Here is a 110,462-nt window from a genome sequence, read left to right on the forward strand (position 1 = left end):
CGGCGGCGGGGCGGGCCTGAGTCGCCCGATCCGCGCCCCCAGGCCGGCGCAGGCGGCGCGCCCGCGCGCCGAACGCGGCGGGCCGGACTTGCGCCTCACGGCTGGCAGTCTAGGTTCGCCGCATCACGACCGTCGGAGACGCCGCATGAACCCTCCCGCCATCGCCGCTTTCTACAGCGGCCTGAACGCCTTGATCCTGCTCTGGCTCACGGTCGAAGTGGTGCTGCGTCGGCGTTCCGGGCGGATCAGCCTTGGCGACGGCGGCGACGAAGTGATGAACCGACTGATTCGCGGTCACGCCAATGCAACCGAGACGATGCCGATCGCCCTGATCCTGCTGATTCTCGCCGAACTGCTCGGCGCGCCCGGTCTCGCTCTGCATGGTCTCGGCGTTCTGCTGACGGTCGGACGGCTTCTCCACGGCCTGCGGTTCACCGGACGCGGCCCGATGGCGTTTCGCCTTTACGGAATGGCGGCCACGCTGATCGCAACGGTCCTGCTTGCGCTCTGCGTAATCGGCCTCGCCGCCGGGCGGCTCTTCTGATGGGGCCGCGCGAACTCGCGGCCGCGCTCGTCGAAGCAGCGCGGCGAGCAGGCGCGACGAGCGCCGACGCGCTCGCCGTCGAGAGCCGGGACGTCAGTGTCTCGGTCCGGGGCGGCGCGCTGGAGGAGGCGGAAAGCGCGGAGGCGTCGGATTACGGGCTGCGCGTCCTGATCGGACGCCGGCAGGCCTCCGTTTCCGCCTCCGACCCCGCCCCGTCGGTCATCGCGGAGCTTGCCGCGCGCGCGGTCGCAATGGCCCGCGTCGCGCCCGAGGATGAATGGTGCGGTTTGCCGGATGAGTCCGGACTCGCGGACCCCTCGCGCCTGCCTGATCTCGATCTTGACGATCCGGCGCCAGCGCCAGCCCCGAGCGCCCTGCGCGAACTGGCGGAACGCGCGGAGGCGGCGGCGCTCGGCGAAAAGGGCGTGACGCAGGTCGAGAGCGCCGGCGCCGGGTGGCGGCGCGCCATCGTCGCTTACGCCGCCTCGAACGGCTTCGCCGGCTCCTATGCTCGCACCGGCGCCTCGCTCTCGGTCTCAGCCGTCGCTGGCGCCGGGCTCAAGATGGAGACGGATTACGACTTCGCCGCCCGAACCCACGCCGCCGACCTGCCGGCGCCGGAGGAGATCGGCGTGCGAGCCGGGCGGCGCGCGGCGGAGCGGCTGAACCCGCGCCGCGCGAAGACCGGCGCCTGGCCGGTGCTTTTCGACCGGCGCGTCGCGGGATCTCTGGTCGGACATCTCCTCGGCGCGATCAACGGCGCCGCGGTGGCGCGCGGGGCGAGCTGGCTCAAGGACCGGATGGACGAACCGGTGCTGGCGCCGGGGTTCGATCTGGTCGATGACCCGCACCGGCGTCGCGGCGCCGGCTCGCGCCCGTTCGACGGCGAAGGGATGGCGCTTTCGCCACGCGGGCTGATCGAGAACGGGGTGCTGAAGGGCTGGACGCTGGACAGCGCGACGGCGCGGCGGCTCGGCCTGCCGGCGCCCGGCGGCGCCCGGCGCGGGGTGGGCGGGGCGCCGCAACCCGGGACCTCGAACCTCACGCTGAGCGAGGGCGCGCGAAGCCCGGAGGAGTTGATCGGCGAAATGGGCGAAGGGTTGATCGTGACCTCGCTCATCGGTTCGTCGATTTCCGCCACCACCGGCGCCTACAGCCGCGGCGCCTCCGGCTTCTGGGTCGAGGACGGCGAGATCGCCTTTCCGGTGAACGAGTTGACCATCGCCGGCGCGCTCCCCGAATTCCTGCGCCGGATGACGCCAGCGAACGACTCGGACCGCACGAAAGCGTTGATCACGCCGAGCCTGCTGGTCGAGGGGCTGACCGTTGCCTCCGGCTGAGATCGCGCCCGCATCCGACCGGGCCGCCGATCTCGCGCTTCTGATCGACCAGGCGCGCGAGGCGGGCGAGATCGCGCGCCTTCACCATCGCACCGATGTCGCGACATGGGAAAAGCCGGAGGGGGCCGGGCCGGTGACGGCCGCCGACATCGCCATCGACCGCATGCTGAAACGCACGCTCCTCGCCGCACGGCCCGATCATGGCTGGCTTTCCGAGGAGATCGAGGACGATCCCGCCCGGCTTGACCATGACCGGGTGTTCATCGTCGATCCGATCGACGGCACCCGCGCCTTCATGCGCGGCGACGACAGTTTCTGTCACGCGCTGGCGATCGCCGAAGCCGGCGAGGTCACCGTCGCCGTCGCCTATTTCCCGATCCGTGACCAGATGTACTGGGCCGTGAAGGGCGGCGGCGCGTTCCTTGATGGAACGCCCCTGCACGTCTCGGCGCGCGCCGAGATCGACGGCGCGGTGGCGCTTTCGGGGCAAAAGCAGATGCACCCGTCAAGCTGGCCGGGGGGGCCGCCGCCGGTCAGCCGGGAGTTCCGCAATTCACTGGTCTATCGCCATTGCCTCGTCGCGTCCGGCCGGTTCGACCTCGCCTTCACACTGCGGGCGGCGTGGGAATGGGACGTTGCGGCCGGGGCGCTGATCGCAGGCGAAGCGGGGGCGGTGGTGACGACCGCTACCGGCGCCGACTGGCGCTACAACGCCGCGCATCCGCGGATGCCGGGAGTGGTGATCGGGCCTGCGCCGCTTCACGCCGACATCATGACGCGGCTTCGCCCCGTCGCTTGAGCGGAAGCGGCCCCGCGCGATAGACTGCCGCGCTGAATGAACGGAGGACGCCCATGACGGTCAGACTTCACCTCGTCTTCGGGGGCGAGCTAAAGGACGCGAGCCGCACCGAGTTCGTCGACCCCGACAATCTCGACGTGATCGGAGTCTTTCCGAATTACGCCAAGGCCTATGACGCCTGGAAGAGCGCCTCGCAACGCAGTGTCGACAGCGCGACGACCCGCTATTTCATCGCCCATCTTCACCGGTTGCGGGACGAGGAGCGCCGGGATTCCAAGACCGAAGAGATCGGCTGAAACGAAAACGGCCCCGCCGCGGCGAGGCCGTCCGAAAGGCGCGTTCGCCCGGTTGTCAGGCGGCGTTGCGACGCCGGCGCGAAGCGAAGGACAGTCCCGCGAGCGCGGTGAGGAAGAGCGGCAGCGCCGCCGGAACCGGCACGACCGTGGTCGGGCCGCCGAACGCGATATCGCTGGTCACGCCGTTGTCATCGAGTTGCTGGAACCGGACCGCGAACGGGAACGCGTTGTTTCCGCCCGTGGAGTTCAGGCTGAGAAAACTGTCCGCGGTCAAGCCGGCGAGAAACGTGGCGTCGCCGGTGAGCGTAAACGTGAACGAGCCCGTGTCATTGGCGGCGATGCCAAAGTTCGTTGAGCCGCCATTGATGCCCGAGTTGAAGTTGTTTGGGGCGTTGTTGGCGGTCGTCGCGCCGATGTCGAACTGCCCGTTATTGCCGGGCGTGTTGATATCGTCAGGCTCCAAGAATTCGAACCAGTTGGCGTTCCCTTGCGTTCCGGTCGCCGTGAAGCCGGAGATCCCCGCCACGTCGGTCGGCGCGTTGAAAGCGAAGCCGGTTACTATCGGATCGGGTGAAACCGAGGCCGTATTCATGATGTCGATCGTTAGCGTATCGATCCCATCATAGCTGAAGTCCACGGTGGCGGTTGTGTTCGACGAACTGACGCCGACGACACCGAACGAAACGGCGTGAGCCGCGCCCGCCGCCGAGAGCGTCATTATTGAAGCCGCCAGAGCTCCACGGAAGAAAATTCTCATGCCTGACCCCATTCTAACAACCCGGTGGGTTTCATCCACAATCGGTAGCGCTTCACTGAACATGCGCAGCCGCATACATACATAGAATCCATGGATAATTCCATATAATTGCGCGACTTCGGAAACGAATAAAGTCAGTCCCGCCATGATTGAATCGGGCGCACGATTATGCGGAGGATTTCCGTCCTGGCCCAGTCAGCCTCCGACGGGCATGCGCGCTATGGTTGAGGATTCGACGGGGTTTTAGGCCGCCCGGATCACGTTCTCGTCAGTAACGGGAGGGAGGGCGTCTCAGACCCAGTAACCGAGTCGCGGACATCGCCATATTATCGCCTTGATTTCGCCAAGCAATGGTCCGGAACCGATCTGAAGGTTCTCGCTTACTGTCCCTCGTGACCGACGACTGGCGCGCCCTCTCCGGGGCGCGCCTTTTTCGTCAGACCAAAACAGCGCGGGGAGTCTGCGCGCCGATCTCGAACGCTCGTCTGTAGCGTTCGATCTCATCCGGCGGCCCCATCGCCTTCAGCGGATTGTCCGAGATCTTCACCGTCGGCTGACCATCCGCGCTGACCGCCTTGCAGACCAGCGAAAAGGGCGCGAGCCGTTCATCCGCCGCGAGACCGCGAAAATCGTTGGTCAGGTTTGTGCCCCAGCCAAAACCGAGCAGCACCCGGTCGGCGTAAGCTGCGTGCAGTTGCTCGATCAGGTCAACATCCAGACCGTCCGAGAAGATGATTCGCTTCTCCTTCGGGTCCAGGCCATGCCCGCGCCACCAGGCGATCACCGCTTCCGCTTGCTCGAACGGATCGCCGCTGTCGATCCTGACGCCGGTCCAGTCCGTCAACCAGGGCGGGGCGCGATCGAAGAACGTCGTGGAGGAAAACGTGTCCGGCAGGACGATCAGAAGGTTGCCGTCATAATCCCTGCTCCAGTCCTCCAGCACCTGATAGGGCGCGGCCTGAAGCGCGCGGTCGTCGCCGTCGCGCCCGGCCAGCGCCGCGTAGACCATCGGCAACTCGTGCGCGTTGGTGCCGATCGCCTCCACCTCGCGGCGCAACGCGATCAGGCAGTTCGAGGTGCCGGTGAACCGCTCGCCCAGCCCTTCCATCATGGCCTGAACGCACCAGTCCTGCCAGAGATAGGAATGCCGGCGGCGGGTGCCGAAATCGGCGATCGAAAGCCCATCAAGCCGGCGCAGACGCTCGATCTTCTCCCAGACCTTGGCCATGGCGCGGGCGTAGAGCACCTGAAGTTCGAACTTCCCCATGCCGCGCAGGACAGCGCGCCCCCGCAGCTCCATCAGCACCGCAAGAGCCGGAACTTCCCACATCATCACCTCGGGCCAGGCCCCCTCGAAGGTCAGCTCGTACTGATCCCCTCTGCGCTCCAGATGATAGGGCGGCAGGCGCAGGTTCTCGAACCAGCCCATGAAGTCAGGGCTGAACATCCAGCGTTTGCCGTAGAACGTGTTGCCGCGGAGCCATGTGCTCTCGCCGCGCGAAAGCGAGAGCGAACGGATATGGTCGAGCTGTTCGCGCAACTCTCCCTCGTCGATCAGCTTCGCCAGCGGCACCTCGGCGGAGCGGTTGATCAGGCTGAATTCGACCCGCACGTCGCGATGCCGGCGGAACACGGTCTGCGCCATCAGGATCTTGTAGAAATCAGTGTCGAGCAGCGAGCGGACAATCGGGTCGATTTTCCAGTTATGGTCATGGACCCTGGTGGCGATATCGACCATCAGAGAAGCTCCGCGACCGTGGCGCGCCGCACCCCGGCCTCACGCATCTCTTCCCATGCTGCGGCGAGCGAGCCGTCGAGGTCGATCCCTCGGCAAGCGTCCTCGACAACCGTCGCCTCGAAGCCGAGTTTCGCCGCATCGACGGCGGAGAATCGGACGCAGAAATCCGTGGCGAGGCCGCAGAGGACCAGCGCCCCGACGCCGCGCTCGCGCAGATAACCGGCGAGCCCGGTCGGGGTTTCGTGGTCGTTCTCGAAGAAAGCGGAGTAACTGTCGATCGCCGCCCGAAAACCCTTGCGGATGATCAGGTCCGCATCGGTTCGAAGGCTCTCGTGAAAAGCCGCGCCCGGCGTTCCCTGCACGCAATGCGCCGGCCAGAGCACCTGCGGCCCGTAATCCGCCTCGATCGTCGAGAACGGCGCTGCGCCCGCATGATTGTCGGCGAACGAGCTGTGATCCGCCGGATGCCAATCCTGCGTGAGCACGCGAAGCGGATATTGCGCCGAGAGCGCGTTGATCGGCGAAACCACGGCGTCGCCGTCGCGCACCGCCAGCGCGCCGCCGGGGCAGAAATCGTTCTGGACGTCAATGACGATCAGCGCTGTCCCAGTCATCCGCGCCTCCTTCTTTCCCTCGTTCAAAGCCATGCGATGCTTTGGTGGCGATGGCAAGTCATGGGCGCGCGCCGCGGCAGGAAAGGAAAAACCCTCTCCGGCGAGGGGGATGGGCCGAAGAGGGTCAGAGAGCGAAGCGCGTGTGGGGCATACGCGCTGCTTTTCATGTTACGGACGATAACGCCGCCCGCCTGTGGGTCCGGCCGATACGCTTGGCCGGTTTTGGGTGGCGGCGCGTTGAGTGTGGATACGCCGCACAACCCAAGATAGCATCTCGCGCAGTAGAGTCATGCCAAGAATTGTTTCGCTTCTGCATCATTTCGGCCGTCGCCGTAATTTCGCCTCTTTTATGTATTGATTCGTTAGAATTTTTGACGATCAGAACGAGAAATGGCGTTCACATTAAATTATTTGACTCACTTTGGTCGCAAACAACTTCACCGCCGCGCTGAACCGCCGGACGCGGATATCTACAGAGACGGCCTTGACGAGGCGGGGCGTCTCGCGCCCCATCGAATCCGGAGGAGCGGCATGAGTGATGAATTCGACTATCTGATCGTCGGCGCCGGAACGGCGGGCTGCGTTCTCGCCAACCGGCTGTCGGCTGCGCCTTCCACGCGCGTCGCGCTGCTCGAAGCGGGCGGAACTGACAACTACCACTGGATCCACATTCCGGTAGGCTACCTCTATTGCATCGGCAATCCGCGCACCGATTGGGGCTTCAAGACAGCGCCGGAGCCGGGGCTGAACGGGCGCGCGCTGCTCTATCCGCGCGGCAAAGTGCTCGGCGGGTGCTCCTCGATCAACGGAATGCTCTATCTACGCGGACAAGCGGCGGACTACGACGGCTGGCGGCAGATGGGCTGCGCCGGCTGGGGATGGGACGATGTCTTGCCGCTTTTCCGGGCGAGCGAGGATTACTACGCCGGGGCCTCGGACATGCACGGCGCGGGCGGCGAGTGGCGGGTGGAGGAGCAGCGCCTGCGCTGGGACGTGCTCGAGGAGATCAAGGCGGCCTTCATCGCGACCGGCGTTCCCGAGTGCGATGATTTCAACACCGGCGACAATTTCGGCGTCGGCTACTTCAAGGTGAACCAGAAATCCGGCTGGCGCTGGAGCGCGGCGCGCGGCTTTCTCAACCCGGTGAAGGCGCGCAAGAACCTGGCCGTCCGCACTGGCGCGCAGATCGCGCGGCTGCTGTTCGAAGGGCGGCGGGCGACCGGCGTCAAGCTGGTCGACGGGACCGAACTGAAGGCGCGGCGAGAGGTCATCCTCTGCGCGGGCGCGATCGGCACGCCACAGATCCTCCAGCTTTCGGGCGTCGGGCCGGGCGCGCTGCTGCAGAAGCACGAAATCGGGATCGTGCATGAGGCGCCGGAGCTCGGCGCAAACCTGCAGGACCACCTTCAACTCCGATGCGCCTTTCGGGTGAGCGGGACGAAAACGCTGAACACCATGGCTAACTCGCTCTGGGGCAAGGCGAAGATCGGGCTCGAATACGCGCTGAAGCGCACCGGCCCGATGTCGATGGCGCCGAGCCAGCTCTGCGCCTTCACCTGTTCCTCCGAGCGCGTGGCGACGCCCGATCTCGAATACCATGTCCAGCCGCTTTCGCTGGAAGCCTTCGGGCAACCGCTTCACGATTTCGACGCGGTGACGATCAGCGTCAGCAATCTCAGACCTGAAAGCCGCGGCCGGGTGGAGATCGCCCGCCCCGATCCGCTATCGCAGCCGATCATCGCCCCGAACTACCTTTCGACGCCGGGCGACCGGCGCATCGCCGCGGCCGCCATCCGACAGGCGCGTGAAGTCATGGCGGCCCCACCGCTCGCTCGCCGCCTGCCGGAGGAATTCATGCCGGGACCGGAGGCAGTGAGCGACAAGGAACTGGAGCGTGCGGCGGGCGATATCGGCTCCACGATTTTCCACCCGGTCGGCACCGCGCGTATGGGGTCGGACCAGGGCGCGGTCGTCGACCCTGAATTGCGGGTGCGCGGGATCGAGCGGCTTCGCGTGGTCGACGCCTCGGTGATGCCGCGGATCACGTCCGGCAACACCAACTCGCCCGTAGTGATGATCGCGGAGAAAGCCGCGCGGATGATCCTCGCCCGCTGAGGCCACCGCGCGTCGCGCCGCCGAAGCGGTGAATGAAGCTTCGGGTATCGTCCGTGATATTGGGACCGCCCGAGGGGCGACGGGTGCGGCCACAAGACGCCGACGGCCGCATAAGAGGAGAAAAGACCATGACAAGACATGACCCCATCGACGGCCCGCCCGATGCGCTGGCGGAGTTGAAGGCCAATGTCTCGGTTCCCTTCAATCGCGCACGCGCGATGCCGCGTTCAGTCTATACCTCCGAAGCTTTCTTGAAGCGGGAGATGGAGGACATCTTCGCGAAGGAATGGTTCTGCGCCGGTCGCTCGGACCAGTTTGCGAAGCCGGGCGACTACATCACGCTCGAATTGGTGGGAACGCCGATCATGGTGCTGCGAGACCGTGAGGGGATACTGCGCGCGCAGTCCAACACCTGCAGGCACCGGATGTCGACGCTGCTGGAAGGTTCGGGAAACACGTCCACCATCGTCTGCCCCTATCACGCCTGGACCTACGGGCTCGACGGGCGGCTGCGCGGCGCGCCGGGGATGAATCTGAACGAGTCCTTCGAGCGCGACGAGATACGCCTGCCGCAGATCCGGTGCGTCGAATGGCTCGGCTGGGTGCTGGTGTCGCTGAACGCCGACGCCGCAGACCCGGCCGAACAGCTCTCCGACGTCGAGGCGCTGATCGGCGATTTCCACATGGAGGATTACCGCCAGACCTTCCAGGAGACGCATCGCTGGAACACCAACTGGAAGGTGCTGGCCGAGAATTTCATGGAGAGCTATCACCTTCCCGTCTGTCACGGTGGAACCATCGGCGGCTTCGTGAAGCTGGAGGAGATGGAATGCCCGCCCGGCCTTCCCGCCTTCAACTATCACTGGATTCTGAAAGACCCGGATTTCTTTCTCTCTGTCGCGCACCCGACCAACACGCGGCTGGTGGGTGAGCGGCGGCGGACGACCTATCTGCTGGCGATCTATCCCAGCCTGATGATCACCCTCACGCCCGGCTATTTCTGGTATCTGAGTCTTCACCCGGACGGAGTCGATGGCGTCCGCATCCTCTATGGCGGCGGGCTGTCGCCCGATTTCGCCGCGGACCCGAAGGCGGAGGCGCATTTCGACGCCGTCAAGAAACTGCTCGACGAAGTGAACGAGGAGGACAAGGGCTGCACCGAAAATGTCTATCGCGGGCTCTGCTCCGCCCTCGCGGAGCCCGGCCCGCTGTCGCATCTCGAGCGGCCGAACTACGATTTCGCGACCTGGATCGCGGACAAGCTGGGTTAGGCGGCGCGGGGCGCTGCTTTCACCATCGCCGCGCTTGAACGAGAATGCCTTCGATCGTCTCCTCGCCCAGCGCTTTCGCCGCCTCCAGCCGGTGCAGCCCCTCGACGAGGACATATCCCTCGCCATCGGCGCGAACGAGGATCGGGGTGGTCAGGCCGTTTTCGAGGATGTCTTCGGCAAGCGCGGCGACTTTCGCCGCCTCCAGCGTTCGCGCGCGTTTCGCCGGAACACGGATCGCTTTCAGCGGGAGGGTTTGCTGCTTCATCGCCGCGCCCTCAAGTCCCCACCGCCATCCCGTCCGCCGCCGGGTCGGCCCCGCCGTCCAGCACGCCATCCACAAGGCGGATCGTGTGGACGAGCGGCAACATGTGGCTGAACGGGTGGCGTTTGGTCGGGTAGCCGCGCGCTTGCAGCTCGCGCTCGGTGGAGCGGAGGATGCGGTTCGTCAGCTCGATGACTTCGGAGGTCGCCGTGAAGCGCGGGGCGCTCACCGCCTCCTGCGCCGTCATGCCGAAATCGACGACGTTCAGGATCGCCTGAAGATTGCCCATCGTGATCGTGGTGCCGCCAGGCGCGCCGACCAGAAGAAAGGGTTCCTCCCCCTTGAAGACGATGGTGGGTGAGAGCGCCGTGAACCGGGCCTTGCCAGGGGCGAGCGAGCCGGGGCGGCCGGGGCGCGGATCGAATACCATCATGCAGTTATTGTACATGAACCCCAGCCCCTCGGTCACGACGCCCGATGACGAGCCGAGCGAATGGGTCATCGTCACGCAGTTTCCCGCGGCGTCCGCGACATTGATATGGGTGGTCTCGCGGCTCTCGTATCCGCCGCCGAGGCGCGGCACGGCGGCCTTCTCGCCGCGCCGAATGCGCGCCGCCGCAGCATCGGCGTAGGCGTCGGAGAGCATCTCGTCCTGCGGAATGTCGACGAAGCGCGGATCGCCCATGCGGGCGTCCTTCTCGGCGGTGGCGATCTTCATCGCCTCAGCCACGACGGCGATGTAATCGGCCGAATTGTGGCCCATCGCCGCAAGGTCGAAACGCTCGAGTATGCGGAGCATCAGCGCGATCACCAGCCCGCCGCCCGGCGGCTGGTTGGTCGCGACGCGATGACCGCGATAGCTGATCCAGAGCGGCGCGGTCTCCTCGGTCGCGCAAGCGGCGAGGTCGTCCATGCTCAAAAGCCCGCCATTCGCAGCCATGTCTGCGGCGATCTCGCGGGCGATGGCGCCGGAATAGAAATCTTCGGCGCCGTTCTCGGCGATGCGGCGAAGCGTGCGCGCCATGTCAGGGTTCTTCAACACCTCGCCAACGCCAAGCGGGGTTCCGTCCGTCTTGCAGTAGATCTTTCGCGTGGCGGGATCGTCGGTGAGACCATGGATGCGGGCGATGCGGCCTTTGTCTTCGCCGCGCATCCAGAAGGAATGGACGGCGGGGCGGATGGCGAAACCGTCCTCGGCCAGAGCGATCGCGGGCTCCAGCGCCTTGGCGAGCGGGATCGTGCCGAAGCGCGTGAGCGCCTCGTCGAAGGCGCGGAGAGTCATCGGCGTGGTCGCGGACTGGCGGCCGATCTCGTTCACGCGGCCATCGAGGACGAAACCGAACCCATCATCGCATTCGCGGATGATGCGCTTCTCCCACATGTCGGGCGTCACCGCCGCCGGTGCGCGGCCGTGAAAATCGATCAGCAGGTGCGGCCCGCCCGCGAGGTGCAGATGCAGGGAGCCGAAACCGGCGATGCCGCACATCTGCGGGTCGACCACCGTCTGCACGAACGCGGCGGCGATGGCTGCGTCGACCACGTTGCCGCCAGCCGCGAGAACATCAAGCCCGGCCTCCGCCGCCTCAGGTTGCGGGGCGGAAACCATGAATTTGCGCATCTCTCTGAGCTCTCCGCTGAAGTTGACCGGAGGACGATAGACCGGGGCTCGCGCAGGGCGCAACTTGCCTGGCGCGCGGCCACCATCGCAAGACGAACTGCGATTCAGGCCAACCCGAATCCGGGCTAGGGGCGAATCGGCCCCATCGCCTCCTCGACTCGCCGGCTCAGCTCATCGACATCGGTGAGTATGAGGCCGCCGCGGCTCCGCTCCATCACGCCATCCTTGGTCAGTGCGGACAACTCGCGGCTGACGACCTCGCGGCGCGAGGAGATGAGATTGGCGAGATCCTCCTGAATCGGCGGCGGAGAAACGATACGCTGGCCGGGATGGCCGGAACGCGGGCGGGACTGGCGCAACAGCTCCGCGCAGAGCCGCTGTCGGGCGGTGAGGAACGCTTGTTCCGCGAGGCGCTCGTTGATCGTGCGCACCCTCTCGGTCAGCTTCTCCAGCGTCCGCCGCGCGATGAGGGGGACGGAAGTCGCAATCTCCATGAACACCTCACCAGGCATCACGCAGATCTCGGAATTATAGAGCGCGATGACCGAGGCGGAGCGGCTCCGCCCGTCGATCGCAGACATCTCGCCAAAGAAATCGCCCTTGTCGAGATGATTGAGAATCACATGCCGCCCGTAGGCGGAGGACATCAGGACCCGCACCTGGCCGGAGATGATGAAAAGGACATCGTTCGATTCGTCACCATAGTCGACGATCAGTTCATGCGCCTCGAAGGTTTTCCAGCGACAGCGCGGCGCCGCCTGCGCGGCCGCGTCTTCCGGCAACCCTTCGAGAAGCGGAATACCCGCAAAATCCGCCATCACCAAATTCCCCGCCGCAACCCGAAACGATCTTGTTGAAAGAGATAGCACAGGCTGAGGGCGATGGTCCAACCCGATGATTCTCGGCGCGATTCCCGAATCAGGCCGCCGCCCCGCCAACGGTCAGCCCGTTGATCAGCAGGGTTGGCTGACCGACCCCGACCGGCACACCTTGACCGTTCTTGCCGCAGGTGCCGATTCCGGGGTCGAGCGCCATGTCGTTTCCGATCATCAGGACCTTGCCGAGCGCGGTCGGTCCGTCCCCGATCAGCGTCGCGCCCTTCACTGGATGCAGCACCTTGCCGTTCCTGACCCGATAAGCCTCGGTGCAGGAAAAGACGAACTTCCCGTTAACGATATCGACCTGCCCGCCACCGAAACCGACGGCGTAGATTCCGTCCTTCACCGCCGCCACCACGTCGCCGGGATCGGCCTCGCCGCCGAGCATCACCGTGTTGGTCATCCGCGGCATCGGGATATGCGCGAAACTCTGGCGCCGGCCGTTGCCCGTCGGCGCCATGCCCATCAGCCGGGCGTTCTGACGGTCCTGCATGTAACCGGTGAGGATGCCGTCCTCGATCAGCACGGTGCGGCCGGTTGGCGTGCCCTCGTCGTCGAAGGAGAGCGAGCCGCGCCGCCCGGGAATCGTTCCGTCGTCGACGACAGTTACTCCGGGCGCGGCGACGCGCTGGCCCATCAGGCCGGAGAAGGCCGAGGTATTTTTTCGGTTGAAGTCGCCCTCCAGGCCGTGGCCGATCGCCTCATGGAGCAGGATCCCAGGCCAGCCGGCGCCGAGCGCGACCTCCATCACCCCCGCCGGCGCGTCCTCCGCTTCAAGATTGACCAACGCGATGCGAAGCGCCTCCTCCGCCGTCGCCTTCCATGCCTCGGGGGCGATCAGCGCGTCATAGCCCATGCGCCCGCCGCCTCCGGCATTGCCGCTTTCGCGCCGCCCATCCTTCTCGACGATGACCGAAATCGACAGCCGCGCCAGCGGGCGCGCCTCGGCCAGAGAGCCGCCTTCGGGGCGGAGAATCTCGACCTCCTGCAATTCGCCCGCAAGGGAGGCGGAGACCTGCACGACGCGCGGATCGCGCGTCCGGAGATAATCATCGATCTCGCGGAGCAGCTCCACCTTGGCGGCGAAACTCATCCCGGCGAGCGGGCTCTCCTGCGGATAGAGCCGTTGGTTGGCGACGGGGGGCGGCGGGGCGGGGCGGGACTCTCCCTCCGCCGCGGCAAGGCGCGCGGTCTCCGCAGCGCGGCGAAGCGCGGCCGCCGTCAGTTCGGTCGAATGAGCGTAGCCGGCGACCGGTCCGGCGACGGCGCGCAGGCCGAAGCCCTTCGCGCTGTCATAGCTCGCGCCGCGCAACCGGCCGTCATCGAAGTGCAGGGATTCGGAGCGGCGCCGCTCCAGAAACAACTCGCCGTCATCGGCGCCGGCGACCGCGCCGCGCAGGGTCGCCAGCGTTTCCTCGCGATCGAGATCGGTCTCGAACGGGCTGAACGGCGTCTCGTCATTGGTCGTATCGCGGGTCAATTGCGTTCTCCGGCGTCGGGGTTCGCGGAGGTTTAGCGGCTGAATGACGCAATCGTCCAGCTTGCCCTTCGGCGGGGGCTGTGGAATGAGACTGCAAAGAAAGTTGGATAGTCGGGGAAAGCGACGCCGTCGTCACGCCGATCACACGTCGGGAGCGCCGAATGATGTTCACACCGAGCAAGATCCTTTACGGTCTGGCCGCCTCAGCGACGGCAGTATTCGCCGCGCCAGCGATGGCGGAGAGCATTGGCAAGCCGCATAGCGGCGGTATCGGCTTTCAGCCGGGCGTGACCGAACTGGCGCACGACCTCCACTGGTTCGACGCCATTCTGCACTGGGTCAGCGCGGGGATCGTGCTGCTGGTGGTCGTGCTTCTCGCCATCGTCATTCTGCGCTTCAACGCGAAGAAGAATCCGACGCCGGCGCGCTTCACCCATCATGCGCTTCTGGAAGTCGCCTGGACCGCCGCTCCCATCGTGGTCCTGATCGTGCTCGGCGCGATCTCGCTGCCGATCCTCTACAAGCAGCTGACCATTCCGGACGCGGACCTGACGATCAAGGCGACCGGCAATCAATGGTACTGGTCCTATGATTACCCTGACGAGGAGATCAGCTTCGACGCGCTCCTGCTGCCAAGGGAGGACCTGGAGCCGAATGGTTATCAGGCTGACGAGTATCTGCTCGCCGCCGACGCCGCGGTCGTCGTCCCGGTGAACGCCACGGTTCATGTGCTGGTGACGGGTTCCGACGTGATCCACGCCTGGACCGTGCCGGCGTTCGGCGTGAAGGTCGATGCGGTGCCCGGCCGTCTTAACGAACTCTGGTTCGCCGCCGACACGATCGGCACCTATTTCGGCCAGTGCTCGGAACTCTGCGGCAAGGATCATTCCTTCATGCCGATCGTCGTCAAGGTCGTCAGCCAGGAGGACTACGACGCCTGGCTGGAGACGACGAGGACGGCGCAAGGCCTGCCAGCGAAGACCGCCATAGAGGTCGCCTCGGCGGCCGAATGACCGCGGCCCGCCCACAGGAAAGATGACGCAAGCTCATGGCCAGCGCGCTTGAAATCGATGGAGGGGCAGGACCACGCGACGCCGGGTTCGGAGATTATTTCGAGCTTCTGAAGCCGCGCGTGATGTCGCTCGTGGTATTCACGGCGTTGGTCGGCCTAGTCGTTGCGCCGATCGGCGTGCATCCGATGATCGCATTCGCGTCGATCCTTTGCGTCGCGGTGGGGGCCGGCGCCTCGGGCGCGCTCAACATGTGGTGGGACGCCGATATCGACGTGAAGATGGCGCGGACCCGGAACCGGCCCGTGCCTTCAGGCCGGGTCGAGGCGGGCGAAGCGCTGGCTGTCGGACTCGGGCTCGCGCTTTTCTCGGTGCCGATGCTCGGGCTTTTCGCGAACTGGCTGGCGGCGGCGATCCTCGCCTTCACGATCTTTTTCTACGCGGTCATCTATTCGATGTGGCTCAAGCGCTCGACGCCGCAGAACATCGTCATCGGCGGCGCCGCCGGCGCGTTTCCACCTATGATCGGCTGGGCGATCGCGACCGGGGGGATCTCGATCGAACCCGTGCTGATGTTCGCCATCATCTTCCTCTGGACGCCACCGCATTTCTGGGCGCTCGCCCTCTATCGGAACAGCGATTACGAGCGCGCGGCGGTGCCGATGATGACCGTGGTCGCCGGTCCGCACGCCACCCGCCGGCAGATCTTCTGGTACGGGCTAACCGCCGCCGCCGCCGCCGTAGCGCCGGCGTTCACCGCCATCGGCGGCCTACTCTATCTCGTTGTCGCCGGCGCGCTCTCGCTGGAGTTCGTGCGTCTCACAACCATTGTCGGTCTGCGCTCGGAAGCGGTGGCCGCGGGCGACGGGCACCGGATGGAGAAGCGTCTCTTTCATTTTTCGATCCTCTGGCTCTTTCTGATCTTCAGCACGCTGGCGCTTGAGGCGGGGCTGCGGGCGGCCGGGCTTTCACTGCCGGTCGAGGTTCTCTGGTCATGATCGGGCGCGAGGATCACGAGCTCCATCAGCGCCGGCGCGGACGCAACCTCGCGCTTGGCGCAGTGCTTATCGCCTTCGCCGCGATCATATTCGGCGTCACCATCGCCAAGCTCGGCGCGAATGTGATCAAGCCCGAGATGAGCTGGAGCGAAACGGAATGAGCGGCCGCGCCGATAACCGCAAGACGTTGATCGGCCTCGCCGCGCTCGGCGTGGTGATGCTGGGGATGAGCTTCGCCGCGGTGCCGCTCTACAACCTCTTCTGCCGCGTTACAGGCTACGCCGGGACCACCGCGACGGCCGAGGCCGGCTCGGACGTGATTCTCGACCGCGAGATCCTTGTGCGCTTCGACGGCTCGCTCGACCGCGACATGCCCTGGCGCTTCAAGCCGGAAAAGACGACGATGAAGATCAGGATCGGGGAAACCGGCCTTGCGTTTTATGAGGCGACCAACCCCACCGACCGCGTGGTCGCCGGCGCCGCCAGCTACAATGTCGCGCCGTATTCGGCCGGCGGCTACTTCACCAAGATCGACTGTTTCTGCTTTACCGAACAGGTCCTGCAACCGCATCAGACGGTGCGGATGCCGGTCACCTTCTACGTAGATCCAGAGATCACCGAGGATGAAGAGGCGAAGCTGGTCACCACGATCACGCTTTCCTATACGTTCCACGAGATCGAGCCGCCGGCAGAATCTGCCGCGCTGGACCGAGTTGACGAGGCCGGCCCGGCCGGGTGATTTAAGACGCGTTCCGCCAAGGGGGATAAGATGGCCCACGAGAAGAACCACGACTACCACATCCTCGCGCCCAGCATCTGGCCGTTCACGGGCGCGGTCAGCGCCTTCGTCATGCTGTTCGGCGCGGTGCTGTGGTTCCATGACATCACGCCCTATATCTGCCTTATCGGCTTTCTCGGCGTTCTCTACACAATGTACGGCTGGTGGTCGGAAGTCGTCGCCGAAAGCCAGGCCGGAGACCATACGCCGGTGGTCCAGATCGGCATCCGCTATGGCGTGATCATGTTCATCACCTCTGAGGTGATGTTCTTCGCGGCGTGGTTCTGGTCCTTCTTCAAGCACGCGATCTATCCGATGGGCGAGATTAGCGGCGTGACGGTTGGACAGGCGGTCTGGCCGCCGGTGGGAATTGAGACGTTCGACCCCTGGCATCTGCCGCTCATCAACACACTGATCCTGCTGACCTCCGGCTGCGCCGCGACCTGGGCGCACCACGCCGTGCAGGAGAACGATCGCGAAGGACTGAAATGGGGTCTGCTGATCGCCGGCCTTCTCGGCATCCTCTTCACGATCACGCAAGCCTACGAGTACAGCCACGCCGCGTTCGGCTTCTCCGGCAATATCTATGGCGCGAATTTCTACATGGCGACCGGGTTCCACGGCTTCCATGTCATCATCGGCACGATCTTCCTTTTCGTCTGCTACTTCCGGGCGCTGAAGGGCCATTTCACACCGGAGAAGCACATCGGTTTCGAAGCCGCCGTTTGGTACTGGCACTTCGTCGATGTCGTCTGGCTCTTCCTGTTCTTCTGCATCTACGTATGGGGCAGTTGACGGCTCATGTCCCATGGTTCGGAAAAGGGCGGCTCAGGCCGCCCTTCTCTTTTCAGGAAGCGCGGACTGGTGCTGACCGGCGCGCTTGGCGCCGCTGTTCTGGTCAGCCTTTGCATCTGGCAGATCCAGCGCCTGGAATGGAAAGAAGGCGTGATCACCACTTTGGAGACGCGCCTCTCCGGCGCGCCGACGGCGCTGCCGGAGGCGTTTGACCCCGCAACCCAGGAATTCACCCGCGTCGTCATCAAGGGTCGCTTTGACGGCGCGCCGGGCGCGCACGGCTTCGACGATGCGCCGCTGCTGACGTCGCTGCCCCCTTACGGCCCTGGCTACCGGGTGATCCAGCCATTCGTGCTGGACGATGGGCGGCGGGTGCTCGTCGATCGCGGCTATCTCCCGGTCACGGAGAAGAACGTCGCCGGCGCCGCGTCGCGTCCGACCCCGGCGCCGGACGGGGTGATTGAGATCACCGGCGCGCTCCGCTGGCCAGACGAAGGCCGCGAAGGCCCGGATTTCGGCGCAGTGGACAATGTCTGGGTCAATCGTGATCTCGACGAGATGGCGGCGCTCTTCGGGACCGAACCGGTGCTCATCGTCGCCGAGACCTCCACCGCGGTGGGCGACTGGCCCATCCCGCGACCAATCGAGGCGATCAACGTGCCGAACAACCACCTGAATTACGCGATAACATGGGGAGCGCTGGCGTTGATCTGGGCGGGAATGACGGCCTGGCTGGTGGTGCGCCCTCAGAAATCCAGCTCATAGCGTTGTTCGACCACATGGACGCCCCAGTTGTCGCCCTCCGCCTCCGCGACGAGCCTGAAACCAGCGTCGAGATAGACGGCGCGCGCGGCGTCGAGCCCTTTGCAGGTGTCGAGCCAGGCGCCAGTCGAGCCGGAGACGGAGAGAGACTCCAGCCCCATCGCCATGAGCCGCTTGCCCAATCCCCGTCCTTTCGCCCGCTCCTCAGCGATCACGATGCGAATATGGCCACGCCCGGCGGCGTCGGGGTCGTCAGCATCGGCGGTCAGCGTGGCGAGCGGCCCTTGCGGGTCCCGCGCCACCAGCATGGTCACGCGCGGCGGGGCGAGCCGCGCCGCCACATCCGCGACGATGGTGGCGATGCGGCGCTCGAAATCGACGCCGAATCCCATTCTCTCGGCGTACCAGCGGCCGTGGAGACCGATCAGCCAGCCGAAGTCGCCCGGTCTCGGTCCACCGATCTCAACCGTCCCCGTCATGTGGCGTAGTCTGGCTCGGTCTTGTCGAGGATCAGCTTGATCTCCGCGAGATGCCGCGCGGCCTGGCCGGGATAGCTCTCCACTTCGGCGGCTGTCTTGGCGGCGATCTCGTCGGAAAGCACCCGAAGCGGGCGCTGCGTCATGTAGGCGGTGATCAGATTCTCCGCCGCTCGTTCAAAGAAATAGGTGCGGTTCAGCGCGTCGGCGACGGTGTCTCCGATCACCATGACGCCGTGATTGCCCATCACCATCACCTTCTTCTTCGGATCGGTGAAGAGCGCGGCGCAACGTTCGCCCTCCTCGTCGAGCGCGAGGCCGCCATAATGTTCGTCGATGATCACGCGATCATGGAACATCGCCGCGTTCTGATCGATCGCCGGCATCCGGCTGTCCTGGAGGCAGGCGAGGACGGTGGCGTATTTCGAATGCAGATGGATCGCGACGCGCGCGTGCGGAACGCGGCGGTGAATCGAGCCGTGCAGCGCCCAGGCCGTCGGATCGGGCGCGTCGGGGCCATCCATCACATCCGGGTCATCCGCGTCCAGAAGCAGGAGATTGGACGCCGAGACGCGGGAGAAATGGATCTGGTCGCGGTTCATCAGGAACCGCTTGCCGCCGTCATCGTCGACAACGGCGGAGAAATGGTTCGAGACCCCTTCATGCCAGTTCATCCGCACCGCCCAGCGGAACGCGGCGGCGAGATCCGCGCGAAGCTTCCAATGCGGGTCGTTATGAGTCGAAGGGTGGCGGGCGATCGACGAGGACATTGGCCTTCTCCATTTGTTCGGGCCTGCATCAGGCCGGGTCACGGACAGTCTCCCGCCCGCCATGCCATGCGGCAAGCGATATTCCGGGCCGCGGGAGCGCGGGCGCGACAATTCCGATATCCGTGCTAGACTCATCCGCGATGAAAACCAAATCACTGAGCGTATTCCCGGCCTGTGCGCTTGCGTTCGCGGCCGGGCTCTGGAGCGCGCCGGCCGCGAGCGCAAGCACCGTGCTGACCTCGATCTCTCCGCAGACACTGGAGGCTCTGCTGGAGGCGGAGGGCGCGATGCTGACGCAGGTGACGACCGGCGGCGATACGACCCTGCGATCGGAGCCGCTGCAAATCGGCCCGTCAGACGTCAAACCGATCGCGTTCGAAGTCTTCTTTTACGAATGCGACGGCGGCGATTTCATCGATCCGGCAGGGCCCGGCAGCGCCTGCCTCAGTTTCGAATATCGCGCGCTGGCGCCCAGCCTGGTCCCCGGCGAGGATGCGGAAATCGCGAATCGCTGGAACGAAATCTATCATTTCGGCAAGGCGTGGCGGGACGAATTGGGCGAGGTCGCGCTTCAGATGAGCGTGGTGGTTGATGGCGGCGTGACCGAGGAAAACATTCGCGCGACCTATCGGCGCTGGCGCATCACCCTGGCGGCGTTCGCTGAATATCTCGATATGGAGTGAAGATAACGATGAACTGGCTGATCGACGGGCGCCGCGGTGTTCTCCGGCTTTCAGGGCCGGATACGGTTGCATTCATGCAAGACTTGGTAACCTGCGATCTATCCCGAATCGAATCGGATCGGCTGGCCTATGGCGCGCTCTTGACGCCGCAAGGCAAATTCCTCTTCGATTTCTTCATCTGGGCCGATGGCGACGACCTGCTGATCGACGTCGCCGCCGACCGCGCGCCGGCGCTGGCGCAGCGTCTGACCCTCTATCGCCTGCGCCGGAAGGTCGATCTCGCGCAGACCGAACTGAAATGCGCGCTCGGCTGGGGCGGCGATGCGCCCAAGGGCGCGCGGCCCGATCCGCGCCACGAAGCGCTCGGCTGGCGGCTGATCGACGCGGACCCGCAACCTCCCGAAGGCGCGCGCCCTGCCACATTCGCCGATTATGACGCGCTTCGTGTCGCACATTGCGTGCCGGAGAGCGGGGTCGAGCTGATCCCCGATGAGACCTACATACTGGAGGCTGGGTTCGAGCGCCTCCACGGCGTCGATTTCCGCAAGGGCTGCTATGTCGGTCAGGAGGTCACCGCGCGAATGAAGCACAAGACCGAACTGAAAAAGGGTCTCGTACGCGTCCGGGTCGACGGCGAGGCCGCGCCCGGAACGCCGGTAGAGGCGGACGGCAAACCGGCGGGAACGCTTTTCACCGTAGCCGACGGAGAAGGGCTCGCCCATCTCCGCTTCAACCGGGCGACGGGCGAGATGACCGCCGGCGCCGCCCGTCTTCACCTGCTCGACCCGGTGACGAGCGAAGCGGCCCGGTGACGCCTGCGCGCCAGCCTAATTCACCGCTTCGAGCTTATCCTGCGTTCGCGTCGCGAAGTCCGAGGCGTCGTGGCGTTCGTGAAGCTGGGTTTCCGGCTCGCCGAAAGCGCGGTTGACCATGCGCCCACGTCTGACCGCCGGGCGCGCGTCGATCGCCTTCGCCCATTTCTGGACGTTGCCGTAGGTTTCAACGTCAAGAAATTCGCCGGCGTCATAAAGCCTGCCGAGGGCGAGCTGGCCATACCAGGGCCAGATCGCCATGTCGGCGATGCTGTAGTCTTCGCCGGCGACATGGGCGCTCTCGCCGAGACGGCGCTCCAGCACATCCAACTGGCGCTTCGTCTCCATCGCGAAACGATCGATCGGATACTGCCACTTTTCCGGCGCATAGGCGTAGAAATGTCCGAAGCCGCCGCCGAGATAGGGGGCGGAACCCATCTGCCAGAACAGCCAGTTGAGCGTTTCCGTCCGGGCCGGACCGGATTCAGGAAGAAATTCGCCAAATTTTTCGGCGAGATGGACGAGGATCGAGCCCGACTCGAAGACCCGCACCGGCTCCGGCCCGCTTCGGTCCACCAACGCCGGAATCTTCGAATTCGGGTTGGCCGCGACAAAGCCGGAGCTGAACTGGTCGCCATCGCTGATCCTGATCAGCCAGGCGTCGTACTCGGCGCCCTCGTGGCCACGCGCGAGCAGTTCCTCAAGCATGACCGTCACCTTCACGCCGTTCGGCGTCGCCAGCGAGTAGAGCTGGAGCGGATGCTCGCCCACCGGCAGGTCCTTTTCATGGGTCGGGCCGGCGATTGGTCGGTTGATGCTGGCGAACTTACCGCCGCTTTCAGCCTCCCACTTCCAGACCCTGGGCGGCTCATAGGTGGATTGTTCGGTCATGCGACGATCTCCTTTGTTATGATTTGCCGGCGGCGATCCGCGCCTCGACGTCAACTTATGCCCCGCTCGGGCCTATGCAATGGCGCCGCGGCGCCCTCTTCCGCCAGATCGGCGATCAGCCCTTCCCGATAGGTCGGATAGGCGAGCGTGACGCCCAGTTCGTCACGCAGCAGGCGGTTCGAGACGCGCTTCGATTCGGCGTAAAAGCTGCGCGCCATGGGCGAAATCTCGGCTTCCTCGATAGGGATCGCGGGGGGCGGCGTCACGCCGAGCAGCCGCGCGGCGTACTCGATCACATCTTCCGGAGGAGCCGGAAGATCATCGCAGAGATTGTAGATCGCGCCGGGATGCGGACGCTCGACCGACGCGAGAAGCGCGGCCGCGAGGTCGTCGCGGTGAATACGGCCGAAGACCTGCCCCGGTTTGACGATGCGCCACGCCGCGCCGTCCCGGAGCTTGGCGAAGGGGCTGCGGCCTGGCCCGTAGATGCCGGCGAGACGGAAGATATGAAGCGGGAGACCCGCCGCGCGCCACTCCGCCTCCGCCCTCACCCGGCGGACGCCGCGGACGGTCGTGGGGGCGAGCGGGCTCTTCTCATCGACCCAGTCGCCGCCGCGGTCGCCATAAACACCCGTCGTCGAAAGATAGCCGACCCATTCGAGCCGCGGCGCCAATTTCAACGCGGCGCCAAGGGCGCGCAGCACCGGGTCGCCAGCCTCATCCGGCGCCGCGGAGACCAGAAGGTGCGTCGCCTCCGCCACGATTTCGGGCGCCGGCGGCCAGAGCGCCGGCCGCACGCCGAGGGCGGCGATCGCAGCGCCGTCCGCAACATTGCGATGCGTTCCGATCACTCGCCAGCCGCGTGCGATCAGAGTTGGCGCCAGAGCGCGCGCTGCGTAGCCGAGGCCGGCTGCGAGCATGAGTGGTCGATCTCCCATTGGGTCTCGCTTCACGGGTCGATATGGTGCGGCATTCATAGCTGACGGAGTCGCCATGACGCGAGCCCTTGCGCCCCTCATCACGCCCCTGCTCCTGATCGCGCTCGCGCCAGGCGTGGCGGGGGCGGTCAGTTCCTATAGCAAGTGCGCGGCGCTGGTTGAAAAGGACGCGGAGCGCGCGCGAAACGCGGCTGTGGACTGGTATGAGGCCACCGGCGCACTTGGCGCGTTGCACTGCGAGGCGATGGCGCTCTCGGCTCAGGGCGCGAACCGGACGGCGGCGGAGAAACTGGAGGCGCTGGCCGGCGCGCCCGAGCTGGCGCCGGAGGAGGCGGCGGCGGTCCGCGTACAGGCTGCGCGACTTTATCGCGCCGAAGGCGACGATGCGGGCGCGACGGCCGCGCTGGCGCCGGCGCTGGCGCCCGCCCTCGGCGCAGCGGCGGCGCCGGCCTATGTCGAACGCGCGACGATTCGCGGCGGCGCCGGGGATTGGACGGGGGCGCGCGCAGATCTCGACACGGCGCTGCGCCTTCGCCCTGGCGATGCGGAAGCGCTGGCCCTCAGGGCGGCGGCGCGGCGGCTCAGCGGCGACACCGCCGGCGGGCGGGCGGACGCCGAAGCGGCGGTGGCCGCCGACGCCGTCCATGCGCCGGGCTGGTTCGAACTGGGCATGGCCGCGCGCGCCCGCGGCGACGAGACGGAGGCCCGCCGCGCCTGGCTCGCCGCCATCGAAGCCCAACCGGATACGCAGGCGGCGCAGATGGCGCGCGCCGCGCTCCAGGAGATGGATGCGCCGTCGAGCACAGCCGCGCCGGCGCCCTCCGCGCGGGTTACGGCGCCGGAACCCGTGGCCGAACCACGCTCCGAGGTCCGCGCCGAACCTGACCCCGAACCAAAGCCAGAGCCGGCGCGGACGCCCAAACCTCAGCGAATTGACCGATGAACAGCCGCGAAAGCACAACCTGAGATGCGATTCCTGTCCGACCGGGACAGGCCGGTTCACCTCGGCCCGTTTCCACTCGAGACTCTGAAGCGCGCGGACGCCATCGACCTGTCGGCGGCGCCGCCATTCCACCCGCTCGCCATGAAACGGGAGGCGGAGGCGACCTCGCTCGTCAATGCGATGACCGATTATCAGGCGGTGCTCGACGCGATCCGCGACGGCCTCGTGAAAGCTGAGCGCGGCCGCTTGCCGACCGACCCGGTAGAGCGCGCCAATCATCTGAAGTCATTCGCCTATTTCTGCGATGCGGCGCAGGCGGGGACCTGCGTCCTGACGCCGAAGATGTTCCTGGACGAGCCGGTCGCCAACGCGGATGTCGCGCGGCTGGCCGAGGATCTTGCGACGCGACAAACGACGACGCTGGCCTCCGGCATCGACGTCATCATGGCGGATCTGCGCGATTCCATGCGGCGGCCGCCGACCTCCGCCGCGCATCACACCCACGCGCTGGTGTTCCTTCACGAGTTTCCGCGCGAACCCGAAACGGACGAGCCTGGCGCGGAATGGATCAGAGGCTGTCAGGCGGAGCGCGCCTGTCTTCGCGGGGCCGAACTTGGCGCGATCATCGCCAATTATCTGCGCCTCCTCGGCTTCGAGGCGCGCGCACACAACGCCACGGCGACGGATGTCGATCTGAACCGGCTCTGCCTCGCGGCCGGACTCGGCGAGGTGGAGGGGGGTGCGCTCTCGAACCCCTATCTCGGCCAGCGTTTCGGAATCGCGGCGGTGACGACGACGTTCGGGATCGCGGCCGATCGGCCGCTCGCGCCGCGCGCGCCGGCGGATCGCTGGCGAAGCCACGGCCCCGGCTGGCGCGGCCTGGGTCGGCATCAGCGCCATGCCGGCGATGAAACGCCGTTCGCGAAGCGCCGCTTCGTCGACGGCGCACATCCCTTCGAGACGCTGAAGCGCGTCGAAACGCCAACAACCTATATCGACGAAGCACATGTCGCCCGCGTGCCAAAACGCGCCGACATGTTCGCGCGCGCGCAGTTCGGCGATATGGGGAAGACGGTGCAGGATGGCGCGCGAATGGGGAACTATGTGAGGAAATCCGCGCTTTCCTACGCCTTTCGCCAGGCGCTCGGCGCGTTCACGCTGATGCAGGACGGGCCGGCGCAGGACGGAGCGCGACCGAAGGACGCCGACCGGAACGCAGAGAACGTGAAAGCCGCGCTCTATTTCCTCGGCGCGGACGCGGTCGGGATCAGCCGCTGCCCGGACTGGGCCTATTACAGCCATGACGCGGCGGGCGCGCCCCTCGACGCCTATCACCCGAATGCGATCTCCGTAATCATCGATCAGGGGCGCGAGACGATGGAGGGCGCTTCCGGCGACGATTGGGTCGCTGCGGCGCAATCCATGCGCGCCTATCTGCGGTTCTCTCTCCTCGGCGGGATCGTCGCCGAACAGATCCGCCGGCTCGGCTGGTCCGCCCGCACACACACGGTGATGGATGGCGAGGTGCTGCAGCCGCCGCTTCTGCTTCTCTCCGGTCTCGGCGAGGTCAGCCGGATCGGCGAGGTGATCCTGAACCCGTTCCTCGGGCCGCGGCTCAAATCAGGCGCGATCACCACCGACATGCCGCTGGCTCACGACAAACCGATTGATTTCGGGCTGCAGAGGTTTTGCGAGTCCTGCAACAAATGCGCCCGCGAGTGCCCGTCGGGCGCCATCACCGCCGGACCGAAGCTGATGTTCAACGGCTATGAGATCTGGAAATCGGACAGCCAGCGCTGCACACAATACCGCATCACGCAGCAGAACGGCGCGATGTGTGGGCGCTGCATGAAAACCTGCCCCTGGAACCTTGAGGGCCTCTTCGCCGAGAAGCCGTTCCGCTGGGCGGCGATGAATCTGCCTGGCGCCGCCAAAGGACTCGCCGCGCTCGACGACAGGCTCGGGAACGGCCGGCTCAACAAGGTCAAGAAATGGTGGTGGGATCTGGAGATGGAGGGCGACGGCCCCTACCAGCTGACCGAAACGGAGGTGAACGCGCGCGATCTGCAACCGGACCTGAACCTTCGCTACGAAGATCAGGTTCTCGCCGTCTATCCCGCGCCGCTGGCGCCGCCGCCCTTTCCATTTCCCTTCCCGATGGATCGTGAAGCGGGGATCGAGGCCTATCAGGCCATGGTCGGGGCGAAGGAGCATCGCGAGCGGGTCGCGAAGGGCGACCTGCGCGTCGTCCACGAGTTCAGGATACCCGAAGGCCCGCCGCCGGTGATCCGCGCGGAAGTGGAGCTGGCCGAACGGATGACGCCGGATATCACGAAATATCGGCTCCGCGCCGCCGATGGCGCGGAATTGCCCGCAGTCGAGGCCGGCGCGCATATCGACATCGTCGTCGCGCCGGAGTTCTTCAGGCAATATTCGCTGTCTGGCGATCCAGCCGACCGCTCGGCCTACGAGATCGGCGTCCTGCGGGAGGATTCGGGGCGCGGCGGGTCGAAGCTGATGCACCGGATCTTTACGCCCGGCCGCAAGGTCTGGATCGGCAGGCCGCTCAATCATTTCCCGCTGGAAGAAAGTGCGACCAGGACGCTGCTGATGGGCGGCGGCATCGGCGTCACCCCGATGATCGCGATGGCGCATCGCCTCCACGCCATCGGGGCGGATTTTGCGCTGCATTATTCCGCCGCCACGCGCGCCGCCGCCGGCTATCTGAAAGATATCGCCGCGGCGCCGTGGGCGGAGCGGGCGCATCTCCATTTCTCCGACGAGGGGACGCGCATCGATCTCAACGCGGTGATCGGCAAATGGACCGAAGGTGCGGTTCTCTACACATGCGGACCAGATCGCTACATGAACGCCGTTCTCGCGGCGGGCATGGCGCACGGATGGCCGGAGGAAGCGTTGCGGCGCGAATATTTCTCGGTTCCCGAACAGCCGGAGTGGGAGGATCACCCGTTCACGCTCCGGCTCACCGACGGGCGAGAGGTCGAGGTGGCGGCGGATGAACGCCCGACCGCCGCGCTCGCCCGGATAGGGGTGAGCGTGCCGATGAAATGCGAGGACGGGATCTGCGGCGTCTGCAAATGCGGCGTGCTCTCGGGAGAAGTCGAACACCGTGATTTCGTCCTCGGCCCGAAGCAGCGGGAAACGCAGATGATGCTCTGCTCATCGCGGGCGAAGGCGCCGGGCGGCGTCATCTCCATCGACCTTTGAGCCGTTTGGCGCGACGCTGGCGTCCGCGTGTCTCCTGCGATGCGACAGGAGCCCTGACCGTATCCGATATCGGGAAAAACAGGGCGAATGGATCGCCGCCGTGCGCATGGCGAGGCTGACGCCGTCACCCGCGATCCGCCGAGGGGCTAAGACCATACACCGCGCGATAGGCGGTCGAGAGGTGCGAAGGGCTGGAGAACCCGCTCGCATAGGCGATTTCGGTCAGCGGCAGACTGGTCTGGCGCATCAGGTCGCGCGCCCGCGCCAGCCGCAGGTCGCGGTAGGCGGCGGCGAAACCGCGTCCGACCCGCTCGCTGAAGAGACGGCCGAGCCGGCGCTCGGAAACACCTAGCCGGGCCGCGACCTCGGCGCGCGAGAGCGGCGTCGCCGCATTCGTCTCCATCAGCGCGAAAGCGGCCGCGAGCAGGGGATGGCGCTCACCCATGCGCGCGCGCTGACGGCCGGCTTCGGGGCGTATCTCCGTGTGATGGAACCAATCGGACACCTTCGCTGCGAGTTCGGCCCCATGATGATCCGCGATCAGCGCGTGCATCATGTCAAGCGGCGCCGCCCCACCGGCGGAGGTCACCCGGTCGCGGTCGATCACATAGAGCGCGCGGGTCAGCGCAAGGTCCGGCTCCGCCTCGGCCAACGCCTCGGCATGTTCCCAGTGGACGGTCATCCGACGGCCCGCCATCACCCCGGCGGCGGCGAGAATGACCGGCCCGCCGGAGACGCCGCCGATTCGCACGCCGGCCCGCGCGGCGCGGCGGATGAAGGCCATGGCGCCGGCATGACGAAACCGCTCCGGTCGCCCGCCGGCGACGGCGATGAGAAGATCGGGATTCGTGGCGGCGGCGGCTTCCTCCTCGCACGGGATCTCGGCCCCCGAGGACGCCGCGACACGGGCGCCTTCGGGCGCGATATGGCGCCAGTCATATAGCCGGCGCCCGGAAAGGAGATTCGCCGCGCGCAAGGGCTCCACAGCGCTCGCGTAGGACATCAGCGCGAAACCGGGAACAAGAAGAAACGCGACGCGGTAGGCCATGCTGAAATCTATAAGAAATCGGTCGAAAAATGAAAGCCCGCGCCGCACAGCGCAGTCACTCTCGCTTGAGGAGCACGCCATGACCTATTCCGTATTCTCGATCATCCGCGAGGGGCTGACCGGCAACCGGGGCTGGAAACCCGTCTGGCGGGAGCCGGAACCGAAGGCGGAATACGACGTCGTCATAATCGGCGGGGGCGGTCACGGCTTGGCGACGGCTTGGTATCTGGCCCGCAATCACGGGATCACCAATGTCGCCGTAGTCGAGAAGGGCTATCTCGGCTCCGGCAATATCGGTCGAAATACGACAATCATCCGCTCGAACTATCTGCTGCCCGGAAACGAACCCTTTTATGAGCATTCGCTGAAGCTCTGGGAGGGGCTGGAGCAGGACATCAACTATAACGCCATGGTTTCGCAGCGCGGGGTGCTGAACCTCTGCCATTCCGACGCGCAGCGCGACGCCTTCGCGCGGCGCGGCAACGCCATGCTGATGGCCGGCGCGGACGCGGAGTTGCTGGATCGGGACGGGGTGCGCAAGCTCTGCCCGTTCCTGAACTTCGACGACGAACGCTTTCCGATCACCGGCGGGCTCCTGCAGCGTCGTGGCGGCACCGTGCGCCACGACGCCGTGGCCTGGGGATATGCGCGGGCGGCGGATGGACACGGCGTCGATCTGATCCAGAACTGCGAGGTCACGGGCATCCGCCGCGAAGGCGGCCGCGTCGTCGGCGTCGAGACGACGCGCGGTTATATCGGCGCGAAAAAAGTCGCGATGGCCGCCGCCGGGCGCGCCGGGCAGGTTGCGGCCATGGCAGGGCTTCGCCTCCCGATCGAGAGCCATGTCTTGCAGGCCTTCGTCTCGGAAGGTCTGAAGCCGGTTGTGCCGGGCGTCGTCACTTTCGGGGCCGGGCATTTCTATGTCAGCCAGTCCGACAAGGGCGGGCTGGTCTTCGGCGGCGATATCGACGGCTATAATTCCTACGCCCAACGCGGCGCCCTGCCCGTCGTCCAGGATGTTTGCGAGGGCGCGATGGCGATCATGCCGATGCTCGGGCGGGCGAAGCTGCTGCGCTCCTGGGGCGGGATCATGGACATGTCGATGGACGGCACGCCGATCATCGACAAGACGCCGGTGGACGGGCTCTACCTGAATTGCGGCTGGTGCTATGGCGGCTTCAAGGCGACGCCGGCCTCGGGCTGGTGCTACGCGCATCTAATCGCGACCGGCGAGCCGCACGAATATGCACGCGAAATGCGGCTCGACCGGTTCGAACGCGGTTACGCGATCGACGAAAAGGGAGTCGGCGCCCAGCCGAACCTGCATTGACGACCATGCGCCCCCTCCAGTCAGGCCTTCCGGCGGCCCAAGAAACCGAACAGCCCAACGGCCCCCAGCAGGAACGTCGCCGACGTCGGAAGCGGCACGACCGTCGTCGGCGCGGCGAGGCCGGTGATCGTGGTCGACAGGGTCAACCCGTCCTCGATGCGGCGGCCGTAGATCGTCATCGTTCCGCTCAGGTCAAACGCCATGGCGTTGGTGACAAGAGACGGAAACAGGGAATCCACATGCGGATCCTGATCCAATTGTCCGTTTCGAAGCGGCGATTCGAAAATGAAGGAAAGCAGATCGCCGTCGCCGGAGCGGGAAATGGACGAGAAACCCGTGTCGCCCAGCCCGTCCGTGCGGAAATCGGCGTCGAGGTCGAAGCCGCCGAACCCGGTCAGGTCGAAGCCGATAACCTGGAAATTATCGGAGAAGCCATTGTTGAGCAGGGCGGTGATGCGGGGGCCAAATATCAGCGCGCCGGTGTTGCCGGAACGCGTCACCCGGTTCTGAACGTCATAGCCGGCGACGAAGATACCATTCTGGAAAAGCGCAGTGATCAGATTGTCGTTCTCCACGGTTCCAACAAGGTCCGGGTCGGCCGCGACGGATGTTCCGCCAGGAAACACCAACCCGCCCGGGGTCAGCGGCAGGGCGGCGGCGGGAAGCGAAAGCGTGGCGAGGGCGACTGCAGCGAAGGCGGCGGCTTTCAAGAAATGCATTGGCCCAGTTCCTTTCAGGTGCATCCCGCAAGTTGCAAACGCCGCCAGACCTATCGCCTTCACCGCGATTACGCCGTGACTTATCGCGCATCCTTCGTGACGGCAGGCGCAATTCGATACGAGACGGGGGACCGGCCATGAGGATCGACTGCCCTTTTTGCGGCCCGAGGATGGGGGAGGAGTTCGTCTATCTCGGCGACGCCGCGATGCTGGAGCGCCCGGAGGATGGCGCGACGGTGGATTACGTGTTCCTTCGGGACAACCCGACTGGCCGGCATCGCGAGCTCTGGCGCCACGAGGGCGGCTGCGGGTCATGGCTGGTGGTCGAGCGGAACGTGTCCACACACGAGATTTACTCGGTGCGGCTGGTCGATGAGGCGCGCCATGCAGGTTGATCGCCTTTCCGCCGGCGGCTTGATCGACCGGACAAAACCGGTTCGCTTCCGCTTTGATGGCGCGACATATGAAGGGTTCGAGGGCGACACGCTCGCTTCGGCGCTCCTGGCGAACGGCGTAAGGCTAATGGGGCGATCGTTCAAATATCACCGGCCGCGCGGGCCACTGACCGCCGGATCCGAAGAGCCGAACGCGCTGGTGACGATCGGCGCCGGCGCATGGACCGACCCGAATGTGCGCGCGACGGTGCAGGAGGTTTTCGAGGGCCTCGAGGCGCGGAGCCAGAACCGGCTCGGCTCGCTGAAGTTCGATCTGATGGCGGTGAACGATCTCTTCCATCGCTTCTTCGGCGCGGGTTTCTACTACAAGACCTTCATGTGGCCGGCGGCGTTCTGGGAGCGGCTTTACGAGCCGTTGATCCGGCGCGCGGCCGGGCTCGGCGCGCTCTCCGGCGCGCCGGACCCGGATTGCTATGAGCACGCCGCGACACATTGCGATCTTCTGGTGATCGGGACGGGTCCGGCCGGACTTATGGCGGCTTTGACCGCTTCACGCGCCGGCGCGCGGGTCGTCGTCGCCGATGAGGATTTCCGTATGGGCGGGCGTCTCAACGCCGAAAGCGGCGAGATCGGAGGCGGGTCGGGCGCGAGCTGGGCGGAGAGCGCCATCGCCGAACTGGCCGATGCGCCCAATGTCACGCTGATGCGGCGGACAACGGTTTTCGGCGTCTATGACGGCGGCGTCTATGGCGCGCTGGAGCGGGTGGGCGAACATCTCTCCCGGCCGCATGAGAACCTGCCGCGCCAGTGCTTCTGGAAAATCGTGGCGAAACGTTCGGTGCTGGCTGCGGGTGCGATCGAACGCCCGATCGCCTTCGACAACAACGACCGGCCCGGCGTGATGCTCTCCGGCGCGGCGCGGACCTGGATCAACCGCTACGCGGTGCTGCCGGGCCGGCGCGCCGTCGTCTTCACCTGCAACGACGACGGCTGGCGCACGGCGCGAGATCTGCGCGCGGCGGGGGCCGAGGTGACTGTGGTCGACAGCCGCCCCGGCGCGCATCGCGACGAAGGGTTCCGGGTCATCCGCGGCGGCGCGGTCACGGACGCGCGCGGGCGGCTTCGCGTCGATCATGTCTCGGTCCGGCACGCCGGCGGCGCGGTGGACAGCCTGAGCGCCGACCTCGTCGCGGTGTCAGGCGGCTGGTCGCCGAGTGTGCATCTGACATGCCATCTGGGCGCGAGACCGGTCTGGAACGAAGAGATCGCCGGCTTTGTTCCGGGACCGAACACGCCGCCGGGCATGATCGTCGCCGGGGCCGCGAAGGGGACATTCTCCACCAGCGCCTGTTTTCGCGAGGGGGCCGAGGCGGCGGCGGCGGCGCTCGAAGAGATCGGGATAGCGGCGCGCGCCATCGAGTCGCCCGAGGTCGAGGACGACGCAACCGCGATAACGCCATTCTGGATGGTCGAAGGCGCCAGTCGCGCATGGCTCGACCCGCAAAACGACGTGACGGTGAAGGACCTGAAGCTTTCATATCTCGACGGGTTCCGCTCGGTCGAACACATGAAGCGCTACACCACGCTCGGCATGGCGACAGATCAGGGCAAGACCGCGAACGCCCCGGCCATCGCCGTCATGGCCGAACTGACCGGGAAAAGCATCGTTGAGACCGGAACCACGGTTTTCCGGCCGCCTTATACCCCGGTGCCGATCGCTGCTTTCGCCGGACGCCATCGCGGCGCGCATTTCCACCCCACCCGCCTGACGCCAAGTCATGACTGGGCGAAGGCGCACGGCGCCGATTTCGTCGAGACCGGGCTCTGGCTCCGCGCGCAATGGTTCCGGCGCGGCGCCGAGAAGGGCTGGCGCGACAGCGTCGACCGCGAAGTCGATACGACGCGGCGCGCGGTCGGGATCTGCGACGTCACCACGCTCGGCAAGATCGACGTGAAGGGGCCGGACGCTGGGGCGTTTCTCGACCGACTCTATCAGAACGCGTTCTCCACGCTCAAGGTCGGGCGCTGCCGCTACGGGCTAATGCTACGCGAGGACGGGATCGTCTTCGACGACGGCACGGCGGCGCGGCTGGCGGAGGATCATTACCTCGTCACCACCACCACCGCGAAAGCGGTGCAGGTAATGCGGCATATGGAGTTCTGCCGGCAATGCCTCTGGCCGGAGCTAGACGTCTCGATGATCTCGGTCACCGAACAATGGGCGCAATACGCCGTCGCCGGGCCGCGCGCCCGCGATCTGATCGGGAAACTGGTGGACGAAGGCGTCGATATCTCGAACGAGGCGATGCCCTACATGGGCTGCGCGCCGGTCTCGATCTGCGGCGGGGTGAAGGCGCGGCTTTTCCGGCTCTCCTTCTCGGGCGAGTTGGCTTACGAGATCGCGGTTCCGGCGCGCTATGGCCACGATCTGATGGAAGCGCTGGTCGCCGCCGGCGCCGAATGGGGCGGCGCGGCCTACGGCACGGAGGCGCTGGGCGTGATGCGAATCGAAAAGGGCCACGCCGCCGGGAACGAGCTGGACGGGCGAACCACGGCCGGGGATCTCGGCATGGCCCGGCTCGGCGCGAAGAAGCAGACCGGCTTCATCGGGCGCGAGATGGCGCGGCGCGAGGGACTGCAGGCCGTGGACCGACCGGCGATGATGGGGTTCCGCCCACTCGACCCCAGTGAGAAGCTGTCCTCCGGCGCGCATTTCCTTGACCCCGGCGCAGAGCCGTTGACGCAGAACAGCCTCGGCTGGATGACCTCGGTCGCCTGGTCGACGGAATTGCAGAGCTATGTCGGTATCGGTTTCATCCGCAACGGCGCGGTCAGAAAGGGCGAACGGGTCAGGGCCTGGGACGGGCTGCGCAAGACCGATATCGAGGTCGAAATCGTGAGCCCGCATTTCGTCGATCCGGAAGGGGAGCGGCTCCGTGGCTGAATTCACTCTGAAAGCACGCTCGATTTTCGAAGCTGTGGGCGGCGCGCACGCGGAAGCGCAGGGCGTCGTCTTCGACGAAGCGCCGAAGCGCGCGTTGGTCTCTCTCGCGGCCCGGCGCGGCGCGGCCAAGGCGCTGACGGCGGCGCTGGACGCCGCCGAGAGCCTCACACTGCCCGGTCAAGGACAGAGCGCAGAGGCGTCGGGACTCGTCGCTCTCGCCCTCGCGCCGGGACAATGGTTCATCGCCTGCGCGGACGCCGAATCTGATCTCGAGGCGCGCATCAGGGCGGCGGCGGGCGATCGCGGCGACGTAACCGACATCTCCGACGGGTTCGTCGCGCTGACGCTCTCCGGGCGGCGGGCCCGCGACGTTCTGGCGCGGCTCTCGACGCTCGACTACGCAGATGCGAATTTCCCGGAAGGTGCCGTCGCGCGCACGATAATGGCGCAGATCGGCGTCGTCATTCGCAGATTGCCGGACGTGGACGAGCCGACCTACGCGCTGGAGACCGCGCGCTCCTCCGCCCGCAGTTTCGCGCATGACGTCGCGACGGCGATCAGCGCGGTCGCAGCGCGCGGCTGATCGCCCGGCAAGGCTGGAAATCCGTCACTCACCGCATCAGTGTTCGCACGAGCAAGCGGAGGAGTCGCGCAGTGCGTTCGGCCTATGACGTAATCATTATCGGCGGCGGCATGATCGGCTCGGCCTGCGCCTGGTTTCTCGCCTCCTGCGCCGGGTTCGACGGTTCGGTATTGGTCGTTGAGCGCGATCCCAGCCTTGAAACCGCTTCGACGACTCGCTCGGGCAGTTCGATCCGCCAGCAATACACGACCGGGATCAACATCCGCATCTCTCAATTCGCCGCCGAGCATATCCATAATTTCCGCGACCAGACCGGTGGCGACGCGGACGCGCCGGAGATCGCGATCCGGAGCTTCGGCTATCTCTTCCTCGCAACCGAAGCCGGCGCGCCGACGCTGCGCGAAGCGGCCGCGCTGCAACGAAGCCTTGGCGTGCCGACCCGGCTGCTTGACCCGGCGGCTCTCGGGGCCGCGTTTCCTGCGATCAATACGGATGGCGTCGCGCTTGCTTCGCATAACGCCCGCGACGAGGGGTATTTCGACGGTGACGGGATGCACCCCTGGTGGCGGAAACAGGCGAAGAAACGCGGCGTTGAATTCGCCACCGACGAAGTCATCGCCATCGACCGGGACGGTGACCGGGTCGTGGCGGTGAGGCTCAGATCTGGCGACCGCATCGCGACCGGCGCGGTCGTTAACGCCGCCGGGCCGCGCGCATCGGGCGTCGCGGCTATGGCGGGTCTTTCGATTCCGGTCGAGCCAAGGAAGCGCTTCTGCTGGATCTTCGACGCGGCGACGCCGCCCGAGGGGCCGTTTCCGCTGCTGATCGACCCGAGCGGCGTTTATGTCTATCCGCGCGGCGGCGCTTATCACACCGGATGCGCGCCGGAAGACGACCGCGCGGTGGCGCCGGACGATCTGGCGATGGACCCGGAGATCTTTATGGAGAAGGTCTGGCCCACGCTCGCCGCCCGCGTGCCGGCTTTCGAGGCGCTGAAGGTGAGGGCGGAATGGGCCGGTCACTACGCCTATAACACGCTCGACCAGAACGCCGTGATCGGCCCACACCCGGAACTACGGAATTTCCTGCTCGTGAACGGATTCTCCGGACATGGGCTGCAACAGGCGCCGGCGATGGGGCGCGGCATTTCCGAACTGATCGCCTATGGCGAGTATCGGACGCTCGACATGAGCGTCCTTGGATGTCAGCGCATCCTCTCCGGCCAGCCCTTTCTCGAAAAGGCCGTGATCTGATTGGGGCTTCCGGCTTGCGCTACGGCGTCATATCACGCTTACATGGTTACCGAACGAAACCGGAAGGGATGGCAAGTGAGCGCAGGGCCCACGCTCTTAGCAGAAGATATTCATAAGAGCTTCGGTGACCTGGAAGTTCTGAAAGGCGTCTCCGTCGCCGCGCGGAAGGGCGACGTGATCTCGATCCTCGGTTCTTCGGGTTCAGGCAAATCGACTCTCCTGCGCTGCATCAACTTTCTGGAAACGCCGGATCGCGGACGCATCGTGCTGGAGGGCGAAGAGGTGCGGGTGCGCTCGGATGCGCGCGGCCGCCCGCTCGGGGCGGATGCGAGACAGATCGCGCGACTGCGCTCGCAACTCGGCATGGTCTTTCAACAGTTCAACCTCTGGGCGCACATGACGGTGCTCCAGAACGTGATGGAAGGCCCGGTTCAGGTGCAGCGTCGCCCCGAAGCCGAGGCGCGCGAGGACGCCATGGCGGTGCTCGAGAAGGTCGGCATCGCCGCCAAGGCGGACGCTTATCCGGCGCAACTCTCCGGCGGCCAGCAGCAGCGCGTCGCCATCGCTCGGGCGCTGGCGATGCGACCGAAGGCGCTGCTTTTCGACGAGCCGACCTCATCGCTCGACCCGGAACTGGTTGGCGAGGTGCTGCGGGTGATGCGCGGGCTGGCCGACGAGGGGCGCACGATGCTTGTCGTCACGCACGAGATGGGCTTCGCGCGCGAGGTGTCCAGCAACGTCGTATTTCTGCACAAGGGCGTGGTCGAGGAGGAAGGAACCCCGACCGAAGTTTTCACCAGACCGAAATCTGAGCGGTGCCGGGCGTTTCTCGCCAGCGCGCTTTGATCCGGACCAACGAAGGAGATCACCTGATGGGCAAACTGCTGGATATCGCCGGCCTGGCCGCGCTGGGCGCGCTCATGGCGGGCGGCGCGATGGCCGAGACCGTGCGTCTCGGCACCGAGGGCGCCTACCCGCCCTATAATTTCATCAACGACGCGGGCGAGGTGGACGGCTTCGAACGCCAGGTCGGGGATGAGATCTGCAAGCGCGCGAAGCTCGACTGCACCTGGGTCACGAACGATTGGGACAGCATCATCCCGAACCTCGTCTCCGGCAATTACGACGCGATCATCGCCGGCATGTCGATCACACCCGAACGCGACGAGGTGATCGACTTCACGCAGGACTATTTCCCACCCGATCCATCCGCCTACGTGGCGCAACCGGGAGCTGGCGCGGACGTCGTCAAGGGTGTCGTGGCGGCGCAGGTCTCGACAATCCAGGCCGCGCATGTCGCCGCCTCCGGCGCGACGCTGATGGAGTTCGCGACGCCTGACGACACGATCGCCGCGGTAAAGAACGGCGAGGCGGACGCGGTGCTGGCCGACAAGGGCTTTCTGGAGGACATCGTCAATGAAAGTGGGGGCGCGCTGGCGTTCGTCGGCCCGGATGTCGAGCTTGGCGGCGGCATCGGCGTCGGCGTCCGGGAAAGCGATAGCGAGTTGAAGGACAAGCTCGACGCCGCGATCGCCTCGATGAAGGAGGACGGCGTGCTGAACGAGATGATATCGAAATGGTTCGATGGGCGCGACGACGCCTATTGAAGCGCGTGCGCGGCCCTTTCGTGGGTCGCGCCTTTCGATATGCAACCGCACGTGGTAGACGCGATGGTCAACTGAGGCTGGTTCAGGGACCATGAATACGATGACTTTCCGGACGATATCGAGACTTCATTCCACCGTCATGACCGCCGCAATCGCATTCACCGCCGGTGGTGCGGCGGCGGAGACGCTGCGCATGGGCGTCGAGGCCGCGTATCCACCGTTCAGCTATATCAACGACCAGAACGAGGTCGATGGATTTGAGCGTGAGTTCGGCGATGAAATCTGCCGCCGGGCTGGGTTCGACTGCGTCTGGGTCACGAACGATTGGGAAACGATCATCCCGAATCTTGTGTCCGGAAATTACGACACCATTCTCGCCGCCATGACGATCACGCCGGAGCGGGACAAGGTGATCGATTTCTCCGAGGAATATTACCCGCCCGACCCGTCCGCCTATATCGCCCTCGCCGGCGCGGGCGAAGAGGTGCGGGGCGGCGTCGTCGCCGCCGCGGCCACTTCGGTCCAAGCCCACTATATCGTCGAATCCGGCGCGACACTTGTCGAGTTCCCGAGTTGGGACGACACCATCGCCGCGGTGAAGAACGGTGAGGTTGACGCTGTGCTCGCTGACAGGGGCTTCCTAGAGGACATCGTGAACGAGAGTGACGATTTCGTCTTCGTCGGCGAGAATCTGACGATCGGCGGCGGTATGGGCATCGGCGTGCGCGAGAGCGATACCGAGCTGAAAGCCAAGCTCAACACGGCCATAGAGTCGATGAAGGCTGACGGCGCGCTGAACGCGATGATCGCGAAATGGTTCGATGGGCGTGACCATGTATATTAGCATCGACAAGGTTGCGGCCACGGGCTGATCGCGGTTTCGCTGCAACCTGACGACGCCGGAGAAACCGGCGCGAGGGGGAGAGATGGAGTTCTGCGCCGACCCGTCTGTCCTCGGCGACGTCGAATGGTGGCTCTGCTATCTGACCACGCCGAAACAGATCAGTTTCTACGAGTCCTTCGGAACCGTACTGCTTCTGCTCGTCCTGGCGGCGCCACTGATCCTGCTCCTCGGGATCGCCGGCGCCCTCGCCCGGAGTTCGCGAGCGGCGCCGCTCCGTTGGATCGGCAATATCTACACCTCGATGGTGAGAGGGGTGCCGGATATCGTGTTCTTTCTCTTCGTTCCGATCGCGCTGGACCAGACGTTCGAATATATCCGGCACCGGGCCCTCTGCCCGGACGTGACCGCCCCGGTGCGGCAGGGGGCGGACTTCGTGGTCTGCGCGGCGGCGAAGCTGCCGCTCTCGACCGCGCCGCAATCGGTCCATGACATCTACGGTTTCTTACTGGCGCTGGTCGCCTTCACCATCGTCTTCGGCGCTTTCGCGGCGAACATCATCCATGGCGGGCTCGCCGCCGTTCCGCGCGGCCAACTGGAGGCGGGCGAAGCGATCGGGATGAGCCGCAGCCAGGTGTTCCGGCGCATTCACTTGCCGCAGATGTGGCGGTTCGCGCTGCCGGGGCTTTCCAATCTCTGGATGATCCTGATCAAGGCGACGCCGCTGCTCTTTCTCCTCGGCGTCGAGGACGTCGTATACTGGGCGAAGGAGCTGGGCGGCGCCAAGACCTCGCGCTACGCGTTTCCGCATGGCGACTGGCGGCTCGGCTATTTCATCGCGCTCCTGATCTTCTATCTCCTCCTCACCTGGCTCAGCGAGCGCGGCTTTCGCCGGCTCAATCGCCGTTACGCCGCCGGGTTCTCGACATGAACTGTCTCGACGCGCTCTCCGCCTACGGGCTGCGTTCGCTCGGGATCGGCGAGCGGCTCTTGCCGCGCGGCGATATCGGGATCTGCGAACAGCTCGTGCTGATCGGCTCCGGCATGGTCTGGAACATCTATTTCACCGCCGTCGCCATGGCGTTCGGCTTTGGGCTTGCGACGCTGGTCGCACTCGGCAAAGCGAGCCGGAACCCCCTCGTCTCCGGACCCTCGAAGGCCTTCATTTTCATCTTTCGCGGCTCACCCCTCTTCATCCAGTTCTTCCTTTTTTATGAAGCGTTCGTCCTGATTCCCAAGTTCGCAGGCGAGATCGATCTCGGCTTCGTCGTGATCGGCATCGACACCGCCTGGTTCACTCGCGCCTGGCTCGGCGCGCTGATTGTCCTCATCCTGAACACCTCGGCCTATACGGCGGAGATATTTCACGGCGCGCTTGTGAATGTGCCGAAGGGTGAAATCGAAGCGGCCGACGCTATCGGCATGACCGGCGGGCAGAAGTTCCGCCGGATCGTCTGGCCAACCATGCTGCGCATCGCCTGGCCGGCGTATACGAACGAGGCGATCTTTATGGGCCATGCGACCGCCCTGGTGTTCTTTTCCAGTTTTCCCGCCTGGCGGCAGGAGGGCGACGCGCTCTACTACGCCAGCTATTTCGCCGAACGGACATTCAATCCTTTCGTCGCCTACCCGATCGTCGCCGGTTATTTCGTGCTGTTCACGCTTTTCATCATCACGGTTTTCGGCGCCGCGAACCGCCGGCTGAATCGCCATCTTGCGCCCGGATCGGTGAAGCGAGTGAAGTTCCGACCGCAATTCATTCGGTAGAACGTTTCACGTTCGGACGGAAATGGAGGATCGGTTACGCCTTCGCCCGTGAATCGGGAGAGCCGGCGAAAACCGATTCAATCCGACCCTGAAACGCTTCAGCCGCTCAGTTCCTCTCGTCCGATCCCATCCGGCGCTCCAGCCACCTGACGGCGGCGGAAATGACGAGCACCAGGACGAGATATTCGAGAATCAGGAACGTGTAGAGCTCAAGCGGCCGGTATTCCGTCACCGCCAGTTCGTTCGCGCGGCGCGTCAGCTCCTGCACCCCGATGACCGAGGCGAACGCGCTCATCTTCACGATATAGATGAACTGGTTGGCGAGCGGCGGCAGGATTCGCCGGATCGCCTGCGGCAGGATCACGTAGACCATGCTCTGCATCGGGGTGAGCCCGATGGAGCGCGCCGCCTCTGTCTGACCGCGCCCGATCGACTGAATGCCGGCGCGGTAGATCTCGGCGGTGAAGGCGCTGTCGGAAATCGCGAGCGTAATGACCGCGCCCCAGAACGGGTCGACCGGCAACGTGATCCCCATCGCCTTCAAGAGCAGCGGCATTCCGTAGAAGACCCAGAACAGCATCGGCAGAAGCGGTATCGAGCGGATGAACTCGACATAGACTCGGTTCACGATGCGAAGCCAGCGACGCGCCGAGAACGCCGGTAGCGCGACGAGAAGACCGGCCATGGCCGAAAGCCCGGCGGCGATCAGCGAGATCGAGATCGTCGTCCAGAAACCGGAGACGAGAAACTGGATATTGGTCTGGCCCTGCGCTGTCGACGGGTCGATCACATACCAGCCCCAGGAGACGCCGGAGGCGCAGCCCGCCAGCGTGAAGGCGAGAAAAAGAGGCGCGAGAACCCGCATTCCGCTCAATGCGCGAGAATGCGGTCGAGGAAATCGCGGCAGCGCGCCGATTTCGGCGCGGCGAAGAACGCCGCCGGCGGCCCGGTCTCGACGATTTCACCCGCGTCCATGAACACCATGCGATCGGCGACCCGGCGCGCGAAGCCCATCTCATGCGTCACCACGATCATCGTCATGCCCTCTTCGGCGAGGCCCGTCATCACCTCCAGCACCTCGGCGATCATTTCCGGGTCAAGCGCCGAGGTCGGCTCGTCGAAAAGCATGATCTTCGGCTCCATGCAGAGCGAGCGGGCGATGGCGACTCGCTGCTGCTGGCCGCCGGAGAGCTGGCCAGGCCGCTTATGCGCCTGCTCGGGGATGCGCACCCGCTCCAGATACCGCATCGCCCGTTCGGTCGCCGCTGCGCGCGACAGCCCGCGCGCCTTGACCGGGCCGAGGGTCAGGTTCTCCAGCACTGTCAAATGCGGGAAGAGATTGAACTGCTGGAACACCATCCCGACCTCGGCGCGGATCGCCTCTACGCTGACGTTGTCATCGGTCAGTTCAATCCCGTCGACTGCGATCCGCCCGGACTGGTGCGCTTCCAGCCGGTTGATGCAGCGCACAACTGTCGATTTGCCGGAACCGGACGGCCCGCAGATCACCACCCGCTCGCCGGTCCGCACCTCGAGATCGATATCCTTCAGAACGTGGAAATCGCCGAACCACTTGTTGACGCCCGCCATCTCGATCACCGGCATCGTTTCTTTCTCGGTCATGAACATGGTCCGATCCCCGACGCGCCATTCTGCGCCGCGTGGCCAAGCTAGGACTCAAATTAGCTGTGGAACAGCCCGGGAGGAGAAGTTTTAATCGCTCTTGCGATTCCGCGCTCGAGCCTGAACCCGCCAAACCGGCGCATCTTCGCCCAGAAGGAGTCTTCACATGAAATTTATCCTTTCGGCCGCCATCGCGGCCACTCTCAGCTTTATCTTCGCACCCCCGACTTTCGCGCAATCGGCGCTCAACGACATCCTGACGAACGGCGTGCTGAAAGTCGGCACCACCGGCGACTGGAACCCCATGAGCGTACGCGACCCAGCGACGAACAGCTACAAGGGCTTCGACGTCGATGTGATGGAGGCGCTGGCCGCCGATCTCGGCGTCACGCTTGAATTCGTGCCGACCGACTGGAAGACGCTGGTGAACGGCGTGACCGCCGGCGCCTATCACCTGACCGGCTCCGCCTCGATCAGTCCGGGCCGGATGAAAGTCGCGGGGTTCTCCGAGAGCTATGTTCTGGTAGAGATCTACCCCTTCACCACCGAAGACAAGGCCGCGAAGTTCGACGGCTGGGAATCGATCAATCAGCCCGGCGTGAAAGTGGCGACCGAACTGGGAACCACATTCGAGAAACAGGCGAAGAAGTGGTTCCCCAACGCCGAGATCACCGTGGTCGAGGCGCCGGCCCGCGGCTATCAGGAGGTGATCGCCGGACGCGCGGATGTGTTCGTCACTTCGAATATCGAAGGCGCGACGCTTAGCCAGAAATTTCCCGTCATCCGCGTTCCCGGCGCAGAGGCGCGCGACCCGGCCCCAATCGCGATGATCCTGCCGCAGGACGATCAGGTCTGGATCAACTATGTGAACAACTGGGTGAAGCTGAAGAAGCTGAGCGGTTTCTTCGATGCGACCTCGGCGAAATGGGGGCTCTCGGAATAGCCTGCGGTTTCGCGCGGGTGAGCCGCCGATGACGCCGCCGCGGATCGACAACCGCCGCGCGCGGCGACTCTTCATGCGCCGACATGCGCTGGCCGAGCCGCCGACCGGGCGGTTGACCGGCGACGGGCTGCTGGCGCTGATCGAACGGCTCGGCTTCGTGCAGGTCGACAGCATCCGCACGGTCGAGCGGGCGCATCACATGATCCTGTTCGCGCGCAACCAGACCTACCGGCCGAAGGCTCTGAAACGGCTGATCGAGCGCGATCGGGCGCTGTTCGAGAACTGGACGCATGACGCCTCGATCATCCCGACGCGGTTCTTCCCCTATTGGCGGACGGCGATGGCGGAGAAGGCGCCGCGGATCGCCGCGCGGTGGGAAAGCTACGGGCGCGTGGGATTTCGGGAGCAGGCGGAGGAGGTGATGGCCGAAATCGCCCGGCGCGGCCCCTGCCTTTCGCGCGAGATGGGCGCGGAGGAGACGCGCTCGAACGGCGGTTGGTGGGAGTGGAACCCGTCAAAGACCGCGCTTGAATATCTCTGGCGCTCCGGCCGTCTCTGCGTCGCGCGGCGCGAGGGATTTCAGAAAGTCTATGATCTGACCGAGAATGTGATCCCCGAAGCGCATCACGCAGCGGAGCCCCCCGATCGCGCGGCGCTGATCGACTGGTCCTGCGGCGCGGCGCTCGACCGGCTCGGCTTCGCGACGACCGGCGAGCTCGCCGCGTTCTGGGCCCTGATTTCCCCAGGGGAAGCGAAGACCTGGGCGGCTGGCCGGAGCAACCTGATCGAGATCGAGGTGGAGGGCGCCGACGGGACCAGCCGCCGGCATCTGGCGCGGCCGGAACTTCTTGCGGAGGAAACGCCCGAACCCCCCGCCCGAATGCGCGTCCTCTCGCCGTTCGATCCGATGATCCGCGACCGTAAACGCGCGCGGCGGCTTTTCGGTTTCGACTACACGATCGAGGTCTTCGTGCCGGCTGAAAAGCGGAAATACGGCTACTATGTCTTTCCACTGCTGGAGGGCGACCGTCTGATCGGGCGGATCGACATGAAGGCGGATCGGGTGCTGGACGCACTCGTCGTCACCGGCCTCTGGCTGGAGCCGGGGGTTCGCCGCGCCGCCGGGCGCCTGAGACGACTCGAATCGGAGCTGGAGCGCCAGCGTCGCCTCGCCGGCGTCGGCGCGGTCCGCTTCGATAACGGGTGGATCAGAGACTGACGCGTCTAGCCGCCGGGACCGGGTTTTCGCGGCGCATGAGGTGGCGGGGTTCGACGGCGGCGGCTATGTTTACCGAGACGCGCGCGGGGAACCTTCCCGGGCGGCTGCATATTCTTCGGCCGCAGTGCGGGCCGGACGGCGAGAGGATGGAAAATGGCGATCAAAGCGGCGTTTGAAATGGTGAAAGAGGCGACGGCGGAGATCGAGACGATCTCACCCGCCGAGGCGATCAGGCGTAAGGATGACGAGGATTTCCTGCTCGTCGATATTCGCGATCCGCGCGAACTGGAGCGTGAGGGGAGGATTCCCGGCGCCTATCACGCGCCGCGCGGCATGCTGGAGTTCTGGATTGACCCGGCCAGCCCCTATTACAAGCCGATCTTCGGCGAGAAGAAGAAGTTCGTCTTTTTCTGCGCCGCCGCCGGTCGCTCGGCGATTTCGGTCAAGACGCTTCAGGATATGGGGATGGAGAACATCGCTCAGCTCGGCGAGGGCTTTTCCGGGTGGCGCAAGGCGGGCGGACCGGTCGAGGGCGGCCGGAACGGCTGAACCTCAACGCCCGGCGTTCGTGACGCAGTTCTGGTAGCTTTCTTTACCGGATTCCATTTCGTCGACCAGCCGGCGCAGCTCGGAAGCGGGTTGGCCTGCGGACAGGTCCAACCCGCGATGAATCGGCGCGGCGGGATCGGCGAGCGCGTTCAGCAAAGCGTCCACCCGCGCGGCGTCGCGCGGCGGCATCCGCTGAGGCCGGCTCGTATCGACGCGTGTCAGATCCGGCCGGAGTTCGGGCGCGCGCCGCGCTTCGGGGCTGATCACTGGCGAGAGAGAATTGGAACCGGCGCCGAGAAGCACGAGATTGATCCGCCGAAAGGCTTCCTCCACCGCCGCCGGGACGGCGCCACCGAGGCAGGCCACCCGCGCGTCGGCGAGCGCGCCAAGGGTTACGCCGGGCGTCTGCGACGATTCTGCGGCAAGCGACGAGAAAGCCGCCGTCACCCCTTCAGGGGTCTCCGGCGGCGCGTAGGTCAGGTGGCCGACGAGATACATGAACAAGCCGTTGCGCAGAATGAACAGCGCTGCGCCACCCGCCAGAACAAACAGTGAGCCGGTCGCGATCAACAATCGCATCGTCATGACCTCCAAACAAATTTCGTTCTGTAAGCTCGTTCTCCAAATACGTACGGGTCGCCGTCTCCGTTTTTCATATCATACGCGCGGTGACGATATGCTCCACATCCGAAACCCGGGCGGCGAAGCCATCCGCTTCCTGTCTCTTCATCGCCGCATAGACGCGGGCGAATTCCGGGCCGAGCGCCGCGCTGATGAACTCCGAACTCTCGAACGCCCGGATCGCCTCGCCCCAATCGCCGGGAAGAACGCCGGCGCCCTCCGGGGGCGTCGCGCCGGCGGCTGGCGGGCCGGGCGCGATGTCGGTATCGATCCCCTCCAGCATCGCGGCGAGGATCAGCGCCAACGCAATATAGGGATTGGCGTCGGAGCCCGCGACCCGATGCTCCAGCCGAGCCCCGCCGCCGGCGGCGGTCGGCACACGCACCGCCACGTTGCGATTGTCCACCCCCCATGCGGCGGAGGAAGGCGCGAAAGCTCCGGGCCGCAATCGTCGGTATGAATTGAAATGCGGGGCGAAGCCGAGAGTCGATTCCGGCATCCGCGCCAACACCCCGCCGATCGCGCCGGATAGCGCCCGATTCGGCGTCTCGTCGTCGTCGCCCGAAAAGATGTTGGCGCCCGCCGCGTCCAGCACCGAGACGTGAAAATGCTGCCCCGAGCCAACTTCCTCGCCATAGGGCTTGGCCATGAAACAGGCGTCCATACCGTGCTTGCGGGCGACGCCGCGCACCGCGCGACGCAGCGCGACCGCGCGGTCCGCCGCGATCAGCGCGTCATCGACATGGTTTAGATTCGCCTCGAATTGTCCCGGACCGAATTCCGCCAGAAACCCGGTCGTCGTTGCACCCAGCATCTCGGCCGCCGCCTCGATCTCCGAAAGCAGCGGCTCGAAATGGCGCTGCACGTCGAGAAGATAAGCCTGCCCGGATTCGAGTCGCAACCCACCTGCGCCAAGAGGCGGCTGGACATGGCCGCCGGGCGCGGCCTCTCCGTCCACGAGATAGAATTCAAGCTCGGGCGCGACCACCGGGCGAAGACCGGCGGCCGCGAAGCGCTGAGTGACGCGGGCGAGAGCGGCGCGCGGGTCGTAAGGGCTTGGTCCCTCCCAATTCGCGTCGGTGAGAGTCATCAGGCATTGCGCGGCCGGCCGATGCGACCAGAGCATCGGACGGAGCGTGTGCAGGAGCGGCGAGGCCAAGCCGTCGGGGTCGCCGACTTTCTGCGCCACCCCCGCCACATCGGTGTCCTGGCTGAAGATATCCAGCGCATAGGTCGAATGCGGCAGCCGCTGACCGCCCGGCGCCAGCTTGTCGATTTCCGCCACCGGCAACCATTTGCCGCGGATCACGCCGTTCATGTCCGGCCAGACCATCTCGATGAATTCAGTGTCAGCATGTTCGATGAGAAATGCCCTGACCGCGTCCCGAACATCGGCTTTCATCGCGCGCCCGCGTAAAGACATATGAGCTCCAGCGCGATGGTGGCGGCCGCGAGCGCTGTGATTTCGGCGTGGTCATAGGCGGGCGCGACTTCGACCACATCCATGCCCACAAGATCGATCCCCTTCAGCGCGCGGATGATCGTCAACGCCTGCCAGGTGAAAAGCCCGCCGACAACCGGCGTGCCGGTGCCCGGCGCGCAGGATGGATCGAGCCCGTCGATATCGAAGCTGAGATAGGCGGGCCGGTCGCCGACCACGCGGCGTATCTCGGCGGCGATGTCCGCCGGCAGCCGCTCATGACACCAGGTCGCGTCAAGCACGGTCATGCCGAGCGTGTCGTCATTCGTGGTGCGGATGCCGACCTGCACGGAATGCGCGGGGTCGATCAGCCTCTCGCGCGCGGCTCGCCAGAACATTGTGCCATGGTCGATCCGACCATGAGCGTCGGGGCCGTCGACTGGCTCATCGTCCGGCCATGTGTCGGTATGCGCGTCGAACTGGATCAGCGCCAGCGGCGCGCCGTGCTTCGATGCATGCGCCTTGAGGCTGGGATAGGTCGTGAAATGGTCCCCGCCAAGCAGTAGCGCGCCGCCCGCCTCCGCGATCACGGCCCCGATGGCGGCTTCTATCGCGGCCGGAACCCTTTCCGGGCGCCCCGGGTCAAAGGCTATATCGCCCCAGTCGACGACGCTGAGCCGCTCGAAAGGATCGAAGGGAGAGGGCCAAGCCCGTGACCAGGCCAGATTGCTCGAAGCGGCGCGCACCGCGCGTGGGCCAAATCGCGCGCCCGGGCGGTTGGTCACCGACGTGTCGAACGGAACGCCCATCACCGCCAGATCGACGCCGGCGAGGTCGCGCGCGTAAGCCCGGCGACAAAACGACAGCGCACCGGAATACATCGCTTCGTCATGTGTGCGCTGCTTCGGCGACCCGGCGGTGAAGGCGTAATCTTTGCGATGCGCTGTCATGCGCCGACGATACGCCCGATCAGCGCTCACCCCAATAGGTTCGCGTATCCTTGATCAGACCCGATTGATCGGAATGCGCAGGATGTCAGCGAACGCCCGCGCGTCGGTCGTCCGCGTCCCATCGGACAAGGGCTCATCAAGACGAGAAGTGGTCGGTCGGACAATCCGTGATTGCGTCTCACCGTTCCTCAATCATCACTTCGCGCTTGCCGACATGGTTGGCGGCGCTGACGACGCCCTCGTCCTCCATCTGCTCGACCAGCCGCGCCGCCTTGTTGTAGCCGATGGCGAGCTTTCGCTGGATATAACTGGTGGAGCATTTGCGGTCGCGCGCCACGATCATCACCGCCTGATCGTAGAGCGCGTCGTCGGAGCCGTCGCCGCCAAGGCCGAGGATCTCGTCAATCGCCGCAGATTCCTCGTCATCGTCGCCGCCCTCGGTGACGGCGGAGACATATTCAGGCTGGCCCTGCGTCTTCAGATGACGCACCACCTCCTCCACCTCTTCATCCGAGACGAAAGGTCCATGAACGCGGGTGACGCGGCCGCCGCCAGCCATGTAGAGCATGTCGCCCATGCCAAGAAGCTGCTCCGCCCCCTGTTCGCCAAGAATGGTGCGGCTGTCGATCTTCGATGTGACCTGGAACGAAATCCGGGTCGGAAAATTCGCCTTGATCGTGCCGGTGATGACATCCACCGAGGGCCGCTGCGTCGCCATGATGAGATGGATGCCGGAGGCCCGCGCCATCTGCGCGAGGCGCTGGATGCAGGCCTCGATCTCCTTGCCCGCGACCATCATCAGATCGGCCATCTCGTCGACGATGACGACGATAAAGGGCATCTCCTCCGGAGCGAACTCCTCCGTCTCCATCACCGGCTGGCCGGTCTCCTCGTCGAAACCGGTCTGCACGGTGCGGCTGAACGCCTCGCCTTTAGCGAGCGCGTCGCGAACGCGGGCATTGTAGCCGTCGATGTTGCGCACGCCCATCTTCGACATCTTCTTGTAGCGGCTCTCCATCTCCGCCACCGCCCATTTCAGCGCAACGACCGCTTTTTTCGGATCGGTAACGACAGGCGAGAGAAGATGCGGAATGCCGTCATAGACGGAGAGCTCCAGCATCTTCGGGTCGATCATAATCAGGCGGCATTCCTTCGGGCTGAGCCGATAGAGAAGCGAAAGGATCATCGTGTTGATCGCGACGGACTTGCCCGAACCGGTGGTGCCGGCGACCAGGAGATGCGGCATCTTCGCGAGATTGGCGATCACCGGCTCGCCGCCGATATCCTTGCCGAGCGCAAGCGCGAGCCGATAGCTCGAATCGCCGTAAATCCCGGAAGAGAGCATCTCGCGCAGCAGCACCATCTCGCGGTTGTTGTTCGGCAGTTCGATGCCGATCACGTTCCGGCCCGGAATGGTCGAGACGCGGGCGGCGAGCGCCGACATCGAGCGGGCGATGTCGTCGGAAAGCCCGATCACCCGGCTCGCCTTCAGCCCCGGCGCCGGCTCCAGCTCGTACATCGTGACGACCGGGCCGGGGCGGATGGCGCCGATCTCTCCCCTGACGCCGTAGTCGTCGAGCACGCTTTCCAGCATCCGCGCATTTTGATCCAGCGCGGCGTCGCTTTCGCGGTGACGGACGATCTTCGCCGGATTCTGCAGCAGCGAGAGCGCCGGAGGAATAAACGCGTCGCCCTCCGCCGTTTCGTCGAGCGCGAGTCGGGGCTGTTCCTCCGCGACGGCGGTGCGGGATTTCTTCAGGGGCTTCGGCGTCGGCCGCTCCACAGGCGCCGTCGCGCGACGGAGAATCGTCGGCAGCACGCTTTCACCCTCCAGCGGCGGCGCATCACCGACCTCACCCGCTTCGCCGTCGATCGAAGGCTCGCGCCGGTCGCGACCGATGGGTTTCGGCGGGGCATGTTTCTTCGAGCGCGGTTTCGCCATCACGTCGCGGAGCAACGTCAGGGCGGCGAATCCGGCGCGCGCGAGGATCGTCACCATCGTGACCAGCGCCGCAATCAGCGAGCGCAGGAGGAAGTGAAAGGCGTCGACCGCCTCCGGCCAGGTGACGCCGAGCGAGAAGCCGGAGAGCAGAACCGTCGCGCCGGCCAGCGCGAGCGACACCGGTTTGATCGCTTCGGCGGCCGAAATCGGCATCGCCGAAAGCAGCATGGAGAGCGCGCCGTCGCCGATCACCCCGCCGAGCCCGGCGGGAAGGGTCCAACCGTCGTGAGGCGCATGCGATGAGGCGAAGACCGCACCGACGAGAAGCGCCGCCGGGATCAGGATCATCCGCGACCATGCACGCTCGTCACCCCGATGCAGCATCAGCCGAAACGCCCAGACGATCAGCGCGACCGGCAGCCCCCAGGCGGCGAGGCCGAGCGTCTGAAGAAGCGGGTCCGCGATCAGTGCTCCGGGCGCGCCGAGCCAGTTCCGCGGCGCGCTCGACGTCGCATTCATCCAACTCGGATCGTCGGGCTGATAACTTACGAGAGCGGCGACGAGTGCGAGACCGAGAACCAGGCAGCCGAATCCCGTCAGCTCCGCCCCACGGCGCTTCAGAAAGGCCTGCGCGGCCGGCGGCAGCAGGGGCGCTCGTTCACCTTCAGTCCAACTCGACATTATCTATCCCCCGATCACTTCGCGAATGGCGTGGAGCCCCCGCTCCACATGCGCCACCTCGTCAACCAGAGCGGCGCGGACATAGCCCCACCCCGGGTCGCCGACGCCAGCACCCGGACTGGCCTCCCGGCTCAGATAGCTCCCCGGCAAGACCTTGACGCCATGTTCGCGCCAGAGGCGGAGCGCGGTCTCCTCGCCGTCTCCGACCCCGATCCAGAGGAAGAACCCCGCCTTCGGCGCGAATCCGATGATCCGCTCCGCAAGCGCGTATTTCTCGGCGTAGAGCGCGCGGTTCGCTTCGACATGCGTTTCGTCGCGCCATATTTCGGCGGCCGCGAGTTGCGCCGGCAGCGGAAGCGGCGCGCCAGTATAAGCGCGCAGCCGACGGAGCGCGGTGACCGCCCCCGCGCCGCCGACACAGAAACCTGACCGCAGACCAGGCAGATTCGAGCGCTTGGATAACGAGTGAAAGGCGAGCACCCGCTCAGGGTCCGCGCCCACCCTTCGAACCGCCGATAGTATCCCCGGCGGCGGGGCGTCGCGATAGATCTCGGCGTAACACTCATCGGCGAAGATGCGGAAATCATGCCGTTCGGCCAGCGCGAGAAGTCCGGCCCAGTAATCTGGCCCGGCGACGGCGCCCTGCGGGTTCGCCGGCGAGCAGATATAGGCGACCGTCACCCGGTCGAGGAGCGTCGGGTCGAGCGTGGCGTAATCCGGCAGGTGGCCGGTCTCCGCCGTCGCGTTCACATAGACCGGCTCCGCCCCGGCGGTCAGCGCGGCGACCGCGTAACACTGGTAAAACGGGTTCGGCAGGAGCACCGCCGCGCGCCCGCCGTTCTTCGACTCGGGGCTGAGCGCGAGACAAGCGTTGAAAAGCCCTTCGCGCGTGCCGTTCAGCGGAAAGACGTTGGCGCCCGCATCGACGCTGACGCCGTAGCGTCGGTTGGTCCAGGCGGCGCAGGCCTCCAGAAGGTCGGGATGGCCCTCGTTTGGCGGATATTTGCCATAGAGGTGGAGATGGCGCGCCAGCGCCTCGGCCAGAAAGGGCGGCGGCGGATGACGCGGTTCACCCAGCGACATCGCCACGGGTTCCGTGTTCGCTCCGGCGGGGCCGGGCGGATAGGGGTCGAGTAGCGCCCGCAAACGCGGAAACGCATACTCCGGGAGGTTCGAAAACCGCTCGGGCGCCTGCATCACTAACTACCTCAATGCGGGGTCTCTGACGGACCCTCGTCTTCGAGCAAGTTACACAGGCCGGTCGTTACGGTCCAGAAATTAAACGTGATTCGGGCGTCAGGCCGTGTCTTTTCGGCAACGCTTCCCATGCGAGTCCGATCCTGGCGCCGCTCAACCCGCCACCACCGGCGCCGCCGCTGCGCCGAATCGGCAGAGGTGCGCCTCGCCGTATGGTCGGCCCATCAGCATGATCCCGCATGCGGGCGTCGCGGTCGGCAGCGTCAGCGCGCAAAGCCCGAGGAGATTGGCGATTCGCGTGTTTCGCAGCGTCAGAAGGTTCTCCTGCGCGAAGAATTCCGCGTCCGCCAGCAACCCTTCGACATTCGGCGGCAGGAGCGGGGCGGATGGAATGAGAACGGCGTCGAACGCCGCCATCCGCTTCGCCCATTCCGACCGAATCCGTTCCAGCCGGCGCCAGTCGCGGATATAGGATGCGGCGGTGATGGTGGCGCCGGAGCGGAAACGGTCGCGCACCGGGGCGAACATCAGATCGCCCTTCTCCTCGATCGTCTCGCCCCATTCCGCCCAGGCCTCGCCGGTGAAAACAACGGGCGAAAGCGGTAGTGCTGCGGCGACCTCGGGCGCCTCGACCCGCTCCACCTTAGCGCCGGCGCGGGAAAGCGCATCGACCGCGGTCTCGAACGCGGCGCGCGGCGCATCCCGGCAGTCTGCGTCGAGCGCAACCGTCTCCAGCACCGCGAATCGGGCGCCCTTCAGCGTCGCGCCCGAAAGATCCGGCGCGCTTCCACCGCCCATCGCTTCGAGCAGCAGGGCCGAGTCCTCCACCGTCCGACAGAGCGGCCCGGTGGTGTCGAATCGGGCGCAGAGCGGAACCAGGCCCCGGTCGGATAGCAACCCATGCGTTGTCTTGAGACCAACCAGAGAATTCCAAGCCGCAGGGATGCGGACCGAGCCGCCGGTGTCGGAGCCGATCCCCGCCGCCGCAAGTCCGAAGACGACCGATGCGGCGGCGCCGGAGGACGACCCGCCGGGGGCCAACGCCGCGTCGAACCGGTTCGGCGGCGTCGCCGTCACCGGGTTCACGCCAAGGCCGGAGAACGCAAGCTCGGTCTGGTGGGTCTTGCCGAGGGCGACCAACCCGGCGCGCTTCGCGTTCGCCACGACGACGGCGTCGACCTCCGGGGTCCGCCCCTTCAGCATCGCGGAGCCGCTTTCGGTGATCTCGCCGCTGAAATCGAAGAGGTCTTTCCAGGAGATCGGAACGCCGTCGAGCGGCCCGCGTCTCAGCCCGCTTTTCGCGCGCCCGGCGGCGGCGGCGGCTTCGCGCCGCGCTTCATCGGTGCGAACACGGGTGTAGATGCGGCTGGCGTCGGCATGGGCGTCTATCGCGGAAAGATAGGCCTCGGTCGCCTCGCGCGCGTCGAGCGCGCCGCTTTCGATCCGACGCCCCGTCTCCGCTGCGCTCAATTCGGTGATCTCCGCCATCCCGCCATCCCCCTTCGTGATGCGACGCGGCCATCGCTACGGCGCGCGCGTGGACAATCGCCCTCTCACGGCCGATATATCAACCATGAAACCGGCGCCCGACTTCGACGTTCTGATCATTGGCGGCGGCCTCGCCGGGGCGGCGGCGGCGCTGGCGGTCGCCTCGACCGGGCTGGAGGTCGCTCTGTTCGACGCCGCTCCGGCGCAAGACGAGCTGGAGCCATATGACGGACGCGCCTATTCGGTGCCCGCCGGCTCGCGACGCTTCTGGGAGGCGGTCGGCGTCTGGGAGCGCATCGCCGGGGAAGCGCAGGAAATCAGCGATATCCTGGTGTCCGACGGCAGGGTCGGCGAGGGCGCCTCGCCCCTTTTCCTGCGTTTCGATCACCGTGAGCCGGAAAGCGGCGGCTTCGGGCGGATGATCGAGGACCGGCATCTCCGCACCGCCGCGTTCGAGAAACTGGCGGAGACGCCGGGCGCGCGCATCCGCCACGGCGTCCGCGTCTCCGGCTCGCGCGTCGAGCCGGGCCGCACGGTCGCGACGCTGGCGAATGGCGAGGAGGTCTTCGCCCGACTGATCGTCGCCGCCGACGGACGCGAGAGCCCGCTGCGCGCCGCCGCCGGGATCGAACGCGTCAACTGGGCCTATGGCCAGAATGGCATGGTCTCTGCCGTCGCGCATGAAAGGCCGCATCATGGCGTCGCACATGAGCTTTTTCTCCCCGCTGGGCCGTTTGCGATCCTGCCGTTGAAACGGAACCGATCCTCGCTTGTCTGGACCGAAAGCGCGGCGGAGGCGGCGCGCATCCATGCCCTGCCGGACGATCTCTACCTCGCCGAGCTTGAGACCCGCTTCGGTGATTTCCTCGGCGCGCTCTCCTTGGAAGGAAAACGCTGGACCTATCCGCTGCATTTCAGCCTCGCGCATGAATATGTCGCGCCGCGCCTCGCTCTGCTCGGCGACGCCGCCCATGCCGTGCATCCGATCGCCGGTCAGGGGCTCAACCTCGGCGTCCGCGACGCCGCCGCGCTGGCCGAGGTGCTGGCCGGGGCGATGCGGCGTGGCGAAGACATCGGCGATATCGCCGTCCTGAGGCGCTATGAGCAATGGCGGCGCTTCGACTCCGCTGCGCTAGGCCTCTCAATGGATGCGCTGAACCGGCTCTTCTCCAACGATATCGGCCCGCTGCGCGCCCTCCGCGATCTCGGGCTCGGCATGGTCAACAATACGCCGGGACTGAGGCGCGCATTCATGCGCGCGGCGTCGGGGCTTTCGGGGGAGGTTCCGAAACTGATGCGAGGCGAGGCGATCTGACCACGCGTTGACAGCAGCCGTCGCGCGTCTTATCTGCGCCCGCACATGGGGTGAAGGCCCCCGCCGTCCGCAGGCTCCGGCCCCTGGTGAAGCCTTCGCAGATCGACGCACTCGCCCCTTTTCAGGATGCGGCGCGATAGCAATGCGGGCCCCGTCGGAATATCCGCATCGCGAAGGACGGCGATGATGCTCTCGATTGAAGACCTGAAGGCGCAAGCGAAGCGGCTGCGCGCCACGCTGGCGGAAAGCGGCCAGACGCTCGGCCATTCGCAATCGCTTGAAGCGGTGGCGCGGATGCGCGGCTATCGTGACTGGAACACGCTCCACGCCGCCATCGGCAACCGCCCGCCCGGCCCGCCCGTCGGGGTTGGTCAGAGCGTTGGCGGCGCCTATCTGGGCAAACCGTTCCGCGGAGAGGTGAAGGCGGTCTCAGCCCTCGGCGACGGGCGCTTCCGGATCACGCTGCATTTTGACGATCCGGTCGACGTCTCCACCTTCGAAAGCTTCGAAGTGCTGCGTCAGCGCGTTTCCGCCACCATCCAGCGGAACGGAGAGACTATGGAGCGGACCTCGAACGGCGCGCCGCAGATGCAGATCAGCCTTTAAGCGCGGCGGGGCGCATGCCCCGCCGCCCCTTCAAAGGTGCTTGTCGATTTCGGCCGCCATCGCTTCGGCGGAGATCGCGCCCTCGACCCGTTCGCCGTTGACGAAGAAGGTCGGGGTCGAGCGGACCTCGTCTTCGCCGCTCGTGGTCTGGAAATCCTTGACCAGACGCTCAAGAAAGTCCTGGTCGCCGAGACAGGCGTCCATACGCTCGTTCGAAAGCCCGGCGAGCCGACCAATCTTCTTCATCTCCCCGATGATCGGCTGGGGATTCTTTGTTTCGTTGAAGGCCCTCACATGGTCGAGATACCAAGTCTGCTGCCGGCTGAGAAAGCTGTCGATCAGACGATAATAGCCCATCTCGCCGCCGCAGCGTGCGGTCATCGACGACCACAGACCGAACTGGTCGAAATAGATCTCCCGCACGATCATCTTCGCCTTACCCGTGTCGATATATTTCGCCTTGATCTCGGGATAGGACTCTTCATGGAAATGGGCGCAATGCGGACAGGTGAGCGAGAGATACTCGACAATGGTCACCGGCGCGTCGGCCTGTCCCAGCACCACGTCGCCCAGTGCGTAGCCCCTCTCCTCGAGATCCTCGGCGAAGGCGGGACGGGCCGCGAGCGCCGCGAGGCCGACGCCAAGCGCGACGGCGCCACGCCGGGTTAAGTAATGGGGTGAGGTCATTCATTGCTCCCTGATGAGTTTCCGCCCGTCGCCGGGCCATCGCTGGCGGCTCGCGCGGTCTTCGCCTTCACATTGGCGCCCAGCCGCGCAAGCGCAAGCGCAAGACCTGGATCCGCGACGTCCTTGACCGGCGCCGGCGGCGCGCCTTCCCACTTCGCCGGCGCCTCGGCGAGGCCCGCCGGCGCGGCGCGCATCATTGGCGCGCGGGACTGGTCGATAACAATGCGCGACACTGCGCGATAGCCGTAAAACGCGTTCACCCGGTCGATGATCCGGGTCTTCTGCATCTCGACCTCGGGCGCCCGCGCACCCTCAGTGGTGAGGATGAGCGAAGCGCCGAGCCCGCCGCGGCTGCGATAGGTCACCTTCATCGGTCTACAGATCGATGCGAGCGCCTCACCGACAACGGCGCGCCATTCGGTCAGAAGGCGCAATTCGGCGAATCCACGTCGCGCGCCGCAGGATTTCAGCGCCGACGGGGTGAGTTCCGCCGCCCGAAGAAACCCCTTCGCACGCCGTTCAGGCGCCGGGCGCGTCCGACCCTTGCGCTGCGCGCGCGGTTCTGCTGTCTCCTCGCTCATGGGCTCTGAATGGCACATCGCAACGGGAAAGAGGAGCGCAGATTTCAGCGTCCGCGCGCTTCGAAACCATCAACACTCCGTGAGTCCGCCGAGGTGAGCCGGATCGCCGCCGACCTCCTCGCCTGGTACGACAGGAATGCGCGGGTGCTGCCCTGGCGGACGCCGCCCGGCGCGGGCCCGGCCGATCCCTATCGCGTCTGGCTCTCGGAGATCATGCTGCAGCAGACGGTCGTCGCGACGGTGAAGCCCTATTTCGGCCGCTTCACGACGCTATGGCCGGATGTCGTCACGCTCGCCGCCGCACCGCGCGAGGCGGTGCTGGCGGAGTGGGCCGGGCTTGGCTACTACGCGCGCGCCCGCAACCTTCACGCCTGCGCCGGGGTCGTCACCCGCGATCATGGCGGGCGGTTTCCGGATACCGTCGAGGGGCTGCTGACGTTGCCCGGGATCGGCCCCTACACCGCCGCCGCCATCGCCGCTATCGCATTCGATCGTCCGGTGGCGGCGATCGACGGCAATGTCGAGCGGGTCATGGCGCGGCTTCACGCGATCAAGACGCCGCTTCCCGCCGCAAAACCGCGGATCCGCGCCGTCGCGGACGCGGCGGTCCCGGCGGAGCGACCCGGCGATTTCGCGCAGGCGCTGATGGATCTTGGCGCGACGATCTGCGCGCCAAAGACGCCGCGCTGCGCCGAATGTCCGCTCGCTGGCGATTGCGCGGGCCGCTTGCGGGGCCTCGCGGCGACGCTGCCGCGAAAAACGCCAAAGCCGCCGAAACCGGCGCGGACCAGCGCAGTCTATGCGCATTTTCGTAATGACGGCGCGATTCTGATCGAAACGCGGCCCGATTCGGGCCTTCTCGGCGGCATGATCGGCCTGCCGGGCCCGGACTGGACGAAACATCCGCCCACGCCCGAGACGATCGCCGCCGCCGCTCCCGGCGCCGCCGATTGGCAACGGGCTGAGACGGAAGCGCGCCATGTCTTCACCCATTTCAGCCTCACGCTCGGCGTGCTCGTCGCGACGGGACCAGCCTTGCAGGGGCGGCGTTACATGGCGTTCGAGGCGGCGCGCGCAGCGGCGCCGACAGTGATGCGCAAGGCGATGGAGATCGCCCGCGCCGGCCTCCGCGATGGGGCGCGCATCACGGCTTCTGCGGGGGTGAAAAAAAACACCCCGCCGGATGAGGGCGGGGCGAGGTGGGGGCGCGCGGCGGGCCCCAGGCAAGATTTCGGAAAACTTTGATCAGGCGGTCATCTCGGCCCTGATCTGCTGGCGAAGCACATCGATCGGCACGCGCCGGCCGTCGCGGCGGAAATGCCAGTAGGTCCAGCCGTTGCAGCTCGGCGCGCCCTCGACCGCAGCGCCGACCTGATGGATCGAGCCGGCCGCGTCGGCGGTGATCAGCGTGCCGTCGGCGCGAACACGCGCGCGGTGGCGGCCGTTGAGGCTCTCCAGCACTTCGCCCGGCTCAAGCATCCGCCGCTCTACGACCCGGCCGAAGGGGACGCGCGGCTCCTTCCGCTTTGACGCGGTGACGACAAGCGCTTCGGGCCCGGCGGGAACGACATCCGCGATTCGGGCGCGGGCGGCCTTGATGTAGTCCGCCTCGCGCTCGATCCCGATCCAGCGGCGGCCGAGACGTTTGGCTGCGGCGCCGGTGGTGCCGGTGCCAAAGAACGGGTCGAGCACCACGTCGCCGGGCTGAGTCGAGCCGATCAGTATGCGGTGGAGCAGCCCCTCCGGTTTCTGCGTCGGATGCGCCTTCTCGCCCGAGTCGGTCTTCAGCCGCTCACCTCCGGTGCAGAGCGGCATCTCCCAGTCGGAGCGCATCTGCACGCCATCGTTGAGCGCTTTCAGCGCATCATAGTTGAAGCAATATTTCGACCGGTCGGTGCGCGCCGCCCAGATCATCGTCTCATGCGCGTTGGTCAGGCGCTTGCCGCGAAAATTTGGCATCGGGTTGGTCTTCCGCCAGACCACGTCGTTCAAGATCCAGAAGCCGAGATCCTGCACCGCCGCGCCAACCCGGAAGATATTGTGATAGGAACCGATGACCCAGAGCGCGCCATCGGGCTTCAGAAGCCGCCGCGCCGCCTTCAACCAGTCGCGGGTAAAGCGATCATAGGCGCTGAAACCATCGAATCGGTCCCAGGCGTCGTCCACCGCATCGACTCGGGAATTGTCAGGACGGTGCAACTCGCCCTTCAGTTGCAGGTTATAGGGCGGGTCGGCGAAGATCAGATCGACCGACGCCGCCGGCAGCGCGTTCATCGCCTTCACGCAATCGCCCGCAATAATGGTGTCGAGCGGCAGCGCCGCCTTTTCGCTTTTCATCTCGATCACGCCTTGCGTCCCCGCCGCCGAATCACCCGTTGACGCCAAGATGATTCAAGCCAACGCCATGGTCAATAATTATTTTGAATCAGGAAGTTGTTAGACGTTCTTAACGCAGCATATTGTGTATGGGACGAAAGCTCCGCCTATGATGTGGGGTGACGCCATGGGCGATCAGCGCCGCCCGATGCGCGGCGACGCCGTAACCGGCGTTGCTCTCCCACCCGTATTCCGGATGCGTTTCCGCCAGTGCGGCCATGATCCGGTCGCGCGTCACCTTGGCGACGATCGAGGCCGCGGCGATGGAAAGCGAGCGGGCGTCTCCCTTCACCACGGCTTCGGCCGGGCACGGCAGATCCGGCGGAAGACGGTTCCCGTCGATCAACGCGAAGGCGGGCGCCTCCGGCAGCGCGTCGACGGCGCGGCGCATCGCGAGGTATGTCGCATTGAGAATGTTGAGCCGGTCGATCTCCTCGACGCTGGCGATCCCCACGCCGATTCCGGCGACCGGAGCAAGCGCCGCGAAGAGCGCCGCCCGCCGCCGGGCGGTGAGCTTCTTCGAATCGTTCAGCCCGGCGGGCGTCGACGACGGATCGAGAATCACGGCCGCGGCGACCACGGGCCCCGCCCAAGGGCCGCGTCCGGCCTCGTCAACGCCGGCGACCGGGACCGCTGCGGTGGCGCGCTCGAAACTGAAATCCGGGATCGTCATCCCGCCCTCCTTCCCTCAGCGACGGAATTCCCCATGGAAAGCCGCGCCACCTTTCGATAAGCCGAATGAACCGCAAGGGGAGCCGAAATGCCAGAACCCGCCAGGCCGCGCGTCGCACTCTTCGTCACATGTCTCGTCGACATGTTCCGTCCGACCATCGGCTTCGCGGCGGTCGGGCTGCTGACCGAAGCGGGATGCGAGGTCGTAGTGCCGGAGGCGCAGACCTGCTGCGGCCAGCCCGCCTATAATTCCGGCGACCGGGCGACGACACGGCGGATCGCGAAAGGCGTCATCGCAGCCTTCGAGGGCTATGACTATGTCGTCGGTCCATCCGGCAGCTGCATCGGCACGATCGTCAAGGACTATCCCGCGCTCTTTGACGATGAACCTGAATGGGCCGCGCGCGCGAAAGCGCTCGCGGCGCAATCATACGAGATCACCGCCTTTCTCACCGAGGTCATGAAATTCATCCCGACCGACATGCGCTTCGACGGTCGCGTGACCTACCATGACAGCTGCTCGGGCCTTCGCGGGCTCGGCGTTCACGATCAACCGCGCGCTCTGCTCGCGGCGGTCGAAGGGCTGGAGCTGATCGAGATGAAGGACGCGGACGTCTGTTGCGGGTTCGGGGGCGCGTTCTGCGTCAAGTATCCCGCCATCTCCAACAAGATGGTCTCGGACAAGACCGCGAACATCGCCGCGACAGGGGCGGAGACGCTGCTCGCCGGCGATCTCGGCTGCCTGATGAACATGGCCGGGAAGCTCTCACGCGAGGGGCGGCCGGTGAAGGCGCGCCATGTCATCGAGGTTCTGGCGGGCATGAGCGACCGGCCCGCCATCGGGGAGAGCGAAGAATGAGCCTGCACGAGCCGACAACGCGGAACTTCAAGGCGAATGTCCGTGAGGCGCTGGCCGACCCGAACCTACAAAAGGCGATGCGATCGACAGGAACCGGCTTCGTCGGCAAGCGGGCGACGGCGCGGGCCGGCGTTCCGGAGTTCGACGAGATCCGCGATGCGGCGCGCGACCTGAAAAACCACGTCCTCGGCCATCTCGACCTCTATCTGGAGCGCTATGAAGAGAAGGTGAACGCTGCTGGCGGTCACGTTCATTGGGCGGAAACCGCCGAGGACATGCGGAACATCGTTCTCGACATCTGCCGCAAGGCCGGGACGAAGACGGTCAACAAGGGCAAGACGATGATCTCGGAGGAAGCCGGGATCAACGACTTTCTCGAAGAGAACGGGATCAAGCCGGTCGAGACGGATCTCGGCGAATACATCATCCAGCTTAGGGGCGAGGGGCCGAGCCACATCATCGCGCCGGCGATCCATGTGACGACGGACGAAATCGAGTCACTCTTTCGCGAACGGCACGAGCATCTCCCGAAAGACCGGAATCTCTCCGAGCTGTCCTCGATGCTGACCGAAGCAAGGACGATTCTTCGCCAGAAATATTTCGAGGCGGAGGTCGGCATCACCGGCGCCAACATGTTGATCGCGGAGACCGGCCAGTCGGTGATTGTGACTAACGAGGGCAACGGCGATCTTTCCCAGTCATTGCCGAAGGTCCATATCGTGCTCGCGTCGCTTGAGAAGATCGTCCCGACGCTGGAGGACGCGGCGACCGTGCTGCGGGTGCTGGCGCGGTCCGCCACCGGGCAGGAGATGTCGGTCTACACCACGTTCTCTTCCGGGCCGCGCCGGGCGGAGGACCCGGACGGGCCGGAGGAGTATCACGTCGTCCTGCTGGACAATGGCCGGAGCGAAATGATCGGCACCGAGTTTCAGGACATGCTGCGCTGCATCCGTTGCGGCGCCTGCATGAACCACTGCCCGGTCTACCAGGCGGTCGGCGGGCACGCCTATGGCTGGGTCTATCCCGGACCGATGGGCGCGGTGCTGACCCCGTCGCTGATCGGCGTGGAGGAAGGCGGCATGTTGCCGAACGCCTCCACCTTCTGCGGGCGCTGCGAGGCGGTCTGCCCGATGCGGATCCCGCTGCCGAAGATGATGCGCCACTGGCGCGAGCGGGAGTTCGAGCGCAATCTCTCGCCTGCGGCCACGCGCTACGGGCTTCGGTTCTGGGCCTGGTTCGCGGCGCGCCCCGGGCTATACCGCGCTGCGACGCGCGCAGGGATGGCGGCGTTGAAGCTGATGGGCGGCAAGCGGCGGCGCTTCCGACGTCTGCCGCTCGCCGGCGGCTGGACCGAACATCGGGATTTTCCTGCGCCCGAAGGCAAGACATTCATGGCCGCATGGGCCGAAGCCCAGCGCATCAAGGAATCGCAATGAGCGCGCGCGAGCGGATACTGAACCGGCTTCGGGGCGCGCTGCGCGCAGATGGCGGACCGGGAGCGCGCGCGGCGGCTGTGGACACGCGGCTGGGTGCGCCGGTAGGCCGGGCGCCCCGACCGAGTCAAAGCCGCCGCGAGGGCGCCGCGCGAGTCGAGGAGTTCATGAAGCGCGCGACGGCGGCGGACGCGACAGTCAGTCGGATCGCAACCATGGAGGAGCTTCCCACGGCGCTTTCGCACGAATTGCGCCAGCGCAATCTTGGCCAGACGATACGCATGGGCGACGATCCGACGCTCGGCGCCCTCGACTGGTCCGACATGGACGTCAGCCGCGGACCGGGCCGCCTCGAAGAGCCGGCGACGCTCTCGACGGCTCCCTACGGGCTGGCGGAGACCGGCACGCTCGCGCTCTGCTCTGGGCCGGACAACCCGGTGACGCTGACCTTTCTCGGTGAGACGCATTTCGTCGCGCTCCGCGCTTCGGACATCCACGCCGGGTTCGAGGAGCTTTTCGCGGCGCACCGCGCTTCCGGCCGCGACCCGCGAACGCTGAACTTCGTCACCGGTCCGTCGCGTTCGGCGGATATCGGTCAGGTTCTGCAACTCGGCGCGCACGGACCGGTCGCGCTTCATATCTTCGTGGTGGGTGATGAAGCTTCGTGAACGGGCCTGTATTTCACCGCGAATCCAGCTTATATCGCAGGGCATGAACAGACGCGCCCTAATTCTCGTCGGCCTCGCCCTTCCGTTTCTCGGTTTCGCTTCGCCGGCAGCGGCGCAGGATGCGCGGGAACTGGCGCGGATTTCCGCCTATCTCAATTCGATCACGACGCTCGCTGGTCATTTCGTCCAGATCGATCCGGACGGCATCCTCTCGGAAGGCAAGTTCTACATGTCGCGGCCGGGGCGGATTCGTTTCGAGTATGACGAGCCCAATCCGGCGTTGGTGGTCGCTGACGGAACCTGGGTCGGCGTCGTCGACAAGCGCTATGACCAGGTGAACCGCTATCCGCTGAACGAGACGCCGCTGAATCTGATCCTGCGCGCCGACGTCAACCTTGGGCGCGAAGGCGCGGTCGAGGGGATCGAGGTCGCCGACGGGCAGATGCGGGTGCGCGCGCGCGATCCCGATCATCCGGAGCGGGGTTCGATCACCATGATATTCGGCGCGAATCCTCTCGAGCTACGGCAGTGGATCATCGACGACGCCCAGGGCGGCTCGACGACCGTGGCATTGAGCGACATGCGGGCGAATGTCGGGATCGACCCCTCGCAGTTCGTGATCCCGAAACGGGGCGGCCAGAAGGTGGACCGCTAGAACCGCGCGGACCCGGCCCGCGCGAAACTGACGCGCTCTCCGTGACTTCAGATATCGAAAGTCGCAAAGACCGGCGCATGGTCTGAGGGCTTCTCCCAGCCCCTGACGGCGCGGAGCACGCGTGAGCCGCCGGCGCCCGGCGCAGGTGCAATGTCGGGGGTCGCCCAGACATGATCGAGCCGGCGTCCCTTGTCTGCAGCGTCCCAATCCTTCGCACGGTAAGACCACCAGGTGTAGAGTTGACCATCGCCATGATCGGCGCGGGTGACGTCGACCCAGCGCCCTGCGGCGCGGGCGCGCTCGAACGCGGCGACCTCGACCGGCGTGTGGCTGACGACTTTCAGAAGCTGCTTGTGAGACCAGACATCGTCCTCTCTGGGCGCGATGTTCAGATCCCCGACGAGGATCGCCGACGCTTTCGACGCCTCGCCCCAGCGCGTCAGATCATCGACGAAACGGAGCTTGTGGTCGAATTTCTCATTCACCGCCGGATCCGGTATATCACCGCCGGCCGGCAGGTAGACATTGTGGATCTCGACGCCGCTCTTCAAACGGCCCACGACGTGACGCGCGTCGCCTTTACCGCCGAAATTTTGCGGGTCGACAGGATCGAGGGGCAGTTTCGAGAGGATAGCGACACCATTATAACCCTTGTCGCCGCGCGACAGCACATGCGTGTAGCCAAGTCCGGTGAAACCTTCGAGCGGAATTTTCTCCACCGGTGACTTGGTTTCCTGAAGGCAGAGAATATCCGGCGCTTCCTCTCTCAACAGGCGCAGGACGATACCTTCGCGCAGGCGAACGGAGTTGATGTTCCAGGTGCAGACGGTGACGGGCATTGGCGATCCTTGTGCAAGGCCGCGAGAATGGCCGGGGCCGGCCCGTCACTCAAGGGGTCGGAACAGAAAAGCGCCCGGCGAGAGGGGGGTCGCCGGGCGCTCGCCTATATTTCAAGGCGCTCCGGCGCCGAGGGTCAGCCCGGAGGTTTCAGCGAAACGTCGGGACGCGACGCTCCGCTTACTTCCGCTGAGATGGTGACCGGCGCGACGCGCTGCAAGCCCTTCGCCGGGCGCCCACGAAAATGTCAGGAGGCGAGACGGTAACCCCCGCTTTCCGTCACCAGAAGCCGCGCATTCGATGGATCCGGTTCGATCTTCTGGCGGAGCCGGTAGATATGCGTCTCCAGCGTATGAGTAGTCACTCCGGCGTTATAGCCCCAGACCTCATGCAGAAGAACATCGCGGGCGACGACCTTGTCCGCGGCGCGGTAAAGAAACTTCAGGATGTTGGTTTCCTTCTCGGTCAGGCGGACCTTCCCGCCGTTCTCGTCGGTCAGCATCTTTACCGCCGGGCGGAAGCTATAGTGCCCGATGGAGAAGACCGCGTCCTCCGACTGTTCGTGCTGGCGAAGTTGCGCGCGAATACGGGCGAGAAGCACCGGAAACTTGAACGGCTTGGAGATGTAGTCGTTGGCTCCGGCGTCGAGACCGAGGATGGTGTCGGCGTCGCTGTCATGCCCGGTCAGCATTATCACTGGGCAGCGGATATTGGACTTGCGAAGCAGACGGCAAACCTCTCGTCCGTCCATATCGGGAAGGCCGACATCGAGGATGATCAGGTCGTGCACCTGCGCCTTGGAGCGGGCCACGCCATCGCCCCCGGTTTCAGCTTCGAAAACATCGAACTCCTCGGTGAGAACGAGTTGGTCGGCCAGCGCTTCGCGCAGGTCCGGATCGTCATCGATCAGCAATATCTTCTTGAGGGCGGTCATCTTCCGTCTCCTGGCGTCGTCGGCGCGATCCTGCGCCCTTTTCATGGGAGATGTCATCGCGACCGGCCTCCGATCAAGCGTTCACGCGCGGGATCACGGACCTGTCAGCGCCGGGGCGGGATTGTTTCAACCCGGAGGCTGACTGATATAGGAACCTCCTGCGCAACATGGTGGATCGCTGATGCTGAGCCTGACCCCGGAAGAGACTCTCGCCCGCGCGCGTGGCGATCTCAGGATCGGCGCACCGGTCGTCTTCACGGATGGCGACGCCGCCGCTGTCGCCGTCGCGACGGAGGTGCTGAGCGCGGAGAGGCTGGCGGCGCTTCGCAGCGCGGCGCCTGACGGGATCGAACTTGTGCTGACACGACGGCGCGCAGAGACGCTCAAGGCGCGCGCCTACGACGGCGATCTCGCGCGCATCGAGTTGCCTGCGGATTTCGGCATTCGGCGGATACAAGCGGCCGCTGATCCGGCGCTCGCGCTCGCGCATCCGATGATCGGACCTTTCATCGCCCGCCGCGAAGGATCGGCCGGACCGGAACGCATGGCGCTGCGGCTAGCCAAGGCGGCGCGACTTTTGCCGGCCGTCGTTGCGGCGCCGATACCGGCGGAGGCGGCGCGCGCGCTCGCCGCCAGCGAAATGCTGACCCTGATCGACGCGCCGGAGATGCGTGCGGTCGAGGCGATGGCGTTGGATCTGTCGTTGGTATCCTCGGGCAGAGTGCCGCTCGGCGTCGCCGAGGACGCCCGCGTTCACGTCTGGCGGCCCAGAAATGGCGAAGAGGAGCATTACGCCATCGAGATTGGCGCGCCGGACCGTGCGGCGCCGGTGCTGACGCGGCTCCACTCCGCCTGCTTCACCGGTGATCTGATCGGCTCGCTGAAGTGCGATTGCGGGCCGCAGTTGCGCGCCGCGCTCGGTCAGATTGGCGCAGAGGGGGCCGGGGTTCTGCTCTATCTCAATCAGGAGGGACGTGGAATCGGCCTCGCCAACAAGATGCGCGCCTATTCCCTGCAAGACGATGGATTCGACACCGTGGAGGCGAACCACCGCCTCGGATTTGAGGACGATGAACGGGATTTCCGGATCGGTACGGAAATTCTCCGCTCGATGGGGTTCTCCAGGGTGCGGCTTCTGACCAACAACCCCGCCAAAGTCGCCGCGATGAACGCCGAGGGGCTACATGTCGTTGAACGCGCGCCTCTGATCGTTGGAAAGACGGCGCATAATCTCCGCTATCTAGCGACCAAGGCGCAGAAGAGCGGGCATCTCCTTTGAAGGCCCGTTTCGAGGATCTTCTCATCACCTACTGGGGGGCGCGCTTTCGCGGCCGGCGGTTTCCCAGCGCCATCGGCGCCCACGGCGTCGCCACCGACAAGCAGGAGGGCGATGGCGCGACGCCGAGCGGGGCGTTTCGGGTCGTCGGAGGGCTGTACCGGGCGGACAGGATGAACATTCCCAAGGGCGGGCCGATTTCGGCCGTGAGCCCCGGCGACATCTGGTCAGACGACCCGCTGGACCCCGCCTACAATCGCCTGTCCCGTCGGGGGTCGCGCGGGTACGGACACGAGCGCATGCGACGAGGCGACGGACTCTACGATCTCGTTCTCTTCACAGATCACAATCAGCCGCCCGTCCCCGGCGCGGGCAGCGCGATCTTCCTGCATATCTGGCGCGCGCCGCGCGCACCGACGGCAGGCTGTGTCGCTTTTCGGAGACAGGATCTGCTCTGGATATGGGCGCGCTGGAACGCCCGCTCCAGGGTGATCATTCAGGACTGGGCGCGGTCGCCGAAAATTGCCGAACCTACCCGAACATAGGTTGCGCCCATACGCGCAGCGGTCTCGAAATCGGCGCTCATGCCCATGGACAGCTCCCCGATCCCGTTCCTTTCGGCGATCTTCGCAAGGAGCGCGAAGTGCAACGTCGGCTCTTCGTCAAGTGGAGGAATGACCATCAGGCCGGAAATGGTCAGGTCCATCGATCGGCACTGCTGGATGAAGGCGTCGGCGTTATCCGGAATCACCCCGGATTTCTGCGGCTCCTCTCCGGTGTTCACCTGGACGAAGAGCATCGGGCAGTGGCCACGCTTCTGAACCGCACTGGCGAGTTTCTGCGCTAGGCTCGGACGGTCAAGCGACTGGATCGCGTCGAACAGACCGAGCGCCTGATTGACCTTGTTGGACTGGAGAGGTCCGAGTAGGTGCAGCTCGACGCCGGAGTAGCGAGTCCTAAGATCGGGCCACTTTCCCGCCGCCTCCTGCACGCGGTTCTCGCCAAAAAGGCGATGTCCCGCGATGAGAGCCGCCTCCACACGGTCCAACGGCTGCTGCTTGGAAACGGCGATCAACCGCGCGGCGCCGGCAGATCGGCCCGCGGCGGCGAGGGCGGCGTCTATACGTGACTGGACGGATGCGAGCGTCATTTCCCGAGCCTCTGGCGCGTTATCGTCGACGCATATTGCATCGCAAACACCGCGTGAATCAAATTGGACGCGAGGCGCTAAAATTCGCTGTGCATGCGGCGCAAAGAAAAAGAGCGGGCCGAAGCCCGCTCTTTCCCGTGTCTGGTTCTGAGATCAGAAGCTCAGGCCGATGATGGCCACGCCGCCGATGTCCTCGGCGGAACCCTGCTCGGCCCACTCGATGCCGGTCGAGAGCGTGACGCCCGGCGCCGCGGCGTAGCTGACCCAGCCCGCAACAGTGTCGAGGTTCGTGACGTTCGAGTCGGAGTAGCCGCCAGCAACGGTCCAGGGACCGGTCTGGTACTGAAGGCCGATGCCCCACTCATCGCCTCGGCTGTCATCGTCGTAGAAGCCACGAAGACCGAAGCCCGAGAATGAGACGCCGCCGGCGAAGCCGAGGCTGTCGAAGCCCGCGCCGAACCGACCCTCGCGCTCATAGTAGCCAACGCCGGCGTCGAAGCCGAAATCACCGAAGTCGCCGACATAGTTCGCCGCGATCGCCCAGGACTCGTCGACATTGTCGTCGAACTGGAAGTTGTTCTGATCGCCGGCGGAGCCCTCAGCCGAGGTGCTCGGGATATACGACGCGCCGGCCTGGAAGCCGTAGAAGCGCGGCGTGAAGTAGTGGATGCCGATGGAATCCACACCGCCGCCGATGATGCCGGTGCCCGCGCCCGCCTTGCCGGCGCCGGTGATCCCGAACTGGTCCTGGTAGCCGATGTGAGCGCCGGCGGCCGAGAATCCCGCGAGCGACGAAACCATCGTGTAGGTCGCGTCGTCGTTACCGCCGACCTGGAGGGTACCGAACGAGCCATCGACGAAGAGATAGTTTTCGTCGATCTGATCGCTGCCCTGCGACCAGGCCTCGAGCTGGACCACGGTGCCGAAGGTGATGCCGTTGTCGGCGGTCAGCTTGGCGTTGAGATAGACCTCGCCGTCGCGCATGACGCCAAAACCATCGGCGGTGTTGTCACTGTCGGTCAGGCCGATGCCGGCGAACATGTAGCCGCCGACGGTGGTGTCCCATTCCGCAGCCGTCGCGCCGGAAGCGAAGCCCGCGGCGACCACGAGAGCGGACGAGGTAAGTAGAAACTTTTTCATTGTGTCCCTCACAGTTTCAAGCGCTTGCCGCGCCCATAGACGGGAGGCCTTTCGCACCCCGCTTGCTAGGCGGGAATGCGCCAGAAGTCGCATCGGGTCAAGCCGGTTCACGCCATCGCCGACCCTGTACGTCAAACTGTGCGGGCGAGCGTGATTTTTGCGCAACAGGCGGGCTTCCCGCCGCCCCGCGCGCGTTCACGCCAAGTCATATCCTTACCAGCGTCGAACGAACAAACCGCGCGCGATGGTCAGGGCGGGCGACGGCGCAATGACCGGCAATCCCCCTTGGGCTTCGGCGGTCGGCGCCGGCTCGGAATCACGACGAACGGACATTTCCACCCTAGCGGTCGCGCCGATCGAAAAGAGCGGGCCGAAGCCCGCTCTTTCCCGCGTCTGGCTCCGGGATCAGAAGCTCAGGCCGATGATGGCCGCGCCACCGATGTCCTCGGCGGAACCCCGCTCGGCCCATTCGATGCCGGTCGAGAGCGTGACGCCCGGCGCCGCGGCGTAGCTGACCCAGCCGGTGGCGATGTCGACATCCTTGACGTTCGATTCGGAGTAACCGCCGGCAACGGTCCAGGGACCGGTCTGGTACTGTAGGCCAGCGCCCCACTCGTCGCCGCGGCTGTCATCATCATAATAGCCACGAAGACCGAAACCCGAGAAGGAGACGCCGCCGGCGAAGCCGAGGCTGTCGAAGCCCGCGCCGAACCGACCCTCGCGCTCATAGTAGCCAACGCCGGCGTCGAAGCCGAAATCACCGAAGTCGCCGACATAGTTCGCCGCGATCGCCCAGGACTCGTCGACATTGTCGTCGAACTGGAAGTTGTTCTGATCGCCGGCGGAGCCCTCAGCCGAGGTGCTCGGGATATACGACGCGCCGGCCTGGAAGCCGTAGAAGCGCGGCGTGAAGTAGTGGATGCCGATGGAGTCCACACCCCCGCCGATGAGTCCGGAGCCGGCGCCGGCGCCGCTTGCGGCGCCGGTGATGCCGAACTGGTCCTGGTAGCCGAAATGGGTACCGGCGGCCGAGAACGCCCCGAGCGACGAAACCATCGTATAGGCGGCGTCGTCGTTACCACCGATCTCGAGACGACCGAAGGAACCCTCGGTGTAGAGATAGTTTTCGTCGATCTGATCGCTGCCCTGCGACCAGGCCTCGAGCTGGACCACGGTGCCGAAGGTGATGCCGTTGTCGGCGGTCAGCTTGGCGTTGAGATAGACCTCGCCGTCGCGCATGACGCCAAAACCATCGGCGGTGTTGTCACTGTCGGTCAGGCCGATGCCGGCGAACATGTAGCCCCCGACGGTGGTGTCCCATTCCGCGGCCGTCGCGCCGGAAGCGAAGCCCGCGGCGGCCATGAGAGCGGACGAGGTAAGTAGAAACTTTTTCATTGTATTCCTCACAATTTCAAGCGCTTGCCGCGCCCTTGGGCGAAAGGCTTCTCGCATCTCGCCCGCCAATGCGGATGCGGCAACGTGAGTGACGCGTCAAGCCGATCCGGCCCGTGTTCAGGCCCGGACACGCAAGTGTGCGAAAGACCCACGATACCGTGTGTCAGGATGTGAATCCGCGTGATGAGCGAGTCGGCATCCCGATGGCGTTCAGGGTTTTGACTTTCCCGCCCCGAACGAATATCCGGTCGCGGTGGTTAAAGCGGGCGATGACATGTTGAAGCGTCGAAATTCATGGCTTGCGGTATGCGCCGCCGCTTTTCTCGCTGCGTGCGCCGCCGGCTCCAAGGACTCAGATCTCCCCGTGGATGCGAGGGACTCGCTCGGTGGCGGGTTCGGCACGCAAAACACGTCGCGCGTCAGCGACATATTCGACTACAATGCGACCAGCGGGGCGACCGGGGATGGCCTGACGCCGGTCAACAGACATCTCTGGCGCGCGTCGCTGGATACGCTGTCCTACCTCCCGCTCGCCTCCACCGACCCGTTCACCGGCGTCATTGCGACAGATTGGGCGGCGTCGCCGGAGGCGCCCGGAGAGCGGTTCAAGGTGACCGCCTATGTGAAGAGCCCGGCGCTGGCGGCCAATTCGCTGCAAGTCGCGGTCTTCAGGGAGGTTCGTGACGAAGACGGATCCTGGACGACGGCGCCCGTGACGGGAACCACCGCACGCCAGCTGGAGGACGCTATTCTTCTCCGGGCGCGGGAACTGAAGATAGAAGAGCGCGAGGCGAGCTGAGCACCCTAGCTGGCGCCGGTTGAAAGACTTCGCGCCCTCGCCTATCAGTGCGTCGCCTATCCACCGGTCGACGAAAGCCGCTCCATGCCCTCCGCACCATCCAGCGCCGCCACCGCCAACGACCGCGATTCCGCTCCGAACAGGTATGACGCCCAACGGGTCGAGCGCAAATGGCGCGAAACCTGGGAAGACCGTCGCTGTTTCGAAGCCCATCGCGATCCTGAACGGCCGAAATACTATGTTCTGGAAATGTTCCCCTATCCGTCCGGGCGCATCCATATGGGGCATGTCCGGAATTACGCGATGGGCGACGTCGTGGCCCGGTTCAAACGGGCGCGCGGTCACAACGTATTGCATCCGATGGGGTGGGATGCGTTCGGTCTGCCGGCTGAGAACGCGGCGGTGGAGCGCGGCGTTCATCCGGCGAAATGGACGCGCGAAAATATCGCCTCGATGCGGGAGCAGCTGAAACAGATGGGGCTCAGCCTCGACTGGAGCCGGGAGTTCGCGACCTGCGACCCGGACTACTACAAACACCAGCAGCGGCTGTTTGTGGACATGATGGCGGCGGGTCTCGTCTATCAGAAATCCTCGATGGTGAACTGGGATCCGGTCGACAACACCGTTCTCGCCAATGAGCAGGTCATCGACGGCATGGGCTGGCGCTCCGGCGCCCCCGTGGAGCGGCGTGAGCTGACGCAATGGTTCTTTCGCATTTCGGACATGGCTGAAGAACTGCTGGAGGCGCTGGACGGGTTGAACGCCTGGCCCGAGAAGGTCCGGCTAATGCAACGCAACTGGATCGGCCGCAGCGCGGGGATGCAGATCCGGTTCGATCTGGCGCCGAACGACCTCACGGATGTGAGCGAGCTCGAAATCTACACCACCCGTCACGATACCTTGTTCGGGGCGAGTTTCGGCGCGATCTCCGTAGATCATCCGCTTGCCGCTGAACTGAAGGACAAGATCGACGGGCTCTCGCCATTCATCGACGAGTGCCGCAGGGCCGGAACCTCCGAAGCGGCGATGGAGAACGCGGAGAAACGAGGATTCGACACCGGATTGCAACTTCGGCATCCGTTCGATCCGGACCGCACGATCCCTCTCTTCGTCGCGAATTTTGTGCTGATGGAATACGGTTCCGGCGCGATATTCGGGTGCCCGGCGCACGATCAGCGCGACCTTGATTTCGCGCGCAAGTACGGGCTGGACGTGCTCCCGGTCGTGTGCCCGCCGGAAGTGGCGGCCGCAGATTTCAGCATCGGTTCGGAAGCTTATGTCGGACCGGGAAGACTCATAAGATCCAGGTTTCTGGACGGCATGAGCATCGAAGAAGCGAAAGCGGAGGTCGCCCGTCGTCTCACGGCGACGGGGGCTGGCGCCGAAAAGGTGAACTATCGCCTTCGGGACTGGGGCGTGTCGCGGCAGCGCTACTGGGGTTGTCCGATCCCGGTGATCCACTGCAAGAATTGCGGCGTGGTTCCAACGCCAGCGGCGGACTTGCCGGTGCTGCTGCCCGAGGACGTGACCTTCGATCAACCCGGCAATCCGCTGGACCGTCATCCGACATGGAAACATGTCGCTTGTCCGTCCTGCGGCGCGGACGCCCGGCGCGAGACCGACACGATGGACACGTTCGCCGACAGTTCGTGGTATTTCGCGCGCTTCACCGCACCCGATTGCGACGAGCCGACCGATCCTGACGACGTCGGTTACTGGATGAATGTCGATCAGTATATCGGCGGGGTCGAGCATGCGATCCTGCATCTGCTCTATTCCCGGTTCTGGGCGCGGGCGATGCACCGGACCGGCTGGCTCCCGGTGCGGGCGATCGAGCCGTTCGACGCCCTATTCACCCAGGGCATGGTTTGTCACGAAACCTATCGTGCGGATGGAAAGTGGCTATCGCCAGATGAGATCGTGGCGACGGATGACGGTCTCGTTTCGGTTGCGACCGGCGCGAAAGTCGAAGTCGGGCCATCCATCAAGATGTCCAAGTCGAAGAAGAACGTTGTCGACCCCGAGGCGATCATCGCGCGATACGGCGCCGATACTGCGCGCTGGTTCATGCTTTCGGACAGCCCGCCCGAGCGCGACGTCGAATGGACCACCGCCGGGGCTGAAGCCGCCTGGCGGTTTCTCCAGAAGCTTTGGCGCCTGATCGACGGCGCGGCGGATCGGCTGCCAGCCCCGGATTCGGTCTGGCCGGCGACGCTCTCGAAGGCGGCTTCAGATCTGCGCCGCGCGACGCATCGGGCGATTGCGGACGTGACGCGGGATATCGAGGGATTCGCGTTCAACAAGGCCGTGGCCGAGATCTATCGACTGGCGAACATCATCGGGCATGTCGATCCCGAAGCGAACGCGGATATCGGATTTGCGCTTCGCGAGGCGCTGGAGACGATCGCGCAGCTCGCGGCGCCGATGGTTCCGCATTTTGCCGAAGAAGCCTGGGAGCGGCTTGGCCAGCGGCGCATTCTCACCGAGACGGCCTGGCCCCGCGCGGACCTGGAGCTTCTGATGGAGGCCGAGATCACTCTGCCGGTTCAGGTGAACGGCAAGCGCCGGAGTGAAATACGTGCGCCGGCGGAGGCCGGGCGCGAAGTCTTGACGGAGATGGCTCTCACCGATGAGACCATCCGTCGTTTCCTAGGCGACCGCGCACCAAAGAAGGTGGTCGTGGTCCCGGGCCGGATCGTCAATGTCGTGCTTTGAACGCCGCGGCGTGCTGCTGCTCATGGCGGGTGCGCTCGCCGGGTGCGGGTTTCGGCCACTCTATGGCGGAAATAGCGGTGCGCAGGTTCTACTCGGCGGCGTCATCCTGCAGGAGGCGACAGCCCCCGAGGATTTCGCCTATCGTGAAAGGCTTCGCCGGAGGTTGGGGCTCGAGGGCGCCAATGCCGGAGCAAATGACGCCGGCTGGCGACTGACCTGGGTTCTCCGTTTCGAGGACAGCGACATCGCCGTCACCCCCGGAGCGGACACGACGCGTTATCGCTTGATCGCGTCGGCGACATACAGGCTCGAATCCACCGATGACGCCACTGCTTCAGTCAAGGGCGAAGTAAGCGCCATCGGAGCCTATGACGCGACTGCTTCGACATTCGCGACCCGCGCCGCCGCCCGGGCTGAGCGTCGAGACCTCTCGGTTGAACTCGCGGAGCTGACCGCTACGCAGCTTTTGGCCGATGCGGCGCGGCGGAACGAATGAAGCTGAGCAGCACCGAGGCTCAGCGATTCCTGGACAATCCGGACCGGGCGCTAGCAGGGCTTCTTATCTATGGGCCTGACCCTGTCGAGATAGCCGCGCGGCGTGAGCGACTGACCCGGAATCTGATCGGGCCCGACGAGGGCGCGGATCTTCGTCTGACGAGAATTTCGGCGGCTGAACTCCGTCGCGACCCGGCGATGCTCAGCGATGCGATGAAGGCGCAAGGGTTTTTCGAGGGGCCGCAGGTGGTTACCATCGAAGACGCGAGCGACAGCCAATGCGCGATCGTGGGGGGAGCGCTTTCCGAAGCTGCAGTGGATGACGCGTTCCTGATCGTCACATCCGGATCATTGCCAAAGCGCTCGAAGCTGCGAACCCTGTTTGAAAGCGCAAGAAATGCAGCGGCGGCGGCGATCTATGCGGACCGCATCGATATCGTCGATGTTCAGCGTATGATCGCCGACCAGAACGGTCCGGAGGCTTCGGCCGACGCCGTGCAGGCGATACAAGCGTTCGGTGAGAGCTCGGGCGCAGGCGCGATGCGCGAACTTATAGAGCGGTTGGCGCTGTATCGCCTCGGTGATGGCGGCGTGATCGAGGCGGCTGATGTCGCATTGTGCGCGGGCGGCGCAGGCGCGACCGATCTGGACGGCGCCATCGACGCTGTGGTTCTCGGTCGGAGCGGTGAACTTGGCGCGCGCTTGCGCCGGCTCGAGGCCCAGGGTGTGAGCGCACCGAGAATCGCAATGGTATTATCGTTCCGAATCAAACAGTTACATAATATCATTTCGAGCGGTGGCGCTGCAGATGCAGCAATAGCGAAATTGCGACCGCCGGTATATGGGGATCGGCGCGCGACACTCGTGGCGGCGACGCGGCTCTGGTCGCCCGGTTGGATCGAAGGCGCACTGCGGCTTTCGCTCGAACTGGAGGACGCATTGCGGGGCGCGAGAGACGTCTCGGGCTTCGCCATCGTAGAACGCTGCTTTCTAAAGCTCGCGCTCACGGTAAAGCGAGCGAAGGGATGATCTATCGCATTAACAATCGACAGATCGCATCAAGATCTTCGAGCGAACCGTAAGATATTTTCAGGTTCCCCCCCTTCTCACTTCGATGATCTATCGCGACCTTCAAACCGAGCGCCGCGGAGAGGTCGTTTTCGAGTGAGACGGTATCCGCGTCCTTCACAGCACGTCTGCGTTTGGTGCTTGTCGGCGCCGGAACCCTGCGGGCGAGATCTTCGGTCTGTCTGACTGTAAGGCCGTCGGCGATTACCTTGTGGGCGAGCGACGCTGGATCAGTCGACGTGATGAGCGCGCGTGCGTGTCCGACGCTGAGGCGACCTTCTCCAAGCATCGTCCGCACTTCCTCCGGAAGCGTCAGAAGGCGCAGCATGTTTGCGATATGCGGCCGGCTCTTGCCGATTGCGCGGGCGAGTCCGGCTTGGCTGTGTCCATGTCGTTCAATTAATTCAGAATAGGCGGAAGCCTCCTCTAGTGGATTGAGGTCGGCCCGTTGGACGTTTTCGATGATGGCGATTTCATAGGCGTCTTCGTCCGTGAGTTCACGTATGACCACCGGAATCTCATGGAGACCGACCTTCTGCGCGGCGCGCCAGCGGCGCTCGCCCGCGACGATCTGGAATCCATCCTCGCGATCCGGATCGGGACGCACCAATAGTGGTTGGATAACGCCCTTTTCACGAATAGACGCAATCAAATCGTCCATCTCGTTCGGTTTGAAAGTTTTCCTCGGTTGATTCGGGTTCGCACGAACGAGGTCGATCGGGAGGGATCGCCGCGCAGGCCCTGTTTCGGTGGAGCCCGTGTAGGTATCTTCGCCAAGAAGAGACGAAAGCCCGCGGCCGAGCGCTCGTTTCTTATTTGTTTCAGACACTTGCTTTACCTTTCCGTCTGATGAACTCGGCCGCCAGAAACTGGTAGGCTTGGCTGCCAGCGCAGACCTGATCATAGATTAGAGCCGGGACGCCATGCGACGGCGCTTCCGATAGTCGGACATTTCTGGGAATGACCGTCTCATAGACCAAGGCGCCGAGGGCTTCGCGGACGTCGGCCTCGACTTGTGACGAGAGATTGTTGCGTCGATCATACATTGTCAGAACGATGCCCTCGACGGCGAGACGGGGATTAAGGTTTCGCCGAACTCTTTCGATGGTATTGAGCAGTTGTGAAAGTCCTTCCAGCGCAAAGAACTCGCATTGCAACGGCACGAGCACGGCGTGTGCGGCGGCCATCGCATTGACGGTCAGAAGATTTAACGATGGTGGACAGTCGATCAGGATTTCGTCGTAACCATTGGCCAGAGAGGCGGTCTCCGATGGAAAAATCGCGTTCCTGAGCCGTTGAGATCGGTTCGGGCGGCCCGCCAGATCGACATCGACACCACTCAGATCGACGATCGATGGCGCGAGGCTGAAATTGGGTATCGCGGTCGGTCGCGTGACGCTCTCAAGGCTCACGTCTCCGAGCATCAATTCATACGTGCTTGGCTTTCGCTGGCTTGCCTCGAATCCGAGGCCGGTACTGGCGTTACCTTGTGGGTCAAGGTCGATAAGCAGCGTACGTCGGCCGGTCGCAGCAAGGGCGGTCGCCAGATTGATCGCAGTTGTGGTTTTTCCGACGCCACCCTTCTGGTTTGCGATTGCGACGATATGTGGAGCTTTATCGGTCATTGCGGTCCGATCAGTCGCGACAGATCGCCAAGGCGCAATATCACACCCTCTTTTTCATTTTGGCTCTCTATCTCTTTGACTTTCATATTCCAGGCTCGCGACGCGGCTGCAATTTCAGTTGCTCGGTTTCTTCCCTTTGGAAACAGACAGATCGTCTTACTAGTGATGAATGGCTCGGCATAATCCAGCAGTTTCGGGAGCGGAGAGAGGGCTCTGGCTGAAACAACATCGAAGGGACGCGGCTCGATATGTTCGCCAAGTCTACGTGTTTCGATCGTGACAGTCACGCCCATTGCACGGGACGCTTCAGCCATGAAGGCTGATTTCCTTGTGTCGCTATCTATGAGCACCATTCTTTCCAGCGGGGCAGTTTCCTGCCGTACGGCGGCGACGAGGAGCCCTGGCAACCCGGCGCCCGAACCCAGATCGACCCAGCTGCGTGCATCCATGGGTGCAAGATACGCCAACTGGGTGCTGTCAATGATATGACGCCGCCAGAGATCAGAAATTGAACCAGGAGAAACAAGGTTTATCTTCCGGTTCCAGCGCGCTAGGAGCTCTGCATAGATTTCCAATCGCGCATGAGTTTCACGTGAAACAGGCGGAACGGTGGTGCGGCAGGCGCTCATCCGGCCATCGGCTCACTACTTCGGCCTGAATCTTTCAGCGCCAGTCCAAGGAGGATGGTCATGGCCGCCGGCGTCAGTCCCTCTATCCGGGCTGCCTGACCAATCGTTGCCGGCCGTGCGACAGCCAACTTTTCCCTGACTTCGACCGACAACCCGGGCATTTCCAGATAGTCGACGTCTTCGGGAAGAATCGCCGCACCACTTTCCTTCAGACGAGATATTTCGGTCTGCTGCCTGTTCAGTAGCTCCGAATAGAGAGATTCGATCCTTATCTGGTCAAGAACATCTGAGTCTATACTAGCGATTTCAGGCCAGACTTCGCCCAACTTGGCGAATGTAACGGTTCGATCCGCGAGAAGCTGAGCGGCCGTACGTCGGACTCCATCAAGCCTCACATTGATCCCGAACTCGCGCGCTTTTGTCGGTGAAATGCTGAGGCTGTTCACCCGTTTCCTCGCGTTGTGGAGGCGCGTCATCTTTGTCTGGAACTTTTCGTATCTCGCATCTCCCACACATCCTATCATTCGGCCACGCTCCGTGAGGCGCTGGTCGGCATTGTCAATACGGTGCTGGATTCGATACTCTGTCCGGGACGTGAACATACGATAGGGCTCGGTGACGCCAGAATTGGTCAGGTCATCCACCAACACACCGATATAACCATCAGAGCGGTCGAGAATTAGTGGGTCGCTCTCCCGTGACCGAAGGCCGGCGTTGAGACCCGCCAGCAATCCCTGGGCGGCGGCTTCCTCATAACCAGTCGTTCCATTAATCTGGCCGGCGAAGTAAAGGCCATCTATCGCTTTGGTCATCAGACATCGATCGAGTGCTCGCGGATCAATGTAATCATATTCAATCGCGTAGCCTGGACGGATCATCGCCACTTCTTCCAGGCCGCGGATTGTATGAAGCGCGTCGAGTTGAACCGTTTCCGGAAGCGAGTTTGAAATGCCATTGGGATAAACAGTGTCATCGCCGATTCCTTCTCTCTCCAGAAATATTTGGTGAGAAGTCTTATTCGCAAACCTGACGATCTTGTCTTCAATAGATGGGCAATACCTTGGTCCACCACCGCTGATCGCGCCGGCATATACTGCGGACTTACCCAGATTTTCTCTAATAATCTCATGTGTTGCAGCGTTGGTATGGGTCACTCCGCAATCGATCTGCCGGAGAGCAGGCGCGTCGCTCATGAATGAGAGCATCACCGGTTCGACGTCTCCGGGCTGCGAATCGATATTGCTCCAGTTGATGGTCCGACCATCAAGACGCGGCGGTGTGCCAGTCTTCAATCTGCCGAGACGGAAACCGATGTCCTCCATCCGCCGCGCCAGTTTCGTCGCTGAGCTGTCTCCCATGCGGCCTCCATCGTGAGCGCGATCACCAATGTGAATGACGCCCCTCAAGAAGGTCCCGGTTGTCAAGACGACGGATCTACTGCGCAGTCTTGTTCCATCAAACAGGACAACCCCGCGCACCGAGCGTTTCTCGATAATTAGATCTGCGACCTCCGCTTCGGTGACGCAAGCGGATGATTTTCCAATCATCGATTGTATGCATCTCCGGTATACTGCTCGATCGCACTGCGCCCGTGGTCCTTGAACGGCCGGCCCCTTGCTTCTGTTCAATAACCTGAACTGGGTGCCCGCCATGTCAGCTGCGCGTCCCATGACGCCATCGAGCGCATCGATCTCACGAACCAGATGACCTTTTCCGAGCCCGCCTATGGCGGGATTGCAGGACATTTCACCAATTCGGTCGAAGCGGTGCGTGATCAGAAGCGTTTTCGCCCCGATCCTGTCCGCGGCCAGGCATGCTTCCGCTCCGGCATGACCGCCGCCAACCACGATGACATCGAAATCCTCTGATCCCTGTTTCACGTGAAACACCTACTTACCAATACAAAATCGAGCGAACACCTCATCGAGCACATCCTCAGCGCCAACCGGATCGACGATGCCCTCAAGCGCTCTGATCGCATACTTCGCATGCGCCGCGCAAACCTCTTCGTCATTCGTGTTCAGGGCGGCTTCCAGCTCATCGACTGCGTTGCGCAGTCCATCGAGCTGACGCTTATGAGCCGCATATCCGGAGCCTGCGGCCCGTCGCGACAGTGTCGTAAAAATCATATCAAGCAACTGGGCCACCCCATCACCCGTCACTGTTGACAGGTTGATGTCGCCTGGTCCAACGCCATTATCGCATTTGGCCCAGACTCGAATATCGTTATCTCTGCATTTGACAAGATCGGCTTCTGCGCGAGTATCCGCGGAGGACATCAGAATTCGAATATCAGCCGCTTCGGCGCTCAACAATGCGCGCTCGACCCCGATTTTTTCAATCTCATCCGAGGTATCGCGAAGCCCCGCCATATCAAGAAATGTCACGTATAATCCATTGATATCGACAGGTATTCGTAGAACATCGCGTGTTGTTCCCGCAATTGGAGAGACGATAGCGCTTTCCTTTTCCGCCAGCATATTGATCAGAGACGACTTGCCCACATTGGGAGGGCCGACGAGCGCCACCTCGAAACCTTCACGAACCTTCTTCGAGAACGCCGAGGCCTCCAAGATGAGCTTCAATTCGCGTCCAATTTCCGAAATGTTGCTTCGCACGGCAGCAAGATCTTCATCGGATATGTCGACCTCGTCGCCGAACTCAATCGCTGCTTCGATCAGTGCTAGCCCGTCAATCAATCGTCCACGCCAACTGGCGATCTGACTGGAGAATCGCCCTTCCGTCAGCGCCAGCGCCTGTCTGCGCTGTGATTCCGTTTCAGCGTCGATCAGGTCGGCAAGACCCTCCGCTTGGGTCAGATCGAGCTTTCCATTGATCAAGGCTCTGCGTGTGAACTCTCCGGGTGCGGCCATTCTTAAACCGGGGATCCCCGAAAGCGCTTCCAACACACGCGCCAATGTCGCCCGTCCTCCATGAACGTGAAATTCCGCCATTGATTCGCCAGTATAGCTCGACCTCGCCTCAAAGAAGACGACAAGCGCCTGGTCGATCGTTTCATCGGAATCACTCGCGAATTTGAGTCGCCTCAGGCTCATGTACCGTGGTGCGGGGCAGGAACCAGCCAGGCATTCGATACAATGCCTGGCGTCAGGCCCGGACACTCTGATTACAGCAACCCCGGCACGCCCGGCCGCTGTGGCCGGCGCGAATATCGTGTCATGATTATCAGAGACCGGCACTTGACCTCGACCCACCAAAGATTTCTTCTCGGCTCATATCCGAGAGTGAAAGGGTCCGCCATGGTCAAACGCATCACAATCGATCAGTTCGGAGGCCCGGAAGTCATGAAGCTGACAGAAGGCGCAGAGCCGCATCCAGGTCCGGGTGAAATCTCGATCCAACATGAGGCAATCGGGCTCAATTTCATCGACACCTATCATCGGAGCGGTCTCTACCCATTGCCGCTGCCCAGCGGCATTGGACTGGAGGCTGCCGGCACGATCGTTGAGGTTGGCGACGGCGTTGAAGCGATGAAGCCGGGGGATCGAGTCGGTTACTGTTCGGGTCCCATCGGCGCCTATTCGGAAGTACATGCCGTTAAAGCTGATCGCGCCATTCCGCTTCCCATTGGGATCAGCAGCGACACCGCCGCCGCATCGATGCTGAAAGGCCTGACGGTGCAATATCTTATCAGGCAGATATATAGAGTTAAGGCGGGTGAGACTGTTCTCTTTCACGCGGCCGCCGGTGGTGTCGGTCTCATCGCATGCCAGTGGCTCAAGCACCTCGGCGCCACGGTTATCGGCACGGTTGGATCGGATAAGAAAGCAGAGATGGCGGTGAACGCCGGATGTGATCATATTATCCGATACGATCGGGATGATATCGCGACCAGGGTCCGCGAGATCACGGATGGCGGAATGGTCCCCGTCGTTTTTGACGGGGTCGGCGCCAGCACATGGACAGCTTCCCTCGACAGCCTTCGCAAGCGCGGTCTGATGGTCAGCTTCGGTAACGCCTCAGGCCCAGTGACCGATGTCAATCTCGGAATACTCGCGTCCAAAGGCTCGCTTTTCGTCACAAGGCCGACTCTCTTCGACTACACGGCCGAACGCGCGGATCTTGAAGCCGCCGCAACGGATCTCTTCGATGTAATCGGGGCGGGCGCCGTCAAGATCGACATCAATGCCCAATACCCGTTGGCTAACGCCGTCGACGCTCACCGCGACCTGGAAGCGAGAAAGACTACCGGGTCGACGATCCTTCGCCCTTGAACAGATCTAGCCAAGGAAAAATATGTACGGCGGGCCGCCGAAGTTCGATTTGACCCCGCAAGACCAGTGTTCATGCGGGTTTGATCCATGTTTTCCAGAAAGACCCGAATAAGGCATCCTATTTCAAAGTCGGCACCAATCGCCATTCTCTGATTCGGCGACTCTACGTAAGTGCGCCCTGTAGTCGAAATTGATTCCTAGGCGTTCATGGAATCAAAGAACTCGCTATTGGACTTCGTTTGCTTGAGCTTCCCAAGCAGAAATTCGATTGCATCCGTCGTGCCCATCGGGTTGAGAATCCGCCTGAGGACGAACATTTTCGTCAATTCCGCCTTGTCGACGAGAAGTTCTTCTTTCCGTGTCCCGGATTTCAGAATGTCCATCGCCGGGAATACCCGCTTGTCGGCGACTTTCCGATCGAGAACGATCTCCGAGTTGCCGGTGCCCTTGAATTCTTCGAAGATGACCTCGTCCATCCGGCTTCCAGTGTCGATCAGCGCCGTGGAAATGATCGTGAGCGATCCGCCTTCCTCGATATTGCGCGCCGCACCGAAAAACCGCTTCGGCCGTTGCAGCGCATTGGCGTCCACACCCCCGGTAAGCACCTTGCCGGAGGAAGGCACAACCGTGTTAAACGCGCGTCCCAACCGGGTGATCGAGTCGAGCAGGATCACTACATCACGTCCATGTTCGACAAGTCGCTTGGCCTTTTCGATTACCATCTCCGCCACCGCGACATGCCGTGTCGCTGGTTCATCGAAAGTAGAGGAGACCACCTCACCCTTGACCGAACGCTGCATGTCGGTGACTTCTTCCGGTCGTTCGTCGATCAACAGGACAATTAGAAAGCATTCCGGGTGGTTGCGTTCGATCGAATAGGCGATGTTCTGCAGAAGAACGGTCTTGCCGGTGCGCGGCGGCGCGACGATCAGGCAGCGCTGTCCCTTGCCGATTGGCGATACGAGGTCGATCACCCGCGCCGAGCGGTCCTTCACTGTCGGATCCTCGATCTCCAGTTTGAAACGCTGGTCGGGGTAGAGCGGCGTCAGGTTGTCGAAATGAACCTTGTGGCGCGCCATCTCCGGTTCTTCGAAATTGATCGTATGAACCTTGGTCAGAGCGAAATACCGTTCACCTTCCTTTGGCTCCCTGATCAGGCCCTCGATCGTATCGCCGGTCCGCAATGCGAAACGCCTGATCTGGTTCGGTGAGACATAGATATCATCCGGTCCAGGAAGATAATTCGCATCCGGTGAACGGAGAAATCCGAACCCATCGAGCAAGACCTCAAGCACGCCCTCCCCGATGATCTCGACATCACGTTCAGCCAACTCCTTGAGAATAGCGAACATCATGTCTTGCTTGCGCATTGAACTGGCGTTCTCGACCTCAATCTCTTCAGCAAATTTCAGAAGATCGGTTGGGCTCTTCGCTTTCAGTTCAGAAAGCTTGAGTTGGGTGATGTTCATCATCAAATCCATTGGGGGTGATGTGCGGTTGAGAGGGAAGTTTCCGAGCAGGGCTGGAGAGGCTGTTCCGGAAGAAACCAGACGCGAATGCGTACGGAATTTATGTGGCGGTGCGCGCTGAATGTCAATTCCGGGATCAGAATGGCCGTCCAATCACCATTAGAACGATAACAATCATCAGAAGCGCTGGAATCTCATTCACCATACGAAAGAACCTGCCGCTATGATGGCTCGTTCGATCCGCCAGCGCCTTTCGCCAACGCCCCAGGGCGTGATGATACCAGGTCAGACTTAGAACCATGGCGGCCTTCACCCAGGGCCAACCATCATGCCAATCGATAATTCCTGGTGTGAAAATAAGGATCAACCCAAAAACCCATGAGGAAATCATTGCCGGCCTCATGATAAAATAGAAAAGCTTTATTTCCATTTTATTAAAAATTTCATATAAATTCGAAATATTTTCTTTATTTTCAGCGTGATAAACAAATAAACGCGGAAGGTAAAGCAACCCCGCCATCCAAGAAATTACAGAAATCACATGTAGCGCCAGGCTCCAAGGATAAAAATCGAGAAAAACCCCTTCAAGCCACGCCATGATCAACCCTTCACCAGCCTCACGAGCATATCAACATTCGCTGGATCTGCATCTGGCGTGATTCCGTGGCCGAGATTGAGAATATGCGGACCGCCGCTAAGCGTCTCGATTGTTGTCTCCACAGCCCGTCGTAACTCATCGCCACCGGTGATCATGAGCTGTGGATCGATATTACCCTGAACCGCGGCATGCTTCTGGAGATGATCCCGCGCCCAGCCCAAATCCATCTCCTGTCCGATTGCGATGCCATCGACCCTTGTCCTGCGGACGAAGCGTAGCGCACCTTCTCCGACGCCACGTGGAAAACCGATCGCGGGAACGCCGGGATATTTCAGGCGAAGGGCTTCCACGATCCTGCGGTTGGGTTCGACACAAACGCTTTCGAACTCAGAGCCGGTCAGCGAGCCGGCCCAGCTGTCGAAGAGCTTGATAGCATCCGCTCCGGCCTCGATTTGACGAGAAAGATAAGCGATTGTGGCCTCGACTACTCGGTCGATGATTGCATTGAACGCAGTTGGATCCCGGCGCATCAATGCGTGCGCGGGCGCTTGGTCGGGGGTGCCGCGCCCTGCGATCATGTACGTCGCCACCGTCCAGGGCGCGCCAGCGAAGCCGATTAGCGCAACCTCCGGAGGAAGCGCCCCACGCACCATTCGTACTGTTTCGTAAATCGGGCCCAGGGTTTCATGGATCTCGTCGGCGTTTCGTAACGTCGAAGCATCCGTAATCGGCGCAAGTCTTGGACCTTCCCCGGTAACGAACCACAGTTTTTGGCCAAGTGATTGAGGTATCAGCAGGATGTCGGCGAAAAGGATGGCGGCGTCGAATCCGAAACGACGGATTGGCTGCAATGTTACCTCCGCAGCGTCCTCTGGCGAGTAGCATAGTTTGAGGAACCCGCCAGCTTTTGCGCGCACAGCGCGATATTCCGGCAGATAGCGACCGGCTTGCCGCATCAGCCAGATCGGCGGGCGTGGTAATGTTTCGCCGGCGAGAGAACGGAGAAGCGGCTTACCGAGGACGGGTTCGGGCATTGGTTTCTTTTTTCTAAGCTTGATTATGGTTGTCTATGGCGGTTGGAAGCTGGGGATTACCATGCCTGGTATTCTTCGCACAGGGTTACCCCGATATCATCCCAGAGGGATTATTCGGTGGATAACATGTTCGGTCTACGGGAGCTGGAGATGAAACTTTCGCGAATTCAGGAAGTTGGCATGGCGCATGGGTTTGTTCCTTTCTCGGTATAAGACAGGGGCGGTGGGTTATCCTCATGTCTAGGTCTCGCGGCGACGGATTCATCCCGTGATGAATGGAATCGAGGTTTTCCACCCGAACGTGTCACCGCTGCTGGTTATCCCCGAAGCCCCGGATTATCCTCGCCCGGCGCCGCGTTGGCTGACCGCACATGCATTTCGGGGCTTGATGAAGAAGATCGTTTACCTCCTTTCGGATTCAACTGGCGAGACGGTGGCGCGGGTCGGCGCGGCCGCGCTCAGTCTCTTCAATCGCGCGGTGGACAAGCGTCTTCGGGTATTCATCAGAAGCGAAGCGGAGGCCGATGCTGTTATCGATGAGTTTCGCCGCGAGCCGGGCGCTGTCATCGTCACCATGGTAAATCCCGATCTAAGGGAGCGTATCATGAACGCGGCGGAAACGCTCGGTCTGCCGGCGTTCGCGGTCCTGCAACCCGTCGTCGGAATGCTCGAGGCGCATCTTGGCGAGACGGCGAAACCGCTCATGGGTGGACAATATGTGGTTGACGATCTCTATTACCGACGGATCGACGCCATCGATTACGCAATTTCGCACGACGATGGGGCGCTGACTGACAGGCTCGCCCGCGCTGACGTCATTCTGACCGGGGTGAGCCGCACCTCGAAAACGCCGACATGCATCTATCTGGCGGTGCGAGGAGTGAAAGCCGCGAATCTTCCGCTTGTACCGGGCGCCAATCCGCCGCCAGCGTTTTTCAGCGCGATTTCCGGCGGCGTGCCGGTGGTGGCGTTGACCGCCAGCCCGGCGCGGCTGGCTCAAATACGAAGCCATCGGCTGGAGGCGATCGGCCATGATCGCGGCGCCGAATACGCGGCGCTCGAAATGATCCGCCGCGAGGTTGCAGACGCCCGTCTGTTGTTCGAGCGGATCGGGGCGCCGGTGATCGACGTCACTCGCCGTTCGATCGAAGAAACTGCGGCAGAGATCATGGCGATTCTGCGCAAACTGGGGCGCGCATGAGCGCGCCGTTGATCCTCGCGTCGGCCAGCCCGGCACGCGCCGAGATGCTCCGGCGCGCCGGAGCCGCGCCTGAGATCGTCCCGGCCCGCGTCGATGAGGCCGAAGTGAAGATCGCGCTGCGCGCCGCCGGCGCGGCCCCCCGCGACCAGGCCGACGCATTGGCGGAGATGAAGGCGATCAGGGTCTCCAGCCGTTTCCCCGGCGTGCTGGTGATCGGGGCCGATCAGGTGCTGGATCTGGATGGCGACGCGTTCGACAAACCGGAAACACTGGACGACGCGCGCGCGCAGCTTCTCCGGCTCCGGGGCGCTCGGCACTCGCTTTACAGCGCGGCGGTTATCGCCGTCGACGGTGCGGCGGTCTGGCGTCATATCGGCCACGCGCGGCTGACCATGCGTGCGTTTACCGACAGTTTTCTTGACGACTATCTCAGCACCATTGGCGGAGGGGCGCTAACCACCGCCGGCGGGTACAGGATCGAGGAAGAAGGCGTGCGGCTCTTTTCGCGAATAGAAGGCGACTGGTTCTCCATACTCGGGTTGCCGCTGCTGGAGCTGCTGGCCTTCCTGCGGGTGCGTGGAGCGCTCGCCGAATGATCGGATCAGCGATGCTTCACGCCGGCGTCATGGGTTGGCCTGTCGCCCATTCCCGCTCGCCGGAAATACACGGATACTGGCTGAAGAAATATGGAATCCAGGGCTCTTATGAGCGCGTGCCTTCCGATCCCTCCGATTTCGAAACTGATGTTCATCGGCTGAGAGACTCGGGTTGGCGGGGCGTGAACGTCACGATTCCGCACAAGGAGGCGGCGCTTTCGCTTGCAGACGAAGCGACGCCCCGCGCGCGCGCCATTGGCGCCGCCAACACTATTACCTTCAGCCGATCCGGGCGGATCCTAGCCGACAATACGGATGCGTTCGGTTTCATCGAGAACCTGAAAGAACGCGCCGGCGCGAGCTGGCGGCGCGAAGCGCCCGCGATTGTGCTGGGCGCCGGGGGCGCGGCGCGCGCGGTGGTTCATGCGCTACTTGAATCGGGTGCGCGAACTGTCACCCTCGCGAATCGGACGCAGAGCCGCGCCGAGGCTCTGGCCACGGCGTTCGGTCCCCCGGCGCGCGCGGTCGAGTGGGCCGGAATTGGTGAAGCGCTCGCGGGCGCCGGGCTCATCGTCAATACGACGAGTGCCGGCATGGACGGCCGCCCACCGCTTGACATCGATTTTGCCGCCGCCCCGGCGGATGTGATCGTGACCGACATTGTCTATACGCCGCTGATCACGCCTTTTCTCGACGCCGCGACTGCGCGGGGCCTGATCGCGATCGATGGACTGGGAATGCTGCTCCATCAAGCCCGGCCCGGTTTCGAAGCCTGGTTCGGGGTCGCGCCGCAAGTTGACGAGACGCTCCGCGCGTTGATGCTTGCGCCATGATCACCATTGCTCTCACCGGCTCCATCGGCATGGGAAAATCGACCGCCGCGAAGATGTTTGCTGACGCCGGCGCGTTCGTCTGGGACGCGGATGAAGCCGTGCACCGGCTTTACGCCGCCGGGGGGGCCGGCGCGCGGGCCATCGAGGCCCTTGCGCCGGACGCCGTCGCAGACGGCGCGGTCGACAGGCGAGCGCTTCGCGACGCCGTCCTCGCCAATCCCCTCTTGCTGAAACGGATAGAGGCTGCGATTCACCCGCTGGTCGCCACCGACCGCATGGCGGCGCTTCAGAAAGCGGAAGAGACGGGCGCTGCGGTCGCGGTCTGCGACATTCCGCTGCTTTATGAGACCGGGGGCGATGCGGCCTTCGATCATGTGGCGGTGGTCTCCGCACCACAGGAGGTGCAGCGCGCGCGCGTTCTGGCCCGTCCAGGCATGACTGAGGCGGCTTTCGCGGCGATACGCGACAAGCAGATGGACGACGCCGAGAAGCGCCGTCGCGCGGATTTCGTGATCGACACGGGGCAAGGTTTCGACGCAACGCGCGCGGAAATAAAGCGGATCATGCGCAAGCTGACCGGAGAGGACGCCAATGCGTGAAATCGTGCTCGATACCGAAACCACCGGGCTCGACCCTTTCGATGGACATCGCATTGTCGAGATCGGTGGCGTCGAGTTGCTGAACCACATGCCGACGGGCCGGTTTTATCATCAGTATATCAATCCGATGCGGGATATGCCGGCGGAGGCCTTCGCTGTTCACGGCCTGTCGAGCGAACGGCTGTCGAAGGAGCCGGTTTTCGCCGCAATCGCCGAAGAATTTGTCGCTTTCATCGGCGACGCGACGCTGGTGATCCACAATGCGCCCTTCGACATGAAGTTCATCAATGCTGAGTTGCGCGCGCTCGGTCTTGATCCGCTTCCTGCGGAGCGGGCCCGCGATACGCTGGCGATGGCGCGAAAACGCTTCCCAGGTTCCCCCGCTGGTCTGGATGCACTCTGTCGCCGGTTCGGTATCGATAACTCGGCGCGGGAGAAGCACGGCGCGCTGCTCGATAGCGAGCTGCTGGCGGAGGTTTATCTCGAGTTGATCGGTGGGAGGCAACCCGATCTCGGGGTATCGCTTTCGCCGGGCGGCGCGACCACGCAAACAGTTGTTTCGACTGCTTCAGCATGGCGGCCCGGCTTGCGCCCAGCGCCCCTGCCGCCTCGGTTGACCGAAGAAGATGCGGCGCGGCATGCGGCTTTCGTCGAGTCCCTTGGGCCGGATGCGCTCTGGTGGCGTACGCCCGGCGGGTGAGTGCGCCTCAGGCGGAGCCCGCCGTCGCGCCGGCGAGACCCTGGGCGGCGGATTTCCGCCGCTCGACCTCGCTCCGGTAAAGATTGGCGAAATCCACCATGTCCAGCATAAGCGGCGGATAGCCGCCATCGCGCGTCAGGTCGGCGACGATACGCCGCGTGAAAGGGAACAGTAAACGCGGACATTCGACCAGCAGGAATGGGTGCAGCTGCGCGTCCGGCACGTTGGCGATCTCGAAAAGGCCAGCGTATTCGACTTCAACGATGAACAGCACATCATCTTCGTGCTTCGCCGTCGCGTTGACCTTGAGGATCACCTCATATGCGTTTTCGCCGCGCTTTTTCGCGTCGAGATTGACTCCGACCTGGATCTCCGGCTTGCGGTCCATCCGCCCGTCGCCCTTCTGGACGGCGACATTTTCGAAGGATGCGTCGCGCACATACTGCGCCTTGATCGCGACGCGCGGGCCCTGCGCAGCCGTTGGTTCTGCTTCAGCCATGACAGCCTCCCAGGGTCGTTGATGCGGGAGAACCGCTAACATGGGCTGCATGGGAGAGCAATTGCACCCGTTCAGCGCGGCGGTATCGTCCAGCCGCTCGGTTCACGCGGCCGATCCGGGTTTCGCGACTCCGTAAGATCCTCGTATTCCGCATCGATCGGCCCATCATCCCGCCGGCTTGCGGGGCTCCGTCGCGGTCCGGACGCGACATGAACCGCCCGGGCGGCGAGGCGCGGGCCGGCCCAGCCGATCAGCGCGACCCTGACGGGCGGCAGCAGCAGCAGAAAGCCGAGCGTGTCGGTGAAGAACCCGGGTGTCAGCATCAGGAGACCGGCGACCAGGATCATTACCCCCTCGACTAACGGTCCGCGCGGGTCGCCCCCCTCGGCCAGCGCCTGCTGCATGCGCGCCAACGCCGAAAAGCCCTGCGCGCGCAAGAGAACGCCGCCGATGATCGCGGTCAGAAACACCAGTGCGAGCGTCGGCCACAGGCCAAGCGCCCCGCCGACCTGGATGAAGAGCGCGATCTCGACGATCGGTACGACGATCAGCGCGATGAAAATCCACATACTTCCTCCTTCCAGCCACGAACGGATGTTTCGTCGGCGCTGAGCGGGCCGACGGCGCGCCGCGACGGCGTGGACAGTACGGGCGTCAAAGCCTACATAAGGGTATCGAGCCGCGCGCGCCATCCGGGCGTGACCGCGACAGGAGACGTGTTATGGGCGACGGCCTGCTCACCCTTATCATTCTGGCCGGAATCACGGTGTTTCTCGTGCTTCGGTTGAAGAATGTCCTTGGCGCCAAGACCGGGCTGGAGAAGAAACCGGAGCCGGTATTCGGGGCGCGAAGAACGGCCGAGGCCGAGCCGCGGGTCGAAGACCGGGAAGAACCCGAACCGATCGCCGCGAACGATCCGCTGGCGGAAACCTGGGCGGCGTTCCGCGCGATCGAGCCCGATTTTTCGCCGCGCGATTTCGTAGAGGGCGCGAAACGCGCATACGAGATGCTGCTGATGGCCTACGAAAATGGCGAGAAGGCGGTTCTGGAGACCTATCTCTCGCCCGACGTTTATCAGGACTTCGCCGCCGCAATCGACCAGCGCGCAAATGAGGGTCTGACGGTCGACGCCCGTTTCGTCGGCGTGCGCGAAGCGAAGATCACGGGCGCACGGTTCGACGCCGACGAGCAAATTGCCGAGATCGATCTGCGTTTCGTCGGTGAACTTGTGACCGTCGTTCGCGATCAGGAGCATCGCGTGGTTGAGGGCGACCCCAACGAGATCAGACGCGAGACGGATCACTGGACATTCGGCCGCAAACTGGGCGCGCCGGACCCGAACTGGCTCCTCATCGCCACCGGGGAATGAGCGCGGTCCGGAATTCAGCCCGATGAGTCGGCGTCGGGGCCGATCGCCGACGACGGAGGAGCTTGCGCTCTGGGATGAGATCGCGGTCTCTCTCCGGCGCCGGACCAAAACCGCGGCGACCCCAGAGCCCGCGCCCGTCAAGCTGAAATCAGCGTCCGTGAACGTGATCGCGAAACCGGTGTCCGCGCCGACACAGGCGATCGCGTTGCGTCCGCCGGGGCGCGCCGCGCCCCCGTTCACGCTTCCGGCGGCGCCCGCGCCCCGGCCCAGCGGGCTTGACCGGGCTACCGAAACGCGGCTTCGCAAAGGTCGGCGCGCGCCGGACGCGCGGCTCGATCTTCACGGCATGACCGCTCAACGCGCGCATCGGGCGTTGATCGGTTTCGTCGAGCAAAGCAGCGCCGCGGGGCGTCGCTGCCTGCTGGTCATCACCGGAAAGGGCGGACTCAACGACGCCGCGCCCGGCGTTCTTCACCGTGAAACGCCGTTTTGGCTCGCGGCGCCGCCCCTCGCCGACATGATCGTCAACGTCACGCCGGCGCATCCGCGTCATGGCGGCGGCGGCGCTCTCTACGTCTATCTGAAGCGGCGGCGCTGATCGCGTCTGACCCTCACGCGCCGACCGCTTCGGCCACGGTCGCGAACCCGTCGCGCCGCAGCAGCTTCGCCAGGCTATCCCCGATCCGGGCGCCGAGAGAAGGCCCCTCGAACACCATGGAGGTATAGAGCTGCACCGCCGACGCGCCGGCGCGGATTCGCTCATAAGCGTCTTCGGCGGAGCCGATGCCGCCGACGCCGACCAGGGGGACCGCGCCTTTCGTCACCGCGCCGAGGCGGCGGAGAACCGCAAGCGAGGTGGTTCTGAGCGGCGCGCCGGAGAGCCCGCCGGCTTCGGCGGCGTGGGCGGATCGCAACCCGTCGCGCGCGAGCGTCGTGTTCGTCGCGACAATCCCGTCGATCCCGGCGTTCAGCGCCACGGCGGCGATGTCGTCGATCTCCCGCGCCGTCAGGTCGGGCGCGATCTTCAGCAGAACCGGGGTTCGGACGCCGCCCACCGCCAGTTCGTCGCGCGCCGTCAGCGCGCGCGCCAGAAGCGCTTCGAGCGCGGCCGGCCCCTGCAGGTCGCGCAGCCGCTCGGTGTTGGGCGACGAGACATTGAGCGTCATTGCGCCGACCAGTCCATGAAGCCCGCGCATCACCGCGACATAATCGCCGGCGCGGTCCTCGCTCGTCTTGTTGGCCCCGAGATTGGCCCAGACCCGCCCCCTGTCGCTCTTCAACGCCCTGAGGCGCGCGGAAATGGCGTCGAGCCCGTCATTGTTGAAGCCGAAGCGATTGATCGCCGCGTGGTCCTCGTCCAGCCGAAAGAGCCGCGGCCGCGGATTTCCGGGCTGCGGTCGCGGCGTCACCGCCCCGATTTCGACGAAGCCGAACCCGGCGTCCAGCATCGCGTGCGGCGCTTCGGCGTTCTTGTCGAATCCCGCGGCGACGCCGATCGGTGACGGGAGCGAAAGACCGAATAGCGAGGTCGCGAGGATAGGATCAGGGGTCGCCTTTGGCCCTAACCCGGCCTTTAGCGCCCGGATCGCCATGCGATGCGCGGCTTCGGGGTCGAGCATACGCAGCGCGTGCAGGCCGGCCCGCTCGATCAGGCGCATTCCGGCGCCGGAAAGATATGGACGCCATTTTCGTCCAGTGGCAGTGGCGCGATCCAGCGAACCGTGCTCCGCGCGAGTGGCGCATAGAGATGCGGAAAGAGCGCGCCGCCGCGCGATCGCTCCCACCGCAGCGCGGGACCGAGCGCATCCGCCTCTACCGCCGCCAGCATCAGGTCGCTTTGGCCGGCGAAATGTTTCGCCGCCGTCTCCGGCGCTTGTTCCGCCGTTGAGAAATGGATGAACCCGTCGGCGCGGTCGACCGGCGCGCCAAGCGTCTCCCCTTCAGTATCGAGCGCGGCCCATTCCGGACCAGTGAATATCTTGTAGATCAGCATGGCGGCTGAATCGGTCGCCTCGCCGCCCGGGTCAAGCGATTTCGACTTGCGCCCCGCGCCGGCGCGCATAGCCTCTCTCGGCGAAGGGGGGACCATGGCTTTATCCAAGAACATCACCGTGGCCGGCTGCGGCAGAATGGGTCTGCCGATGGCGCGCGCTCTTCGTGCCGCCGGGTTCGCGGCGCGCGGGTTCGATATCCGGCCGCCGGCCGCCTTCGGCGATTTTGCCATGCACATGATCGACGTCGCGACAATGCGGGCGGAGACGGAGATTCTTATCACTGTCGTGCGCGACGCGGCGGAGACCGAAGCGCTGCTCTTTTCCGATCAGGCGGCGCTTTCCGGCCCGCCTCTGACCACCCTCATCGTCTCCTCGACGTTGTCGCCCCGGTTGCTGCCGGAAATCGCCGCGAGGGCCCCCACGGGCCTCACGCTGATCGACGCGCCGATGTCTGGCGCGCAGGTCGCGGCGGAGGAGCGCCGGCTTTCCTTCATGCTTGGCGGCGATCAGGCGACGCTCGACCGGCTGCAGCCGCTTTTCGCCGCGATGGGAGCGGCGTATCATCGGATGGGCGGATTCGGCGCCGGGATGGCGGCGAAGGTGCTCAACAACTACGTCGCCGCGGCTTCCGTCGCTTCGGTTCGGCAGGCGCTGGAATGGGCGGGGCCGCTGGGCCTCGATCGCGAGCGCCTTCTCAAGCTGATGCATGACAGTTCCGGCCAGACCTGGTTCGGTTCCAATTTCGAGCGCATCGAATTCGCCGGTGACGGCTACCAAGCCGACAATACGATCGGCATCCTTCCGAAGGACGTCGCCGCGGCGCTAGACGGGGTTGGCGCGCCGGATGACCCGGTCGGCAGGGCGGTGATCGAACGGCTGAAGCGATTGACGCCGCTCGAAAAGGAATAGATCCCGGCGACATGAACCGCTGCGCCCGTTAACGAATTAGCGGAACTGCGCCAGCCAGAGCTCCATCGCTTCACCGGCGATCCCGAGGGAGCGGGCGACGGCGGGGATTTCCGCGGCTGCTCTCCGCCATTCGTCGATCATCGGCGGGGGCGAGAGCGGACGTTCAAGCTCCGCCGCCAGCATCTCGGCCATCTGGATGGATGCGGGATACGCCATGTCGGCGATGGTCGGCGTTTCCTCGAGGTGGAAAGGACGCGGCCGGACAAGATCTTCAAGCCGGGCGAGCGCCGACTCGATCGCCGCGACGCCGGCGATCACCGCGTCGGGCTCTTCGCGCCATTCACGCTTGACGAGCGGGAAGAGCGCACGCGCCGCCGCCTCCAACCGGTTGTCGTGAAAGTCGAGAAGCGCGCGGGTCAGCGCTCGCGCATGGGGCGCGGCGGGCAGGAGCGGCGGATCGGGGTGCAACTCTTCGATCAGCTCCACGATGGCGTTGGAGCCATGAAATGACGCGCCGTCCAGCGTCAGACCGGGAACCGAGCCGGCGGGAACGATGGCGCGGTATGCCGCCGAACCATAGCCGCCCGGGGGCTCCACCTCGTCATATTCCAACCCTTTGAAATCGAGCGCGATCCGGGCCTTGGCGACAAAAACCGATACCGGAATCCCGTAGAGAACGATCTCCATTTCAATCTTCCCTCAGCGTCTTCAGACCGATCCCGGCGGCGTCGAACCCGCCATCCACGGCGATTGTCTGGCCGGTGACGTAGCTCGCCCCGTCGCCCGAGAGAAACACCACGACGGCGGCGATCTCCGTTTCTCTGCCATAGCGGGCGAGCGGAATGGCGTCGCGATAGTCGCGCCTGATCGCCGGGCTGTGCACCTTTTTCGCCATTTCGGTCTCCACCGGGCCGGGCGCGACCAAATTGACGCGAACGCCGATCTCACCCAATTCCACCGCCTGCTGGCGCGTCAGGTGCGCAAGCGCGGCTTTGGACGTTCCATAGGCGACGCGCAAGGTGGACGCGCGAAGCCCGGAGATCGAGCCGATATTCACCACCGCGCCGCCGCCATCTCGCGCCAGAAGCCGTGCGGCGGCGTTCACGGTGAGAAACGGGCCGGTGAGATTGGTCGTCATGATCTCGGACCAGCTCGCATGGCTTGTCTTCAGCAGCGGAGAGAAATCAGCGACGCCGGCGTTGTTGACGAGGGCGTCGAGCCGGCCGGCGAGCGTCTCGGTCTCCGCCATCGCGCGCGCCACATCGTCGGTATCAGAGACATCGGCGACGATCATGTGCGCGGCGTTGGACGAAATGGCGGCGCGGGCGGCTTCAAGCGTCTCCGCCGCACGGTCGAGCATGACGACGCGCCAGCCTTCATCGAGAAAGCGCCTGGCGATGGCGAGGCCGATGCCGCGCGCGGCGCCGGTGACGAGGGCGGTTTTCATGGCTTCAGCCATATGCGGCGCCGGCCGATGCGAAAAGCCCTATCCGCGAAAGGTCCAGCCCGGTCCCGCCGTTTCTCCCGCTTCGTTCACCGGAATCCGGACGAGCGCGGAAGCGGCGTAGCGCAGCTTCATCATCATCGGCGCGCAGTCGCGCAACCGCTCCGGCGCGCCGTTGAACGCCTCGTGCAGGGTGAGAAGGAAATCGGTGTAGAGCTGGTCGAAATCCAGCATCTTGGCGTGAACCTCGGGGAGATAGGCGTAGTCCTCCGCTTTCGGGTCATCCTTCATCCTGTGGACGGCGGACCAGTCGACGATCAGGTCGCCCCCCGACGGCGGTAGGCCGATGCGGTCGTCGGGGCGATAATAGCGCGACAGCAGGATCTCGTTGAACTTGAAGAAATGCGCGATGTCCTCCTCCTCGATCCCCGGGATGAGGTCGCCATCGCCGGCGCGGCCGCCAAGATCCGCGCCTTCGCCCTCCTCTACGATCATTTTCAGCGCTCGGATTGCGCTTCGCTCGCCGGTCACCGGGAACACTTCGCCGCCGCCGCCCCAGTAATGTTCGGGACCGATCTGCCATGCCGGATCGCCGATGAAGATCTCTTTCGACGGATAGGTCCGGCAGAGCGCCTCCAGCTTCTTTCGCACGCAGTAGTAGAAGCCGCCGATGGTCTCCGCCTTCAGGCAGTCGCCATCCCTCACCTTCTCGAAGTTCTCCGGCGCGCGTTCTATCTCGCGGAAGGCGTGGACCTGCGCCTTGGTGAAGCGTCTCAGATGCGCCTTCGGCCCTTTGCCGGAGGGGAGAATATGGCACGGATAGGAAGGGATCGCGGTGGCGCAGTTCAGGACGACATGACCGCCGAGCGCGTTGAGGATGTTCGCCGCGAGCGTCATGTGCAACATTTCCTCCAGCATCACTTGGCGGATCACTTCCAATGGCTCGGCGTTCACCGTCATCGGGGCGATGCTGTCGTATTGCCCCGCTTCGGCGATCGTATAGGCGGCCGTCGCGTAGGGCGGGATTGTCGAAAGCTCGATGCGGATGGCGTGGGCCATGAGTTCGCGCAGTTCACGGCGGTCCGACTTGAGGCTCATGACTTGCCCTCCAGCGCCCGTTCCAGCCCGGCGGCGGCTTTCAGGACCAGGGCCGTCATCGTCAGCGTCGGGTTGGAGGTCGCGATGGTCGGCATCGCTCCGCAGCCCACCAGCCAGAGGTTGTCATGGTCCCAGGACCGCCCGTCGAGGTCGGTCACGCTGTCATGGCGCGAGGCGCCGATGCGGTGCGTGCCGGCGTTGTGACCGGCGCCGAAATAAACGAAACCGCGCCCCGCCTCGGAAACATAGCCGGGATCGTTCGGATCGTAGGTCGAGCGGTTCTCGATTCCGAGCCTCTGGAAAATCTGCTGGCAGATATCCATGCCCTGAAGCACGCCGGCGCGCGAATAGGCGTCGACCGCGTAGTCGAGCACCGGGCGCGGCTCCCCCAGCGAATCGCGATATGCGGGATTGACGCTGACCCGGTTGAGCGCGGAGGGGAGCTGCTCCGGCATGATGCCGATCCGGACCTGATGCTGCACCTCGTCGCGTAGACGCGCGCGCAACTCAGGGCCGAACAGATATTCCCCCTCCACCAGTCGGGCGACGTCGGAATAGGGCGCGTTCGCCGCGAAATTCCAGCCCCAGTTCGCCAGCTCCAGCCGCACTGCGGCCTTTTTCGTCCGGAACCCGCCATCGCGGAAATCCGGAAAGGAGGCGGTCGAACCCGGTCCACGGAACGGGCCGACAGGGCGCGGCGCGCGGCCCCATACCATCACATAAGGATGGTCCATCAGGTTCCGGCCAAGCTGCCCGGATGTCGGGCAGAGCCCGGAGGCGAGCGCCAGTTTGGCGTTCTCGATCGCGTTTGTCGCCAGAACATAGGCGTCGGCGGTGACGCGCTTCATTTCCCACGCAGGCGCGCCCGGGAATTCGTAGCGTTTGTAAACCACGCCGGTGACGCGTCCGGTGGCGCCGTCGGTCTCGATCTTCGAGACGACGGATTGCGAACGGATCTCCACCCGGCCCTTCTGCCGCAGCGCCTGGCTCAGGGTTTTCAGCGCATTGTACTTCGCCTGGATCGGGCAGATCGGGACGCAGGAGGAATTGCCTTCGCAGCGCTGGCCCTGAAAGGCGTAGGCGCCGGTCGCGCCGGCGGCCCCATAGGGCGGCTGTTTCTCGCCGCCGACTTTGTAGCTGCCCTTTCTCGGCGTCGAGTTCCGTCCCTGCGGCGTGGTGGAGACAGAAAGCGTCTTTGTCTCGCCATTGGGCAGCGCGACCTCCATTCCGCGCACGCCCTCCTCGAACCAGCGGTCGGAGAAGGATTTCGGGATCGGCTCCATCGGGAAGTCGTAATCCTTCGAGAAATGGATGCCGCCGAATTCGTTCTCGGACTTATCGCCGGAGACGCCGATCTCCCACTCCGCGCGCTCATACCAGGGCGCAAGATCGTCATAGGAGAGCGGCCAGTCGACACCCTGCCCATAAGCCGACCGGGTGCGGAAATCGTTCGGCTGCATCCGGAGGCAGGTGCCGAGCCAATGCATCATCGTCCCGCCCGTGACGCGGGTGTAGTTGGAGCGGAAAGGATTCGGCCCGTTCTGGACGAAATAGCCGGCCGTGTCCGGGCGCCCCGGCGCGATCGGCCCGACATCGAGCACCGAGGGCGAGGGCGCGCTCGGGTTCGCCGGATAAGGCGAATTCGGGACCTTCACCTCGGTCAGATGATAGGCGTCGACATAGCTCCGGTAGGTCGACGCCTCCGCCCCGCCGTCTGCGCCGGCTTCGAGAATGAGGACATTGCGCCCCTTCGCCGCCAGTTGCTTGGCGATCAGCGCGCCGGAAATGCCGGCGCCGACGATTACCGCGTCGTAATGCATCTCGCTCATCGGACCGTCTCCGAAGGCGGCTCCTCAGCCCAGGCCCCGAAGCCCTGCGGTTTCGCACCCATCGGATGGGCGCCGATCGCGTCCCAGACCAACCCCTCGCGATAGGCGCGGGTCGACACGATTCGGGCCGTGTCTTCGCGTTTCGCGCCGTTCCGGTCGATCCAGTCCTGCGGCATTGGGGTCCATTGCCCGAGATACCAGAGCTGGATCAGCGACCGCGCCAGTGGGCCGAGATCGGCGTCTGACAGCACTTCCTCGCGGATCAGCGCGTCCACGGCCGGGCCGGGCGGCAGCGCGCCGAGCATCCCGCCGATATGGTCTAGGCGATCGGCGAGCGCGGGACCCGCGACGGCGTCGAGCTGCTTCCGATAGGCCGGAACGCAACCGGTGGACCAGAGCGACGCGCGGTCATAGCCGGTAAGCGCGACGCTGAGGCCGAGAAACCCCTCCGCGTCACCCATAGGATTCGTCTCGCACGTCGGCGTCGACATAGAAACCTTCCGGCTCGGCGCAGGCCGGAAGGCTGGTGAAGCTCTGCCCGGCGACGGCGCGGTTCTTCTCGCCGATCAGCGCGCGCATGTCCTTCGTCATCACGAAGTCGTTCGCCCCGATCTTCAGCTTCACCCGCTTATGGTCGTCCTTGCCGTCGAGCATCGCGGTCTTGAACTGGCCCATGATTGTCCAGCGGGTCATCACCGTCCGCCCGAGGCCGAGCGCGAATTCGGGAATTGGCGTGCAGTTGGCCGGCCAGAATTCGAGCCCACCGAAATCCGCGTTCATGTCATAGACGAAGGCGTCCTTATCTTCGGGGTCGATCAGCTTCACCTTCCAGTTGCGGCTGGGCGCCGCGTTCAGGGTCGGCGTGTCATAGACGAACTGGCCGAGGAATTTCGGCTCTCCGAAAACCGCCCGCCCGGCCTTGACCGCGATGGCGTTGTCGGCGGCGACATGCAGCCGCAGATGGCCCAGCGTCTTGGTCTGATCCTTCCCGTTCAGGAAATCCGCGAGCGGCATGTAAGGCACGCCCGGCGCCCGGTTGGCAGGGTAAGCGACGACGTTGAATTCGACCTCATTCGTGGTGCCGAGCGCGTTCGAATAATGCGCCGTGTAGCGCTGGAAATTCAGCAGAACGACCGCCTTGTCGACGGTTTTCTTCCCTTCCCGGACCGGAAAGCGCGCCACCCGGAGGCCGGTCGGCTTGCCGTCCGAATCCTCCACATAGGCGCGGGCGACGTCGACATCCGTGTACCAGTAGACCCAGTTGCACTGGAGCGAGGCGTAATAGAATGGCCATTGCGCGAATTCCGCCGGCGGCGTCGGCTTCAGCCCTTTCCACGGCGTCTGCCCGTGATGCGATGAAAGTTTCTCCATGATCGCCCCCTCTCCGTTCGCCGTTCAGGTGAACGGCCCCCTGGGCGCACACGTTAGCCGAGTGTGCCGTCGTCACAAGGATTTTTCGGGCGCGAAGGGGTTGGAACGTGCAGGTTTGCAAACCCGGCGGGGGGCCGTGCGCGTCGCGCGCGGTCAGCGCGCGGCGCGGCGTCCGCGCGGCTTCTCGCGGATGCGGATGGCGCGCCCCTGCATGCGCTCCATCTCGAAATGTCCAGTCTTTTCAACCAGGTCGCTCAGCTTGGCGCAGCCATAGCTCCGCGGATCGAAATCCGAGGTGAGATTGGATAGCGCCTGGCCGACCGGGCCGAGCGTCACCCAGCCTTCCTCGTCCTCCAGCGTCTCCATCGCCTTCAGAAGAAGCGGCGTCGCTTTTGACGGGTCGATGCGCGCCGCCTTCGCCGTCGGGGCGCTTGCGCCGTCGGTCGGATCGACGGCGAGGTTCTCGGTATAGATGAAGCGCTGGCAGGCCTGGACGAAGCTTTTCGGGGTCTTCTTCTCGCCGAACCCGTAGACCGCGACGCCCTGCTCGCGAATTCGCGCGGCGAGACGGGTGAAATCGCTGTCCGAGGAGACGAGGCAGAAACCGTCGAACCGCTCCGAAAGCAAGAGGTCCATCGCGTCGATCACCAGCGCGATATCAGATGCGTTCTTGCCGGTGGTGTTGGCGAGGTTCATCTGCGGCAGGATCGCATGTTCCGGCATCACCTTGAGCCATGAAGACATACGGCTGGAGGAGAAATCGCCATAGATACGCCGGACGCTCGCCTCGCCGATCTTGGCGATTTCCTTGAAAAGATCGTCCGCGAGCTTCGGGCTCGCGTTGTCGGCGTCGATCAGAACGGCGAGTCGCGGCGCGCGGGGGTTTTCCTGCATTTGGCGTCCTTCCATGCGGGCGGTCGTATTCGGCGCGCGAAATATAGGTGAGCGGTCCTGGCCGGTCGAGTGCGCGGGTCCGGCCGGGAGGGAAGCTCCCGTGGGTTCACGCCGCCCGGATCACGCCAAGCTCTCCGCCGCGCGGAACCGTCCGGAGGCCGGAAGAGAATCCGCTTGCGCCGACAGCACCCGCTCCAGCGCCAAGGCCTAGCCGCCCGTGGTGGACATGTGCCGCCCGACCTCGCCGTCCACACGCTGGCGCGAATAGTCGAAATCATGGCCTTTCGGCTTTCGGGCGATGGCGCTCTCGATCGTCTTGCGGAGCGGCGCGTCATCCTCGGGACTCACCCGCATCGGGGATCGAAGGTCGGCGTCGTCGTCCTGCCCCAGGCACATGAAGAGCTGCCCGGTGCAGGTCAGCCGCACGCGGTTGCAGCCTTCGCAGAAATTGTGGCTGAGCGGGGTGATGAAGCCGATCCTGCCCCCCGTCTCCTCGCAGCGCATGTAGCGCGCGGGGCCTCCGGTGCTGAGCGGCAGCGGCGTGAGGCGCCAGCGTGTCCCGAGGTCCTCGCGCAGCTGACGAAGCGAGTAATACTGGTCGAGTCGATTCTCGTTGCCGATATCGCCCATCGGCATCACCTCGATGAAGGTGATGTCGAAACCACGCTGGCCGCACCATTCGACCATGTCGTGAATTTCGTCGTCGTTGACGCCTTTCAGCGCGACCGCGTTGATCTTGACGCTGAGCCCGGCCTCCTGCGCCGCGTCGATTCCGTCCATCACCTGGTCGAACCGGCCCCAGCGGGTGATCTCGGCAAATTTCTTCTTGTCGAGCGTGTCCATCGAGATGTTGACGCGCTTCACCCCGCATTCCGCCAGTTGAGTGGCGAACCGGCGAAGCTGAGAGCCGTTGGTGGTCAGCGTCAGCTCGTCCAGCCCACCGCCGGGATGGTCGCCGATGCGCTTTCCCATCGCGGCGAAGAACTTCATGATGTCGCGGCGCACCAGCGGCTCGCCGCCGGTGATGCGCAGTTTCCGCACGCCCATGTCGATGAAGGTTCCGCAGACGCGCTCCAGCTCCTCCAGCGTCAGCAGTTCCTTCTTCGGCAGGAAGGTCATGCTCTCCGACATGCAGTAGACGCAGCGGAAATCGCACCGGTCGGTGACGGAAACGCGCAGATAGGTGATCGGCCGACCGAAGGGATCGATCATCGGCGAGGTCGCGCCTGCCGGGGTGATTTTCGGTGCGTCATCCATGAAATGAAGCTAGGCGCGTGGAGCGCCGGATGCAATCGGGATCTCCACGGCGGCGCGCGCGGCGTCTTTCGCCGCGGTCGGGTTTGTCTATGATCGCGCACGAATTGCGGAGTGATGGGAGAGGCGGCATGCGAGGATATGGCGCGCGATGGCGGCGGGCGGCGCTTCTGGCGCTGTTCTGCCTTTCCGCCTGCGTCGAAGCCGGTCTGATGGAGCCGGTCGGACCCTTCCAGGCGAAAGCGCCCGCCGAGCCCGCGCCGGCCGATTCGTTCACGGCCGCGGCGGAGCCGTCGTCGCCGGTCCCCGTCGCCCGCCCCGCATCCGGGACCGCCGCCGCCGCGCCGCCGGTTCCGCCGGAAGCGGTCGTCTTCCGGATCAATGAGCTTCCGGCCGAATGGGACGGCGCGGAAACGGTCGGCGGGCTTTGGGTTGCGCTGCCCTATTTGCCCGCCCATCGCCGTGTGCTCGTCAGCGACCCGGAAACCGGCAGGACCGTGGTGGCGAAGCTCTATTGGCGCGACCCGGCCGCCGGCGGCGCCGGGGCCGACGAGGCCGTGCTCTCCAGCGCCGCCGCGAACGCGCTCGGCCTTGCGCCCGGGCGGACGGAGGGGCTCGACATGGCGGTCCTCGCCGATGAGTGAGTGGATGAATTTTCCCGAACTGCCGCCCGCCGACACCTGGCGCGCGGCGCATGAGAGCTTCGACTGGCGCCTTCCCGCCCGCTACAATATCGCCGAACTGATCTGCGAGCGCTGGGCGCGCGCCGCGCCCGACCGCGTCGCGCTGATCGCGCTCGACGCCTCGGGCGGCGAAACGCGCTGGAGTTACCGTGAGCTCTCGCGCCGGTCGTCACGGCTCGCCAACGCCCTGGCGGCGCGGGGCGTCTCACGCGGGGACCGGGTCGGCGTGCTCTTGCCGCAATCGGCGGAGACGGTTCTCGCCTGGCTCGGCGCCGTCAAGCTTGGCGCCGTCATCACGCCACTCTTCACGCTTTTCGGCGAGGAGGCGCTGGAATACCGGCTGGCCGACAGCGGCTGCGCGGCGCTGATCACCGACCGGGCGAATCTGTCTAAGATCGCCGCGATCCGCGACCGTCTGCCGGAACTGAGGGTGGTGATCTGCATCGAGGGGCCCGATGAAGGCGCCGAAGGGCTGGCGGCGGCGCTCGCCCCGGCGCGCGATGCGGTCGAGATGGCGGCGACCGGGCCGGACGACCCCGCGCTCCTCGCCTATACTTCCGGCACCACCGGCCCGCCGAAGGGCGCGCTGCACGGCCAGCGGGTGCTGGCGGCGCATGTCGTCGGGGCGCGGATGGTCTATGATTTTCTGCCTTATCCGGGCGATCTCATGTGGACCCCGGCGGATTGGGCATGGATGGGCGGCTCGATGAACGCGCTCGTCCCGGCGCTTTTTCACGGTGTCCCGGTGCTCGCCTACCGGATGGGCCGGTTCGACCCGGAGCGCGCCTTCGGGATCATGGCGCGTCATCGCGTCCGCTGCGCCTCCTTCCCGCCGACGGCGCTGAAGCTGATGCGGCGTGTCGAGAACCCGCGCCGCTTCGGGTGCGACCTGCGCATCGTCGTCTCCGCCGGCGAGGCGATGGGGGCCGAGACCCTGGCCTGGGGGGTTGAAGCGTTCGACGCGCCCCTCAACGAGTTTTATGGCCAGACCGAATGCAACATGGTGATCGGGAACAACGCCCGGCTGTCGGCGCCGAAACCGGGGGCCATGGGCCGCGCCCTTCCGGGGCATGAGGTGGTCGTGCTGGATGAGCGGCTGAACGAAGCGCCGACCGACGCGACCGGCGAACTGGCGATCCGCACGCCCGATCCGGGGCAATTCCTTCGCTACTGGGGCAAGCCCGACAAGACCGCAGAGAAGTTCAGGACGGGGCCGGATGGGCGGCGCTGGATGCTGACCGGGGACGAAGCCAGCCGCGATGACAAGGGCTATTTCCGTTTCGAGAGCCGAACCGACGATGTCATCACCTCATCCGGCTACCGGGTCGGGCCGACCGAGATCGAGGAATGCCTCGCGGGCCATCCCGCCGTCGCCGTCGCCGCCGTCGTGGGAACCCCGGACAAGGTGAGAACCGAGGTGATCCGCGCCTTCGTGACTCCAACCCCGGGCATCGAGCGGTCCGACGAAACCGCTGCGGCGTTGATCGCACATGTGCGACTAAGGCTCAGTCCGCATCTGGCGCCGGTATCGGTGGAGTTCGTCGATGAACTCCCGATGACGGCGACCGGCAAGATCATGCGGCGCGAGTTGCGGGCGCGCCGGATTGTGGAGAATCGGAGATGAACAGAAAGAAGGGCGCGCTTCTTGGCGCGCTGGTGGCTGACGCCGCGGCGATGGGGCTGCACTGGCTCTACGATCAGGCGCGGATCGCGGAGATCGCCGGCGGCGCGCCGGAGTTCCGCACGCCGAACGGCGCGGATTTCCTTGGGCCGGACGGCAGGAGCCTCGGTTATTTCGCGCATGGCGGCAAACGGCCGGGCGCGCCTTCGCACTACGGCGCGCAGATGCTGGCGATGGCGGATTCGCTCGCGCGCACAGACACCTATGACGCTGAAGACTACGCGCGGAGCTTTCAGGAATGGTTCGGCTATGGCGGGCGCTGGACGGGCTATATCGACCGCCCGACCCGCGCCACGCTCGACGCCATGGCGCGGACGGAAGCGGAGGCGGAAGGCGGCCCGTTCGATCGCTGTGGCGCCGACGACGCGCAGCTCCCGGCGGTCTCCAAGTTGCCGCCGCTGGTCGTCCGGCATCACGGCGAGGCGGGACTGGCGGCGATGGTGGAGAGTGCGGTGCGGGTTACCAACGCGCGCGAGGATGCGGTGGACTGGGGCCTCGCGACAGCCGCGATGATCGGCGCTGCTCTGGATGGGGCGACGCCCGCCCGCGCGGCGGAGGCCGCGCGGGGGGTCTCCGATAAGATCGATGGACAGATCGACGCCGCGCTGGCGATGCGCGCCGCGCCGGCCGAGGAGGTCGCCCGCGCCTTCGCGCTCCATTGCCAGTTGGAAGTCGCCTTTCCTGTGATCGTACATCTGATCGCGACGGCGACCGGGTTCGCCGACGCCGCGCGCGCCAATATCCGCGCCGGCGGCGACAGTTGCGGCCGCGCGATCCCGATGGGCGCCGTTCTCGGCGCCTGTTTCAGCGGTGACGAAGCGCGCGCCATTCCCCGCGACTGGCTGGCGCGGGTCGATGTTCCCGGTTCACTGGCGGCGCTCGTCTGATTGCGCGTCTTACGTTGCGACCGGGCGCGGCCCGGTGAGCGCGCGAAAGACGACGAGCAGCCCCGCCGCTGCGGTGAGCGTGAAGACGCCGAAGAGATAGGTCGAGGCGGCGCCGCCCGCCGCCTCCGCGATCCACCCGGCGATGGTGGGCGCGGCGAAGCTGAAGAGATAATGCAGCGTGTAGAAGACTCCCATGCCGGCGGCCAGCATGTTCGGCGCGAGCACGGCGGCGGGAAGGCTCATGATCGGCGCCACCGGCAGCCCCCAGGCGACGCCAAGCAGGATGGAGCCGAGAAGCGGGTCGCCGCCCTTCCATACGAAAAGCAGCGCCGCGCCAAAAATCGCGAGCCCCGCGACCAGCACGAGGTCGCGCCGCCCGCTCTGGTCCGCGATGATCCCGCCAACCGGCACGGAGGCGACGCCGAGCCAGAGAATAAGGCTGATCGACGCGCTCGCCTCGGCCAGCGTCAGGCCGCGTTCGGTCAGGAGCGCGGGGCCGAAGCTGAAGATCATCGAGAACGCGCCATTGTAGAGACCCCAGATCGACCCGGCGATGAAAACGGCCGCCAGCGGGGCGCCGCGCGGCAGGGCCGCGGCGCCCCGGCCGCCTGCGGCGCTTGGCGGCGCGCGATAGAGAGCGGCGAACAGGCCGAAGCCGAAAATGGCGGTCAGCGTCACGACGGCAAGCGCGCCCAGAAGCCCGCCCGCGCCCGCGACCAGCGGCAGGATTATCAGCGCAAGGGCGATGCCGACCGGCCACGAATTGACGAAGATCCCCATCGCCGTGCCGATCTCGCGGCCTGCGAACCAGTCGGCGACCATCTTCGTCATCAGCACGTTCAGGATCACTCCGCCGGTTCCGGCGATCAGCCGCGCGGCGCTTTCAGTCTGGAATGAGCCGCCGACGATGGACAGCACGCCCCCAAACACCATCAGCAAAAGCCCGACCAGCACCATGCGCTTGTCGCCGAAGCGCGCGCCGAGCAGGCCGCCGGGCAGGGCGAGGGCGATCCCCGGTGAAAGATAAAGACCGACGAGAAGCCCGATCTCCGCAAGGCTTACGCCGTAGGACTCTGCGAAAAGCGGCGAGAGCGCGCCGATCGTCTGAAACTGAAAGGCCATCGCCGTGCGGACAGTGAACAGAACGGCGAGAATTCGCCAGCGTGCCGCGCCGCGCTCCATGCCTGAACCCCCCATCCGTCAAAGACAGCGAGCTATAGCACTCGTGGCGGCTGCAAAATGAAATATTTGCGCATCCCGTACACCTTCTGAATGACGAAGGGTGACATATGCGTGTGCCGCCGACGGCCCCGCTTGCCTGCGGGCGTTTCGCAGCGTCTATCCGCGCGAAGGCCGTTTTGCGAAAGGAATTCGAGATGACGACGACCGACACGCCAACCGCCGCGCTCGCGCTGATCTTCGCGGGCGCGCTCGCCACGATCGCCTTCGATCTTTTCGGACAGGGGGTCTCGCCGGCGCTCGGCTTCGCGAATCTTTCACCGGTCGGGCTGGCGAACTCCACGCTGGAGGCGCTTACCGGCGCGCCGTGGACGCCGGGCGCGCAGATCATGCATTACGCCACCGGGCTGATCGCCTATCCGCTCGGCTGGCTTCTCATCGTCCGACCGCTCTGGCGCGGCGTTGCACCGGGTCTCCACTGGGCGCTCCCCGCCGCGCTCTATGGCGCCGGGCTCTGGATCTTCGCGCTTTTCATCATGGCGAATCTGGTGGCCGGCCTTCCGGCCTTTCTCAATTTCACCGGTATCGCCTGGGTGGCGCTGATAGGCCATGTGATCTTCGCGCTGGTCGCGGCCTGGACGATGGAGACGCGGCGCTTCGTCTGAACTGCGCCGACGCCTTCAACGCGCGCCCGGCCGGCCTACGCCAGCAGCCGGCGCATATCCGCGAAGAGCCGGTCGATCTCGACCGTGGCGCGGGACTGGTAGCGCGCCACTTTCTCCCAGTCCGAGGGGGAATAGATCAGCCGTTCGCGCAGCGATCCCGCGATCTGGCTCGTCCTCGCGCCTTCATGGATTTCATCGACCGGGCAGATCTTGTCCGCCAGCCCGATATCGTCGAGCATATGCTCGATCTTCGCTGTGTTGGACGGAATCGCGACGGCGGGCGCGTGGTTCACCAGCGCGAGGATCAGGCCATGAAACCTGCCGGTGATCCAGCAGCCGAAGCGCGCAAGGTCAGGGTCGGACAGCGCAGTCGGGATGGATTTCAACGGATGGTCGGCCCGCACCGCGGCGGCGAAGCTGCGGTGCAGCCCGCTCATCGCCCGAAATTCGAGCGCGTTCGCCGCGGCGAGCCGTCCCAGCGCCTCGGCGGTTTCCGGCACGACTGAATCGATCACCGCGCACCCCTCCCGCTGCGCGCCCTCACCGGCGACCGGTGGCGTGATCCATGCCAGGTCGGGCGTCATCCGCATCCGCGCGCCGAGGCCCGGCGCAGCCCGGAGCGAGCCAGATTCGCGAAGCGCGATAAGGTCGAAATCCGCGCAGATTTCCTCGAGAAACCGCCCGTTCCGCTCCCATACGCTGTTGATGAGGAACACTTTCTTTCCGGCGGCCTTCATCTGCCGCGCCGCCATCGCAAGCTCGATGGCGCGCGCGGCGTCGCCGTGAAACGTGCCCTCGCCGTTCAGCAGCACCGCGTCGAAATCCCGCGCCGGGTCGGCCGCCAGCACTTCGTTCAGCCCGGCCGCGCTGTTCGCCCAGCCGGCATATTCCATGCCATGCGCCCGCAGCATCCTGACCAGCGCCTTGCTGACGCTGACGCAGCCGAGATGCTTTCGGTTGAAGCCCAGTCGCGAAGTTTCGTTCAGGACAAGCATCCGTGGCCGCTTATCCGATCTGAACACATACTCGGCTTCCTGCGATGCAAGCGCGGGCGCGTTCAGCGGCGCCCATTTCAACTTGCCCGACGCCCATTTCTCGTCGATCGCTCTTGCGCGCGCGGCTGTCCGCGATCGGGTGGCCTCGAGGTCGGCCCCCTCCGCGACCTTCCCGGCCGCAGCCAACCCCCGGATCATCAGTCCGACCTCGCGGTTTCCCTGCTTCGGGTTCAATGAGATCGAGGCCTGGATCAGGCGCTGAAACGCCGGGAAATCACCTACGTGGTAGAATGTTTCGGCGAGGTCGGCGATCAGTTTCGACTTCGACGCGGCGGTGAAATCGTAGCGGTCGGAGAACCGCCGCCGCAACGCCGTCGCCAGAATACCATCGGCCCCGCCGGGGCTCGGCGCGAACGCCTGCTCACCGGTCGGCGTCAGACAATATACATCCGGATGGCTTTCATAGAACGCGCGTTCCTTGTCGAAATCGTGAATGAACGGGTTGCCGTTTGGATAGACCCCGGTAAACCCGTGCAGTATGAGCCGGTGCGGCGCCCTGCTCCGGGCCATGCGCCAGTAATTGATCAGGACCATCAATGCGACCGATGTGAGCCCGGCGGAAGGCTGATGCTGCGGGCCGAGGCGGTGAACGCGGTCGTTGACGAATGATGGGTCGAGCAGAGAAATGGTCATATGCGCGGTGCGGTGCGCGCCGTTCGCGTCCAGATAATCCGGCGTGACGGCGCCTTCATGCCTTATGAAGAATCCTGTCGAGCCGCCGGATGGCGGGTGAAACGCGCCGAGCGGCTCGCCCGTCTCGGCGAATCCGTAGGGAACGCCCGAGGCGGCCAGCGAAAAGAAGTAGAGCAGGTTCCTGGCGCGCCGCCTCAGCACGTCATTGAAAATGCAGAAGTTGTACTGGCAGATATAGTCCCGGTCCGGATCGAACCCTCTGAATATGTTATCAGCGGCGATATCAGGGTTGTTGGCTACAAAATAGATGCGCAGGGGGTTCGGCGCATCGATCATCATTTGAAGTGATCCGATGTTATTCAGAACGCCGGTTGCGGGCGCGTCAGCCCCTCTGCTCATCCGGTTTTCCGACCCTCGCATCCGCGTGCGCTCCGCCCTCGCCGTCGCGGCGCCCGGTCAACCGTCGATCCTGGCCAGCAGCGCCGCGCGGATCTCGGCGGGAAAGGGACGCGCGCGCCGCGTCTCGATGTCGAAGCAGACATTCACGCTGGTCGCCGTGGCGTGGCAGACGCCGTTCAGGAAGGCGCCATAGCCCGTCGTCAAGGATTTTTCGCCGACCCGCAGCAGCCGGCCGCCAACCTGCACCGCGCCGGGAAAATGCATCTCCTTCCGGTAATCGATGGTGAGATTGGCGAGAACGTAGCCCAGTTTCCGGTCGTCGAGCCCGGCGAGAAGATCGGTCAGAAGAGCGAGCCGGCCGGATTCGAAAAGCGCGGCGTAGGCGACATTGTTCACATGTCCCATCGCATCCTGATCCGAAAAGCGGAGGGTGACAGGCTCGAACATGCTGTAGCCGCCGATATCGTCGAGAGTGGGCGTTATCGTCATGGGCTGATCTGTCCTCTTGCGATTTCTGCGCTGGTGCGGCTTTTTCCAACGAACGCTGGAGGGGCGCGGCATGGCATTCGAACATCCATTCTATTTCCTTCGCCACGGCGAAACCACATGGAACGCCATCGGCAAGACGCAGGGCCAGCTCGACGCCCCGCTTTCCGATCTCGGCCGGCGTCAGGCGGCGAACGCGGCGGCGATCATGGCGCGCGAGCAGGTTACGCGCATAGTCTCCAGCCCGCTTTCGCGCGCGCGCCACACCGCCGAGGCTGTGGCCGAGACCACGGGCGCCGAAATCAGTTTCGACCCCGAACTGATGGAATTTCACGCCGGCGAATTGCAGGGCAAGCCGCGCGGCGAGAACGTGAGCGAGTATTTCGAGAAACGCTGGGACCCGCCCGGTGGCGAGACCTTCGCGGTTTTCGCCGCCCGCGCCTGGGCGGCGCTGGCGCGCGCGGCGAGCGAGCCGGGCGTGCTGATCGTCTGTCACGGCGGGCTCTGGCGGGCGGCTCAGGAATTCGTCGCCGTCGCGCCCCGACTCTGGCCGATGCCGAACGCGCTGCCGATCCATGTCAGCCCAGACGCGAAGAGCTGGACGGCGCGGGTTCTGGGCGCGGCGATGGACGCAGGAAAGTGAACGGATTCGGCGCGCCGGCTTCAGTCCGCCAGCCGCATCAGGTAGCGGCCGTATTCCGTTTTCAGTAGCGGCTCGGCGAGTGCGCGCAGAGCCACGGCGTCGATCCAGCCCTGATCGAAGGCGATTTCTTCTGGACAGCCGATCTTCAGCCCCTGCCGCCGCTCGATGGTGCGGACGAACTCCGCCGCCTCGATCAGGCTGTCATGCGTGCCGGTGTCGAGCCAGGCGTAGCCCCGGCCCATGCGCTCGACCGTAAGCGCGCCTTCGCGCAGATAGCTCTCCAGCAGCGTCACGATCTCCAGCTCGCCCCGCGCGGAGGGCTTCACCGCCCGCGCCCGCGCCGGCGCTTCCGAGTCGAGGAAGTAGAGCCCGGTGACGGCGTAGCGCGAACGCGGCTTCTCAGGCTTTTCGACAATGGAGACCGCGCGCCCCTCGGCGTCGAAATCGACGACGCCGTAGCGCTCCGGGTCTGCGACGCGGTAGCCGAAGACGGCGCCTCCGGCCTCCTGCGCGCCGGCGCGGGCCAGAAGCGCGGGCAGGCCGTCGCCGTAGAAGATGTTGTCGCCGAGCACCATCGCCGAGCCGGCCCCGCCGAGAAAATCCTCGGCCAGCAGATAGGCCTGCGCCAGCCCGTCCGGGCTGGGCTGAACGATATATTCGAGCCGCATCCCCCATTGCGCGCCGTCGCCAAGAAGCCGCTGAAACTGCGCCTGATCATGCGGCGTGGTGATGATCGCGACATCGCGCGTTCCGGCCAGCATCAGCACCGAAAGCGGATAATAGATCATCGGCTTGTCATAAATCGGCAGAAGCTGCTTCGAGACCGATAGCGTGAGCGGGTAAAGCCTTGTGCCCGAGCCGCCGGCGAGCACGATTCCCTTGCGTGTCATGATTTCAGCTCCTTCAGCACGTCCCTCAACCCGGCGCGCCAGTCCGGTTGCACGATCCCGTAGGCGGCCCTGATCGCGGCGCAGTCGAGCCGGGAATTGAGCGGCCGCTCGGCCGGCGTCGGCCAGTCCTCCGTGGCGATCGGCGCGACATCCACGTCCATCCCGGCTTCCTCGAAGATCGCCTCGGCGAAGCCCCGCCAGCTCACCGCAGGCGCCCCGGCGAAATGAAAGACGCCGGAGACACCGCGCCCGGCGTGATGCGCGGCGAGGATATCGAGACAGGCCTCAGCGATGGCGGCGGCCGGCGTCGGTCCGCCGACCTGATCGTCGACCACGGTCAGTCGGTCGCGCCCGGCGCCGACCCGAAGCATCGTCTTTACGAAGTTCTTTCCATGTGAGGAAAAGACCCAGGCGGTGCGCAGGACGACATGCGGGCCGGCCGCCGCCGCGACCGCCTGCTCGCCCTTGAGCTTGGTGCGGCCATACGCGCTTTTCGGCGCCGGCCGGTCGCCTTCGCGCCAGGGCGTCGTCCCGGCGCCGTCGAAAACGTAGTCGGTGGAGATATGCAGGAACGGCAGGCCGCGCTTCGCCGCCGCGCGGGCGATGGCGGCGGGGGCGTCGGCGTTGATTCGCGCCGCCGCCGCCTCCTCCGCCTCGGCGCCGTCGACATCGGTCCAGGCCGCGGCGTTCAGAACCGCGTCGACATCCGCCGCCAACACCGCCTCCTCGGCGGCTTTTGGCTCGGAAAGATCGACATCCGCGCGTCCGAGCGCGGTGATCGCGACATCGCCGTCGCGGCGGATGACTTCACGCGCCACCTGACCGGTGCGGCCGAACATCAGGACTCTCACGCCAGACCCCGCCGCGCCTGCGCGTCGGTTCGCGCAAGAATCGCGCGCCACCAATCCTCGTTCGAAAGATACCATTCGACGGTGCGGCGCAGCCCCTCCTCCAGCGTGACGGAGGGGCGCCAGCCGAGTTCGGCGCGGATCTTCGACGCATCGATGGCGTAGCGGAAATCATGGCCGGGCCGGTCCGCGACGAAATCGATCAGGCGGTCATGCGGCGCGCCTGCGGGGCGCAGATCGTCGAGGATGGCGCAGATGGCGCGGACGATGTCGATGTTCCGCGCTTCGGCGTCGCCGCCGATATTATAGGTTTCGCCGACGCGGCCTTCCTGCGCCACCAGCAGCAGCGCCTCGGCGTGATCCTCGACATAGAGCCAGTCGCGCACGTTCTCGCCCCGCCCGTAGACTGGCAGCGGCGCGCCGGCGAGGGCGTTGAGAATCATCAGCGGGATCAGCTTCTCGGGGAAATGGTATGGTCCGTAATTGTTCGAACAATTGGTGACGACGACCGGCAGTCCGTAAGTCTCGCCCCACGCGCGGACGAGATGGTCCGAGCCGGCCTTAGACGCCGAATAGGGCGAAGACGGCGCGTAAGGCGTCGTCTCCGTGAATTTTCCCTCCGGTCCGAGCGCGCCGTAAACCTCGTCGGTCGAGAT

General features: G+C 64.9%; 113 protein-coding genes (2 of these 113 only partly in view). 57 read left to right on the forward strand and 56 right to left on the reverse strand.

Features of this window, described 5'->3' with window-relative positions; translation table 11 throughout:
- The 5 genes from G5B40_RS12575 to G5B40_RS12595 form a co-directional block, all read left to right on the forward strand.
- Positions 1-20, forward strand: the end of a protein-coding gene (locus tag G5B40_RS12575; protein WP_165099163.1) for an MATE family efflux transporter. It extends 1,306 nt beyond the left edge of the window; only the last 20 of its 1,326 coding nucleotides appear in the window; its start codon lies off the left edge, out of view; it ends in the stop codon at positions 18-20.
- A gap of 125 nt (positions 21-145) precedes the next feature.
- On the forward strand, positions 146-544 hold the full coding sequence (locus G5B40_RS12580) for an MAPEG family protein (protein ID WP_165099165.1): 399 nt from the start codon (positions 146-148) through the stop codon (positions 542-544).
- Positions 544-1,884, forward strand: a complete 1,341-nt coding sequence (locus G5B40_RS12585) for a TldD/PmbA family protein (protein WP_165099167.1) — start codon at positions 544-546, stop codon at positions 1,882-1,884. Before G5B40_RS12580 ends, G5B40_RS12585 begins: the two co-directional genes overlap by 1 nt.
- Positions 1,871-2,683 carry an inositol monophosphatase family protein gene (locus tag G5B40_RS12590; protein WP_246209495.1) on the forward strand — a complete coding sequence of 271 codons (813 nt, stop codon included), beginning with the start codon at positions 1,871-1,873 and terminating at the stop codon, positions 2,681-2,683. The genes G5B40_RS12585 and G5B40_RS12590 overlap by 14 nt, the downstream gene beginning before the upstream one ends.
- Positions 2,684-2,736: 53 nt before the next feature.
- Positions 2,737-2,979 (forward strand): DUF4170 domain-containing protein, encoded by a 243-nt coding sequence (locus G5B40_RS12595; RefSeq protein WP_165099169.1) that lies wholly within the window; start codon positions 2,737-2,739, stop codon positions 2,977-2,979.
- A gap of 55 nt (positions 2,980-3,034) precedes the next feature.
- Here the strand turns inward: G5B40_RS12595 and G5B40_RS12600 are convergent, their stop codons facing one another.
- The 3 genes from G5B40_RS12600 to pncA form a co-directional block, all read right to left on the reverse strand.
- Positions 3,035-3,811, reverse strand: coding sequence for a PEP-CTERM sorting domain-containing protein (locus G5B40_RS12600; protein ID WP_211907326.1), 777 nt, complete (start codon positions 3,809-3,811; stop codon positions 3,035-3,037).
- A 361-nt stretch (positions 3,812-4,172) separates the two neighbouring features.
- A complete protein-coding gene (gene pncB, locus G5B40_RS12605) occupies positions 4,173-5,474 on the reverse strand; it encodes a nicotinate phosphoribosyltransferase (protein WP_165099172.1) in 1,302 nt (433 codons plus the stop codon).
- Positions 5,474-6,088: a bifunctional nicotinamidase/pyrazinamidase gene (gene pncA, locus G5B40_RS12610; protein ID WP_165099175.1), complete on the reverse strand. Its 615-nt coding sequence runs from the start codon at positions 6,086-6,088 to the stop codon at positions 5,474-5,476. The genes pncB and pncA overlap by 1 nt, the downstream gene beginning before the upstream one ends.
- Positions 6,089-6,619: 531 nt before the next feature.
- Between pncA and G5B40_RS12615 the strand changes: the two genes are divergently transcribed.
- Both G5B40_RS12615 and G5B40_RS12620 read left to right on the forward strand, forming a co-directional pair.
- The gene (locus tag G5B40_RS12615) at positions 6,620-8,203 is read left to right on the forward strand and encodes a GMC family oxidoreductase (RefSeq protein ID WP_165099178.1); all 1,584 of its coding nucleotides are present in this window, start codon (positions 6,620-6,622) and stop codon (positions 8,201-8,203) included.
- Positions 8,204-8,331: 128 nt separating this feature from the next.
- Positions 8,332-9,474, forward strand: coding sequence for an aromatic ring-hydroxylating oxygenase subunit alpha (locus G5B40_RS12620; protein WP_165099181.1), 1,143 nt, complete (start codon positions 8,332-8,334; stop codon positions 9,472-9,474).
- 19 nt (positions 9,475-9,493) lie between these two features.
- On the opposite strand, the gene G5B40_RS12625 is transcribed toward G5B40_RS12620, so the two are convergent.
- From G5B40_RS12625 to tldD, 4 genes are all read right to left on the reverse strand, one after another.
- Positions 9,494-9,739: a ParB N-terminal domain-containing protein gene (locus tag G5B40_RS12625; RefSeq protein ID WP_165099184.1), complete on the reverse strand. Its 246-nt coding sequence runs from the start codon at positions 9,737-9,739 to the stop codon at positions 9,494-9,496.
- 10 nt (positions 9,740-9,749) lie between these two features.
- Positions 9,750-11,354 carry a gamma-glutamyltransferase gene (gene ggt / locus G5B40_RS12630; RefSeq protein WP_165099186.1) on the reverse strand — a complete coding sequence of 535 codons (1,605 nt, stop codon included), beginning with the start codon at positions 11,352-11,354 and terminating at the stop codon, positions 9,750-9,752.
- A gap of 125 nt (positions 11,355-11,479) precedes the next feature.
- Complete coding sequence (locus G5B40_RS12635; RefSeq protein ID WP_165099189.1) at positions 11,480-12,172, reverse strand: Crp/Fnr family transcriptional regulator; 693 nt, start codon at positions 12,170-12,172, stop codon at positions 11,480-11,482.
- A gap of 100 nt (positions 12,173-12,272) precedes the next feature.
- Complete coding sequence (gene tldD, locus G5B40_RS12640) at positions 12,273-13,712, reverse strand: metalloprotease TldD (protein WP_165099191.1); 1,440 nt, start codon at positions 13,710-13,712, stop codon at positions 12,273-12,275.
- Positions 13,713-13,873: 161 nt separating this feature from the next.
- Here tldD and coxB point away from each other — a divergent pair, with 161 nt between their 5' ends.
- The 6 genes from coxB (at position 13,874) to G5B40_RS12670 (ending at position 18,058) form a co-directional block, all read left to right on the forward strand.
- A complete protein-coding gene (gene coxB / locus G5B40_RS12645) occupies positions 13,874-14,725 on the forward strand; it encodes a cytochrome c oxidase subunit II (RefSeq protein ID WP_165099193.1) in 852 nt (283 codons plus the stop codon).
- A gap of 35 nt (positions 14,726-14,760) precedes the next feature.
- Entirely contained in the window at positions 14,761-15,720 is a 960-nt protein-coding gene (locus G5B40_RS12650) for a heme o synthase (RefSeq protein WP_165099196.1), read from the forward strand.
- Positions 15,717-15,881: a hypothetical protein gene (locus tag G5B40_RS12655; RefSeq protein WP_165099198.1), complete on the forward strand. Its 165-nt coding sequence runs from the start codon at positions 15,717-15,719 to the stop codon at positions 15,879-15,881. Before G5B40_RS12650 ends, G5B40_RS12655 begins: the two co-directional genes overlap by 4 nt.
- Positions 15,878-16,459 (forward strand): cytochrome c oxidase assembly protein, encoded by a 582-nt coding sequence (locus G5B40_RS12660; RefSeq protein ID WP_165099200.1) that lies wholly within the window; start codon positions 15,878-15,880, stop codon positions 16,457-16,459. The genes G5B40_RS12655 and G5B40_RS12660 overlap by 4 nt, the downstream gene beginning before the upstream one ends.
- A 30-nt stretch (positions 16,460-16,489) precedes the next feature.
- Positions 16,490-17,293: a cytochrome c oxidase subunit 3 gene (locus G5B40_RS12665; protein ID WP_165099202.1), complete on the forward strand. Its 804-nt coding sequence runs from the start codon at positions 16,490-16,492 to the stop codon at positions 17,291-17,293.
- A 69-nt stretch (positions 17,294-17,362) separates the two neighbouring features.
- Positions 17,363-18,058, forward strand: coding sequence for an SURF1 family protein (locus G5B40_RS12670; protein ID WP_165099205.1), 696 nt, complete (start codon positions 17,363-17,365; stop codon positions 18,056-18,058).
- Here G5B40_RS12670 and G5B40_RS12675 read toward each other — a convergent pair.
- Together G5B40_RS12675 and G5B40_RS12680 are read right to left on the reverse strand one after the other, a co-directional pair.
- Entirely contained in the window at positions 18,040-18,534 is a 495-nt protein-coding gene (locus G5B40_RS12675; RefSeq protein ID WP_165099207.1) for a GNAT family N-acetyltransferase, read from the reverse strand. The genes G5B40_RS12670 and G5B40_RS12675 overlap by 19 nt on opposite strands.
- Complete coding sequence (locus G5B40_RS12680) at positions 18,531-19,301, reverse strand: class II aldolase/adducin family protein (RefSeq protein WP_165099209.1); 771 nt, start codon at positions 19,299-19,301, stop codon at positions 18,531-18,533. Before G5B40_RS12680 ends, G5B40_RS12675 begins: the two co-directional genes overlap by 4 nt.
- Positions 19,302-19,441: 140 nt before the next feature.
- Here G5B40_RS12680 and G5B40_RS12685 point away from each other — a divergent pair, with 140 nt between their 5' ends.
- Together G5B40_RS12685 and ygfZ are read left to right on the forward strand one after the other, a co-directional pair.
- Positions 19,442-19,984 carry a YbjN domain-containing protein gene (locus G5B40_RS12685; protein WP_165099211.1) on the forward strand — a complete coding sequence of 181 codons (543 nt, stop codon included), beginning with the start codon at positions 19,442-19,444 and terminating at the stop codon, positions 19,982-19,984.
- 8 nt (positions 19,985-19,992) lie between these two features.
- On the forward strand, positions 19,993-20,796 hold the full coding sequence (ygfZ, locus tag G5B40_RS12690) for a CAF17-like 4Fe-4S cluster assembly/insertion protein YgfZ (RefSeq protein ID WP_165099213.1): 804 nt from the start codon (positions 19,993-19,995) through the stop codon (positions 20,794-20,796).
- A 15-nt stretch (positions 20,797-20,811) separates the two neighbouring features.
- Here the strand turns inward: ygfZ and yghU are convergent, their stop codons facing one another.
- Together yghU and G5B40_RS12700 are read right to left on the reverse strand one after the other, a co-directional pair.
- Positions 20,812-21,687, reverse strand: a complete 876-nt coding sequence (gene yghU / locus G5B40_RS12695; protein WP_165099215.1) for a glutathione-dependent disulfide-bond oxidoreductase — start codon at positions 21,685-21,687, stop codon at positions 20,812-20,814.
- A 50-nt stretch (positions 21,688-21,737) separates the two neighbouring features.
- Positions 21,738-22,625, reverse strand: coding sequence for an SDR family oxidoreductase (locus G5B40_RS12700; RefSeq protein ID WP_165099218.1), 888 nt, complete (start codon positions 22,623-22,625; stop codon positions 21,738-21,740).
- 55 nt (positions 22,626-22,680) lie between these two features.
- On the opposite strand from G5B40_RS12700, the gene G5B40_RS12705 reads away from it, so the two are divergent.
- Positions 22,681-23,568 (forward strand): tetratricopeptide repeat protein, encoded by an 888-nt coding sequence (locus G5B40_RS12705; protein WP_165099220.1) that lies wholly within the window; start codon positions 22,681-22,683, stop codon positions 23,566-23,568.
- A 24-nt stretch (positions 23,569-23,592) separates the two neighbouring features.
- On the forward strand, positions 23,593-26,796 hold the full coding sequence (locus G5B40_RS12710; RefSeq protein ID WP_165099223.1) for a 2Fe-2S iron-sulfur cluster-binding protein: 3,204 nt from the start codon (positions 23,593-23,595) through the stop codon (positions 26,794-26,796).
- A gap of 124 nt (positions 26,797-26,920) precedes the next feature.
- On the opposite strand, the gene G5B40_RS12715 is transcribed toward G5B40_RS12710, so the two are convergent.
- Positions 26,921-27,844 carry a GlxA family transcriptional regulator gene (locus G5B40_RS12715; protein WP_165099226.1) on the reverse strand — a complete coding sequence of 308 codons (924 nt, stop codon included), beginning with the start codon at positions 27,842-27,844 and terminating at the stop codon, positions 26,921-26,923.
- A 79-nt stretch (positions 27,845-27,923) separates the two neighbouring features.
- Here G5B40_RS12715 and G5B40_RS12720 point away from each other — a divergent pair, with 79 nt between their 5' ends.
- Positions 27,924-29,174, forward strand: coding sequence for a sarcosine oxidase subunit beta family protein (locus G5B40_RS12720; RefSeq protein ID WP_165099229.1), 1,251 nt, complete (start codon positions 27,924-27,926; stop codon positions 29,172-29,174).
- Positions 29,175-29,194: 20 nt separating this feature from the next.
- Here the strand turns inward: G5B40_RS12720 and G5B40_RS12725 are convergent, their stop codons facing one another.
- Positions 29,195-29,893, reverse strand: coding sequence for a hypothetical protein (locus tag G5B40_RS12725; protein ID WP_165099232.1), 699 nt, complete (start codon positions 29,891-29,893; stop codon positions 29,195-29,197).
- Between the two features lie 137 nt (positions 29,894-30,030).
- Between G5B40_RS12725 and G5B40_RS12730 the strand changes: the two genes are divergently transcribed.
- The 9 genes from G5B40_RS12730 to G5B40_RS12770 all read left to right on the forward strand — a co-directional run bounded on the left by G5B40_RS12730 (position 30,031) and on the right by G5B40_RS12770 (position 39,283).
- Complete coding sequence (locus G5B40_RS12730; protein WP_165099235.1) at positions 30,031-30,288, forward strand: sarcosine oxidase subunit delta; 258 nt, start codon at positions 30,031-30,033, stop codon at positions 30,286-30,288.
- Entirely contained in the window at positions 30,278-33,232 is a 2,955-nt protein-coding gene (locus G5B40_RS12735) for a sarcosine oxidase subunit alpha family protein (RefSeq protein WP_246209496.1), read from the forward strand. The genes G5B40_RS12730 and G5B40_RS12735 overlap by 11 nt, the downstream gene beginning before the upstream one ends.
- Positions 33,225-33,815: a sarcosine oxidase subunit gamma gene (locus tag G5B40_RS12740; protein WP_165099240.1), complete on the forward strand. Its 591-nt coding sequence runs from the start codon at positions 33,225-33,227 to the stop codon at positions 33,813-33,815. The genes G5B40_RS12735 and G5B40_RS12740 overlap by 8 nt, the downstream gene beginning before the upstream one ends.
- 71 nt (positions 33,816-33,886) lie before the next feature.
- Complete coding sequence (locus tag G5B40_RS12745; protein WP_343040172.1) at positions 33,887-35,068, forward strand: NAD(P)/FAD-dependent oxidoreductase; 1,182 nt, start codon at positions 33,887-33,889, stop codon at positions 35,066-35,068.
- Positions 35,069-35,110: 42 nt separating this feature from the next.
- Entirely contained in the window at positions 35,111-35,914 is an 804-nt protein-coding gene (locus G5B40_RS12750; protein ID WP_165099242.1) for an ABC transporter ATP-binding protein, read from the forward strand.
- Between the two features lie 26 nt (positions 35,915-35,940).
- Entirely contained in the window at positions 35,941-36,675 is a 735-nt protein-coding gene (locus G5B40_RS12755) for a transporter substrate-binding domain-containing protein (RefSeq protein ID WP_165099244.1), read from the forward strand.
- A gap of 100 nt (positions 36,676-36,775) precedes the next feature.
- Positions 36,776-37,519 (forward strand): transporter substrate-binding domain-containing protein, encoded by a 744-nt coding sequence (locus G5B40_RS12760; RefSeq protein WP_179961577.1) that lies wholly within the window; start codon positions 36,776-36,778, stop codon positions 37,517-37,519.
- Between the two features lie 82 nt (positions 37,520-37,601).
- On the forward strand, positions 37,602-38,447 hold the full coding sequence (locus G5B40_RS12765) for an ABC transporter permease (RefSeq protein WP_165099246.1): 846 nt from the start codon (positions 37,602-37,604) through the stop codon (positions 38,445-38,447).
- Complete coding sequence (locus G5B40_RS12770; protein WP_165099248.1) at positions 38,444-39,283, forward strand: ABC transporter permease; 840 nt, start codon at positions 38,444-38,446, stop codon at positions 39,281-39,283. Before G5B40_RS12765 ends, G5B40_RS12770 begins: the two co-directional genes overlap by 4 nt.
- 106 nt (positions 39,284-39,389) lie before the next feature.
- Here the strand turns inward: G5B40_RS12770 and G5B40_RS12775 are convergent, their stop codons facing one another.
- A complete protein-coding gene (locus G5B40_RS12775; RefSeq protein ID WP_165099251.1) occupies positions 39,390-40,148 on the reverse strand; it encodes an amino acid ABC transporter permease in 759 nt (252 codons plus the stop codon).
- Positions 40,149-40,153: 5 nt separating this feature from the next.
- Entirely contained in the window at positions 40,154-40,906 is a 753-nt protein-coding gene (locus G5B40_RS12780) for an amino acid ABC transporter ATP-binding protein (RefSeq protein WP_281350508.1), read from the reverse strand.
- 166 nt (positions 40,907-41,072) lie between these two features.
- Between G5B40_RS12780 and G5B40_RS12785 the strand changes: the two genes are divergently transcribed.
- From G5B40_RS12785 to G5B40_RS12795, 3 genes are all read left to right on the forward strand, one after another.
- On the forward strand, positions 41,073-41,849 hold the full coding sequence (locus G5B40_RS12785; RefSeq protein WP_165099254.1) for a transporter substrate-binding domain-containing protein: 777 nt from the start codon (positions 41,073-41,075) through the stop codon (positions 41,847-41,849).
- 28 nt (positions 41,850-41,877) lie between these two features.
- A complete protein-coding gene (locus G5B40_RS12790) occupies positions 41,878-43,068 on the forward strand; it encodes a winged helix-turn-helix domain-containing protein (protein ID WP_165099256.1) in 1,191 nt (396 codons plus the stop codon).
- A gap of 153 nt (positions 43,069-43,221) precedes the next feature.
- The gene (locus G5B40_RS12795) at positions 43,222-43,617 is read left to right on the forward strand and encodes a rhodanese-like domain-containing protein (protein ID WP_165099258.1); all 396 of its coding nucleotides are present in this window, start codon (positions 43,222-43,224) and stop codon (positions 43,615-43,617) included.
- Between the two features lie 3 nt (positions 43,618-43,620).
- On the opposite strand, the gene G5B40_RS12800 is transcribed toward G5B40_RS12795, so the two are convergent.
- The 6 genes from G5B40_RS12800 to G5B40_RS12825 all read right to left on the reverse strand — a co-directional run bounded on the left by G5B40_RS12800 (position 43,621) and on the right by G5B40_RS12825 (position 51,916).
- Positions 43,621-44,196 carry a hypothetical protein gene (locus G5B40_RS12800; protein WP_165099260.1) on the reverse strand — a complete coding sequence of 192 codons (576 nt, stop codon included), beginning with the start codon at positions 44,194-44,196 and terminating at the stop codon, positions 43,621-43,623.
- A 73-nt stretch (positions 44,197-44,269) separates the two neighbouring features.
- Positions 44,270-45,640, reverse strand: a complete 1,371-nt coding sequence (locus tag G5B40_RS12805; RefSeq protein ID WP_165099263.1) for a glutamine synthetase family protein — start codon at positions 45,638-45,640, stop codon at positions 44,270-44,272.
- On the reverse strand, positions 45,637-46,608 hold the full coding sequence (speB, locus tag G5B40_RS12810; protein ID WP_165099265.1) for an agmatinase: 972 nt from the start codon (positions 46,606-46,608) through the stop codon (positions 45,637-45,639). Before speB ends, G5B40_RS12805 begins: the two co-directional genes overlap by 4 nt.
- Before the next feature lie 178 nt (positions 46,609-46,786).
- Positions 46,787-49,231, reverse strand: a complete 2,445-nt coding sequence (locus G5B40_RS12815) for a DNA translocase FtsK (protein WP_165099268.1) — start codon at positions 49,229-49,231, stop codon at positions 46,787-46,789.
- 3 nt (positions 49,232-49,234) lie between these two features.
- Entirely contained in the window at positions 49,235-50,428 is a 1,194-nt protein-coding gene (locus G5B40_RS12820) for an aminotransferase class I/II-fold pyridoxal phosphate-dependent enzyme (protein WP_165099270.1), read from the reverse strand.
- 153 nt (positions 50,429-50,581) lie between these two features.
- Positions 50,582-51,916 (reverse strand): amidase, encoded by a 1,335-nt coding sequence (locus G5B40_RS12825; protein WP_165099272.1) that lies wholly within the window; start codon positions 51,914-51,916, stop codon positions 50,582-50,584.
- An 85-nt stretch (positions 51,917-52,001) separates the two neighbouring features.
- Between G5B40_RS12825 and G5B40_RS12830 the strand changes: the two genes are divergently transcribed.
- Together G5B40_RS12830 and G5B40_RS12835 are read left to right on the forward strand one after the other, a co-directional pair.
- The gene (locus G5B40_RS12830) at positions 52,002-53,231 is read left to right on the forward strand and encodes an FAD-dependent monooxygenase (protein WP_165099274.1); all 1,230 of its coding nucleotides are present in this window, start codon (positions 52,002-52,004) and stop codon (positions 53,229-53,231) included.
- A gap of 186 nt (positions 53,232-53,417) precedes the next feature.
- Positions 53,418-53,837 (forward strand): glyoxalase superfamily protein, encoded by a 420-nt coding sequence (locus G5B40_RS12835; protein ID WP_246209498.1) that lies wholly within the window; start codon positions 53,418-53,420, stop codon positions 53,835-53,837.
- Between the two features lie 30 nt (positions 53,838-53,867).
- Here the strand turns inward: G5B40_RS12835 and G5B40_RS12840 are convergent, their stop codons facing one another.
- Entirely contained in the window at positions 53,868-54,524 is a 657-nt protein-coding gene (locus tag G5B40_RS12840) for a DsbA family protein (RefSeq protein WP_165099278.1), read from the reverse strand.
- Positions 54,521-55,105, reverse strand: a complete 585-nt coding sequence (locus G5B40_RS12845) for a DUF721 domain-containing protein (RefSeq protein ID WP_165099281.1) — start codon at positions 55,103-55,105, stop codon at positions 54,521-54,523. The genes G5B40_RS12840 and G5B40_RS12845 overlap by 4 nt, the downstream gene beginning before the upstream one ends.
- Positions 55,106-55,198: 93 nt before the next feature.
- On the opposite strand from G5B40_RS12845, the gene mutY reads away from it, so the two are divergent.
- The gene (gene mutY, locus G5B40_RS12850; protein WP_246209500.1) at positions 55,199-56,350 is read left to right on the forward strand and encodes an A/G-specific adenine glycosylase; all 1,152 of its coding nucleotides are present in this window, start codon (positions 55,199-55,201) and stop codon (positions 56,348-56,350) included.
- On the opposite strand, the gene G5B40_RS12855 is transcribed toward mutY, so the two are convergent.
- Together G5B40_RS12855 and G5B40_RS12860 are read right to left on the reverse strand one after the other, a co-directional pair.
- Positions 56,351-57,442 (reverse strand): site-specific DNA-methyltransferase, encoded by a 1,092-nt coding sequence (locus G5B40_RS12855; protein ID WP_165099286.1) that lies wholly within the window; start codon positions 57,440-57,442, stop codon positions 56,351-56,353.
- A 109-nt stretch (positions 57,443-57,551) separates the two neighbouring features.
- Positions 57,552-58,154, reverse strand: coding sequence for a ribonuclease HII (locus tag G5B40_RS12860; RefSeq protein WP_165099289.1), 603 nt, complete (start codon positions 58,152-58,154; stop codon positions 57,552-57,554).
- Positions 58,155-58,241: 87 nt separating this feature from the next.
- Here G5B40_RS12860 and G5B40_RS12865 point away from each other — a divergent pair, with 87 nt between their 5' ends.
- The 4 genes from G5B40_RS12865 to G5B40_RS12880 are packed head-to-tail and all read left to right on the forward strand — an operon-like array spanning position 58,242 to position 61,768.
- Positions 58,242-59,012, forward strand: a complete 771-nt coding sequence (locus tag G5B40_RS12865) for a (Fe-S)-binding protein (protein WP_165099292.1) — start codon at positions 58,242-58,244, stop codon at positions 59,010-59,012.
- A complete protein-coding gene (locus G5B40_RS12870; RefSeq protein ID WP_165099295.1) occupies positions 59,009-60,448 on the forward strand; it encodes a LutB/LldF family L-lactate oxidation iron-sulfur protein in 1,440 nt (479 codons plus the stop codon). The genes G5B40_RS12865 and G5B40_RS12870 overlap by 4 nt, the downstream gene beginning before the upstream one ends.
- Positions 60,445-61,113: a LutC/YkgG family protein gene (locus tag G5B40_RS12875; RefSeq protein ID WP_165099297.1), complete on the forward strand. Its 669-nt coding sequence runs from the start codon at positions 60,445-60,447 to the stop codon at positions 61,111-61,113. Before G5B40_RS12870 ends, G5B40_RS12875 begins: the two co-directional genes overlap by 4 nt.
- Positions 61,114-61,156: 43 nt before the next feature.
- Positions 61,157-61,768 carry a LolA family protein gene (locus G5B40_RS12880; protein ID WP_165099299.1) on the forward strand — a complete coding sequence of 204 codons (612 nt, stop codon included), beginning with the start codon at positions 61,157-61,159 and terminating at the stop codon, positions 61,766-61,768.
- A 47-nt stretch (positions 61,769-61,815) separates the two neighbouring features.
- On the opposite strand, the gene G5B40_RS12885 is transcribed toward G5B40_RS12880, so the two are convergent.
- Both G5B40_RS12885 and G5B40_RS12890 read right to left on the reverse strand, forming a co-directional pair.
- Positions 61,816-62,607, reverse strand: a complete 792-nt coding sequence (locus tag G5B40_RS12885) for an exodeoxyribonuclease III (protein ID WP_165099302.1) — start codon at positions 62,605-62,607, stop codon at positions 61,816-61,818.
- A gap of 245 nt (positions 62,608-62,852) precedes the next feature.
- Positions 62,853-63,539, reverse strand: a complete 687-nt coding sequence (locus tag G5B40_RS12890; RefSeq protein ID WP_165099304.1) for a response regulator transcription factor — start codon at positions 63,537-63,539, stop codon at positions 62,853-62,855.
- A 184-nt stretch (positions 63,540-63,723) separates the two neighbouring features.
- Here G5B40_RS12890 and ribA point away from each other — a divergent pair, with 184 nt between their 5' ends.
- Entirely contained in the window at positions 63,724-64,818 is a 1,095-nt protein-coding gene (gene ribA, locus G5B40_RS12895; RefSeq protein ID WP_165103596.1) for a GTP cyclohydrolase II, read from the forward strand.
- A complete protein-coding gene (locus tag G5B40_RS12900) occupies positions 64,815-65,360 on the forward strand; it encodes a L,D-transpeptidase family protein (protein ID WP_165099306.1) in 546 nt (181 codons plus the stop codon). Before ribA ends, G5B40_RS12900 begins: the two co-directional genes overlap by 4 nt.
- Here G5B40_RS12900 and G5B40_RS12905 read toward each other — a convergent pair.
- The 3 genes from G5B40_RS12905 to G5B40_RS12915 form a co-directional block, all read right to left on the reverse strand.
- Complete coding sequence (locus G5B40_RS12905; RefSeq protein WP_165099308.1) at positions 65,312-65,965, reverse strand: YggS family pyridoxal phosphate-dependent enzyme; 654 nt, start codon at positions 65,963-65,965, stop codon at positions 65,312-65,314. The genes G5B40_RS12900 and G5B40_RS12905 overlap by 49 nt on opposite strands.
- A 153-nt stretch (positions 65,966-66,118) precedes the next feature.
- Positions 66,119-67,072 carry a porin gene (locus G5B40_RS12910; RefSeq protein WP_165099310.1) on the reverse strand — a complete coding sequence of 318 codons (954 nt, stop codon included), beginning with the start codon at positions 67,070-67,072 and terminating at the stop codon, positions 66,119-66,121.
- A 438-nt stretch (positions 67,073-67,510) separates the two neighbouring features.
- A complete protein-coding gene (locus G5B40_RS12915) occupies positions 67,511-68,557 on the reverse strand; it encodes a porin (protein ID WP_343040181.1) in 1,047 nt (348 codons plus the stop codon).
- 307 nt (positions 68,558-68,864) lie between these two features.
- On the opposite strand from G5B40_RS12915, the gene G5B40_RS12920 reads away from it, so the two are divergent.
- From G5B40_RS12920 to G5B40_RS12935, 4 genes are all read left to right on the forward strand, one after another.
- Positions 68,865-69,299 (forward strand): DUF3576 domain-containing protein, encoded by a 435-nt coding sequence (locus G5B40_RS12920; RefSeq protein WP_165099314.1) that lies wholly within the window; start codon positions 68,865-68,867, stop codon positions 69,297-69,299.
- An 84-nt stretch (positions 69,300-69,383) separates the two neighbouring features.
- On the forward strand, positions 69,384-72,014 hold the full coding sequence (gene leuS, locus G5B40_RS12925; protein WP_165099316.1) for a leucine--tRNA ligase: 2,631 nt from the start codon (positions 69,384-69,386) through the stop codon (positions 72,012-72,014).
- A complete protein-coding gene (gene lptE / locus G5B40_RS12930; protein WP_165099318.1) occupies positions 72,001-72,510 on the forward strand; it encodes an LPS assembly lipoprotein LptE in 510 nt (169 codons plus the stop codon). Before leuS ends, lptE begins: the two co-directional genes overlap by 14 nt.
- 197 nt (positions 72,511-72,707) lie before the next feature.
- Positions 72,708-73,538: a DNA polymerase III subunit delta gene (locus G5B40_RS12935; RefSeq protein WP_165099320.1), complete on the forward strand. Its 831-nt coding sequence runs from the start codon at positions 72,708-72,710 to the stop codon at positions 73,536-73,538.
- Between the two features lies 1 nt (position 73,539).
- On the opposite strand, the gene G5B40_RS12940 is transcribed toward G5B40_RS12935, so the two are convergent.
- Genes G5B40_RS12940 through mnmE form a run of 5 tightly spaced genes read right to left on the reverse strand, consistent with a single transcriptional unit; the run spans position 73,540 to position 79,046 of the window.
- The gene (locus G5B40_RS12940) at positions 73,540-74,406 is read right to left on the reverse strand and encodes a ParB/RepB/Spo0J family partition protein (RefSeq protein WP_246209503.1); all 867 of its coding nucleotides are present in this window, start codon (positions 74,404-74,406) and stop codon (positions 73,540-73,542) included.
- Positions 74,399-75,202: a ParA family protein gene (locus tag G5B40_RS12945; RefSeq protein WP_165099324.1), complete on the reverse strand. Its 804-nt coding sequence runs from the start codon at positions 75,200-75,202 to the stop codon at positions 74,399-74,401. The genes G5B40_RS12940 and G5B40_RS12945 overlap by 8 nt, the downstream gene beginning before the upstream one ends.
- Positions 75,199-75,831 carry a 16S rRNA (guanine(527)-N(7))-methyltransferase RsmG gene (gene rsmG, locus G5B40_RS12950; protein WP_165099326.1) on the reverse strand — a complete coding sequence of 211 codons (633 nt, stop codon included), beginning with the start codon at positions 75,829-75,831 and terminating at the stop codon, positions 75,199-75,201. Before rsmG ends, G5B40_RS12945 begins: the two co-directional genes overlap by 4 nt.
- The gene (gene mnmG, locus G5B40_RS12955; protein ID WP_343040184.1) at positions 75,828-77,711 is read right to left on the reverse strand and encodes a tRNA uridine-5-carboxymethylaminomethyl(34) synthesis enzyme MnmG; all 1,884 of its coding nucleotides are present in this window, start codon (positions 77,709-77,711) and stop codon (positions 75,828-75,830) included. The genes rsmG and mnmG overlap by 4 nt, the downstream gene beginning before the upstream one ends.
- A 9-nt stretch (positions 77,712-77,720) precedes the next feature.
- Positions 77,721-79,046 (reverse strand): tRNA uridine-5-carboxymethylaminomethyl(34) synthesis GTPase MnmE, encoded by a 1,326-nt coding sequence (mnmE, locus tag G5B40_RS12960; protein ID WP_343040185.1) that lies wholly within the window; start codon positions 79,044-79,046, stop codon positions 77,721-77,723.
- A 45-nt stretch (positions 79,047-79,091) separates the two neighbouring features.
- Between mnmE and G5B40_RS12965 the strand changes: the two genes are divergently transcribed.
- Positions 79,092-80,066 (forward strand): quinone oxidoreductase family protein, encoded by a 975-nt coding sequence (locus G5B40_RS12965; protein ID WP_165099333.1) that lies wholly within the window; start codon positions 79,092-79,094, stop codon positions 80,064-80,066.
- A 197-nt stretch (positions 80,067-80,263) separates the two neighbouring features.
- Here the strand turns inward: G5B40_RS12965 and rho are convergent, their stop codons facing one another.
- The 3 genes from rho to hemE form a co-directional block, all read right to left on the reverse strand.
- Positions 80,264-81,535: a transcription termination factor Rho gene (gene rho, locus G5B40_RS12970; protein WP_211907470.1), complete on the reverse strand. Its 1,272-nt coding sequence runs from the start codon at positions 81,533-81,535 to the stop codon at positions 80,264-80,266.
- 136 nt (positions 81,536-81,671) lie between these two features.
- Complete coding sequence (gene hemJ, locus G5B40_RS12975) at positions 81,672-82,133, reverse strand: protoporphyrinogen oxidase HemJ (protein WP_165099336.1); 462 nt, start codon at positions 82,131-82,133, stop codon at positions 81,672-81,674.
- 2 nt (positions 82,134-82,135) lie between these two features.
- Positions 82,136-83,167, reverse strand: coding sequence for a uroporphyrinogen decarboxylase (gene hemE / locus G5B40_RS12980; RefSeq protein ID WP_165099339.1), 1,032 nt, complete (start codon positions 83,165-83,167; stop codon positions 82,136-82,138).
- A 271-nt stretch (positions 83,168-83,438) separates the two neighbouring features.
- Between hemE and G5B40_RS12985 the strand changes: the two genes are divergently transcribed.
- Genes G5B40_RS12985 through dnaQ form a run of 5 tightly spaced genes read left to right on the forward strand, consistent with a single transcriptional unit; the run spans position 83,439 to position 87,096 of the window.
- The gene (locus G5B40_RS12985) at positions 83,439-84,368 is read left to right on the forward strand and encodes a pyruvate, water dikinase regulatory protein (RefSeq protein ID WP_246209856.1); all 930 of its coding nucleotides are present in this window, start codon (positions 83,439-83,441) and stop codon (positions 84,366-84,368) included.
- Positions 84,365-84,964 (forward strand): Maf family protein, encoded by a 600-nt coding sequence (locus tag G5B40_RS12990; protein WP_165099343.1) that lies wholly within the window; start codon positions 84,365-84,367, stop codon positions 84,962-84,964. The genes G5B40_RS12985 and G5B40_RS12990 overlap by 4 nt, the downstream gene beginning before the upstream one ends.
- The gene (locus G5B40_RS12995) at positions 84,961-85,797 is read left to right on the forward strand and encodes a shikimate dehydrogenase (protein ID WP_165099345.1); all 837 of its coding nucleotides are present in this window, start codon (positions 84,961-84,963) and stop codon (positions 85,795-85,797) included. Before G5B40_RS12990 ends, G5B40_RS12995 begins: the two co-directional genes overlap by 4 nt.
- Positions 85,794-86,396, forward strand: coding sequence for a dephospho-CoA kinase (gene coaE / locus G5B40_RS13000; protein WP_165099347.1), 603 nt, complete (start codon positions 85,794-85,796; stop codon positions 86,394-86,396). Before G5B40_RS12995 ends, coaE begins: the two co-directional genes overlap by 4 nt.
- Positions 86,389-87,096: a DNA polymerase III subunit epsilon gene (dnaQ, locus tag G5B40_RS13005; RefSeq protein ID WP_165099349.1), complete on the forward strand. Its 708-nt coding sequence runs from the start codon at positions 86,389-86,391 to the stop codon at positions 87,094-87,096. Before coaE ends, dnaQ begins: the two co-directional genes overlap by 8 nt.
- A gap of 7 nt (positions 87,097-87,103) precedes the next feature.
- On the opposite strand, the gene secB is transcribed toward dnaQ, so the two are convergent.
- Complete coding sequence (secB, locus tag G5B40_RS13010; protein WP_165099351.1) at positions 87,104-87,595, reverse strand: protein-export chaperone SecB; 492 nt, start codon at positions 87,593-87,595, stop codon at positions 87,104-87,106.
- Positions 87,596-87,666: 71 nt separating this feature from the next.
- The gene (locus tag G5B40_RS13015; protein ID WP_165099353.1) at positions 87,667-88,164 is read right to left on the reverse strand and encodes an FxsA family protein; all 498 of its coding nucleotides are present in this window, start codon (positions 88,162-88,164) and stop codon (positions 87,667-87,669) included.
- A gap of 152 nt (positions 88,165-88,316) precedes the next feature.
- Here G5B40_RS13015 and G5B40_RS13020 point away from each other — a divergent pair, with 152 nt between their 5' ends.
- Both G5B40_RS13020 and G5B40_RS13025 read left to right on the forward strand, forming a co-directional pair.
- Positions 88,317-88,964, forward strand: a complete 648-nt coding sequence (locus tag G5B40_RS13020; RefSeq protein ID WP_165099356.1) for a Tim44/TimA family putative adaptor protein — start codon at positions 88,317-88,319, stop codon at positions 88,962-88,964.
- A gap of 22 nt (positions 88,965-88,986) precedes the next feature.
- Positions 88,987-89,562 (forward strand): Smr/MutS family protein, encoded by a 576-nt coding sequence (locus G5B40_RS13025; protein ID WP_165099358.1) that lies wholly within the window; start codon positions 88,987-88,989, stop codon positions 89,560-89,562.
- Positions 89,563-89,575: 13 nt separating this feature from the next.
- Here the strand turns inward: G5B40_RS13025 and G5B40_RS13030 are convergent, their stop codons facing one another.
- Together G5B40_RS13030 and G5B40_RS13035 are read right to left on the reverse strand one after the other, a co-directional pair.
- On the reverse strand, positions 89,576-90,622 hold the full coding sequence (locus G5B40_RS13030; RefSeq protein ID WP_165099360.1) for a quinone-dependent dihydroorotate dehydrogenase: 1,047 nt from the start codon (positions 90,620-90,622) through the stop codon (positions 89,576-89,578).
- Positions 90,613-90,957 carry a DUF952 domain-containing protein gene (locus G5B40_RS13035; protein WP_165103602.1) on the reverse strand — a complete coding sequence of 115 codons (345 nt, stop codon included), beginning with the start codon at positions 90,955-90,957 and terminating at the stop codon, positions 90,613-90,615. Before G5B40_RS13035 ends, G5B40_RS13030 begins: the two co-directional genes overlap by 10 nt.
- 94 nt (positions 90,958-91,051) lie before the next feature.
- Between G5B40_RS13035 and G5B40_RS13040 the strand changes: the two genes are divergently transcribed.
- On the forward strand, positions 91,052-91,867 hold the full coding sequence (locus G5B40_RS13040) for an NAD(P)-dependent oxidoreductase (RefSeq protein WP_165099363.1): 816 nt from the start codon (positions 91,052-91,054) through the stop codon (positions 91,865-91,867).
- A 36-nt stretch (positions 91,868-91,903) separates the two neighbouring features.
- Here the strand turns inward: G5B40_RS13040 and G5B40_RS13045 are convergent, their stop codons facing one another.
- The 8 genes from G5B40_RS13045 to moaA form a co-directional block, all read right to left on the reverse strand.
- Positions 91,904-92,554 carry a glutathione S-transferase family protein gene (locus G5B40_RS13045; RefSeq protein WP_165099365.1) on the reverse strand — a complete coding sequence of 217 codons (651 nt, stop codon included), beginning with the start codon at positions 92,552-92,554 and terminating at the stop codon, positions 91,904-91,906.
- A 1-nt stretch (position 92,555) separates the two neighbouring features.
- Positions 92,556-93,326, reverse strand: a complete 771-nt coding sequence (locus G5B40_RS13050) for an SDR family NAD(P)-dependent oxidoreductase (RefSeq protein WP_165099368.1) — start codon at positions 93,324-93,326, stop codon at positions 92,556-92,558.
- 27 nt (positions 93,327-93,353) lie between these two features.
- Entirely contained in the window at positions 93,354-94,409 is a 1,056-nt protein-coding gene (locus G5B40_RS13055) for a ferritin-like domain-containing protein (protein WP_165099371.1), read from the reverse strand.
- Positions 94,406-96,238: a GMC family oxidoreductase gene (locus G5B40_RS13060; RefSeq protein WP_165099374.1), complete on the reverse strand. Its 1,833-nt coding sequence runs from the start codon at positions 96,236-96,238 to the stop codon at positions 94,406-94,408. Before G5B40_RS13060 ends, G5B40_RS13055 begins: the two co-directional genes overlap by 4 nt.
- On the reverse strand, positions 96,235-96,699 hold the full coding sequence (locus G5B40_RS13065; protein WP_165099376.1) for a hypothetical protein: 465 nt from the start codon (positions 96,697-96,699) through the stop codon (positions 96,235-96,237). Before G5B40_RS13065 ends, G5B40_RS13060 begins: the two co-directional genes overlap by 4 nt.
- Positions 96,692-97,609, reverse strand: coding sequence for an acetoacetate decarboxylase family protein (locus G5B40_RS13070; RefSeq protein ID WP_165099378.1), 918 nt, complete (start codon positions 97,607-97,609; stop codon positions 96,692-96,694). The genes G5B40_RS13065 and G5B40_RS13070 overlap by 8 nt, the downstream gene beginning before the upstream one ends.
- 153 nt (positions 97,610-97,762) lie before the next feature.
- The gene (locus tag G5B40_RS13075; protein WP_165099380.1) at positions 97,763-98,503 is read right to left on the reverse strand and encodes an NYN domain-containing protein; all 741 of its coding nucleotides are present in this window, start codon (positions 98,501-98,503) and stop codon (positions 97,763-97,765) included.
- Positions 98,504-98,710: 207 nt separating this feature from the next.
- Complete coding sequence (gene moaA, locus G5B40_RS13080; RefSeq protein WP_165099382.1) at positions 98,711-99,760, reverse strand: GTP 3',8-cyclase MoaA; 1,050 nt, start codon at positions 99,758-99,760, stop codon at positions 98,711-98,713.
- 128 nt (positions 99,761-99,888) lie between these two features.
- Between moaA and G5B40_RS13085 the strand changes: the two genes are divergently transcribed.
- The 3 genes from G5B40_RS13085 to G5B40_RS13095 are packed head-to-tail and all read left to right on the forward strand — an operon-like array spanning position 99,889 to position 103,008.
- On the forward strand, positions 99,889-100,401 hold the full coding sequence (locus G5B40_RS13085) for a hypothetical protein (RefSeq protein WP_165099384.1): 513 nt from the start codon (positions 99,889-99,891) through the stop codon (positions 100,399-100,401).
- Between the two features lie 4 nt (positions 100,402-100,405).
- A complete protein-coding gene (locus G5B40_RS13090; RefSeq protein WP_165099386.1) occupies positions 100,406-102,064 on the forward strand; it encodes an AMP-binding protein in 1,659 nt (552 codons plus the stop codon).
- Positions 102,061-103,008 carry an ADP-ribosylglycohydrolase family protein gene (locus tag G5B40_RS13095; protein WP_165099388.1) on the forward strand — a complete coding sequence of 316 codons (948 nt, stop codon included), beginning with the start codon at positions 102,061-102,063 and terminating at the stop codon, positions 103,006-103,008. The genes G5B40_RS13090 and G5B40_RS13095 overlap by 4 nt, the downstream gene beginning before the upstream one ends.
- A 9-nt stretch (positions 103,009-103,017) precedes the next feature.
- Here G5B40_RS13095 and G5B40_RS13100 read toward each other — a convergent pair whose 3' ends face one another.
- A complete protein-coding gene (locus tag G5B40_RS13100; protein WP_165099391.1) occupies positions 103,018-104,190 on the reverse strand; it encodes an MFS transporter in 1,173 nt (390 codons plus the stop codon).
- A gap of 194 nt (positions 104,191-104,384) precedes the next feature.
- On the opposite strand from G5B40_RS13100, the gene G5B40_RS13105 reads away from it, so the two are divergent.
- Positions 104,385-104,852, forward strand: coding sequence for a hypothetical protein (locus G5B40_RS13105; protein WP_165099393.1), 468 nt, complete (start codon positions 104,385-104,387; stop codon positions 104,850-104,852).
- A gap of 35 nt (positions 104,853-104,887) precedes the next feature.
- Here G5B40_RS13105 and G5B40_RS13110 read toward each other — a convergent pair whose 3' ends face one another.
- Both G5B40_RS13110 and G5B40_RS13115 read right to left on the reverse strand, forming a co-directional pair.
- On the reverse strand, positions 104,888-106,879 hold the full coding sequence (locus G5B40_RS13110; RefSeq protein ID WP_165099396.1) for a polysaccharide pyruvyl transferase family protein: 1,992 nt from the start codon (positions 106,877-106,879) through the stop codon (positions 104,888-104,890).
- Between the two features lie 117 nt (positions 106,880-106,996).
- Positions 106,997-107,428 carry an acyl-CoA thioesterase gene (locus G5B40_RS13115; protein WP_165099399.1) on the reverse strand — a complete coding sequence of 144 codons (432 nt, stop codon included), beginning with the start codon at positions 107,426-107,428 and terminating at the stop codon, positions 106,997-106,999.
- 70 nt (positions 107,429-107,498) lie between these two features.
- Between G5B40_RS13115 and G5B40_RS13120 the strand changes: the two genes are divergently transcribed.
- Complete coding sequence (locus G5B40_RS13120) at positions 107,499-108,068, forward strand: histidine phosphatase family protein (RefSeq protein ID WP_165099402.1); 570 nt, start codon at positions 107,499-107,501, stop codon at positions 108,066-108,068.
- Between the two features lie 20 nt (positions 108,069-108,088).
- On the opposite strand, the gene rfbA is transcribed toward G5B40_RS13120, so the two are convergent.
- The 3 genes in view from rfbA to rfbB are tightly spaced (each overlapping or abutting the next) and all read right to left on the reverse strand, a layout consistent with a single transcriptional unit that may run on beyond the window.
- Positions 108,089-108,958 carry a glucose-1-phosphate thymidylyltransferase RfbA gene (rfbA, locus tag G5B40_RS13125; protein WP_165099405.1) on the reverse strand — a complete coding sequence of 290 codons (870 nt, stop codon included), beginning with the start codon at positions 108,956-108,958 and terminating at the stop codon, positions 108,089-108,091.
- The gene (gene rfbD / locus G5B40_RS13130) at positions 108,955-109,809 is read right to left on the reverse strand and encodes a dTDP-4-dehydrorhamnose reductase (protein ID WP_246209504.1); all 855 of its coding nucleotides are present in this window, start codon (positions 109,807-109,809) and stop codon (positions 108,955-108,957) included. Before rfbD ends, rfbA begins: the two co-directional genes overlap by 4 nt.
- Positions 109,806-110,462: the 3' portion of a dTDP-glucose 4,6-dehydratase gene (gene rfbB, locus G5B40_RS13135; RefSeq protein ID WP_165099411.1), read on the reverse strand. It continues 399 nt past the right edge of the window; only the last 657 of its 1,056 coding nucleotides appear in the window; the start codon falls outside the window, past its right edge — the gene reads right to left on this strand; its stop codon occupies positions 109,806-109,808. Before rfbB ends, rfbD begins: the two co-directional genes overlap by 4 nt.

It is taken from the genome of Pikeienuella piscinae (genome assembly GCF_011044155.1).
In the GTDB taxonomy this organism is placed as follows: Bacteria; Pseudomonadota; Alphaproteobacteria; order Rhodobacterales; family Rhodobacteraceae; genus Pikeienuella; species Pikeienuella piscinae.

What these genes read in the sequence shown, in the direction of transcription:
- G5B40_RS12635 (WP_165099189.1), bottom strand. Translation starts at nt 12,172, where the DNA reads ATGGCGGATTTTGCGGGTATTCCGCTTCTCGAAGGGTTGCCGGAAGAC.
- G5B40_RS13110 (WP_165099396.1), bottom strand. Translation starts at nt 106,879, where the DNA reads ATGATGATCGATGCGCCGAACCCCCTGCGCATCTATTTTGTAGCCAAC.
- pncB (WP_165099172.1), bottom strand. Translation starts at nt 5,474, where the DNA reads ATGGTCGATATCGCCACCAGGGTCCATGACCATAACTGGAAAATCGAC.
- G5B40_RS13035 (WP_165103602.1), bottom strand. Translation starts at nt 90,957, where the DNA reads ATGCTGATCTACAAGATATTCACTGGTCCGGAATGGGCCGCGCTCGAT.
- dnaQ (WP_165099349.1), top strand. Translation starts at nt 86,389, where the DNA reads ATGCGTGAAATCGTGCTCGATACCGAAACCACCGGGCTCGACCCTTTC.
- G5B40_RS13100 (WP_165099391.1), bottom strand. Translation starts at nt 104,190, where the DNA reads ATGGAGCGCGGCGCGGCACGCTGGCGAATTCTCGCCGTTCTGTTCACT.
- G5B40_RS13115 (WP_165099399.1), bottom strand. Translation starts at nt 107,428, where the DNA reads ATGACGATAACGCCCACTCTCGACGATATCGGCGGCTACAGCATGTTC.
- G5B40_RS12710 (WP_165099223.1), top strand. Translation starts at nt 23,593, where the DNA reads ATGCGATTCCTGTCCGACCGGGACAGGCCGGTTCACCTCGGCCCGTTT.
- G5B40_RS12655 (WP_165099198.1), top strand. Translation starts at nt 15,717, where the DNA reads ATGATCGGGCGCGAGGATCACGAGCTCCATCAGCGCCGGCGCGGACGC.
- G5B40_RS12860 (WP_165099289.1), bottom strand. Translation starts at nt 58,154, where the DNA reads ATGACGATCCCGGATTTCAGTTTCGAGCGCGCCACCGCAGCGGTCCCG.
- G5B40_RS12750 (WP_165099242.1), top strand. Translation starts at nt 35,111, where the DNA reads ATGGTTACCGAACGAAACCGGAAGGGATGGCAAGTGAGCGCAGGGCCC.
- G5B40_RS12905 (WP_165099308.1), bottom strand. Translation starts at nt 65,965, where the DNA reads ATGACGCTCGCATCCGTCCAGTCACGTATAGACGCCGCCCTCGCCGCC.
- rsmG (WP_165099326.1), bottom strand. Translation starts at nt 75,831, where the DNA reads ATGAGCGCCTGCCGCACCACCGTTCCGCCTGTTTCACGTGAAACTCAT.
- G5B40_RS12665 (WP_165099202.1), top strand. Translation starts at nt 16,490, where the DNA reads ATGGCCCACGAGAAGAACCACGACTACCACATCCTCGCGCCCAGCATC.
- G5B40_RS12875 (WP_165099297.1), top strand. Translation starts at nt 60,445, where the DNA reads ATGAGCGCGCGCGAGCGGATACTGAACCGGCTTCGGGGCGCGCTGCGC.
- hemE (WP_165099339.1), bottom strand. Translation starts at nt 83,167, where the DNA reads ATGCCCGAACCCGTCCTCGGTAAGCCGCTTCTCCGTTCTCTCGCCGGC.
- G5B40_RS13070 (WP_165099378.1), bottom strand. Translation starts at nt 97,609, where the DNA reads ATGGAGAAACTTTCATCGCATCACGGGCAGACGCCGTGGAAAGGGCTG.
- secB (WP_165099351.1), bottom strand. Translation starts at nt 87,595, where the DNA reads ATGGCTGAAGCAGAACCAACGGCTGCGCAGGGCCCGCGCGTCGCGATC.
- G5B40_RS12990 (WP_165099343.1), top strand. Translation starts at nt 84,365, where the DNA reads ATGAGCGCGCCGTTGATCCTCGCGTCGGCCAGCCCGGCACGCGCCGAG.
- G5B40_RS12935 (WP_165099320.1), top strand. Translation starts at nt 72,708, where the DNA reads ATGCTCAGCGATGCGATGAAGGCGCAAGGGTTTTTCGAGGGGCCGCAG.
- G5B40_RS12840 (WP_165099278.1), bottom strand. Translation starts at nt 54,524, where the DNA reads ATGACCTCACCCCATTACTTAACCCGGCGTGGCGCCGTCGCGCTTGGC.
- G5B40_RS12615 (WP_165099178.1), top strand. Translation starts at nt 6,620, where the DNA reads ATGAGTGATGAATTCGACTATCTGATCGTCGGCGCCGGAACGGCGGGC.
- G5B40_RS13090 (WP_165099386.1), top strand. Translation starts at nt 100,406, where the DNA reads ATGAATTTTCCCGAACTGCCGCCCGCCGACACCTGGCGCGCGGCGCAT.
- ygfZ (WP_165099213.1), top strand. Translation starts at nt 19,993, where the DNA reads ATGAACTGGCTGATCGACGGGCGCCGCGGTGTTCTCCGGCTTTCAGGG.
- G5B40_RS12825 (WP_165099272.1), bottom strand. Translation starts at nt 51,916, where the DNA reads ATGGCGGAGATCACCGAATTGAGCGCAGCGGAGACGGGGCGTCGGATC.
- G5B40_RS13025 (WP_165099358.1), top strand. Translation starts at nt 88,987, where the DNA reads ATGAGTCGGCGTCGGGGCCGATCGCCGACGACGGAGGAGCTTGCGCTC.
- G5B40_RS12985 (WP_246209856.1), top strand. Translation starts at nt 83,439, where the DNA reads ATGAATGGAATCGAGGTTTTCCACCCGAACGTGTCACCGCTGCTGGTT.
- moaA (WP_165099382.1), bottom strand. Translation starts at nt 99,760, where the DNA reads ATGGATGACGCACCGAAAATCACCCCGGCAGGCGCGACCTCGCCGATG.
- G5B40_RS12660 (WP_165099200.1), top strand. Translation starts at nt 15,878, where the DNA reads ATGAGCGGCCGCGCCGATAACCGCAAGACGTTGATCGGCCTCGCCGCG.
- yghU (WP_165099215.1), bottom strand. Translation starts at nt 21,687, where the DNA reads ATGACCGAACAATCCACCTATGAGCCGCCCAGGGTCTGGAAGTGGGAG.
- G5B40_RS12685 (WP_165099211.1), top strand. Translation starts at nt 19,442, where the DNA reads ATGAAAACCAAATCACTGAGCGTATTCCCGGCCTGTGCGCTTGCGTTC.
- G5B40_RS12965 (WP_165099333.1), top strand. Translation starts at nt 79,092, where the DNA reads ATGGTCAAACGCATCACAATCGATCAGTTCGGAGGCCCGGAAGTCATG.
- hemJ (WP_165099336.1), bottom strand. Translation starts at nt 82,133, where the DNA reads ATGGCGTGGCTTGAAGGGGTTTTTCTCGATTTTTATCCTTGGAGCCTG.
- G5B40_RS12735 (WP_246209496.1), top strand. Translation starts at nt 30,278, where the DNA reads ATGCAGGTTGATCGCCTTTCCGCCGGCGGCTTGATCGACCGGACAAAA.
- G5B40_RS12720 (WP_165099229.1), top strand. Translation starts at nt 27,924, where the DNA reads ATGACCTATTCCGTATTCTCGATCATCCGCGAGGGGCTGACCGGCAAC.
- speB (WP_165099265.1), bottom strand. Translation starts at nt 46,608, where the DNA reads ATGACAGCGCATCGCAAAGATTACGCCTTCACCGCCGGGTCGCCGAAG.
- G5B40_RS13105 (WP_165099393.1), top strand. Translation starts at nt 104,385, where the DNA reads ATGACGACGACCGACACGCCAACCGCCGCGCTCGCGCTGATCTTCGCG.
- G5B40_RS12650 (WP_165099196.1), top strand. Translation starts at nt 14,761, where the DNA reads ATGGCCAGCGCGCTTGAAATCGATGGAGGGGCAGGACCACGCGACGCC.
- G5B40_RS12625 (WP_165099184.1), bottom strand. Translation starts at nt 9,739, where the DNA reads ATGAAGCAGCAAACCCTCCCGCTGAAAGCGATCCGTGTTCCGGCGAAA.
- G5B40_RS12725 (WP_165099232.1), bottom strand. Translation starts at nt 29,893, where the DNA reads ATGCATTTCTTGAAAGCCGCCGCCTTCGCTGCAGTCGCCCTCGCCACG.
- G5B40_RS13050 (WP_165099368.1), bottom strand. Translation starts at nt 93,326, where the DNA reads ATGGCTGAAGCCATGAAAACCGCCCTCGTCACCGGCGCCGCGCGCGGC.
- G5B40_RS12675 (WP_165099207.1), bottom strand. Translation starts at nt 18,534, where the DNA reads ATGACGGGGACGGTTGAGATCGGTGGACCGAGACCGGGCGACTTCGGC.
- G5B40_RS12885 (WP_165099302.1), bottom strand. Translation starts at nt 62,607, where the DNA reads ATGCCCGTCACCGTCTGCACCTGGAACATCAACTCCGTTCGCCTGCGC.
- G5B40_RS12890 (WP_165099304.1), bottom strand. Translation starts at nt 63,539, where the DNA reads ATGACCGCCCTCAAGAAGATATTGCTGATCGATGACGATCCGGACCTG.
- G5B40_RS12705 (WP_165099220.1), top strand. Translation starts at nt 22,681, where the DNA reads ATGACGCGAGCCCTTGCGCCCCTCATCACGCCCCTGCTCCTGATCGCG.
- G5B40_RS12700 (WP_165099218.1), bottom strand. Translation starts at nt 22,625, where the DNA reads ATGGGAGATCGACCACTCATGCTCGCAGCCGGCCTCGGCTACGCAGCG.
- G5B40_RS12580 (WP_165099165.1), top strand. Translation starts at nt 146, where the DNA reads ATGAACCCTCCCGCCATCGCCGCTTTCTACAGCGGCCTGAACGCCTTG.
- G5B40_RS12775 (WP_165099251.1), bottom strand. Translation starts at nt 40,148, where the DNA reads ATGCGGGTTCTCGCGCCTCTTTTTCTCGCCTTCACGCTGGCGGGCTGC.
- G5B40_RS12760 (WP_179961577.1), top strand. Translation starts at nt 36,776, where the DNA reads ATGACTTTCCGGACGATATCGAGACTTCATTCCACCGTCATGACCGCC.
- G5B40_RS13040 (WP_165099363.1), top strand. Translation starts at nt 91,052, where the DNA reads ATGGCTTTATCCAAGAACATCACCGTGGCCGGCTGCGGCAGAATGGGT.
- pncA (WP_165099175.1), bottom strand. Translation starts at nt 6,088, where the DNA reads ATGACTGGGACAGCGCTGATCGTCATTGACGTCCAGAACGATTTCTGC.
- G5B40_RS12785 (WP_165099254.1), top strand. Translation starts at nt 41,073, where the DNA reads ATGAAATTTATCCTTTCGGCCGCCATCGCGGCCACTCTCAGCTTTATC.
- G5B40_RS12600 (WP_211907326.1), bottom strand. Translation starts at nt 3,811, where the DNA reads ATGCGGCTGCGCATGTTCAGTGAAGCGCTACCGATTGTGGATGAAACC.
- G5B40_RS12585 (WP_165099167.1), top strand. Translation starts at nt 544, where the DNA reads ATGGGGCCGCGCGAACTCGCGGCCGCGCTCGTCGAAGCAGCGCGGCGA.
- G5B40_RS12820 (WP_165099270.1), bottom strand. Translation starts at nt 50,428, where the DNA reads ATGCAGGCGCCCGAGCGGTTTTCGAACCTCCCGGAGTATGCGTTTCCG.
- G5B40_RS12620 (WP_165099181.1), top strand. Translation starts at nt 8,332, where the DNA reads ATGACAAGACATGACCCCATCGACGGCCCGCCCGATGCGCTGGCGGAG.
- rho (WP_211907470.1), bottom strand. Translation starts at nt 81,535, where the DNA reads ATGAACATCACCCAACTCAAGCTTTCTGAACTGAAAGCGAAGAGCCCA.
- G5B40_RS12995 (WP_165099345.1), top strand. Translation starts at nt 84,961, where the DNA reads ATGATCGGATCAGCGATGCTTCACGCCGGCGTCATGGGTTGGCCTGTC.
- G5B40_RS12595 (WP_165099169.1), top strand. Translation starts at nt 2,737, where the DNA reads ATGACGGTCAGACTTCACCTCGTCTTCGGGGGCGAGCTAAAGGACGCG.
- G5B40_RS13045 (WP_165099365.1), bottom strand. Translation starts at nt 92,554, where the DNA reads ATGGAGATCGTTCTCTACGGGATTCCGGTATCGGTTTTTGTCGCCAAG.
- coxB (WP_165099193.1), top strand. Translation starts at nt 13,874, where the DNA reads ATGATGTTCACACCGAGCAAGATCCTTTACGGTCTGGCCGCCTCAGCG.
- G5B40_RS12870 (WP_165099295.1), top strand. Translation starts at nt 59,009, where the DNA reads ATGAGCCTGCACGAGCCGACAACGCGGAACTTCAAGGCGAATGTCCGT.
- G5B40_RS12815 (WP_165099268.1), bottom strand. Translation starts at nt 49,231, where the DNA reads ATGTCGAGTTGGACTGAAGGTGAACGAGCGCCCCTGCTGCCGCCGGCC.
- G5B40_RS13085 (WP_165099384.1), top strand. Translation starts at nt 99,889, where the DNA reads ATGCGAGGATATGGCGCGCGATGGCGGCGGGCGGCGCTTCTGGCGCTG.
- G5B40_RS12780 (WP_281350508.1), bottom strand. Translation starts at nt 40,906, where the DNA reads ATGACCGAGAAAGAAACGATGCCGGTGATCGAGATGGCGGGCGTCAAC.
- coaE (WP_165099347.1), top strand. Translation starts at nt 85,794, where the DNA reads ATGATCACCATTGCTCTCACCGGCTCCATCGGCATGGGAAAATCGACC.
- G5B40_RS12830 (WP_165099274.1), top strand. Translation starts at nt 52,002, where the DNA reads ATGAAACCGGCGCCCGACTTCGACGTTCTGATCATTGGCGGCGGCCTC.
- G5B40_RS13015 (WP_165099353.1), bottom strand. Translation starts at nt 88,164, where the DNA reads ATGTGGATTTTCATCGCGCTGATCGTCGTACCGATCGTCGAGATCGCG.
- G5B40_RS12855 (WP_165099286.1), bottom strand. Translation starts at nt 57,442, where the DNA reads ATGAAAAGCGAAAAGGCGGCGCTGCCGCTCGACACCATTATTGCGGGC.
- G5B40_RS13120 (WP_165099402.1), top strand. Translation starts at nt 107,499, where the DNA reads ATGGCATTCGAACATCCATTCTATTTCCTTCGCCACGGCGAAACCACA.
- G5B40_RS12730 (WP_165099235.1), top strand. Translation starts at nt 30,031, where the DNA reads ATGAGGATCGACTGCCCTTTTTGCGGCCCGAGGATGGGGGAGGAGTTC.
- G5B40_RS13075 (WP_165099380.1), bottom strand. Translation starts at nt 98,503, where the DNA reads ATGCAGGAAAACCCCCGCGCGCCGCGACTCGCCGTTCTGATCGACGCC.
- ggt (WP_165099186.1), bottom strand. Translation starts at nt 11,354, where the DNA reads ATGCGCAAATTCATGGTTTCCGCCCCGCAACCTGAGGCGGCGGAGGCC.
- G5B40_RS12945 (WP_165099324.1), bottom strand. Translation starts at nt 75,202, where the DNA reads ATGACCGATAAAGCTCCACATATCGTCGCAATCGCAAACCAGAAGGGT.
- G5B40_RS12800 (WP_165099260.1), bottom strand. Translation starts at nt 44,196, where the DNA reads ATGCGATTGTTGATCGCGACCGGCTCACTGTTTGTTCTGGCGGGTGGC.
- G5B40_RS13020 (WP_165099356.1), top strand. Translation starts at nt 88,317, where the DNA reads ATGGGCGACGGCCTGCTCACCCTTATCATTCTGGCCGGAATCACGGTG.
- G5B40_RS13095 (WP_165099388.1), top strand. Translation starts at nt 102,061, where the DNA reads ATGAACAGAAAGAAGGGCGCGCTTCTTGGCGCGCTGGTGGCTGACGCC.
- G5B40_RS12805 (WP_165099263.1), bottom strand. Translation starts at nt 45,640, where the DNA reads ATGAAAGCCGATGTTCGGGACGCGGTCAGGGCATTTCTCATCGAACAT.
- G5B40_RS12765 (WP_165099246.1), top strand. Translation starts at nt 37,602, where the DNA reads ATGGAGTTCTGCGCCGACCCGTCTGTCCTCGGCGACGTCGAATGGTGG.
- G5B40_RS12790 (WP_165099256.1), top strand. Translation starts at nt 41,878, where the DNA reads ATGACGCCGCCGCGGATCGACAACCGCCGCGCGCGGCGACTCTTCATG.
- G5B40_RS12770 (WP_165099248.1), top strand. Translation starts at nt 38,444, where the DNA reads ATGAACTGTCTCGACGCGCTCTCCGCCTACGGGCTGCGTTCGCTCGGG.
- G5B40_RS12680 (WP_165099209.1), bottom strand. Translation starts at nt 19,301, where the DNA reads ATGTCCTCGTCGATCGCCCGCCACCCTTCGACTCATAACGACCCGCAT.
- G5B40_RS12835 (WP_246209498.1), top strand. Translation starts at nt 53,418, where the DNA reads ATGCTCTCGATTGAAGACCTGAAGGCGCAAGCGAAGCGGCTGCGCGCC.
- G5B40_RS12845 (WP_165099281.1), bottom strand. Translation starts at nt 55,105, where the DNA reads ATGAGCGAGGAGACAGCAGAACCGCGCGCGCAGCGCAAGGGTCGGACG.
- G5B40_RS12880 (WP_165099299.1), top strand. Translation starts at nt 61,157, where the DNA reads ATGAACAGACGCGCCCTAATTCTCGTCGGCCTCGCCCTTCCGTTTCTC.
- G5B40_RS12915 (WP_343040181.1), bottom strand. Translation starts at nt 68,557, where the DNA reads ATGCGAGAAGCCTTTCGCCCAAGGGCGCGGCAAGCGCTTGAAATTGTG.
- rfbA (WP_165099405.1), bottom strand. Translation starts at nt 108,958, where the DNA reads ATGACACGCAAGGGAATCGTGCTCGCCGGCGGCTCGGGCACAAGGCTT.
- G5B40_RS12865 (WP_165099292.1), top strand. Translation starts at nt 58,242, where the DNA reads ATGCCAGAACCCGCCAGGCCGCGCGTCGCACTCTTCGTCACATGTCTC.
- G5B40_RS12755 (WP_165099244.1), top strand. Translation starts at nt 35,941, where the DNA reads ATGGGCAAACTGCTGGATATCGCCGGCCTGGCCGCGCTGGGCGCGCTC.
- lptE (WP_165099318.1), top strand. Translation starts at nt 72,001, where the DNA reads ATGTCGTGCTTTGAACGCCGCGGCGTGCTGCTGCTCATGGCGGGTGCG.
- G5B40_RS12795 (WP_165099258.1), top strand. Translation starts at nt 43,222, where the DNA reads ATGGCGATCAAAGCGGCGTTTGAAATGGTGAAAGAGGCGACGGCGGAG.
- G5B40_RS13055 (WP_165099371.1), bottom strand. Translation starts at nt 94,409, where the DNA reads ATGAGCCTCAAGTCGGACCGCCGTGAACTGCGCGAACTCATGGCCCAC.
- G5B40_RS13065 (WP_165099376.1), bottom strand. Translation starts at nt 96,699, where the DNA reads ATGGGTGACGCGGAGGGGTTTCTCGGCCTCAGCGTCGCGCTTACCGGC.
- G5B40_RS12715 (WP_165099226.1), bottom strand. Translation starts at nt 27,844, where the DNA reads ATGGCCTACCGCGTCGCGTTTCTTCTTGTTCCCGGTTTCGCGCTGATG.
- G5B40_RS13030 (WP_165099360.1), bottom strand. Translation starts at nt 90,622, where the DNA reads ATGCGCCTGATCGAGCGGGCCGGCCTGCACGCGCTGCGTATGCTCGAC.
- G5B40_RS13060 (WP_165099374.1), bottom strand. Translation starts at nt 96,238, where the DNA reads ATGAGCGAGATGCATTACGACGCGGTAATCGTCGGCGCCGGCATTTCC.
- leuS (WP_165099316.1), top strand. Translation starts at nt 69,384, where the DNA reads ATGCCCTCCGCACCATCCAGCGCCGCCACCGCCAACGACCGCGATTCC.